Origin of the sequence: Rhodococcus sp. 14-2470-1a, assembly GCF_002259425.1 — a bacterium.
In the GTDB taxonomy this organism is placed as follows: Bacteria; Actinomycetota; Actinomycetes; order Mycobacteriales; family Mycobacteriaceae; genus Rhodococcoides; species Rhodococcoides fascians_E.
On the sequence record NZ_NPFZ01000014.1, the window covers coordinates 225,918 to 327,835 of the forward strand.

111 protein-coding genes (1 of these 111 only partly in view) are annotated in these 101,918 nt (G+C 65.2%); 84 read left to right on the forward strand and 27 right to left on the reverse strand.

Going from position 1 to position 101,918, the window contains the following annotated elements; translation table 11 throughout:
• On the reverse strand, positions 1-427 hold the beginning of the coding sequence (locus CH292_RS07370; RefSeq protein ID WP_094654422.1) for a short-chain fatty acyl-CoA regulator family protein. 1,076 nt of this gene lie to the left of the window's left edge; 427 of the gene's 1,503 nt are visible here — the first part of the coding sequence; it begins with the start codon at positions 425-427; the stop codon falls past the left edge of the window.
• A 117-nt stretch (positions 428-544) separates the two neighbouring features.
• On the opposite strand from CH292_RS07370, the gene prpD reads away from it, so the two are divergent.
• Genes prpD through CH292_RS07385 form a run of 3 tightly spaced genes read left to right on the forward strand, consistent with a single transcriptional unit; the run spans position 545 to position 4,100 of the window.
• A complete protein-coding gene (gene prpD / locus CH292_RS07375) occupies positions 545-2,050 on the forward strand; it encodes a 2-methylcitrate dehydratase PrpD (protein ID WP_019666583.1) in 1,506 nt (501 codons plus the stop codon).
• A complete protein-coding gene (gene prpB, locus CH292_RS07380) occupies positions 2,047-2,958 on the forward strand; it encodes a methylisocitrate lyase (protein WP_094654423.1) in 912 nt (303 codons plus the stop codon). The genes prpD and prpB overlap by 4 nt, the downstream gene beginning before the upstream one ends.
• Positions 2,955-4,100, forward strand: a complete 1,146-nt coding sequence (locus CH292_RS07385; RefSeq protein WP_020112560.1) for a bifunctional 2-methylcitrate synthase/citrate synthase — start codon at positions 2,955-2,957, stop codon at positions 4,098-4,100. Before prpB ends, CH292_RS07385 begins: the two co-directional genes overlap by 4 nt.
• Positions 4,101-4,113: 13 nt before the next feature.
• On the opposite strand, the gene CH292_RS07390 is transcribed toward CH292_RS07385, so the two are convergent.
• From CH292_RS07390 to urtA, 6 genes are all read right to left on the reverse strand, one after another.
• A complete protein-coding gene (locus tag CH292_RS07390; RefSeq protein WP_051104951.1) occupies positions 4,114-4,818 on the reverse strand; it encodes a GntR family transcriptional regulator in 705 nt (234 codons plus the stop codon).
• A 15-nt stretch (positions 4,819-4,833) separates the two neighbouring features.
• Positions 4,834-5,526 carry an urea ABC transporter ATP-binding subunit UrtE gene (gene urtE / locus CH292_RS07395; protein WP_019666579.1) on the reverse strand — a complete coding sequence of 231 codons (693 nt, stop codon included), beginning with the start codon at positions 5,524-5,526 and terminating at the stop codon, positions 4,834-4,836.
• Entirely contained in the window at positions 5,519-6,349 is an 831-nt protein-coding gene (urtD, locus tag CH292_RS07400) for an urea ABC transporter ATP-binding protein UrtD (RefSeq protein ID WP_094654424.1), read from the reverse strand. The genes urtE and urtD overlap by 8 nt, the downstream gene beginning before the upstream one ends.
• The gene (gene urtC / locus CH292_RS07405) at positions 6,346-7,434 is read right to left on the reverse strand and encodes an urea ABC transporter permease subunit UrtC (RefSeq protein WP_094654425.1); all 1,089 of its coding nucleotides are present in this window, start codon (positions 7,432-7,434) and stop codon (positions 6,346-6,348) included. The genes urtD and urtC overlap by 4 nt, the downstream gene beginning before the upstream one ends.
• Positions 7,431-8,315 carry an urea ABC transporter permease subunit UrtB gene (gene urtB, locus CH292_RS07410; protein ID WP_020112558.1) on the reverse strand — a complete coding sequence of 295 codons (885 nt, stop codon included), beginning with the start codon at positions 8,313-8,315 and terminating at the stop codon, positions 7,431-7,433. The genes urtC and urtB overlap by 4 nt, the downstream gene beginning before the upstream one ends.
• A 79-nt stretch (positions 8,316-8,394) precedes the next feature.
• Positions 8,395-9,669 carry an urea ABC transporter substrate-binding protein gene (urtA, locus tag CH292_RS07415; RefSeq protein WP_020112557.1) on the reverse strand — a complete coding sequence of 425 codons (1,275 nt, stop codon included), beginning with the start codon at positions 9,667-9,669 and terminating at the stop codon, positions 8,395-8,397.
• 188 nt (positions 9,670-9,857) lie between these two features.
• Here urtA and CH292_RS07420 point away from each other — a divergent pair, with 188 nt between their 5' ends.
• Genes CH292_RS07420 through CH292_RS07445 form a run of 6 tightly spaced genes read left to right on the forward strand, consistent with a single transcriptional unit; the run spans position 9,858 to position 14,114 of the window.
• Entirely contained in the window at positions 9,858-10,082 is a 225-nt protein-coding gene (locus CH292_RS07420; protein ID WP_019666574.1) for a helix-turn-helix transcriptional regulator, read from the forward strand.
• Between the two features lie 2 nt (positions 10,083-10,084).
• A complete protein-coding gene (locus CH292_RS07425) occupies positions 10,085-10,609 on the forward strand; it encodes a hypothetical protein (RefSeq protein ID WP_020112556.1) in 525 nt (174 codons plus the stop codon).
• A complete protein-coding gene (locus CH292_RS07430) occupies positions 10,606-11,091 on the forward strand; it encodes a DUF2029 domain-containing protein (RefSeq protein ID WP_094654426.1) in 486 nt (161 codons plus the stop codon). Before CH292_RS07425 ends, CH292_RS07430 begins: the two co-directional genes overlap by 4 nt.
• A 22-nt stretch (positions 11,092-11,113) precedes the next feature.
• Positions 11,114-12,103: an MBL fold metallo-hydrolase gene (locus CH292_RS07435; protein WP_037182829.1), complete on the forward strand. Its 990-nt coding sequence runs from the start codon at positions 11,114-11,116 to the stop codon at positions 12,101-12,103.
• Between the two features lie 45 nt (positions 12,104-12,148).
• Entirely contained in the window at positions 12,149-12,967 is an 819-nt protein-coding gene (locus CH292_RS07440; protein ID WP_019666570.1) for an NADPH-dependent oxidoreductase, read from the forward strand.
• A 16-nt stretch (positions 12,968-12,983) separates the two neighbouring features.
• Entirely contained in the window at positions 12,984-14,114 is a 1,131-nt protein-coding gene (locus CH292_RS07445; RefSeq protein ID WP_094654427.1) for an LLM class flavin-dependent oxidoreductase, read from the forward strand.
• Between the two features lie 25 nt (positions 14,115-14,139).
• Here the strand turns inward: CH292_RS07445 and ramB are convergent, their stop codons facing one another.
• Positions 14,140-15,552, reverse strand: a complete 1,413-nt coding sequence (ramB, locus tag CH292_RS07450; protein ID WP_020112553.1) for an acetate metabolism transcriptional regulator RamB — start codon at positions 15,550-15,552, stop codon at positions 14,140-14,142.
• Between the two features lie 174 nt (positions 15,553-15,726).
• Here ramB and CH292_RS07455 point away from each other — a divergent pair, with 174 nt between their 5' ends.
• The 6 genes from CH292_RS07455 (at position 15,727) to CH292_RS07480 (ending at position 20,781) form a co-directional block, all read left to right on the forward strand.
• Positions 15,727-16,125 (forward strand): hypothetical protein, encoded by a 399-nt coding sequence (locus CH292_RS07455; RefSeq protein ID WP_037182823.1) that lies wholly within the window; start codon positions 15,727-15,729, stop codon positions 16,123-16,125.
• Between the two features lie 433 nt (positions 16,126-16,558).
• Positions 16,559-17,848, forward strand: coding sequence for an isocitrate lyase (gene aceA, locus CH292_RS07460; RefSeq protein WP_019666566.1), 1,290 nt, complete (start codon positions 16,559-16,561; stop codon positions 17,846-17,848).
• Positions 17,849-18,007: 159 nt separating this feature from the next.
• On the forward strand, positions 18,008-18,892 hold the full coding sequence (locus tag CH292_RS07465) for a 3-hydroxybutyryl-CoA dehydrogenase (RefSeq protein ID WP_019666565.1): 885 nt from the start codon (positions 18,008-18,010) through the stop codon (positions 18,890-18,892).
• Between the two features lie 93 nt (positions 18,893-18,985).
• On the forward strand, positions 18,986-19,261 hold the full coding sequence (locus tag CH292_RS07470; RefSeq protein WP_020112552.1) for a hypothetical protein: 276 nt from the start codon (positions 18,986-18,988) through the stop codon (positions 19,259-19,261).
• 120 nt (positions 19,262-19,381) lie between these two features.
• A complete protein-coding gene (locus CH292_RS07475; protein WP_020112551.1) occupies positions 19,382-20,422 on the forward strand; it encodes an NAD(P)-dependent alcohol dehydrogenase in 1,041 nt (346 codons plus the stop codon).
• Positions 20,423-20,526: 104 nt separating this feature from the next.
• Positions 20,527-20,781: a hypothetical protein gene (locus CH292_RS07480; RefSeq protein ID WP_019666562.1), complete on the forward strand. Its 255-nt coding sequence runs from the start codon at positions 20,527-20,529 to the stop codon at positions 20,779-20,781.
• A gap of 55 nt (positions 20,782-20,836) precedes the next feature.
• Here the strand turns inward: CH292_RS07480 and CH292_RS07485 are convergent, their stop codons facing one another.
• Entirely contained in the window at positions 20,837-21,706 is an 870-nt protein-coding gene (locus CH292_RS07485; RefSeq protein ID WP_019666561.1) for a polyphosphate kinase 2 family protein, read from the reverse strand.
• Between the two features lie 78 nt (positions 21,707-21,784).
• Here CH292_RS07485 and CH292_RS07490 point away from each other — a divergent pair, with 78 nt between their 5' ends.
• On the forward strand, positions 21,785-22,246 hold the full coding sequence (locus CH292_RS07490) for a PPOX class F420-dependent oxidoreductase (protein ID WP_019666560.1): 462 nt from the start codon (positions 21,785-21,787) through the stop codon (positions 22,244-22,246).
• A gap of 50 nt (positions 22,247-22,296) precedes the next feature.
• Here the strand turns inward: CH292_RS07490 and CH292_RS07495 are convergent, their stop codons facing one another.
• The 4 genes from CH292_RS07495 to CH292_RS07510 all read right to left on the reverse strand — a co-directional run bounded on the left by CH292_RS07495 (position 22,297) and on the right by CH292_RS07510 (position 26,041).
• A complete protein-coding gene (locus tag CH292_RS07495) occupies positions 22,297-23,583 on the reverse strand; it encodes a lipase family protein (protein WP_019666559.1) in 1,287 nt (428 codons plus the stop codon).
• 108 nt (positions 23,584-23,691) lie between these two features.
• On the reverse strand, positions 23,692-24,669 hold the full coding sequence (locus CH292_RS07500; RefSeq protein ID WP_094654428.1) for an iron-siderophore ABC transporter substrate-binding protein: 978 nt from the start codon (positions 24,667-24,669) through the stop codon (positions 23,692-23,694).
• Between the two features lie 8 nt (positions 24,670-24,677).
• Complete coding sequence (locus CH292_RS07505; RefSeq protein ID WP_026348051.1) at positions 24,678-25,235, reverse strand: type 1 glutamine amidotransferase domain-containing protein; 558 nt, start codon at positions 25,233-25,235, stop codon at positions 24,678-24,680.
• A gap of 29 nt (positions 25,236-25,264) precedes the next feature.
• Positions 25,265-26,041 (reverse strand): TetR/AcrR family transcriptional regulator, encoded by a 777-nt coding sequence (locus tag CH292_RS07510; protein ID WP_094627692.1) that lies wholly within the window; start codon positions 26,039-26,041, stop codon positions 25,265-25,267.
• Positions 26,042-26,168: 127 nt separating this feature from the next.
• On the opposite strand from CH292_RS07510, the gene CH292_RS07515 reads away from it, so the two are divergent.
• The 6 genes from CH292_RS07515 (at position 26,169) to CH292_RS07540 (ending at position 31,066) form a co-directional block, all read left to right on the forward strand.
• Positions 26,169-27,422 carry a DUF445 domain-containing protein gene (locus tag CH292_RS07515; RefSeq protein ID WP_179275291.1) on the forward strand — a complete coding sequence of 418 codons (1,254 nt, stop codon included), beginning with the start codon at positions 26,169-26,171 and terminating at the stop codon, positions 27,420-27,422.
• Between the two features lie 107 nt (positions 27,423-27,529).
• Complete coding sequence (locus CH292_RS07520; RefSeq protein ID WP_371828083.1) at positions 27,530-28,051, forward strand: helix-turn-helix domain-containing protein; 522 nt, start codon at positions 27,530-27,532, stop codon at positions 28,049-28,051.
• Positions 28,044-28,841, forward strand: a complete 798-nt coding sequence (locus CH292_RS07525) for a YtxH domain-containing protein (protein ID WP_020112547.1) — start codon at positions 28,044-28,046, stop codon at positions 28,839-28,841. Before CH292_RS07520 ends, CH292_RS07525 begins: the two co-directional genes overlap by 8 nt.
• A 70-nt stretch (positions 28,842-28,911) precedes the next feature.
• Positions 28,912-29,214, forward strand: coding sequence for a DUF2516 family protein (locus CH292_RS07530; protein ID WP_019666552.1), 303 nt, complete (start codon positions 28,912-28,914; stop codon positions 29,212-29,214).
• 45 nt (positions 29,215-29,259) lie between these two features.
• On the forward strand, positions 29,260-30,039 hold the full coding sequence (locus CH292_RS07535) for a MerR family transcriptional regulator (protein WP_094627690.1): 780 nt from the start codon (positions 29,260-29,262) through the stop codon (positions 30,037-30,039).
• Position 30,040: 1 nt separating this feature from the next.
• Positions 30,041-31,066 (forward strand): alpha/beta fold hydrolase, encoded by a 1,026-nt coding sequence (locus CH292_RS07540; RefSeq protein ID WP_094654429.1) that lies wholly within the window; start codon positions 30,041-30,043, stop codon positions 31,064-31,066.
• Positions 31,067-31,079: 13 nt separating this feature from the next.
• Here the strand turns inward: CH292_RS07540 and purU are convergent, their stop codons facing one another.
• A complete protein-coding gene (gene purU, locus CH292_RS07545; protein ID WP_020112545.1) occupies positions 31,080-31,967 on the reverse strand; it encodes a formyltetrahydrofolate deformylase in 888 nt (295 codons plus the stop codon).
• Positions 31,968-31,979: 12 nt separating this feature from the next.
• Entirely contained in the window at positions 31,980-32,810 is an 831-nt protein-coding gene (locus tag CH292_RS07550) for a class I SAM-dependent methyltransferase (RefSeq protein ID WP_094654430.1), read from the reverse strand.
• A 45-nt stretch (positions 32,811-32,855) separates the two neighbouring features.
• On the opposite strand from CH292_RS07550, the gene deoC reads away from it, so the two are divergent.
• Complete coding sequence (gene deoC / locus CH292_RS07555; protein WP_020112543.1) at positions 32,856-33,518, forward strand: deoxyribose-phosphate aldolase; 663 nt, start codon at positions 32,856-32,858, stop codon at positions 33,516-33,518.
• Between the two features lie 63 nt (positions 33,519-33,581).
• Here the strand turns inward: deoC and CH292_RS07560 are convergent, their stop codons facing one another.
• On the reverse strand, positions 33,582-34,316 hold the full coding sequence (locus tag CH292_RS07560; protein ID WP_179277932.1) for a DUF2993 domain-containing protein: 735 nt from the start codon (positions 34,314-34,316) through the stop codon (positions 33,582-33,584).
• A 132-nt stretch (positions 34,317-34,448) separates the two neighbouring features.
• On the opposite strand from CH292_RS07560, the gene CH292_RS07565 reads away from it, so the two are divergent.
• Complete coding sequence (locus CH292_RS07565; protein ID WP_019666545.1) at positions 34,449-35,036, forward strand: type IV toxin-antitoxin system AbiEi family antitoxin; 588 nt, start codon at positions 34,449-34,451, stop codon at positions 35,034-35,036.
• Here the strand turns inward: CH292_RS07565 and CH292_RS07570 are convergent.
• The 3 genes from CH292_RS07570 to CH292_RS07580 all read right to left on the reverse strand — a co-directional run bounded on the left by CH292_RS07570 (position 35,033) and on the right by CH292_RS07580 (position 36,935).
• Positions 35,033-35,734, reverse strand: coding sequence for a class I SAM-dependent methyltransferase (locus tag CH292_RS07570; protein WP_020112542.1), 702 nt, complete (start codon positions 35,732-35,734; stop codon positions 35,033-35,035). The two genes, CH292_RS07565 and CH292_RS07570, sit on opposite strands and share 4 nt — an antisense overlap.
• Positions 35,735-35,909: 175 nt before the next feature.
• Entirely contained in the window at positions 35,910-36,413 is a 504-nt protein-coding gene (locus CH292_RS07575; RefSeq protein ID WP_020112541.1) for a DUF2505 domain-containing protein, read from the reverse strand.
• Positions 36,414-36,428: 15 nt separating this feature from the next.
• Positions 36,429-36,935, reverse strand: a complete 507-nt coding sequence (locus CH292_RS07580; protein ID WP_019666542.1) for a DUF2505 domain-containing protein — start codon at positions 36,933-36,935, stop codon at positions 36,429-36,431.
• Positions 36,936-36,991: 56 nt separating this feature from the next.
• On the opposite strand from CH292_RS07580, the gene CH292_RS07585 reads away from it, so the two are divergent.
• The 3 genes from CH292_RS07585 to CH292_RS07595 all read left to right on the forward strand — a co-directional run bounded on the left by CH292_RS07585 (position 36,992) and on the right by CH292_RS07595 (position 40,929).
• The gene (locus tag CH292_RS07585; RefSeq protein ID WP_094654432.1) at positions 36,992-38,008 is read left to right on the forward strand and encodes a UDP-N-acetylmuramate dehydrogenase; all 1,017 of its coding nucleotides are present in this window, start codon (positions 36,992-36,994) and stop codon (positions 38,006-38,008) included.
• A gap of 70 nt (positions 38,009-38,078) precedes the next feature.
• Positions 38,079-39,629, forward strand: a complete 1,551-nt coding sequence (locus CH292_RS07590) for an MBL fold metallo-hydrolase (protein WP_019666540.1) — start codon at positions 38,079-38,081, stop codon at positions 39,627-39,629.
• A gap of 103 nt (positions 39,630-39,732) precedes the next feature.
• Positions 39,733-40,929, forward strand: coding sequence for an Ig-like domain-containing protein (locus tag CH292_RS07595; RefSeq protein WP_026348046.1), 1,197 nt, complete (start codon positions 39,733-39,735; stop codon positions 40,927-40,929).
• Between the two features lie 94 nt (positions 40,930-41,023).
• On the opposite strand, the gene CH292_RS07600 is transcribed toward CH292_RS07595, so the two are convergent.
• Complete coding sequence (locus CH292_RS07600) at positions 41,024-41,779, reverse strand: SDR family NAD(P)-dependent oxidoreductase (protein ID WP_020112540.1); 756 nt, start codon at positions 41,777-41,779, stop codon at positions 41,024-41,026.
• 372 nt (positions 41,780-42,151) lie between these two features.
• Between CH292_RS07600 and CH292_RS07605 the strand changes: the two genes are divergently transcribed.
• The 18 genes from CH292_RS07605 to CH292_RS07690 all read left to right on the forward strand — a co-directional run bounded on the left by CH292_RS07605 (position 42,152) and on the right by CH292_RS07690 (position 63,895).
• Positions 42,152-43,393 (forward strand): ROK family transcriptional regulator, encoded by a 1,242-nt coding sequence (locus tag CH292_RS07605; RefSeq protein ID WP_230594291.1) that lies wholly within the window; start codon positions 42,152-42,154, stop codon positions 43,391-43,393.
• A gap of 57 nt (positions 43,394-43,450) precedes the next feature.
• Positions 43,451-44,323 carry an alpha/beta fold hydrolase gene (locus tag CH292_RS07610; protein ID WP_094654433.1) on the forward strand — a complete coding sequence of 291 codons (873 nt, stop codon included), beginning with the start codon at positions 43,451-43,453 and terminating at the stop codon, positions 44,321-44,323.
• Positions 44,324-44,354: 31 nt separating this feature from the next.
• Positions 44,355-45,683, forward strand: a complete 1,329-nt coding sequence (gene mshA / locus CH292_RS07615; protein ID WP_026348044.1) for a D-inositol-3-phosphate glycosyltransferase — start codon at positions 44,355-44,357, stop codon at positions 45,681-45,683.
• Positions 45,680-46,177 (forward strand): YbjN domain-containing protein, encoded by a 498-nt coding sequence (locus CH292_RS07620; RefSeq protein WP_019666534.1) that lies wholly within the window; start codon positions 45,680-45,682, stop codon positions 46,175-46,177. The genes mshA and CH292_RS07620 overlap by 4 nt, the downstream gene beginning before the upstream one ends.
• Positions 46,178-46,211: 34 nt before the next feature.
• Positions 46,212-47,654 carry a nucleobase:cation symporter-2 family protein gene (locus CH292_RS07625; RefSeq protein WP_094654434.1) on the forward strand — a complete coding sequence of 481 codons (1,443 nt, stop codon included), beginning with the start codon at positions 46,212-46,214 and terminating at the stop codon, positions 47,652-47,654.
• A gap of 138 nt (positions 47,655-47,792) precedes the next feature.
• Positions 47,793-48,890: a BMP family protein gene (locus CH292_RS07630; protein ID WP_026348043.1), complete on the forward strand. Its 1,098-nt coding sequence runs from the start codon at positions 47,793-47,795 to the stop codon at positions 48,888-48,890.
• A 52-nt stretch (positions 48,891-48,942) separates the two neighbouring features.
• Positions 48,943-50,445 (forward strand): ABC transporter ATP-binding protein, encoded by a 1,503-nt coding sequence (locus tag CH292_RS07635; protein WP_094654435.1) that lies wholly within the window; start codon positions 48,943-48,945, stop codon positions 50,443-50,445.
• A complete protein-coding gene (locus tag CH292_RS07640) occupies positions 50,438-51,658 on the forward strand; it encodes an ABC transporter permease (RefSeq protein ID WP_230595781.1) in 1,221 nt (406 codons plus the stop codon). The genes CH292_RS07635 and CH292_RS07640 overlap by 8 nt, the downstream gene beginning before the upstream one ends.
• Complete coding sequence (locus tag CH292_RS07645) at positions 51,655-52,920, forward strand: ABC transporter permease (RefSeq protein WP_019666529.1); 1,266 nt, start codon at positions 51,655-51,657, stop codon at positions 52,918-52,920. The genes CH292_RS07640 and CH292_RS07645 overlap by 4 nt, the downstream gene beginning before the upstream one ends.
• Positions 52,921-53,005: 85 nt before the next feature.
• Positions 53,006-54,595 carry an AMP-binding protein gene (locus CH292_RS07650; protein WP_037143680.1) on the forward strand — a complete coding sequence of 530 codons (1,590 nt, stop codon included), beginning with the start codon at positions 53,006-53,008 and terminating at the stop codon, positions 54,593-54,595.
• A 104-nt stretch (positions 54,596-54,699) separates the two neighbouring features.
• Positions 54,700-56,175 (forward strand): carboxylesterase/lipase family protein, encoded by a 1,476-nt coding sequence (locus tag CH292_RS07655; RefSeq protein WP_094627677.1) that lies wholly within the window; start codon positions 54,700-54,702, stop codon positions 56,173-56,175.
• Positions 56,176-56,248: 73 nt separating this feature from the next.
• A complete protein-coding gene (locus tag CH292_RS07660; protein WP_094654436.1) occupies positions 56,249-57,691 on the forward strand; it encodes a cytochrome ubiquinol oxidase subunit I in 1,443 nt (480 codons plus the stop codon).
• Between the two features lie 9 nt (positions 57,692-57,700).
• Positions 57,701-58,735, forward strand: coding sequence for a cytochrome d ubiquinol oxidase subunit II (cydB, locus tag CH292_RS07665; RefSeq protein ID WP_037182793.1), 1,035 nt, complete (start codon positions 57,701-57,703; stop codon positions 58,733-58,735).
• Positions 58,736-58,878: 143 nt separating this feature from the next.
• Entirely contained in the window at positions 58,879-60,039 is a 1,161-nt protein-coding gene (locus tag CH292_RS07670) for a low temperature requirement protein A (protein ID WP_094654437.1), read from the forward strand.
• The gene (locus CH292_RS07675; protein WP_019666523.1) at positions 60,036-60,791 is read left to right on the forward strand and encodes a phosphoglyceromutase; all 756 of its coding nucleotides are present in this window, start codon (positions 60,036-60,038) and stop codon (positions 60,789-60,791) included. Before CH292_RS07670 ends, CH292_RS07675 begins: the two co-directional genes overlap by 4 nt.
• A gap of 119 nt (positions 60,792-60,910) precedes the next feature.
• A complete protein-coding gene (locus tag CH292_RS07680; protein WP_019666522.1) occupies positions 60,911-62,086 on the forward strand; it encodes a cell wall metabolism sensor histidine kinase WalK in 1,176 nt (391 codons plus the stop codon).
• A complete protein-coding gene (locus CH292_RS07685) occupies positions 62,083-62,772 on the forward strand; it encodes a response regulator transcription factor (RefSeq protein ID WP_019666521.1) in 690 nt (229 codons plus the stop codon). The genes CH292_RS07680 and CH292_RS07685 overlap by 4 nt, the downstream gene beginning before the upstream one ends.
• Positions 62,773-62,869: 97 nt before the next feature.
• Positions 62,870-63,895: an NAD(P)-dependent alcohol dehydrogenase gene (locus tag CH292_RS07690; protein WP_019666520.1), complete on the forward strand. Its 1,026-nt coding sequence runs from the start codon at positions 62,870-62,872 to the stop codon at positions 63,893-63,895.
• Positions 63,896-63,957: 62 nt separating this feature from the next.
• Here the strand turns inward: CH292_RS07690 and CH292_RS07695 are convergent, their stop codons facing one another.
• Positions 63,958-64,758, reverse strand: a complete 801-nt coding sequence (locus tag CH292_RS07695; protein ID WP_020112528.1) for a hypothetical protein — start codon at positions 64,756-64,758, stop codon at positions 63,958-63,960.
• Positions 64,759-64,791: 33 nt separating this feature from the next.
• Here CH292_RS07695 and CH292_RS07700 point away from each other — a divergent pair, with 33 nt between their 5' ends.
• The 10 genes from CH292_RS07700 (at position 64,792) to CH292_RS07745 (ending at position 73,009) form a co-directional block, all read left to right on the forward strand.
• Entirely contained in the window at positions 64,792-65,745 is a 954-nt protein-coding gene (locus CH292_RS07700; RefSeq protein ID WP_026348041.1) for a Ppx/GppA phosphatase family protein, read from the forward strand.
• The gene (locus CH292_RS07705) at positions 65,742-66,836 is read left to right on the forward strand and encodes a hypothetical protein (RefSeq protein WP_019666517.1); all 1,095 of its coding nucleotides are present in this window, start codon (positions 65,742-65,744) and stop codon (positions 66,834-66,836) included. The genes CH292_RS07700 and CH292_RS07705 overlap by 4 nt, the downstream gene beginning before the upstream one ends.
• Positions 66,837-66,847: 11 nt before the next feature.
• Positions 66,848-67,684, forward strand: a complete 837-nt coding sequence (locus CH292_RS07710; RefSeq protein ID WP_052062070.1) for a sugar phosphate isomerase/epimerase — start codon at positions 66,848-66,850, stop codon at positions 67,682-67,684.
• Positions 67,685-67,722: 38 nt separating this feature from the next.
• The gene (locus CH292_RS07715; RefSeq protein ID WP_019666515.1) at positions 67,723-68,553 is read left to right on the forward strand and encodes a thioesterase family protein; all 831 of its coding nucleotides are present in this window, start codon (positions 67,723-67,725) and stop codon (positions 68,551-68,553) included.
• A 40-nt stretch (positions 68,554-68,593) separates the two neighbouring features.
• Positions 68,594-69,409, forward strand: a complete 816-nt coding sequence (gene proC / locus CH292_RS07720) for a pyrroline-5-carboxylate reductase (protein WP_019666514.1) — start codon at positions 68,594-68,596, stop codon at positions 69,407-69,409.
• Positions 69,410-69,536: 127 nt separating this feature from the next.
• On the forward strand, positions 69,537-69,773 hold the full coding sequence (locus tag CH292_RS07725; protein WP_019666513.1) for a helix-turn-helix domain-containing protein: 237 nt from the start codon (positions 69,537-69,539) through the stop codon (positions 69,771-69,773).
• Between the two features lie 285 nt (positions 69,774-70,058).
• On the forward strand, positions 70,059-70,160 hold the full coding sequence (locus CH292_RS07730) for a 30S ribosomal protein bS22 (RefSeq protein ID WP_003402602.1): 102 nt from the start codon (positions 70,059-70,061) through the stop codon (positions 70,158-70,160).
• Between the two features lie 145 nt (positions 70,161-70,305).
• Positions 70,306-71,418, forward strand: coding sequence for an NAD-dependent epimerase/dehydratase family protein (locus CH292_RS07735; protein WP_170947532.1), 1,113 nt, complete (start codon positions 70,306-70,308; stop codon positions 71,416-71,418).
• Positions 71,415-72,503 carry a lysophospholipid acyltransferase family protein gene (locus tag CH292_RS07740; protein ID WP_019666510.1) on the forward strand — a complete coding sequence of 363 codons (1,089 nt, stop codon included), beginning with the start codon at positions 71,415-71,417 and terminating at the stop codon, positions 72,501-72,503. The genes CH292_RS07735 and CH292_RS07740 overlap by 4 nt, the downstream gene beginning before the upstream one ends.
• 17 nt (positions 72,504-72,520) lie before the next feature.
• Positions 72,521-73,009, forward strand: a complete 489-nt coding sequence (locus CH292_RS07745; protein WP_019666509.1) for a GNAT family N-acetyltransferase — start codon at positions 72,521-72,523, stop codon at positions 73,007-73,009.
• Between the two features lie 7 nt (positions 73,010-73,016).
• Here the strand turns inward: CH292_RS07745 and CH292_RS07750 are convergent, their stop codons facing one another.
• Positions 73,017-73,943, reverse strand: a complete 927-nt coding sequence (locus CH292_RS07750) for an HAD family phosphatase (RefSeq protein ID WP_230594353.1) — start codon at positions 73,941-73,943, stop codon at positions 73,017-73,019.
• A gap of 442 nt (positions 73,944-74,385) precedes the next feature.
• On the opposite strand from CH292_RS07750, the gene CH292_RS07755 reads away from it, so the two are divergent.
• The 14 genes from CH292_RS07755 (at position 74,386) to CH292_RS07815 (ending at position 84,832) form a co-directional block, all read left to right on the forward strand.
• Positions 74,386-74,658, forward strand: coding sequence for a glutaredoxin family protein (locus CH292_RS07755; RefSeq protein WP_026348038.1), 273 nt, complete (start codon positions 74,386-74,388; stop codon positions 74,656-74,658).
• A gap of 187 nt (positions 74,659-74,845) precedes the next feature.
• On the forward strand, positions 74,846-75,709 hold the full coding sequence (locus CH292_RS07760; protein ID WP_094627673.1) for a redox-sensing transcriptional repressor Rex: 864 nt from the start codon (positions 74,846-74,848) through the stop codon (positions 75,707-75,709).
• A complete protein-coding gene (locus CH292_RS07765) occupies positions 75,706-77,088 on the forward strand; it encodes a glutamyl-tRNA reductase (protein WP_019666505.1) in 1,383 nt (460 codons plus the stop codon). Before CH292_RS07760 ends, CH292_RS07765 begins: the two co-directional genes overlap by 4 nt.
• Entirely contained in the window at positions 77,085-78,080 is a 996-nt protein-coding gene (gene hemC / locus CH292_RS07770; RefSeq protein WP_019666504.1) for a hydroxymethylbilane synthase, read from the forward strand. Before CH292_RS07765 ends, hemC begins: the two co-directional genes overlap by 4 nt.
• Before the next feature lie 159 nt (positions 78,081-78,239).
• Positions 78,240-79,802 (forward strand): bifunctional uroporphyrinogen-III C-methyltransferase/uroporphyrinogen-III synthase, encoded by a 1,563-nt coding sequence (locus tag CH292_RS07775; protein ID WP_020112525.1) that lies wholly within the window; start codon positions 78,240-78,242, stop codon positions 79,800-79,802.
• Positions 79,803-79,807: 5 nt separating this feature from the next.
• Complete coding sequence (gene hemB / locus CH292_RS07780; RefSeq protein WP_037143698.1) at positions 79,808-80,782, forward strand: porphobilinogen synthase; 975 nt, start codon at positions 79,808-79,810, stop codon at positions 80,780-80,782.
• The gene (locus tag CH292_RS07785) at positions 80,779-81,378 is read left to right on the forward strand and encodes a hypothetical protein (RefSeq protein WP_033188647.1); all 600 of its coding nucleotides are present in this window, start codon (positions 80,779-80,781) and stop codon (positions 81,376-81,378) included. Before hemB ends, CH292_RS07785 begins: the two co-directional genes overlap by 4 nt.
• A gap of 300 nt (positions 81,379-81,678) precedes the next feature.
• Entirely contained in the window at positions 81,679-81,837 is a 159-nt protein-coding gene (locus tag CH292_RS28850) for a hypothetical protein (RefSeq protein WP_179275275.1), read from the forward strand.
• 68 nt (positions 81,838-81,905) lie between these two features.
• Positions 81,906-82,340: a hypothetical protein gene (locus tag CH292_RS07790; protein WP_033188646.1), complete on the forward strand. Its 435-nt coding sequence runs from the start codon at positions 81,906-81,908 to the stop codon at positions 82,338-82,340.
• Entirely contained in the window at positions 82,333-82,809 is a 477-nt protein-coding gene (locus CH292_RS07795) for a hypothetical protein (protein ID WP_094654438.1), read from the forward strand. The genes CH292_RS07790 and CH292_RS07795 overlap by 8 nt, the downstream gene beginning before the upstream one ends.
• On the forward strand, positions 82,806-83,045 hold the full coding sequence (locus tag CH292_RS07800) for a hypothetical protein (RefSeq protein ID WP_094654439.1): 240 nt from the start codon (positions 82,806-82,808) through the stop codon (positions 83,043-83,045). The genes CH292_RS07795 and CH292_RS07800 overlap by 4 nt, the downstream gene beginning before the upstream one ends.
• Positions 83,046-83,061: 16 nt before the next feature.
• On the forward strand, positions 83,062-83,343 hold the full coding sequence (locus tag CH292_RS07805; RefSeq protein ID WP_019666495.1) for a metal-sensitive transcriptional regulator: 282 nt from the start codon (positions 83,062-83,064) through the stop codon (positions 83,341-83,343).
• Between the two features lie 22 nt (positions 83,344-83,365).
• Positions 83,366-83,578 carry a heavy-metal-associated domain-containing protein gene (locus tag CH292_RS07810; protein WP_019666494.1) on the forward strand — a complete coding sequence of 71 codons (213 nt, stop codon included), beginning with the start codon at positions 83,366-83,368 and terminating at the stop codon, positions 83,576-83,578.
• 75 nt (positions 83,579-83,653) lie between these two features.
• The gene (locus CH292_RS07815; protein ID WP_020112518.1) at positions 83,654-84,832 is read left to right on the forward strand and encodes a sorbosone dehydrogenase family protein; all 1,179 of its coding nucleotides are present in this window, start codon (positions 83,654-83,656) and stop codon (positions 84,830-84,832) included.
• 99 nt (positions 84,833-84,931) lie between these two features.
• On the opposite strand, the gene CH292_RS07820 is transcribed toward CH292_RS07815, so the two are convergent.
• Both CH292_RS07820 and CH292_RS07825 read right to left on the reverse strand, forming a co-directional pair.
• Positions 84,932-86,896 carry an acyl-CoA dehydrogenase gene (locus CH292_RS07820; protein ID WP_019666492.1) on the reverse strand — a complete coding sequence of 655 codons (1,965 nt, stop codon included), beginning with the start codon at positions 86,894-86,896 and terminating at the stop codon, positions 84,932-84,934.
• A gap of 30 nt (positions 86,897-86,926) precedes the next feature.
• The gene (locus CH292_RS07825) at positions 86,927-87,133 is read right to left on the reverse strand and encodes a hypothetical protein (protein WP_033188642.1); all 207 of its coding nucleotides are present in this window, start codon (positions 87,131-87,133) and stop codon (positions 86,927-86,929) included.
• Positions 87,134-87,217: 84 nt separating this feature from the next.
• On the opposite strand from CH292_RS07825, the gene CH292_RS07830 reads away from it, so the two are divergent.
• The 13 genes from CH292_RS07830 to CH292_RS07890 all read left to right on the forward strand — a co-directional run bounded on the left by CH292_RS07830 (position 87,218) and on the right by CH292_RS07890 (position 99,223).
• Positions 87,218-88,483 (forward strand): adenosylmethionine--8-amino-7-oxononanoate transaminase, encoded by a 1,266-nt coding sequence (locus CH292_RS07830; RefSeq protein ID WP_094654440.1) that lies wholly within the window; start codon positions 87,218-87,220, stop codon positions 88,481-88,483.
• A gap of 25 nt (positions 88,484-88,508) precedes the next feature.
• A complete protein-coding gene (locus CH292_RS07835; RefSeq protein ID WP_094654441.1) occupies positions 88,509-89,651 on the forward strand; it encodes an 8-amino-7-oxononanoate synthase in 1,143 nt (380 codons plus the stop codon).
• Positions 89,648-90,334 carry a dethiobiotin synthase gene (gene bioD / locus CH292_RS07840; RefSeq protein WP_020112513.1) on the forward strand — a complete coding sequence of 229 codons (687 nt, stop codon included), beginning with the start codon at positions 89,648-89,650 and terminating at the stop codon, positions 90,332-90,334. The genes CH292_RS07835 and bioD overlap by 4 nt, the downstream gene beginning before the upstream one ends.
• 73 nt (positions 90,335-90,407) lie before the next feature.
• On the forward strand, positions 90,408-90,959 hold the full coding sequence (locus CH292_RS07845) for a hypothetical protein (RefSeq protein WP_019666487.1): 552 nt from the start codon (positions 90,408-90,410) through the stop codon (positions 90,957-90,959).
• Between the two features lie 39 nt (positions 90,960-90,998).
• Positions 90,999-91,184: an alpha/beta fold hydrolase gene (locus CH292_RS07850; protein ID WP_019666486.1), complete on the forward strand. Its 186-nt coding sequence runs from the start codon at positions 90,999-91,001 to the stop codon at positions 91,182-91,184.
• 40 nt (positions 91,185-91,224) lie between these two features.
• Positions 91,225-91,653 carry a DUF1707 domain-containing protein gene (locus CH292_RS07855; RefSeq protein ID WP_019666485.1) on the forward strand — a complete coding sequence of 143 codons (429 nt, stop codon included), beginning with the start codon at positions 91,225-91,227 and terminating at the stop codon, positions 91,651-91,653.
• 52 nt (positions 91,654-91,705) lie between these two features.
• Complete coding sequence (gene hemL, locus CH292_RS07860) at positions 91,706-93,028, forward strand: glutamate-1-semialdehyde 2,1-aminomutase (RefSeq protein WP_026348036.1); 1,323 nt, start codon at positions 91,706-91,708, stop codon at positions 93,026-93,028.
• Entirely contained in the window at positions 93,025-93,684 is a 660-nt protein-coding gene (locus tag CH292_RS07865) for a histidine phosphatase family protein (protein ID WP_094654442.1), read from the forward strand. The genes hemL and CH292_RS07865 overlap by 4 nt, the downstream gene beginning before the upstream one ends.
• Entirely contained in the window at positions 93,677-94,270 is a 594-nt protein-coding gene (locus CH292_RS07870; RefSeq protein ID WP_019666482.1) for a TlpA disulfide reductase family protein, read from the forward strand. The genes CH292_RS07865 and CH292_RS07870 overlap by 8 nt, the downstream gene beginning before the upstream one ends.
• Positions 94,267-95,085 (forward strand): cytochrome c biogenesis CcdA family protein, encoded by an 819-nt coding sequence (locus CH292_RS07875; RefSeq protein WP_019666481.1) that lies wholly within the window; start codon positions 94,267-94,269, stop codon positions 95,083-95,085. The genes CH292_RS07870 and CH292_RS07875 overlap by 4 nt, the downstream gene beginning before the upstream one ends.
• A complete protein-coding gene (locus CH292_RS07880) occupies positions 95,082-96,704 on the forward strand; it encodes a cytochrome c biogenesis protein ResB (protein ID WP_037163774.1) in 1,623 nt (540 codons plus the stop codon). The genes CH292_RS07875 and CH292_RS07880 overlap by 4 nt, the downstream gene beginning before the upstream one ends.
• A gap of 3 nt (positions 96,705-96,707) precedes the next feature.
• Entirely contained in the window at positions 96,708-97,679 is a 972-nt protein-coding gene (gene ccsB, locus CH292_RS07885) for a c-type cytochrome biogenesis protein CcsB (RefSeq protein ID WP_019666479.1), read from the forward strand.
• Positions 97,680-97,801: 122 nt separating this feature from the next.
• Complete coding sequence (locus CH292_RS07890) at positions 97,802-99,223, forward strand: MinD/ParA family protein (RefSeq protein ID WP_256977972.1); 1,422 nt, start codon at positions 97,802-97,804, stop codon at positions 99,221-99,223.
• Between the two features lie 55 nt (positions 99,224-99,278).
• Here CH292_RS07890 and CH292_RS07895 read toward each other — a convergent pair whose 3' ends face one another.
• Both CH292_RS07895 and CH292_RS07900 read right to left on the reverse strand, forming a co-directional pair.
• Entirely contained in the window at positions 99,279-99,479 is a 201-nt protein-coding gene (locus tag CH292_RS07895; protein ID WP_019666477.1) for a hypothetical protein, read from the reverse strand.
• Positions 99,480-99,599: 120 nt separating this feature from the next.
• The gene (locus CH292_RS07900) at positions 99,600-99,812 is read right to left on the reverse strand and encodes a BldC family transcriptional regulator (RefSeq protein WP_026348035.1); all 213 of its coding nucleotides are present in this window, start codon (positions 99,810-99,812) and stop codon (positions 99,600-99,602) included.
• Between the two features lie 242 nt (positions 99,813-100,054).
• Between CH292_RS07900 and CH292_RS07905 the strand changes: the two genes are divergently transcribed.
• Together CH292_RS07905 and CH292_RS07910 are read left to right on the forward strand one after the other, a co-directional pair.
• Positions 100,055-100,375 (forward strand): DUF4229 domain-containing protein, encoded by a 321-nt coding sequence (locus tag CH292_RS07905; protein ID WP_019666475.1) that lies wholly within the window; start codon positions 100,055-100,057, stop codon positions 100,373-100,375.
• Entirely contained in the window at positions 100,375-101,463 is a 1,089-nt protein-coding gene (locus CH292_RS07910) for a PLP-dependent cysteine synthase family protein (protein WP_020112508.1), read from the forward strand. Before CH292_RS07905 ends, CH292_RS07910 begins: the two co-directional genes overlap by 1 nt.
• Here the strand turns inward: CH292_RS07910 and CH292_RS07915 are convergent.
• On the reverse strand, positions 101,454-101,774 hold the full coding sequence (locus CH292_RS07915; protein WP_094654444.1) for a hypothetical protein: 321 nt from the start codon (positions 101,772-101,774) through the stop codon (positions 101,454-101,456). The two genes, CH292_RS07910 and CH292_RS07915, sit on opposite strands and share 10 nt — an antisense overlap.
• Positions 101,775-101,918 lie beyond the last annotated feature (144 nt).

The window sequence follows — 101,918 nt, forward strand, 5'->3', positions numbered from 1 at the left end:
CGGTGATACGTTCCAATCGATCCGTCGTGGCGTGCAACCGCCGATGCAGACCGACGAGCGTGCGGCCGATGTCCGGCATCCGTGACACCAACTCCTGCACTTCCGACATGGAGACTTCACCGTCGTCCGAGGTCTCGGCGAGCACATCGTGCAGATCGGCGACCAACCTGGCGTCGGTGTCGGTGGCGAAGAACGTGGGATCCAGGTCGAACGTGCTGTTCAGGCGCAGCAGGACCGGCACGGTGAGCGGACGCTGATCGTTCTCGAGCTGATTCAGATAACTCGGCGACAGCTCGAGCGTCCTGGCCAGGGCGAGCTGAGTCAACCCGCGGTCGGCGCGCAACCGTCGCAGGCGACTGCCGGCGTAGATCTTCTGCACTGCGACCTCCTCGTGCTGGAGAGAGTATCCGACGGGCATTCGCAACATTCGCAAATTTGCACCCTGCGCATCGCAAAAATAGGCACGGGCCACACCTTTCGCAGGTGAGGGCCAGGTGCGTACGTTTGCAAAAGAAGCGTAACCACAGCAGAAGAGGACCAGTCAGTGAAGACCCATCTGGTACGTACCCGTCGATCCGCCGAGGACTTCCCCCGGTCCGAGCACCTGGCGTGGAAAGTCGCGGAGGTGGCGGCCGATGCCGTCCCGGTACCCGAGGACACGACCGACATGATCGTGAACCGCATCATCGACAACGCGTCGGTGGCCGCGGCCTCCCTGGTGCGTCGACCGGTCACGAGTGCGCGCACCCAAGCGCAGGCGCATCCGTACAGCCCCGGTGCGACCGTGTTCGGCGTACCCGGCACGTTCTCACCGGAGTGGGCGGCCTGGGCCAACGGCGTCGCCGTGCGTGAACTCGACTTCCACGACACGTTCCTCGCGGCGGAGTACTCGCACCCCGGCGACAACATTCCGCCGATCCTCGCCGTCGCCCAGCATTCCGGGTGCTCCGGCCGAGACCTGATCCGCGGACTCGCCACCGGCTACGAGATCCAGATCGACCTCGTACGAGCGATCTCGTTGCACGAACACAAGATCGATCACGTCGCCCACCTCGGTCCGTCGGCAGCAGCGGGTATCGGAACGCTCCTCGGACTCGACACCGAGACCATCTACCAAGCCGTCGGCCAGGCACTGCACACCACGACCGCCACCCGTCAGTCACGCAAGGGCGCAATCTCGAGTTGGAAGGCGTACGCGCCGGCTCTGGCCGGAAAGGTCGCCGTCGAAGCCGTCGACCGGGCGCTGCGCGGCGAGGGGGCACCGTCGCCGATCTGGGAGGGCGAGGACGGCGTCATCGCATGGCTTCTCGGTGGACCCGACGCCGAATACCAGGTGCCGTTGCCCGGACCGGGCGAAGCCAAGCGCGCAATTCTCGACAGCTACACCAAGGAGCACTCGGCCGAGTACCAGAGTCAGGCGCCGATCGACCTGGCCCGCCGAATGCGCTCCCGCATCGACGATCTCGACCGGATCGAGACGATCGTGCTGCACACCAGCCACCACACGCACTACGTCATCGGCACCGGGTCGAACGATCCGCAGAAGTTCGATCCCACAGCATCCCGGGAGACGCTCGACCACTCGGTGATGTACATCTTCGCCGTGGCGCTCGAAGACGGCGAGTGGCACCACGAGCGGTCCTACGCTCCCGAGCGTGCGCAGCGACCGGCGACCATCGAACTGTGGAACAAGATCTCGACGGCGGAGGATCCGGAGTGGACCCGCCGGTACCACTCGACCGACCCGGACGAGAAGGCTTTCGGCGCTCGTGCCGAGATCACGCTGAAGGACGGGACCGTCATCGTCGACGAACTCGCGGTCGCCGACGCCCATCCGCTGGGCGCCCGGCCGTTCGCCCGTGAGCAGTACATCGACAAGTTCAGGACACTCGCCGACGGGATCGTGTCTCCCGACGAGCAGGACCGCTTCCTCACCGCTGCGCAGAACGCGCCGACGCTGGCGGCCGGGGAGCTCGACCGACTCACGTTCACGGTCGGCGGCGACGTGCTGGCCCGGGCGCCGAAGACCCCGAAGGGCATCTTCCGATGACCGGCCTCATTGCCGCATCGACGTCGGCGTCGGACAAGCGGGCGGCGTTTCGCGCCGGTCTCGCCTCGGGCACGATCCAGCGGTTGCCCGGTGCCTTCTCGCCTCTCGTCGCGAAACTGGTGCAGGAAATCGGGTTCGAGGGTGTGTACGTCTCCGGTGCAGTGCTGTCCGCGGACCTCGGACTGCCCGACATCGGACTGACGACACTGAGCGAGGTCGCGGGCCGAGGACAGCAGATCGCACGCGCGACCGACCTGCCGGTATTGATCGACGCCGACACGGGCTTCGGTGAACCGATGAGCGCCGCACGCACCGTCACGATGCTCGAGGATGCAGGCATCGCCGGCTGCCACCTCGAGGACCAGGTCAATCCCAAGCGCTGTGGCCACCTGGACGGCAAAGCCGTCGTCGACACCGAGACGATGGTGCAGCGCATCCGGGCCGCGGTGTCCGCGCGGCGCGACCCGAACTTCGTGATCTGCGCGCGCACCGACGCGCGCGCGATCGAGGGAATCGACGCCGCGATCACGCGGGCGAAGGCATACGCCGACGCCGGGGCCGACCTCATCTTCACCGAAGCATTGGCCGACGAGGCCGAGTTCGCCGCGTTCCGCGGTGCCGTCACCACGCCGTTGCTCGCCAACATGACCGAATTCGGCAAATCCGAGCTGATACCGGCACACGTACTCCAGGACCTGGGGTACAACGCGGTCATCTACCCGGTCACGACGCTGCGGCTGGCGATGTTCGCCGTCGAGAACGGGCTACGTGAGATCGCCTCCACCGGAACACAAGCCGCCGACCTGGACCGCATGCAACACCGCAGCCGACTCTACGAACTGCTCGAGTACGACCAGTACAACCGATTCGATCGAGGGATCTTCACCTACACGAGGGACGCGAGATGACCTATCCGACAACGAGAGCTGCCCTGGCCGAGACGAAGACGATCCACAAAGGCCTGGCCGGAGTGGTCGTCGACACGACGGCCATCTCCAAGGTGGTCCCGGAGACCAACTCCCTGACCTACCGCGGGTACGCCGTGCAGGACCTCGCGGAGCACTGCAGCTTCGAGGAAGTGGCGTACCTGCTGTGGAACGGCGAGCTACCGACGAACCCGCAACTCGAGCTGTTCTCGCAGCGAGAGCGGGCTCACCGCCGCGCCGACCGATCGTTGTTGTCGCTGGTGGCGAAGATGCCGGACAACTGCCACCCGATGGACGTCGTGCGCACCGCGATCAGTTATCTGGGCGCGGAAGACCCGGCGGAAGAGGACAATTCGGCGTCGGCGAACCTGAACAAGGCGCTTCGGATGACCGCCGTCCTACCGACCATCGTCGCCGCGGATCACCGTCGTCGACGCGGCCTCGATCCGATCGCACCGCACACCCACCTGGGGTTCGCCGAGAACTTCCTGAACATGTGCTTCGGGAGCGTGCCCGACCCGAAGATCGTCGAGGCGTTCGAGGTGTCACTGATCCTGTACGCGGAGCACAGCTTCAATGCGTCGACGTTCGCAGCCCGAGTCGTGACCTCGACACTGTCGGACATCTACAGTGCCGTCACCGCGGCGATAGGCGCACTGAAGGGAACGTTGCACGGCGGGGCCAACGAAGCGGTCATGCACGCCATGCTCGACATCGGCGAACCGCACTTGGCGAGGCAGTGGCTCCTGGACAAGCTCGCGGCCAAGGAGAAAGTGATGGGCTTCGGGCACCGTGTCTACAAGAACGGCGACTCCCGGGTGCCGACGATGCGAGCAGCCTTCCAGGACGTGGCCGAAGCAACGAACGGCCGCAAATGGGTACGGATGTACGACGTACTCGAACGCACGATGAACGAGGAGACCTCGATCGAGCCGAACCTCGACTTCCCCACCGGGCCGACGTACTACCTGATGGGCTTCGACATCGACGTCTTCACCCCGATCTTCGTGATGAGCCGAATCACCGGTTGGACGGCCCACATCATCGAGCAGGGTGCATCCAATGCGCTCATCCGTCCGCTCAGCGACTACTCAGGCGTTCCGCAGCGCGCCGTCGGTGCATGACGCCGTCCGAGCTTCAATTCTGCACTGCCAGTGCTATCTTCGCCATCGACAGAGCCTGAGTCGCACGGTCGATGACGATCCGCTGCGCGAGGTCGATGTGCGCCAGCAGCGACGCTCGTGCCGCCGCGAGATCCCCCTCCACGACGGCCGCACAGATGGCAACGTGTTCGTCGACAGTGGACGCGATGCGCTCCCGAGTCAGGGAATCGAACATCCGCACCGGTCGTATCCGTGCGTTCACCGCACGAAGCGCCTCGGCCAACGCAGGATTGCCCGACGCCGCCAGCAGCGTCACGTGGAACGATTCGTCCCGCGCGACGAACTCCGCGTCCGGGTGCGGAAGTGACGACCTCGCCTGCGTCCAGTCGTTCAGGACCTCGCGGACCGCGGTGGCGTCGTGCGGCTCGGTGTCGACCCGGTCGATACCTCGGAGCTCCAAAGTCGTTCGGAGTTCGTAGAGGTCGGCCAGATCGTCGAGACGTGGCCGGTACGGAAAGAGGCCCGCGTCGAGTCGCTGCACCAACCCGTCGGCGAGAAGACGCGCCATCGCTTCTCGGACGGGCGTGCGCGACACCCCGTACGCCTCGGCGAGTTTCTCCTCGCCGAGGCGTGTCGTCGGGTCGAACACCCCCGCCATCAGATCCTGACGGAGCGCGACGTACACCTGTTCGCGCAGAGGTCCTCCGCCGCTGATCGCGGTGTAGGGCACATCTGTCATGTTCGTGGTCGCCGCTCAGATCGCCATCGCTGCACGAACGTCGGCTTCCGAATCGGCCCCGCCGTTGCCGCTCGACGTGATTCGCCCGGCCTCGAGAATGTAGTAGTTCTGTGCGGACTCCAGAGCGAAGCCGATGTGCTGCTCCACCAACAGGACACCGAGACCGCCGCGACGGGTCAGATCCAGGATGGTGCGCTCGATCTCGGCGACGACCGACGGTTGGATGCCCTCGGTGGGCTCGTCGAGAATCAGCATCTTCGGTTCGGTGATGAGTGCCCGGGCGATCGCCAACTGCTGACGCTGCCCGCCGGACAGCAGTCCGGCACGACGGGTGAGGAGCTCCTTCAACGCGGGGAAGAGGTCGAGGGCCTCGTCGATCAGCGCTTTTCCGCGTTTACGGCCGTCGGCGACGACCTGCAGGTTCTCGGCCGTCGTCAACTGCCCGAAGGACTGTTGGCCCTGCGGTACGTAGGCGAGACCACGAGCGACGCGCGCGCTCGGCCGCAACGCGCTGACGTCCTCACCATCGAACATGACCTTGCCCGAGGTGACCTTCAACAGTCCGACGGCGGCACGGAGCAGCGTCGTCTTCCCCGCACCGTTGTGTCCCATGACGGCCGCGACGCCGTCGGCCGGAACGGTCAGCGACGCACCGTGGATGACTTCGCTCCGGCCGTACCCGGTGCGTACGTCGATCAGCTCAAGCATGACTGTCTCCTTCTTCTGCTTTTCTGTCGAGTTCCTCGCCCGCCGCTGCGGTACCGAGATACACCTCCTGGACCTTCGGGTCGGCCTGGACCTCGGCGACGGTGCCCTCCGACAGGATTCGGCCTCCGGCGAGGACCGTCACCGACGTCGCGAACGCGCGCATGAAGTCCATGTCGTGCTCGACGACGACGACCGTGCGCTCACCGCCGATGCGGCGCAGCAGTTCACCTGTCTCCTCCCGCTCCTCGTGACTCATACCGGCAACGGGCTCGTCGAGCAGAAGCACATCGGCGTTCTGCACCAACAACATTCCGATCTCGAGCCACTGCTTCTGGCCGTGCGCGAGAATGCCCGCCGGCTTGTCCCGGTGCGCCTTCAGGCCGATCGTCTCGAGCGCCTCCTCGATCTCGTCCGACACCGTCTTGCGTTTGCGGAGCATCGTCGACCACGTGCGTTTCGACCCCGCTGCGATGTCGAGGTTCTGCAACACGGTGAGCTGCTCGAAGATGCTGGCAGTCTGGAACGTTCGACCGACGCCGAGCCGTGCGATCTGGTGCACCTTCTTGCCGAGCAGTTCGACGCCGGACTTGGTGACCGATCCCGTTGCTGGGACGAGTCCGGTGATGGCGTCGATCAGCGTCGTCTTGCCTGCACCGTTCGGTCCGATGAGAAATCGGAGATCGCCCTGCATGAGAGTGAGATCGACGTCGGTGTTCGCCTTGAAGCCGTCGAAACTGACGGTGAGACCGCGGACTTCCAGGTACTGGCTCGACATGCCTGCATTGCCACCGAACGTGGGCTGATGCCCCTCCACGTGGATCATTTGACGAGCTCCTTCTCCACGGCGTCGACGGTGACCACGTCGACGCCTGCCTTCTTTCGTTTCCGGAGTGCGAACAGACCGGCCACACCCGCGGGGAAGAATCCGACGACGACGATGAACAGCAATCCCTGTGCGTAGGTCCACCCGGACGGGAACTGCTCCGAGAGTGTGGTCTGAGCCCACGCGACGCCGAGAGCGCCCAGCACCGGCCCCAGAAGTGTGGTGCGTCCGCCGATCGCAACGCCGATCAGGAAGGCGATGGACGGGACGATGCCGACGTCGTTCGGTGAGACGATCCCGACGATGGGCACGAACAGGGCTCCGGCGAGGCCGGCGAAGAACGCAGCGGCGACGTAGGCGACGATCTTGACGTTCGCGGGATCGTATCCGAGGAAGCGGACGCGCTCCTCCTGGTCGCGAACGGCGACGAGCAGCTCTCCGTACCGCGAGTACATCAGCTGGCGAGTGATGGCGACGACCGCGAGCAGAACACCGGCCGCGATGAAGAACAGCATCTGCTTGTTGGCCGGGTCGTTCAGGTTGAACCCGAAGAACGTCCGGAATCGGTTGAGTCCGTTGGATCCACCGGTGCTCTGCTGACCGATCAGCAGGATGGCGAACGCAGCGGCCAGCGCCTGACTGAGGATGGCGAAGTACGCACCCTTGACCCGACGCTTGAAGACGCCGAGACCGAGGACGAGTGCGACGAAAGCCGGGATGAACAGGATCCCGAGGATCGTGACGAGCGGAGACTGGAACGGAACCCAGTACGACGGTAGCTCGCGAATACCGGCGATGGACATGAAGTCCGGGACCGCGTCGCCGCGGATGTCGGCGTCGGAGATCTTGAGGTGCATCGCCATGATGTACGCACCGAGCCCGAAGAACACACCCTGGCCGAGCGTGAGCATTCCGCCTCGGCCCCAGGCCAATCCGATGCCTACCGCAACGATGGCGTAGCAGATGAACTTGCCGAGAAGATTGAGCCTGAACTCACTGAGAACAGCCGGTGCGACGGCGAACAGGAGGATCGCGGCGATGGCGAAACCGAGCAATGCTCCACGTTTCGCGACGAAGGTTTTCACACCAAACTCCTTGTCTTGACCGCGAACAGACCCTGCGGGCGGGCTTGGAGGAAGATCACGATGAGGACGAACAGAATGACCTTGGCAATGGACGCCGTCGTGTTGTACTCGATGAACGAGTTGACGATGCCGAGTGTGAACGCGGCTATCACCGCGCCCTTGATCTGGCCGAGGCCGCCGACGACGACCACCAGGAACGCGTCGATCAGATAGCTCTGCCCGACGGTGGAACTGGTGGAGCCGATCAGCGTCAACGCCACACCGGCGACGCCGGCGAGGCCGGACCCGATGAAGAACGTCGAGATGTCGGTCCTACGGGACGAGATGCCCGACGTCTCGGCGAGATCGCGGTTCTGCACGACCGCGCGGATGCGTCGACCCATCGGTGTCGTCTTGAGCGCGAACGACAGTGCGAGAACGCAGAGTACGGCGAGAACGAGAATGAAGATCCTCGTCTTGGGGACGACGGCTCCGAGGATGTCGACACCGCCGGACAACCAGCCGGGGGAGACGACGTTGACGGCCGGAGCGCCGAAGATGTCGCGGGCGAGCTGCTGGAGAACCAGACCGACACCGAAGGTGACGAGCAGTGTGTCCAACGGCCGGTGATACATGCGCTGGATGAGCGTGACCTCGAGCAGGACGCCCATGGCGCCGCCGACGAGGAATCCGACGATCAGAGAGATGAACAGCGACGCTCCGCCGGTGGAGACGATCTGCTGCACGACGTACGCGGTGTACGAACCGGCCATGATGAACTCACCATGAGCCATGTTGATGACGCCCATCTGACCGAACGTCAGCGAGAGTCCTAGAGCGGCGAGCAAGAGAATCGATCCGATACTCAGGCCGGTGAACAGCTGCCCGACTACGACATCCATGTAAGGCTCCTTTACAGGCCCCTCCGTGCGCGCACATGCCGACCCTGGCCTACATGTGCGCGCACAGCGGGGACCGGGGTCAGTTGAGGTCGGCGGCCCAGTCGTAGGTCTCCAGGAACGGGTCGGGCTCGATCGGTGCCGGCGACTCCCAGACCGTGTAGATCAGGCCGTCGGGACGGATTTCACCGATGCGCGCGGTCTTGGAGATGTGGTGGTTGTCGCCGTTGATGACCACTTCACCCTCGGGGGCTGCGAAGCTCACGCCGTCCGCCGCGGCCTGAATGTCGGCGACTGCGAACGAATCTGCCTTCTCGACGGTGTTCTTCCACAGGTACACCGAGGTGTACGCGGCTTCCATCGGATCGGAGGTCGGCTTGTCGGCGCCGTACTTGGCCTTGTAGTCGGCGACGAACTTCGAGTTCTCCGGTGTGTCGACCGTCTGGTAGTAGTTCCACGCCGTCAACTGGCCCGCGATGTTCTGTGCACCGATGCCCGCGACCTCTTCCTCGGCGATGGACACCGAAATAACCGGCATGTCAGCGGCATTGAGGCCGGCATTGGTGTACTCACGGAAGAACGCGACGTTGGAGTCGCCGTTGAGCGTGTTGAACACGGCGTCCGCGTCGGCGGATCGAACCTTGTTGACGATGGTGGAGAAGTCGGTGGACCCGAGCGGCGTGTAGTCCTCGCCCTTGATCTCGATGCCGTTGGCCGCGGCGTACGCCTTGATCTCGCGGTTGGCGGTCTGCGGGAAGACGTAGTCGCTACCGACCAGGTAGAGCGAGGTGACCCCCTGCTCCTTCAGGTAATCCAGCGCGGGGATGATCTGTTGATTGGTCGTGGCGCCGGTGTAGAAGATGTTGTCCGACGCTTCGAGGCCTTCGTACTGCACCGGGTAGTACAGGAGTGCGTCGTTGTCCTCGAAGACCGGAAGCATGGCCTTGCGCGACGACGACGTCCACCCGCCGAATACCGCTGCGACACAGTCGCTGCTGATGAGCTTCTCGGCCTTCTCCGCGAACACGGTCGGCTCGGACGCACCGTCCTCGGCGACCACCTCGATCTGCTTTCCGTTGACGCCTCCCGACGCGTTGATCTCCTCCACGGCCAGGGCGATCGAATCACGAACCGTCACTTCACTGATCGCCATCGTGCCGGACAGGGAGTTCAGCGAACCGACCTTGACGGTGTCGCCCGAGGTGTCGACGCAGGATTCGGTGGCCCCGCCACCCTCGCCCGACGCCGTGTCACCGGCCCTGCTGCCGCACGCGGTGAGGGTCAGTCCGACCATCGCCAGCGCTGCGGGGAGCACCAGTGCCTTGGTGGCGAACTTGCTGGAAGGAAGAGCAGGCATCGCGGAAGCCCTTTCGCTTGTATACGGAGTTGTATTCGCGATTGCAGACAGTAAAGGGGAAGTATTGCGTTGATATGTTCCGCGGTGACGAGTTCGTTGCACGGATTACGCGGGTGTAAACAACCGGCCGTCGGGCGAAATGACAAGCAGGGTTGACATCCAGTGACAAGTCCGCTTGACTTTTACCTATGAGAGACGCGGCGAAGACCACCGACGCGCTGAAGATCAACTCGGTGCGCGAGCACCGCAAAGCGGCGCGGCTCACCCAGGCCGAGCTGGGCAAGATCTGCGGAGTCAGCAGGCAGAGCATCGTTTCGGTCGAGGGCGGCGATTACGCCCCGAGCGTCTACCTCGCGATCAAGCTGGCGCGAGCACTGGGAACGACCGTCGAAACACTCTTCGAAACGGAGTAGAGATGAGCACCTTCACAGCGGCGATGCAGTACATCGGCGATCTCGACGACGAATTCTACGACGACGAACGTCAGCGCGATGTGTGGAACGAGGCCTCGGCCATAGGGTTTCAGCTGTTCGTCTGGACTCTGCTGATCGCCGGATCCGTTCTCCCGTGGGTGGCAGGCGTGACCGGCAGTTGGATCACGCTCGGCGTGCTGGCCGTGTTCTTCACGGTGTCGTCGATGGTTCTGATGTACGCGAAGGCCCGAGGCCTCGACATGTACACCTCCCAATCACTGGCTCGCCCAAGGATCTACCTGTGCACCGGCGTGTACCTGATCGCGGCGTTCGGCGCGATGATCACCCTGGCTTCCGAGTACCTGAGCGCAGGAGGTGCAGCCGTGTTCGTCGGTATGGCCATCGGAGCGTGCGTCGGTGTCGGGTGCGGGGTGCACGGCCTCGTTCGCAAGCGTCGACTCGACCGCGAGGCCGAAGCTGCTGCCGAAGCAACCGAGCTGCAGGAACTGACGAAGGAGCAGATATGAACGCGTTCGTGAAAGCACTTCGATTCGTCGGCGATCTGGACGACGAGTTCTACGACGACGAACGTCAGCGTGATGTGTGGAACGAAGCGTCGGCCATAGGGTTTCAGCTCTTCCAGTGGGCCTCGCGCGTCTCTGCCGCGGTGTTGCCGTGGGTGGCAGGCACCACCGGGGCATGGGTCGGCCTCGGCATCCTCGTCACCCTCACCGTGATCAACGTCCTGACCATCGGTTACTCGGCGGCGCGGAAGGTCAACCTGTACACCGCGTCCAAGATCAACCGGGTGCGCGGACTCGTCGTCGCGGTGGTGCTGATCATCGGATACGTCGGGGCGTTGATCAGGTTGCAACCGAACACGTTCTCCGATGCGAGTTCCTGGGCAGGCGGTGTCGTCGGAGCCGTCGTCGGCGGCGGAGTCGTCGGACTCGGGGTGTGGTGGATGCGTCGTCGCAACGCCCGCTTCGAAGCCGAGGCGGACCAGTGACCCGGTAGCTAGGGTCGAGTGCATGAACGCACAGCAGATCGCCGACGGCACCTGGGCCCACCTGTGGACGCCTGGAGGCTGGGGCCAGACGAACACCGGCCTGATCGTCGACGACGGTGCGGCGTCGATGGTGATCGACACCGTCTGGGACACGGGCAGGGCCGACGCCATCGCGTCCGAGAATCGTTCTCTCACACGACGATCACCGGTCACCGACGTGGTCAACACGCACTCGGACGGCGACCATTGGTGGGGCAACGACACGGTTCCGTCGGACGCCAGAATCATCACGAGCGCAGCGTCGTTGCATGCGATGAAGGAGGAGACGCCCCCGTCGGGCGTGCACCTGTTCGCGTCGTTGGGGGCACTGGCGGGCCGGTTGCCCGGGCCGGTCGGAGCAACCGGGACTTACATGGACCGTGTGCGGGGCGGGGCGACCTTTCCCCGTACCTCGCCGCGGCTACCGAATCACACCTTCGACGTGACGGAACGGATCGACGTCGGAACCAGAGCCGTACAACTCAGATATCTGGGGCCCGCGCACACGGCGGGAGACCTGATCGCCCACGTGCCCGACGTCGGTGTCGTGTTCAGCGGTGACCTACTGTTCATCGGTTCGACGCCCATCCTGTGGCACGGCCCCTTGTCCAACTGGATCGACGCACTCGATCATCTACTGGCGCTCGACGCCGCCGTGTACGTGCCCGGTCACGGACCACTGTGCGGTGCCGACGAGATCCGCGCGGTCCGCGAGTACTGGACCTGGGTCGACGACGCCGGCCGCCAACACTTCGACGCCGGTGTCGAGTATGCGCATGCGGCACGAAACATGATGCAGTCGAGGGACTTTCAGCCGTATCAGGCGTGGGGCTCGCCCGAACGGCTCGTGCTCACCATGTCCACCCTCTACCGCCTGTGGAAGGGCGAGCCTGCAGCCCCGCCGACCCTGCTGCGCCGCGCACGAGCGTTCGCCGACGCAGGGGCGCTGCTGCGGGCAATAGAATCACGCTGAGTCCAACACTGTGCACGCTGCACCGACGCGGCAATCATCGTCCGAGTGACTCCTGCTCCAGTATTTCAGCGCTACCGCGACCCGGACCTACGCGAGCTCGCGCACCGGAACGAGACGCTGGAGGTGCTGCTCTCCCATCGCTCGGTGCGCAGTTTCACCTCGGACCCGATCGACACCGCCACCATCGAGACCATCGTCGCAGCAGCACAGTCCGCGCCGACGTCGTCCAACCTGCAGGCCTGGAGCGTCGTCGCCGTCCGTGATCCGGAGCGCAAGGCACGGATCGCGACGCTGGCAGGTGACCAGGCCTTCATTGCCCAAGCTCCGGTGTTCCTGGTTTTTCTCGCCGACCTGGGCCGTGTCCGGCGCCTGGCCGAACGCCGGGGTGTGCCGTCGGAGGGTGCCGATTACCTGGACTCGACGCTCCTGGGCGCGATCGACGCAGCATTGGCCGCGCAGAACGCCGTCGTCGCCGCGGAGTCACTCGGTTGGGGGACGGTGTACGTGGGAGCCGTCCGCAACGCGCCCGAAGAGATCTCCGACGAGCTCGACCTGCCTCCCGCGGCGTTCCCGGTGTTCGGGCTGTCCGTCGGCCGCTCCGCTGTCGCCACCGACGGCACCGGTCCCGGTATCAAGCCTCGACTGCCGCTGGCGTCGGTTCTCCATCACGACGTCTACGACGCCGAGACGGCCGACTCCGGCATCGACGTCTACGACGAACGACTGGGGGAGTACAACCGCGAACAGGGGCGCACGACGGCATGGACCACCGCCGTGCTCGCGCGGCTGCGCGACGCGACATCGCTGAAAGGGCGCGACACCATTCGGGATTCACTCTCCGCCCGCGGCTTGCTCTCCAAATAACAGAAAGACATTCGACGTGCGATTTCAGATTCTGGACATCATCTTCAACCCACCGCACCCGGTGACCGGGGAGGTCGTCCATCCGTCGGACAGGCTGGGTCGCGTCGTCGAAACGGCAGTTCTCGCCGAAGAACTCGGCTTCGATTCCTTCTCCGTCGGAGAACGTCACGCCGGGGACGTCCTGTCCTCGTCGCCGACGGTGATTCTCGGTGCCATCGCCCACGCGACCGACCGGATCCTGCTGTCGACCGGAGTATCCGTCGTCGCCGTCCTCGATCCGATCCGTGTCGCCGAGGACTTCGCGACGATCGACCAACTCAGCCGCGGACGATTCGAACCCGTCATCGGTAAAGGCAACGAAGCACTGCAGTACCCACTGTTCGGCCTCGACATCTCCAAGCAGTACGAGTACCTCACCGAGAACTACGAGCTGCTTCGGCGGCTCGTTCGTGAAGAGCACGTCGACTGGAACGGGACGCACCGGCACCCACTCGTCGACGCGACCACCCTTCCACGGCCGTTCGACGGGCCGTTTCGAATCTGGCACGGATCCGCGACGTCGGTGGAGGCGGTGGACCTGGCCGCGAAGTGGGGAGATCCCATCGTCACCGCCAACGCTCTGCAGCCGCGAGAGAACTACAAGGTTCTCATCGATCGATACCGGGAGCAGTACCTCGCGCACGGCCACGACCCGGAGAAGCTCTACGTCGGATCGGGTTCCGGCGGGCTGTTCCTCGCCGACACCACCGAACAGGCGACCGACGAGTTCCGTCCGATCTACGAAGGGTTCGTGGCCCAGCAGGACAAGCGGCTGGAGCGTAGCTTGCGGAGTGACCTCGGTGGCAAGCACGACCCGGCCGCGAAGGGGAGGGTGACGAGTTTCCGGACCATCGAGGATGCTGTCGAGCGCGGCCCGGCACTGGTGGGATCCCCGGACAGGGTTGCGGAGAAGATTCTCGACTACCACGACAGTTACGGGCACGATCTGCAGTCGGTGTCGGTGAATCATGTCCTGGACTTCGAGCAGCAGAAGGACACGCTTCGCCGCTTCGCGGAGGAAGTGATCCCTCTGGTGAAGAAGGAACTGTCCACGACACTGTGGAGTCCGTTCGACGCCGACCGAGCCAAGGGATTCACTGCCTCCTGACCCGCTGCGAGTGCGGCGACGCCGCTCAGCGAACGAGGTAGGGAGACACGGAGCTTCGATGCTCGTCTATGTCCAGGTCCTTGCCCAGGGGAGGGAAGGCGCGTTGAGGGCAGTTCGCCCGCTCGCAGACACGGCAGCCTGCTCCGATGGGCGTGGCGACCGACGACCCGTGTAGATCCAGCCCGTCCGCGTAGACCAATCGGCCCGCATGGCGGAGTTCGCACCCGAGTCCGATGGCGAAGGTCTTGCCCGGTTGGCCGTACCGCGCCGCGCGCCGCTCGACGGTCCGAGCGATCCACAGGTAACTGCGCCCGTCGGGCATCTCCGCGATCTGAGTCATGATCTTGCCGGGGTAGGCGAACGTCTCGTACACGTTCCACAGCGGGCACGTTCCGCCACTCGACGAGAAATGAAACCCCGTCGCCGACTGTCGTTTCGACATGTTCCCGGCGCGGTCGACGCGGACGAAGGAGAACGGAACTCCGCGGAGCTTCGGCCGCTGCAGTGTCGACAAGCGATGGCATATCGTCTCGAAGCTCACCGAGAAGAAGGCCGACAACCGTTCCACGTCGTAGCGGAAATCCTCGGCTATGTCGTGGAACTGGTGATACGGCAGAACGGTCGCGGCGGCGAAGTAGTTGGCGAACCCCAGCTTCGCGAGCTTCTTGGACGCCTCGGACGTGAAGCCTCCCTCCTCGACCATCTGCTCGAGCAGGTCCGCGCACTCCAGGTAGGCCAATTCTGCCGCGAACTTGAAGACCCGCTGCCCGCCGGACAGGTGGGGCGAGATCTCCAGCAGCCGAGTCTTCGGGTCGAACCGGTGCAGAACGTTCTCGCCCAGATCGATCCGATTGACGATCTGCACCTCGTGCACCGTGCGTAGGCGTTTGGCGATCTCGTTACCGACGTCGGCCCGATGGAAGCGGATCCGCGACGTCAATTCCTCTGCCGCTGTGTCCAATTCATGGAGATAGTTCTGTCGCTGATAGAAGTAGTCACGTACCTCCTCGTGCGGCTTGCTGATCGACCCGCTGCCACTACCGTCGGCGAACCGCTCCTCGGTCGCCGCGGCGAGCTGAGCGGTGGTGTTGCGATACCGACGATGCATGTTGACCATCGCTCGCGCCAACTGCGGATGGGAAGACACCATCTGCGCGATCTCGTGCGCGTCGGCGACGATGCCCATGTCCTGATCCAGCGCGACTTCGCGCAGCTCGGCCACCAGCCTGGTGTCGTCCTCGGACGAGAAGAACGACGTGTCGACGCCGAACACCTCGGAAATCCGCAGCAGGACCGGGACGGTGAGAGGCCGCACGTCGTGTTCGATCTGGTTGAGGTAGCTCGCGGAGATCTCGAGCTGTCCGGCCAGAGCTACCTGACTCATCTTGCGTTCCGTGCGTAGTTGACGCAGGCGCACGCCGACGAACGTCTTGGGCATGCGCTCAGGTTACGCCTGCGAAGAATGGCGTTAACAGGCTTCACCGATCGGTGCGCACGTGCAGTTCCGGATGGCCCGTGGATCACAATTCGGGGTCGAGCGGAACAACCGGGCGCCGGGAGGCGTATACCCATAGATGTTGGTTCGCATAAGTAATTAAGAGGGAGGCCCATCATGTCCGACAATCTTCGTGAACTCGTCCGCGACGCCGTCGTACTCGTAGCAGGCACCGTTCTGGTGGCGTCGACCATCTGGCTTCCGGTCGACGGTGATACCGGCGTGTCCGGGGCCATTCTGATTCTCGGTCTGCTCGCCGCAGGCACCGCGCTGTGGGCGATGTCCGCGGCCTCGAGGTCGAGTCACTGGGCGCACGTCGTGCTCGGCGCGGCTCTCGCCCTGTCGCCCGTGGTTTTGGCGTTCCCTGCAGGCCTCGTGACAGCAGACCTGTTCGCGCTCGTCGGGGGCGTCGTCATCGCGGTCATGGGCGTTCTCGGCGTGGCCACCGGTCGTAGCGACATTCGGCCGAGTGTGCTCGTGGCGTCGTCGCCCGAACGCGTGCGGGTGCGCAGCTGACACGTCCCTCTCTCACCGGAAGCAGCCTCGGCACTGTGCCGAGGCTGCTTTCGTCGTACGAGGCTCCGATTGCAGTATGTGATACTGGTCACAGTGCCTGCCTTCTGGCTCGATTCAGACGGTTTCATGAAAACAGTACGTTTGTCCGGTTGGAATGGCCGGACGGTTTTCGTAAATTGCGTTCATGAACTGCGCTTTCGTCCTACTGGCGAGTAGCAAAGCTGTCCGATCGGGCGGGTGTGATCCGACGGCGATCTTCGCAAAGTTAGCAAGGCTTGATTGAAACCTAACCAAGATTGGCACTTGCAACAGGTGGACGGCCCTTTTCGGGTGTGCCACTCTTTGGAAGAACACCCGCACGGCCTGGCAACGATGTGAAGAATTCGAGCACCGAGTCGGCCGTATCGCACATCCGATAGAGACTGGAGCTGAGATGTCGACCACCGGCACCCCGAAAACTACAGAAGAAATCCAGAAGGATTGGGACACCAACCCTCGCTGGAAGGGCGTGACGCGCAACTACACCGCCGAGCAGGTTTCCAAGCTGCAAGGCTCCGTCGTCGAGGAAGCAACCCTTGCTCGCCGCGGCTCCGAAATTCTTTGGGACCTCGTCAACAACGAGGACTACATCAACTCGCTCGGCGCACTGACCGGTAACCAGGCCGTTCAGCAGGTCCGCGCAGGCCTCAAGGCCATCTACCTCTCCGGCTGGCAGGTCGCAGGCGACGCCAACCTGTCCGGACACACCTACCCCGACCAGAGCCTGTACCCGGCCAACTCGGTGCCGCAGGTCGTTCGTCGCATCAACAACGCACTGCTGCGCGCCGACGAGATCGCCCGCGTCGAGGGTGACACCACCGTCGACAACTGGCTCGCTCCGATCGTCGCCGACGGCGAAGCCGGCTTCGGTGGTGCCCTCAACGTCTACGAGCTGCAGAAGGCCATGATCGCGGCCGGCGTCGCCGGATCGCACTGGGAAGACCAGCTCGCCTCGGAGAAGAAGTGCGGCCACCTCGGTGGCAAGGTGCTCATCCCCACCCAGCAGCACATCCGCACCCTGACCTCGGCTCGCCTCGCCGCCGACGTCGCGGACGTTCCGACCGTCGTCATCGCCCGCACCGACGCCGAGGCCGCAACGCTTCTGACGTCCGACGTGGACGAGCGCGATCAGCCGTTCCTCGACGGCACCCGCACGGCAGAAGGCTTCTACGGCATCAAGAACGGTGTCGAGCCCTGCATCGCGCGTGCCAAGGCATACGCGCCGTACGCAGACCTCATCTGGATGGAGACCGGCGTGCCGGACCTCGAGGTCGCCAAGCACTTCGCCGAGTCGGTTCGCTCCGAGTTCCCGGACCAGCTCCTGGCGTACAACTGCTCGCCGTCCTTCAACTGGAAGCAGCACCTGGACGACGCGACCATCGCGAAGTTCCAGCGTGAGCTCGGAGCAATGGGCTTCAAGTTCCAGTTCATCACCCTCGCGGGCTTCCACTCGCTCAACTACGGCATGTTCGACCTGGCACACGGCTACGCCCGCGAAGGCATGACCGCGTTCGTCGACCTGCAGGAGCGCGAGTTCAAGGCTGCAGCAGAGCGTGGCTTCACCGCCATCAAGCACCAGCGTGAGGTCGGCGCAGGCTACTTCGACTCCATCGCCACCACGGTCGACCCCAACACCTCGACCGCAGCGCTGAAGGGATCCACCGAAGAGGGCCAGTTCCACTGAGCTAGCCCGCCTCCCCGGATACACAGCACATCAGTCAGGCGGCCCCAGCGTTTCGCTGCGGGCCGCCTGATCTGTATCGCCCGGGTTCTGGGGGTACCCGGCCGGAGTTACCCCACCTCGCTTACAGCTGTTGTCGTGTACGCATCGAAGGAGTCCGCCGTGCCGGTCGAGAGGGTGGGGATTGTCGGCGCCGGCCAGATGGGGGCCGGGATTGCAGAAGTCTGCGCCCGGGCACACCTCGACGTTCTGGTCTACGAGCACACTCGCGAGCTGACGACCGCAGGACGCACGCGCGTCCTGCGATCGTTGGACCGTGGCGTCAGCAGCGGCAAGATCACCGAACGCGAACGCGAACAGGCAGCGTGCGCACTACGCTTCACGACCGATCTCGACGACTTCGCGGATCGAGAGCTCGTCGTGGAAGCCGTCACCGAGGACGAGGACATCAAGTCCGACATCTTCGCCCGTCTGGACGCAGTGGTGACGGACCCCGGCGCGGTCCTCGCGTCGAACACGTCGTCGATCCCGATCATGAAACTCGGTGTCGCGACGGCCTCGCCCGACCGAGTCGTCGGGCTGCACTTCTTCAATCCGGTGCCGGTTCTGCCTCTCGTCGAGCTGGTCACCACCGTGAAAACCAGTGACGCAGTGGCCGAACGCGCCGAGAAGTTCGCCGGCGACGTACTCGGCAAGCAGGTCGTCCGCTCGGCGGACAGATCCGGGTTCGTGGTCAATGCACTTCTCATTCCTTACCTGCTCTCCGCGGTTCGGATGGTCGAGTCCGGATTTGCCTCCAAGGAAGACATCGACAAGGCGACGGTGCTCGGTCTCGCGCATCCGATGGGGCCGCTTGCGCTCGCGGATCTGATCGGACTCGACACGGTCAAGTCCATCGCCGATTCCATGTACGCCGAGTTCGGCGAACCACTCTTCGCCGCCCCGCCGTTGCTTCTTCGGATGGTCGAATCGGGTTCGACCGGCAAACGCACAGGCGCAGGGTTCTATCGGTACGAGAACGGCCGGGTAGTGAAAGAGCCTTCGTGAGTGAAAATGTAGGTGTCGGGATACATTTCCACTCCCGACCGCAGTAACTTGGTGGTGCGCACACGGCGCGCCAGACGACGTCAGGGGAGAGCGATGAGCAAGTCGAAGAAGTCCGGTGGAGTGTTGCCGAAGGCGTTCGGTATCGGACTGGCCGCGACGGGCGCAGCGCACTTCGTGGTTCCCGAGGCATTCGAGCCCATCACCAAACTGCCGTTCCCGAAGGACACCCGCGACTGGATCACGCGCAACGGTGCAACCGAACTGGTCGTCGGAGCCGCCATCGCGTACCCGAAGACACGCAAGATCGGCCTGCTCGGCCTCGGTGCCTACGTCGGCTGGCTCGGATACAACATCGCTCGCAACAGCTGACGCCGAGAATGTAGCGAACGCCTCCCGCCGATCGGGAATTCCCTGCTCGCGGCGCCTTCACCTGCTCGAACGCGCCAAGGCTGTTTGCCAAGCTACCGATGCGTAGGTAGCAATGTAGTTATGACTTCAGCTACCGCGTACACAGCGACAGCCCCCGACGCACCCCTCGAGAAGGTGACGATCGACCGCCGCGAGCTAGGCCCCAAGGACGTCCTCATCGAGGTCAAGTTCGCCGGCATCTGCCACTCCGACATCCACACCGCCCGCAACGAGTGGGGCGGCACCACCTACCCGGTCGTCCCGGGACACGAAATCGCAGGCATCGTTGCCGAGGTCGGCTCCGGCGTCACCAAGCACAAGGTCGGCGACCGCGTCGGCGTCGGCTGTTTCGTCGACTCGTGCGGCGAGTGCGACGCCTGCCTGGCAGGCGAGGAGCAGTACTGCTTCAAGGGCGTCACCCAGACCTACAACTCCAAGCAGGCCGACGGGTCGATCACCCAGGGCGGCTACTCGACGCACATCGTCGTGACCGAGGGCTTCGTGCTGTCCATCCCCGAGGGCATCGAACTCGATGTCGCCGCACCGCTGCTGTGTGCGGGCATCACGCTGTACTCGCCGCTCAAGCACTGGGGTGCAGGCCCGGGCAAGAAGGTCGCCATCATCGGAATGGGCGGACTGGGCCACGTCGGCGTCAAGATCGCCCACGCCCTCGGAGCCGAGGTCACCGTGCTGAGCCAGACCCTGAGCAAGGAAGAGGACGGCAAGCGCCTCGGAGCCGACCACTACTACGCGACCTCCGACAAGGAGACGTTCAAGAAGCTGCGCGGCGAGTTCGACCTGATCATCAACACCGTCTCCGCCGAGATCGACATGGACAAGCACATGTCGCTGCTCGCGATCAACGGCTCGCTCGTCATCCTCGGACTGCCGTCGGAGCCCATCAAGGTTCGCGGATTCACGCTCGCTGCGAACCGTCGCAGCCTCGCAGGCTCGATGGTCGGTGGCATCGCGCAGACCCAGGAAATGCTCGACTTCTGCGCCGAACACCACATCGGTGCCGAAATCGAGACCATCCCGGCCGACAAGATCAACGAAGCCTACGAGCGCGTCCTGAAGAGCGACGTTCGATACCGCTTCGTCATCGACGCCAACACCTTCTGATCCACTCCTGTGGGCGGCAGGTAGCGACGGGCGCTACCTGCCGCCCACAGGCGTAACGTCGAAGTCGGGTCGGAAGATGTTCTCCGCAAGGAAAGGACACTTTCATGAAGACTTCCTCCAGCCGTCACGGCAAGATGGCCGCAGCCGGGCACAGCTCAGCCGGCCACGCACTGGTCGGCGCCCACCCCGGCGCCGCGCGGTATGCACTGGTCACCGTCGGTGTGCTCGCGCTCGTCCTGTTCGCACTGTCGGCCTTCAACGGTCTCGGCACCGTCGCCGTCATCGCCGGTTGCGTGTGCGTCGTCGCAATGGCGTCGGCGATGGGTCTCGTCGGCGGCACAGGGCACCCCGACTCCTGACCCAGTCGGACTCCTGACCTCGTCGGACTCCTGACCTCGTCGGAGAGGTCCGTCGCTAGCTGTCCGCGAGACGCTGCTTCTCCACCTCGACGTCGAAATCGGCTTCGGGCCACTCGAGGTCGAGCTTCTGCAGTGCATCGATCAGCAGCTCGGTCACCGCCAAGCGTGCGTACCACTTCCGATCGGCCTGAATGACGTGCCACGGCGCGTAGTCCGTGTTGGTCCTGTCGATGACCCGCTGATACGCGGTGCGGTACTGCGGCAGAAAGCCGCGCTCGGTGACGTCGCCCGGGTTGTACTTCCAGTGCTTGTCCGGCCGATCCAACCTCTCCTGCAACCTGGTTCGCTGCTCTTCCGGAGAAACGAACAACGCAACCTTCACGATGTGCGTGCCGCCGTCGACCAACTCCTTCTCGAACGCGTTGATCTCGTCGAACCGCGGTTCCCAGACCTGACGCGGAACAAGGTCGTGGACGGCGACGACCAGCACATCCTCGTAGTGCGAGCGGTCGAAGACACCGATCCGTCCACCGCGCGGCAGGGCGTTTCGGATGCGCCACAGGTAGTGATGCTGCTTCTCCTCCTGCGTCGGAACTCCGAACGACGCCAGGTCGACGCCCTGCGGGTCGACCATTCCGATGACATGTCGCACCATGCCGCCCTTGCCTGCGGTGTCCATGCCCTGAAGTACAAGCAGGATCGAGCGCAGGTCACCGGTCCGGCCGTTGGCGTACAGCTTCTCCTGCAACGCCGACAGCACCTCGCCGCGCTCTGCGAGCAGCGCCTGCCCGTCGGTCTTGCTTCCCTCGAAACCCGGAGTCAGTGAGCAGTCCAGGTCCGCGACGGATGTCTCGTCGGTCGCACGGAGGATGTCGGCCGCAGGTGTCGACCACAGGTTGCCGCTCTTCTTCGAATGCTTTGCCATGATTGGACCCTAGTAGCAGCGGGGACCCCACCCGCCGAGAACCGAGATGGCGTCGCGCGGCGCGGCTAACCTGGAGGCATGGCTCCCAAACTGGCAACTGCTGAATCCGTCGCACGTGAACAACTGCTCGACTTCGTCCGCCCACGTCATCATTCCACGCTCATCACGCACAAACGTGATGGTGGCCTGCAGGTTTCGCCGGTGACATCCGGCGTCGACTCCGAGGGCCGCATCGTCATCGCGTCGTACCCCGAACGCGCCAAGGTGGCCAACATCCGGCGGAACTCCGCCGTCACCGTCTGCGTTCATTCCGACGAATGGAACGACGCCTACGTCCAGATCGACGGAACCGCTGAAATCCTCGACGTGCCGGACGCCGTCGAACCGCTCGTCGAGTACTTTCGCAGCATCGCCGGGGAGCATTCCGATTGGGACGAGTACCGCGAGGCAATGGTGAAGCAGGGAAAGTCGTTGATACGCATCACGATCGAATCCTGGGGCCCCGTCGCCGAAGGTGGCTTCCCGCCCGGGAGAATGTGACAAGCCCTCCGGGAAGAATGTGACAAGCCCGCACGGGAGTATGTGACGGCTCAGCAGTTGCTGGGCGCGGGGCCGCCGGTGAAGCGGTCGTCGACCCAGGTTTCGACGAGGGTGCCGGGGTCGACGTCGTGACCTTGGCCTTCGAGGCGGACGGCCAGCAGGGTGTCGCCGAGGCTGCAGGCTCGCCCGAGCGCGGATTCGGTCCAGGCGGGTTTCACCACGGTGTCCTCGGAGCCGTAGACGGCGAGAATCGGTGCGGGTGATGCTGCGCGGGGCAGCGAGTACTCCTGCATGCGGCGCGTCAGTTGTTCGGCGGCTGCCGGAGTCGATGCGGTGGTGTCACCTGGCTGGACGTCGGCGGCTGCGGCGGCTTGTGCTTCGCTGCTCGCGGCGTTGCATCCGACGAGTTGGTCGAGGTTGCCGGCGAGGGCACCGTGCAGGTGGTCGGCGGGGTCGATGGACGGGTCGACCCGGGCGGCGCCTTCGACGATCAGTGGGTACACCGCCCGCTGGCCATCTGCTTCGCCTGATGTTCCCGAGCTCTGGGCTTCGATGATTCCGGGCGAAATGTCCAGTGCTGGAGACAGGACTGCGGCGCCGCGCAGGTCGAGTCCGTCGCCGTACACGTCGTCGAATTCGTTTGCAGCCCACGCTGCTTGGCCGCCCTGGGACCAGCCGACGGCTACCCATCGTGTCGACAGGCGCGGGTCGAGGTTGCGGGCGGCGCGGACGGAGTCGATGACGTCGAAGGCTGCGGTCCGAGGTTCCAGATACGGGTGTGGCGGCGAGTCGACGGTGCTGCTCAAGCCCTGGTAGTCCGTGTATGCGACGGCGTATCCGCGTTCGAGGAAGCGTGACACCACGTCGGCGTCTCCGGCGAGGTCTCGCTTCTCGGACGGGGCGCACCCGGGGGAGATGCCGACGGTTCCGTGCGCGTACGCCACGATGGGTCGCCCGCCGACGGGGGCGGGGCCGTCGGGGACGAACACTGCGCCGCTCACCTGGGTCGGGCTGCCGTCCACGCCGGACACGGAGTTGTACACGACAGTCGCCGCGGTGGTGCCGGCCGGGAACAGAGCTGGATCGAACGGCGTCGTGGTGGAACTCGACACGACGGTTCCGCGCGCGGCGACGGTCTCGGCCGTGGCGGTGGGGATGCTCGTCGAATAAGCAGGCGGCTGGGCGGCCGAGTGTGCGGGTGAGGGTGCGTGCGGCTGGGCGGAGGTGGTGCTGCACGCCGCCGCAAGGGTTGCACATACGGCGAGCGCAGCCGCGCTGGCCTTCGGACCCACTGTCGGTTTCGCCGGCAGGAACCGGGGAGCGCGAGAACCGAACACGCGTCGATCCAACCACGGTCGGCAGTGCGGAACCAAAGCGTTCTCGGTGGGCAACGACGAGCGGCCCCGCCCCTCTGTCGAGGGGCGAGGCCGCAGGAGTGTCGTTCGTCAGCCCTTCAGCGGAGCAGCGAACAGCGGAACAGCGTTCTCGAGGGCGTATCGGGTACCTGCAACCGAGGCGGCCGAGAAGGCGTTGCTGAGGTCGAGGTCACCGAGAACCACCAGACGCCCGTCGCGGGCGACCGGGAGACCCTGGATCGACGGGTCGTTCGCGATGGCGTCAGCGGTCTCGCCGATGGGGAACATCACGGTCAGGTCCGCGTCGAGCTGGGCTGCGTTCTCGGCGGACAGGTCGATGGCGAACTTCCCGTCCGACGCCTGGGCCTGAATTTCCGGCTTGTTGACGAAGCCGAGCCGCTTCATGAACTCGACGCGAGTATCGCCGTCGACGTAGGCACCCAACTGCCCGCTGTACAGCGTGCCGACGACGACGTTCTTGCCGTCGAACTCGGGGTTGGCCGCTGTTGCGGCGTCGAACGCGGCGTTGGTCTCGTCGATGAGCGTCCGGCCTTCGGCTTCCTTGCCGAGTGCCTCGGCGACCAGTTCGGTCTGACCGTCCCACGTGGTGCCGTACGCGATCTCGGTGCCGGCGGGTGCCCCGACCGTCGGCGCGAGTTCGGACAACTGGTCGTATGTGGCTTGGTCGTTGGTGCTGCGGGTCCACAGGATGAGGTCCGGGTCGAGCGCGGCCACGGACTCGATGTCCACCTCGTACGTGCCTAGGATGGTAGGTGGCGTGTCGTAGGACTCCTCCACCCACGGGCCGAGTCCGTCTCCGCCGACTGCAAGCCAGTCACTGGCTCCCACCGGCTGCACTCCGAGCGCGAGTGCGGTCTCGGCGTCGGACCAACCGAGGGCCACCACGCGTTGCGGGTTCTCGGGAACGGTGACGTCGCCGAAGATGGTCGAGACGGTGGCACCCTCGGTGTCCGTGTCCGACGAGTCGGAGCTGCTGCAGGCGGTCATCGTGAGGGCCGCGACCGCGGCGATCGCGGGGGCGAGTAGAGCGAGGCGGGATGTGCGCATAGGCAACGCTAACCTACGGTGTCCGATTTCGAGAACTGTTCCACCAGTGCAGCGCAGAAGGCGGGGAGGTCGTCCGGGTTACGGCTCGAGATCAGATTTCCGTCGACCACCACTTCCTCGTCGACGACGGTCGCGCCCGCATTGCGCAGATCGGTGCGGATACTGGGGAACGACGTCAAGGTGCGGCCCTGGAGAACGTCGGCCTCCGCGAGGGTCCACGGACCGTGGCAGATGACGGCGACGGGCTTGCCCGAGGACACGAATCGGCGGACGAATTCCACTGCGTCGGAGTCGGTTCTCAACTTGTCCGGGTTGGTGGTCCCGCCGGGGAGAATCAACGCGTCGAAATCCTCGGGAGACACATCCGCGACGACAGCGTCGACCTCGAACGTGTTGGAGGCGTCGACGTCACCGGTCATCGCTTGAATGTCCCCGTGAGTCAGCGAAATCAATGTCGTTGTGCCACCGGCGGATCGGACCGCATCACGAGGTTGGACCAGTTCTACTTCTTCGACGCCGTCGGTAGCGAGAATGGCCACCGTGCGTCCTGTCAACGAAGGGCTCATGGTGCCAGGGTGACCGGCGAATCGGCGTTTCAAACCGAGCGCTGGTCCTCCTCGTCCTTCGGGGTGACGAGCGGATGCGGCTGCGCGTTGAATTTCGCCGGGGAACCGTCGGCCATCGCGACGCCGTGAATTCCGCCCCACGTCATCATGCTGAGGTAGTCGATGAGGTCCTCCATCGACATCGACTTGTTCGAGATCCACCAGTGGGTGGCGAGTTGCACGGCCCCGACGATCGCGAACGCGAACGGCACCGAACCGCCGGAATCCATTTCGCGCTGGCGTAGACGCTCGCCGAGAACCGTCGCCAACAGTTCGGCGATCATGCGCTCCGACTCCGCGACGACGTCCCGGTTGCTGCCCGCGTTGTTCGCCATCACGTACAGGTAGACCTCGGGATCGGTGGCAACCGTCTCCACGTACGCCGCGATGACCGCCCGGGTGAGGTGGTACTCGTCCAGTTCCTCCGAGATCGCGAAATAGATCCGCGGCGCGAGCGTCGTCTCGACGTACCGCGTCATCGTCGCGTTGGTCAGGTCCGCCTTGTCGGTGAAGTACCGGTACAGCACGGTCTTCGAGATACCGATCTCCGACGCGATCTCGTCCATCCCGATCTCGCGCCCGCGCAGGCGGATCGCCGCGAGAGTGCCGTCGACCAACTCTTCCCGACGCGCGATCTTGTGGTCGCGCCAGCGCCGCTTGCGGCCGTCCGGCTTCTCCGTCTTGGTGGCCTCCGCCTTACCGGCCCCTGCGTCCTTGGCTGCTGCTTCGGTGTCGTCACTGTTCGCTGATGTTGCATTTCTCGCCACGTGTGCCCGCCGTATCCCATCGCCTTCGTATGCAGATCAGCTTAGGCGTCCGGGCTGGGACAGGTCGTCCATGGTGCGGCTCACGTTTGCAACGCCGGTGCGCGGGCACAATGGCGCTGTGGAACTGATGAAGATGGACGACGCGACCAAGCGTCGTGATCTGCGCAAGATGAAGGTCGTCGCGACCGGATTCCTTGCGTTCGCGACGGTGGTCTACCTGATCTGCCGTTGGCAGGAATCCCGCGGTGCGGGGGAGTGGGTCGGGTACGTCAGGGCGGCGTCCGAGGCGGGCATGGTGGGTGCGCTCGCCGACTGGTTCGCGGTGACCGCGTTGTTCAAGCATCCGCTCGGCATTCCGATTCCGCACACCGCGATCATCAGGAAGAAGAAGGATCAGCTCGGATCCTCGCTCGGGTCCTTCGTGGGGAGCAACTTCCTCGCCCCCGACGTCGTGTCGGAGAAAGTACGGTCCGCGCAGATCCCGCTGCGGCTCGGAACGTGGCTCGCCGAGCCGCAGAACGCCGAACGTGTCGCCGCGGAATCCGCGACGATTCTGCACGGCGCCGTCGAAGTCCTGAAGGACGAGGACATCACCCAGATCATCGACAGCACCATCGTCAAACGTCTCGGCGATCCACAGTGGGGGCCGCCCATCGGACGCGTGCTCGACGAGCTGATCAAGGAGAACCGGCAGCTACCGCTCATCGACATGCTGGCCGAGCGCGCACACCAGTGGGCCCTCGGCAGTGAGGAGACCATCGAGCGCGTCGTGTCCCGTGACTCACCGACGTGGTCGCCGAAGTTCGTCGACGCCCTGCTCGGCGAGAAGATCTACAAGGAACTCGTCGAGTTCACCTGGAAGGTTCGGTCCAACCCGCAGCACGAACTGCGCCTGGCCGCCAACAAGTTCCTCGTCGACTACGCCCACGATCTGCAGAACGACCCCGCGACCATCGAGAAGGCGGAGTCGCTCAAAGCGCAGATCATGGGCCGTGAGGAGATCACCGGGCTCGCCGCGGCAACGTGGAAGGTGGCCAAGCGGCTCATCACCGAATCCGTGGACGACCCGTCCAGCACCCTGCGACGCAAGGTCAGCGAGAACGTCGCGAACTGGGGCGCGAGAATCCGCGACGACGAGGAACTGCGCGCCAAGGTCGACGGATGGCTGCTCGGCGGGGCCCGCTACGTGGCGTCCAACTACGCGGACGAGATCACGACGATCATCACCGACACCGTCGCGCGATGGGACGCCGACGAGGCGAGCCGCAAGATCGAACTACAGGTCGGTCGCGATCTGCAGTTCATTCGTATCAACGGCACCGTCGTCGGTTCCTTCGCCGGACTGGTGATCTACACGTTGTCGCACCTGCTGTTCGGCTGATGGCAACTACTGCTAGCAGAGTGCTTGCAATAGTTAGCACCCTTGGGTAGCCTCGGACGAGTACACCGAAGACCACAAGTTCGAGACACACGAAACGAGTGGTGACCATGACCCCCAGCAGTGAAGATCCGATCGACAGTCAGATCGACAACCAGGGGATAGTCGCGAAGGTGTCCGAGGCGACGGACGTCGTGGCCGAAGCGAGCGACCTCGTCGCAAGCGTCGTCACAACCGCGGCGTCGGACATCGGTAGTTACATCCGTAGCCAGCGCGAGGCAGCCCAGGTATCCATGCGGCAACTCGCGTCGAGGGCGGGGGTGAGCAATCCGTATCTCAGCCAGATCGAGCGCGGATTGCGCAAGCCCTCCGCCGAGGTGCTCACGCAGATCGCCAAGGGTCTACGTGTGTCATCGGAAGCTTTGTACGTACGGGCCGGGTTCTTGGAAGAACGACCACACGGTCCAGTCCGGGACGCGTTGCTCGGCGACACGGAGATCACCGAACGGCAGAAGCACGTGCTGATCGAGATCTACGACTCGTTCCGCCGAGAGAACGACCAGAAGAACGCAGCCGGACCAGATCCGACAACCGACACCGAATCACCCTTACAGGAGTCTTCCCATGACTGATCCCAGGAACTTCGACAACGTCAAGACCCCCCTCTACGCCGCAGTCGGCGCAGGCGATGCCGTCGTTCAGGCCGTCGCCGACGTCGTTTCGCAGGTACGCAGTCGCGCCGAGACGCGCGGCAGCGAGGTCACCGATCGCGTCGACACGGCACGGGCACGGATCGCCGACCTGTCCGAGGACGTCACCGAAGGAGTCGAGTCCCTTCGCGAGCGCTTGGCGAACCTTCCCGCCGAACTCCCCGACGAGATCGCGGATCTGCGTGAGCGCTTCACCCCGGAAGAACTGCGCAAGGTCGCCGAGGCGTACCTGAAGGTCGCGTCCGATCTCTACACCTCGCTCGCCGAGCGCGGCGAAGAGACCGTCGAGCGGATTCGCCGCACCCCCGCCGTCGAAGAAGGACTCGAGCGTGCCAACTCCGCCGCCAACGACGTCGTCGACCTGACCGAGCAGGCTCTCGGCACCGTCGCCTCGCAGACCCGTGCAGTCGGTGAGCGCGCTGCCGCACTCGCAGGCATCGCGTCGGACAAGGTCCGCGACACCGCCGACGACATCTCCGATTCGGCCGAGGAACTGGCCGAGGGCATCGACGAGGCGGGCGAAGGCGCCAAGGAAGCCGCAACCGACGCATCGCAGAAGGTGAGCGGCGTGGCAGGCAAGGTCGAGTCCAAGACCCGCGGCACCGCCAACGCTCCGATCAAGAAGGCTGCGCCCGCCAAGAAGGCGACGCCGGCAACCGCAGCGAAGAAGGCACCGGCCAAGAAGGCTCCGGCCAAGAAGACCACCAGCTGAGCGTCCGAACGGCTGTCGACCCCTGCACCGAGCGGTGCAGGGGTCGAATTGCCCAGTTCGAGTGGTTAGTATGGGCCTTGTGCCAGCCGTAGACAGCCTCACCGGACTGATCCTTCTCGTCCTGCGCTTCATCGCGCTGGCCGGCGCCGCCTACGCGGTGTTCCACGCAGTCAGGCAGCGGCCCGACGCTTTCACCGCGGTGGACAAGTTGACCAAGCCCGTCTGGCTGGGAATCCTCGTCGTGGCGTTGCTCGTCATCTTTGCGTTCGGAATCAACTTCATCGGCCTGATCGGCATCGTCGCGGTCTGCGTCTACCTGGTCGACGTCCGACCGAAGGTCGACAGCATCCAGCGCGGCGGCTCGCGCTGGTAGATCCTCGCTCGCCGATCCCGCGGGGCGTGGGCCTATCTTCTAGGGATGATGGAGTACCGGGTCGACGATCTGGCGCGTCGCGCAGGGGTGAGCGTTCGTAACGTCCGCGTCTACCAGGACCGTGGACTGCTTCCGCCGCCGCGGAAAGAAGGACGAACCGGCTGGTACAGCGAGTCCCACCTAGCCCGGCTGGAGCTGATCAGCCGGATGCTCGACCGCGGGTACACCTTCGCAACCATCAGCGAACTGCTGATCGCAGCGCAGTCCGGGCTCCGCATCGAGGACGTTCTGACCGCCGACGACGTCGACGACACCGCCCGCAGGCAACGGGAATCGACCCACGTGACCCGCGAGGACATCACCCGGAAGTTCGCCCGAGGCATCACCGACGACGAACTCGACCGGGGGGTTGCCCTCGGCGTACTGGCCCGCAGCTCGGATGGCTACCGCGTCGACCAGCCGGATCTGCTCGACGCCGCGACACTGCTCCACGACGCGGGAACCTCGGTCGGTCGCATCCTCGACGAGACCGAAGCGGTGCAGAAGGACCTCGATGACGTCGCCGCAAGGTTTGTGTCGTTGATCACAGACAAATTCGTCGGCAAAGGCAAGGATCCGTTCGACACCGACGCCCTGACCGTAGGGCAACTGGCAACGCTGATCGACAACCTCCGGCCGCTCACGCATCGCGTGGTCGGAGCGCTGTTCCGGGAAGCAATGGAACACCGAATCACGTTGACCATGGAAGAGATGGTCGCGCAGTACAGCGCGGAAGGCGACACTGCGTCGGAAGGCGCGGCACTGTCGCAGACAGGGGAGGCTTGAAGTGGTTACACGCAAGGCAGTCGAGGCAACGATTCTCGGAGTCGGAGGTCTCGCGGCGATTGCGGGCATCGGTGCCCTCGTCCGCAGAAATCGCCACGCGAACAGTTTCGTCCGCGCGGCGGACAGTCGACCCGACGAGCTGCTGCACCAGCCGACACACGTTCCTCGGACCGTCCCCGTCGTCACCGACGACGGCGCGCAACTGCACGTGCGGATCTACGGAGACCCCGACGCACAGCCGATCGTGTTCAGCCACGGATGGACGTGCTCGGTGGACTACTGGACACCGCAGATCAACGCCTTCGCGGACAACTACAAGGTCATCGTCTACGACCAGCGTGGCCACGGCCGCAGCGACGTCGGCACCAGGCCGCTCGGCCCCGACGTACTCGCCGACGACCTCGCGGACGTTCTCGCGGCCACTGTCGATGAATCGGACAAGGCAGTGCTCGTCGGCCACAGCATGGGCGGAATGTCGATCATGGCCTGGGCGGGGCGGTACCCCGAACAGGTCGACCGCCTGGTGAGCGCAGTCCTGCTCGCCTCGACCGCCACGGACAGCCTGGTACGTGAGACCACGGTCATCCCGCTCCCTCAGCGATTCCCGCGCGTACCCGTGCCCGTCGGGCGGGTGGTCCTCAAATCAGCGGTCCCGCTACGACCGTCGTCCGTCACCCGCCACGCCATCAAGTACGTGTCGATGGCGCCGGGATCGACGCCTGCCGAGGTCGCGTTCTGCGAGAAGATCGTGCTCGAGTGTGCGCCCCGAACCCGAGGAATCTGGGGCGCTGCACTCACCGACCTCGACATTCACGAGGCGCTGAAGAACCTCAACGTGCCGACGACCGTGCTCGTGGGAACCGCGGACCGGCTCACGCCTCCCGTGCACGCCCGCAAACTGGCCGAAGCGCTCGACGCCCACGACCACCTCAGCGCCCTCGTCGAGATTCCCGGCATCGGCCACATGAGTTCGGTCGAGGCCATCGACGAGTTCAACGCCGAAGTCGCGCGCCTGCGCATCTTGTGAAGCCCGCGGGCAACTAGCTGAAGACGACTGTCTTACGGCCGTGGACCAGGACACGGTCCTCCAGATGCCATCGGAGGCCACGGGAGAGAACGAGCTTCTCGATGTCCCGGCCCTGGCGCACCATGTCGGTGACCTCGTCGGAGTGGTCGACGCGAATGACGTCCTGTTCGATGATCGGGCCGGCGTCGAGCTCGGCCGTCACGTAATGGCAGGTCGCTCCGATCAGCTTCACGCCACGGGCGAATGCCTGGTGGTAAGGGCGTGCGCCGACGAACGACGGCAGGAAGCTGTGGTGGATGTTCAGCGCGCGGCCGGCCCAGTGCTCGCACAGATCCTCCGGCAGCACCTGCATGAACCGGGCGAGAACGACGGCGTGGGGATCATAGGAGTCGACCAGCTCGCGAACCCGATCGAACGCCGGGCCTCGTTCGGCCGGATCCTTCGCGAACTCGACATGATGGAACGTGATGCCGTGCGCTGTCGCCACCGGTTCCAGCGACTTGTGATTACCGATCACGGCCGAGATCTCGGCAGGTAGCTCGCCGCCCGCCGCGCGGCCCAACAGATCGTGCAGGCAGTGCGCTTCCTTGCTGACGAGAAGTACGACGCGTTTGCGCTCGCCGGAATCCTGAAGCGTCCACTCCGTTTCGGGGCCGATGTCGTCGGCGACTTCCTGGAATCGTGCGCGTAGATCCTCGATGCTCATGTTCACCGACGACGCCCGGACGGCCTGGCGGGTGAAGAACCAGCCCGTGTCCGGGTCGGCGTGATACGCGGCTTCGACGATCCAGCCGCCGACGTCCGCGAGGAACGAGGAAATCCTGGCAACGATGCCGGTGGTGTCGGGGCACCCGAGGGACAGAACGTAGCGACGGTCGTCGGCTACAGCAGCGGAACTCATGCGTCGATTCTCTCAGGCGGTCCTGACGCCGGTTGCGACCAGTGTGGTGGCGTCGACGAAATCGATACCGCGCTCGGTCAGCAGCTCGCCGAACTCTCGTCGGATCGCGAGTGTGGTGGACTCGTCGAAGTTGCTCAAGGCGCCACGAAAGCCGCTGCCCAACACGAAGTTCCACACGAACTCCTCGGTGGCGGGAACGTGATTGGACAGTTCCTGAACCTGTACGTCGCTGCATCCCTCCGACTGCAGCCACTCGGCCAAGGAGTCCGCTGTCTCCACCCGTCGGATGGGGTTGGTGTCGTAGTTGCTCCTCGACCGAGGACCGTTGTGCGCGACGTCCGGCGCGTAGCGGGCAACGACGTCGAAGAACGCGTTACCGAACGCTTCCACCGCGCCCTTGCGCCACACGGTGACGCCGACACGACCGCCAGGTCGAACCAAGCGAACCAGGCGCGCGAACGAGATGTCCATGTCCGGAAGAAAGAAGATGCCGTAGGAGCAGGACAACGCGTCGTAGCCGTCCGGAACGGAACTCGGTGTCTCCCACTCGGTGGCGTCGGCGCACACGAAGTCGATGTTGCGCAGCGCGGCCGCCGTGGCCTTCACCCGCCCGACATCGAGGAGGTCGTCGGCGAGATCGATGGCGTGGACGATGCCGTCCGGACCCACTGCCTGCGCTGCGGGGAGCGCCGACGCGCCCGTACCCGCGCAGACGTCGAGCACCGCGTCCCCGGCCCTCAATGCGAGCGCGAACGCCAACGACTGGCCTGCCGGACCCCAGACGAGCGGGGTGACGGAGTCGAAATCGGAACTCGTGGAATTGAAAGTGCCTGCGACGCTCATGACCGATGAGTTTATGTCGTTCGGGGGCTGTGGTTGGGTGGTCTCATGTCTCTCTCACGCGGAGCCCTCGCCCGAATGGTCGACCACACCCTGCTCAAGCCCGAAGCCACGTCCGACGACGTGACTGCACTCATCGCCGAGGGCCTCGAACTCGGTGTCCTCGCAGTCTGCGTGTCACCCTCGATGCTGCCGATCAGGGCCGACGGACTCGTCGTCGCCGCAGTCGCGGGATTCCCGTCGGGCAAACATCATTCGCTCGTCAAGGGAGCGGAAGCGCGGCTCGCCGTCGATCAAGGTGCGCAGGAAATCGACATGGTCATCGACGTCGGAGCCGCAGTCGCCGGCGACTACAACGCTGTGCTGTCGGACATCCTGACCGTCCGCGAAGCCATCGGACCGACGGCTGTGCTCAAGGTGATCATCGAATCGGCAGCCCTGTCCGACGACGCGATCGTCGAAACCTGCCGCGTCGCGGAGAAAGCCGGTGCCAACTTCGTCAAGACCTCCACCGGCTTCCATCCGGCAGGCGGCGCCAGCGTCGAAGCAGTGCGGTTGATGGCGGAGACCGTCGGTGGACGACTCGGCGTCAAGGCCAGCGGCGGCATCCGTACGACGGACGCCGCCCTGGCGATGATCGACGCGGGCGCAACCAGATTGGGTCTCTCGGGTACGCGCGCCGTTCTGGCAGGAGTGGAGCCTGCGGAATGACCGGGTGGCAGGAGTGGAGCCTGCGGAATGACCGAATGGCAGGAGTGTAGGGGCCAGTTTCCGCTACGCGAGCATTCCGCAGCCTTCGGGAGCCTCGACCGTCTGACCCGGTTGGGCGGCGGGAATCGAGTACTGCCCGCCCTGCAGGTTCAGTGCGATGCCGCTGTCGGTGACGGTCAACGACGTCGGCGTCATGTCCAGCGGGTACTGCTGGAGGCTGTCGGAGAGGACTCCGACGATGCTGTCGACGAGATCGGTCGGGATGCCGAGGCCGAGGATCGATGCGTCGACGGTCTGGACGTCGACGCGGTCGCCGGTGACGGTCGGCTTCACGGTCAACTGCGCGAGGCCGCCCACCGCGAAGGACAGCGTGCCCGCCGCGGCGTCCGACGTCACACCGGAGACGAGGGCACCGGCGCCCTGGGACTGCAGGGTGCGGGCGATCCCGTCGGTCGACCACGAGATGTCGGCGCTGGAGCTGCCGATGGTCCCGTTGCTGTCCGCGGTCTGCGCGAGGTCGACGTCCTCCACCTCCGCGTGGACGGTCATGCCCTCGGCGGGGCCGAAGCGGGCATCGTTCGAATCGAGCGTGACCGAAGAAACCTGCTTGTCGACGAGCGAGATCAGAATGGGCTTCCATCCGAGACCGACGTCGACCTGGCTGCCGATCTCGGACTCCAGTTGGCCGGCGAGGCACGACTTGATCTGCTGCCGGAAATACAGTTCCCCGCCGAGCAACGCCGCGACGAGAACGAGTACGACGAGCACCGCGATCATGGGAGCTTTGCTTCGTGTCATTCGCCGCAGTCTTCCCGATGATTCTGAAAGTCCTCTGTGAAACAGAGATACAAGCGCGGGAAAGATGGATCGACACGGGAGTAGTGCCGATTCTTTGTGATGTGCAACACAGATTGTCGTACGCTGGGGCGCATGAGCACGTTACGGCCGAGCACCGTCGAACTGCGTCGTCTGGCAGCACGCCAAGACGGATACTTCACCACCGAGCAGGCCGAGGCCCTGGGCTTCGAGGCCCCTGCAGTGGTCGCCAACATCGCCGTCGGCGACTGGACCAAAGTGGAACGAAACCTGTGCCGGCTGACCGACTGGCCGCACAGCGACCTCGAACAGTTCGCCATGTGGTGCGCGTGGTTCGGTGGTGATGCTGTGATCTCTCACCAAAGTGCCGCCGAGCTACACGGATTCGGACACCTGCACCCGCAGTTCGTGCACGTCTCCGCCTACACCAACCTGCGCCTGACCGACACGCGCCTCGCCGTGCACCGACTGCAGCTGTCTCCGAAGGACTTCGAGTCCACCGGCACGTTCCGGATGACCACCCCGGTCCGAACTGTCCTCGACCTCGCCGCCGGAGGAATCTCCCAGATCACCCTCGACGAAGTGGTGGGCGACGCCGTCGCCATCGGCCGCGTCGACCCGGGAACCCTGTACGACGAAGCCGTCGGCGGGCCGGAACGAGTGGCCGAACGCGTCGAGCTCGCCCTCTCGTCCTGCACCTAGGTCTCGGCGGGCGCCACAGCATCCCAGGGAACGGTGAGGATGTTGTCGCGTAGCCTGCGCCGCGGCGCCGTGGTGGGAAGACCCTCGGCGACCAACTGATTCAAGGCCGCCCGCCATCGCACTCGCGGGCCGAACGGTGCCAGCGGCGCCGCCGTCGACCACGCCCTGTCCGCGGCGCGCAGCACCGCATGAATGCGTTCACCCGGCACATTGCGGTGAATCAACGCCTTCGGCAGACGCTCCGCGATGTCCGACGGCGTCGCGACGGTGAACGGATCCCACGCCAAGGTCAACGAGATCGGACCCTGCTGCCCGACGAGCACCCACGCGCACCGACGGCCGAGTTCGTCGCACGTCCCGTCGACCAGGAGCCCGCCGGGTTCGAGCCCGGACAGGATGCGGGCCCAGGCGTCGGGAACAGCGTCCTCGGGGTACTGCCGCAGCACGTTGAACGCGCGAACCAGGTTCGGTCGGAGGCCGGCGAGCTCGAAGCCGCCGCGCGCGAACGTGACGTTCTCCTGCGACTCGACAACTCGTGCGGGATCGATCTCGAGGCCGGTGACCCGCAGGTCCGGCCGAACGGTTCGGAGCCGACGAGCCAGCTCGAGCGTCGTGTCCGGCCGTGCGCCGTACCCGAGATCGACGACCAGGGGATCGAGTGCATCGGTCAGCACCCGGCGCACGAGTGGATCGTGCATCAGCCACCGATCACTGCGGCGGAGGCGGTTGATGCCGGTGGTGCCGCGGGTAACAGTGCCTTCAGGAGTGGAGCCTGCGGAACGACCCGGTTGGCCAGGAGTGGAGCCTGCGGAACGACCCGGTTGGCCAGGAGTGGAGCCTGCGGAACGACCCGGTTGGCCAGGAGTGGAGCCTCTAGTTGTTCTGGGCAAGCCAGTCGGCGGTGACTTCGCCTTCGCCGCGCCAGAGGTCTCGGAGGTTGACGAGCATGAGCTGTTCCAGTTTTCCGCCGACGAAAGGAAGGAACACCTTGGCCTCGGAGGAGGTCCGCAGCGTCGAGCCCGTGTCGGTGGAGAACAGCGAGGTGACGCCTTTGAGGCTGCCGGGGCCGGCGGGGATGGAGGCGTCGTATTTGCCTTCGGTGGTGTCCGAGTAGGGGTCGAAGTGCACGTTGCGGGTGATGACCATGTCCTTCTTCATGACCGTCTGCGCGATGTCCGGCAGTTCGGTCCTGGGAATGATGTGGTGCATCACGACGTCGATGCCTGCGTCGGAGACCTCGAAGCTCTTCAGCTCGTTGTGGGAGTACTTCTTCATCTCCTCGATGCGAGCGTCCCAGTGATCGCGGCTCGACAATGCCGCGTACACCTGCTCGGTGGAGTAGGTGAACCGGGCTGAGTAGTTCATTCGGCGCGCCATAACCGGAGAGGGTACCTATCCGAGGTTGTCCGCGATCCAGTTGCCCGTGAAGTCGTGCTCGTTGTCGATGAGCCCCAGTACCTGCTCGCTGATCATCGCTTCGATCTTGCTCCCGAAGAGAGGGATCTTGACCTCGGTGGTTCCGGACAGCGACATCGTCGACGATGTGTCGTCGCCTTCGAGGAGCGTGGTGCCGGAAATGGTTGCCGGAGCGCCGTCGACGGTGGCTCCGAACTTGCCCTCGGCGCGACCGCCGCCGAGGGGACCCCACGACTCGGTGCGCTCGATGATCAGTGGGCCCTTCTTGAAGGCGGTGACCGCGGCGGGGAGTTCCTCCTCGGGAACCGACTGCGTGATGACGACGCTGATGGTTCCGTTGATCGCGGTGACGCTCACCAACTGTGCGCCCGGACCGCCGATCTGCTCGATGCGGTCCTTCCAGTACTTCTCGGACACGAGCGCGGCGTGCACCTTGTCGACGGGTGCGGGAACGGGCGCGCTGTGCGCGATGGGGCGAGGCATAGGCGGAGGGTACCGGTGGCTCCCGACATCCGCGTCGACCGGTACCCTGGACTCCCGTGCCTACCGCAATTTCCGAGCTCACCACCATGCGACTCGGTGGCCTGGCTCGCGAGTTCGCCGTCGCAACGACGTCCGACGAACTCGTCTCCCTCGTGCGCGACGCCGATGCGTCGGGAACCCCGGTGCTGTTGGTCGGTGGCGGATCCAACCTCGTCGTCGGGGACCAGGGTTTCGACGGTCTGGTGATCAAGGTCGAGACGTCGGGAGTGCGCGTCGACGGTGATTCCGTGTGGGTCGCTGCCGGTGAGCGGTGGGACTCCGTCGTCGCCGCGTCGTTGGACGAGGGTCTTGCCGGGATCGAAACCCTGTCCGGTATTCCTGGATTGGCCGGTGCGACGCCGGTGCAGAACGTCGGTGCGTACGGCACGGTCACGTCCGACGTGCTGGAATCGCTGACGGTGTACGACCGCGAGACAGGCGAGACCGCCGTCTGGTCGCCGGACCGATGCGGTTTCGGATTGCACCGTCAGTCGGTGTTCAAGCATTCGATGCGATACGTCATTCTCGACACGACGATGGGGTTGCGACGGTCCGTGTCCTCCGATCCTGTCCGCTACGCCGGTCTCGCGGACCGGCTCGGCGTCGACATCGGTGACACGGTCCCTGCTCTCGATGTGAGAGAAGCCGTCCTCGATCTGCGTGGCCAGAAGGGCATGGTGCTCGACGCGGCAGATCACGACACGTGGAGCGTCGGCTCGTTCTTCCTGAATCCGGTGCTGACGGAGATCCCCGCGTCCGCATCGAGGGCGCCTCAGTATCCGGACCCGTCGGGCATCAAGATCCATGCCGCCTGGTTGATCCAGAACGCCGGCTTCGCGCACGGCTACGGCACGGAGTTCGGCAACGGAACAGTGTCGTTGTCCACCAAGCACGTGCTGGCCATCACCAATCGCGGCGGGGCGAGCACGTCGGACGTCATGGCGTTGGCGTCGCACATTCGTGACGGAGTGGAAGCCGAGTTCGGCATCACCTTGGTGCCGGAGTGCGATCTCGTCGGCTGCTCGCTGAGTTGAATCGGTAGCAGCATCGAGTCGGTGGCAGCGCCTACCATTGATTCTTCGTAGCAAGTTAAGGAGTAGTTCGTTGCAGGTCACAAGCGTCGGGCACGCGGGGTTTCACATTCGGACCGATGCAGGCACCATCCTGTGCGACCCGTGGGTCAACCCTGCCTACTTCACGTCCTGGTTCCCGTTCCCGGACAACACGCAGTTGGACTGGGACGAGCTGGGCAAGTGCGACTACCTGTACGTCTCGCACCTGCACAAGGACCACTTCGACCCCAAGAACCTCGCCGAGCACGTGGACAAGGACACCACCGTTCTGCTGCCGGACTACCCCGTGCCGGACCTCAAGCACGAGCTCGAGAAGCTCGGCTTCCACAAGTTCTTCGAGACCACGGACTCGGTCAAGCACCGCATTTCCGGTCCCAAGGGCGATCTCGACATCATGATCATCGCCCTGCGCGCACCCGCCGACGGCCCGATCGGTGACTCCGGTCTGGTCGTCTCCGACGGAGAGACCGTCGCGTTCAACATGAACGACGCCCGGCCCGTCGACCTCGACGTGTTGACGGAGGAATTCGGGCACGTCGACGTGCACATGCTGCAGTACTCGGGCGCGATCTGGTACCCGATGGTCTACGACATGGTCGAGCGCGCCAAGAAGTCGTTCGGTGAGCAGAAGCGTCAGCGTCAGATGGATCGTGCGCGCCAGTACATCGAGCAGATCGGCGCGACGTGGGTGATTCCGTCGGCAGGCCCGCCGTGTTTCCTCGACGACGAGCTCCGCTTCCTCAACGACGTGTACGAGGACCCGTCGAACATCTTCCCCGACCAGATGGTGTTCCTGGACCAGATGCGCCGCAACGGTCACGACAAGGGCCTGCTGCAGATCCCCGGCACCACGTCGACGTTCTCGGGCAGCGAGCTCGTTTCGCACGAGCACCCGATTCCCACCGAAGAAGCCGAAGCCATCTTCACCACCGGCAAGGCCCAGTACATCGAGGATTTCGCGCAGCGACAGGCAGGCGTCATCGCCGCGGAGAAGGCGGCGTGGGCACCGGCCGAGGGCGAGCCACTGCTCGAGCCACTGCGAGAGCTGTTCGAGCCCATCATGATTCAAACCGACCAGATATGCGACGGCATCGGGTACCCGGTGGCCCTGATGCTCGGCGCGGAAACCGTCGTGCTCGATTTCCCCAAGCGCATCGTGCGTGAGCCCCTGCTCAAGGAGCGGTTCCGGTACAGCTTCACGATCTCGCCGCAGCTCGTGCGGACGGCCGTGCGGGACAAGGAACCGGACTGGGTCAACTCGATCTTCCTGTCCACCAGGTTCCGGGCCCGACGCGTCGGGGGATACAACGAGTTCCTCTACACGTTCTTCAAGTGCCTCACCGACGAGCGCATCGCCTACGCCGACGGGTGGTTCGCCGAAGCACACGACGACACCGCCACCATCGTCAAGGACGGCTACGAGATCCAGCGTCGCTGCCCGCACCTGAAGGCGGACCTGTCGAAGTTCGGCATCGTCGAGGGCAACAAGCTGACCTGCAACCTGCACGGCTGGGACTGGAACCTCGATACCGGCCGCTGCCTGACGTCCAAGGGACACGAACTCAGGTCGACGAAGCTCTGAAGTGCGCGGATTGTCCGAATCTCCTCGAGGATTCGATGTGAATCTCCGCGCACCCGAGCTTTCGATAGTGGTTCGCCCATGAGCCGCGAGTACGTTGGAATACGTGCATGAGCAGGTAGAACAGACAAAACGGACGCGGTTGTTGTGGCTGGTCACAGCAATCGTGGCGTTGGCGGCGCTTGTCGCGGGCTGCACCATCGGTGGCACCGACGGCTCCTCCGGCGGGTCCGAGCCGACCACCGAAGCGGCTCCCGTCGCCCAAGTGACGCAGAACCCCGCCGACGGAGCCGAGGACGTCAGCCCCGTCGCGCCGATCTCCGTGGCCGTGAAGAACGGGACCCTGGCCGACGTCACCCTCACCAACCCCGACGGCAAGGTCGTCCAAGGCGCGCTGGCGCCGGACAAGGCGTCGTACTCCGTCACGGAGCCGCTGGGCTACGGCGTCTCGTACACCTGGGCGGGCAACGCCGTCGGAAGCGACGGCAAGTCCGTACCCGTCGAGGGCAGCTTCACGACGGTCACGCCGGACAGCCGCACGTCGGTGAGCACCAACATCGGCGACGGGCAGGAGGTGGGGATCGCGGCCCCGATCATCCTGCAGTTCGACTCCTCGATCGAGGACAAGGCCGCCGTCGAGAAGGCGTTGACGGTGACGACCAACCCGCCGACGCCCGGCGCGTGGGCGTGGTTCCCCGACGACAACGGCTCACGCGTCCACTGGCGCCCCACCAACTACTGGGCTCCGGGCACGACGGTGTCGGTGAAAGCGAACCTGTACGGGGTCGACTACGGCGGCGGTGCGTACGGCGCCGACGACGTGACACTCGACTTCACCATCGGTCGTAGCCAGATCGTCAAGGCGGAGGCGACGAGCCACCGCATGCAGGTCGTGCGCGACGGTCAGACCATCATGGACATCCCCGTCAGTTACGGCGAGGGCAACGAAGCGCGCAACGTCACGCGCAGCGGAGTGCACGTGGTGACCGAGAAGCACGAGGACTTCCTGATGTCGAACCCGCCGTTCTACGAGAACGTGCGCGAACGATGGGCCGTGCGGATCTCCAACAACGGCGAGTTCATCCACGCCAACCCGGAGACGACGGGTGTCCAGGGGGCGTCCAACGTGACGAACGGCTGTATCAACCTGTCGACGTCGGACGCGGAGCAGTATTTCGGGACCGCGATGTACGGCGATCCGGTCGAGGTGACGGGTACGTCCATCGATCTGTCGGCCGCCGACGGTGACCTCTACGACTGGGCGATCGACTGGCCGACGTGGGAGTCGATGTCTGCGCTCTGATGCAACTTATGTGAGTGGAAATGTAGGCCCTGGGACAGGAGCGGAGCCTGCGGAGCGACCAGAAGACGCTACATTTCCACTCACACAAAGGGTTCTATTTTCTACTGAAGCGGCCGGGGCCGGCCTGGTCACGCGGCTTGATGATGATCTGATCGAGGTTCACGTGCGACGGACGTGATGCCACGAACCCGATGATCTCGGCGATGTCCCTGGCGACGAGCGGCGTGATGCCCTGATATACGGCGTCGGCCTTGTCCTCGTCTCCGTCGAAACGGACGAGCGAGAATTCGGTTTCCACGGCTCCCGGCGCGATCTCCGTGAGCCGAACCGGCTGCCCGAGCAGCTCGCCGCGCAGCGTGCGATGCAGGACGGCCTGTGCGTGCTTGGCGGAGGTGTATCCCGAGCCGTTGTCGTACGCCTCGAAGGCGGCCACCGACGTGATGGTGACCACAAGTCCGTCGCCCGACTCGATGAGTTTCGGAAGCAATGCCTTGGTGACACGCAGGGTGCCGAGGACGTTCGTCTCCCACATCCAGCGCCAGTCGTCGAGATCGGCATCGATGACCGGTGCCAGTCCCTTCGCGCCTCCCGCGTTGTTGATCAACACGTGAACACGGGGGATCACCGCGGTGAACGCGGCCACCGAATCTTCGTCGGTGACGTCGAGTTGCAGTGCAGTCCCACCGATTTCGGATGCCAGCTTCTCGAGTCGATCGACGCGACGCGCACCGACGACGACGTGGTAGCCCTGCTCGGCGAGTTGGCGTGCGGTTGCCTCACCGATGCCGGAACTTGCGCCGGTGACTACGGCGATGCGGGCGTCGGACGGGATTTGTTCTGACAATGTCATGGCAGAAATTCTAGACTCCGGTCAGGCGCGGCCGGTACGCAGCGGAAATCTTGCCCGTATTGGTGATCGGGCGGGGAAGTGCTACTTTTGCGTTCATGTCCGCCAGCCACACTCCTGCACTGCGCGTCACGTACGTGACCGCTGCTCTGGGTTCCCGGCTGCCGCTCCCTCGTGAACTGTGTTGTCGCAGCTTCTAGGCCTGTAGCTTTCTCGGGATCGCTTCTCGATTCTCGGCCGTATCGGCCGTTCTGCAGGCGTCGCTCGCTCGACTTTCTCCTTCTCCAGCACCTGTGTCACCCACGTTTCAAGTGGGTCTACTGCCGAGGACGAACCACAGTGTCACTTGCAACTTTGCCGGTATCTTCCACTTCCGTGAACCTTCGAGGGTCACGGCCCACCTCTCTGTCCCGTGTAGCGGGACGGGCCCGAGTTCAGGTCGTTGCACCCGACCTGCGCATCGCCGACAGTCCCGCCGCATCGGTGCTTCGCGTAGCCTCCGCCGACGGTCCGCTTTCCCGTGATATTGCCGCTCGCGCAACAGGATTGAGTATCGCTACGGTCAACCGTCAGGTCTCCGCCCTGCTCGGCGTCGGGTTGCTTCGCGAACGCGCCGATCTGACGGCCTCCGGTGCGATCGGCCGCCCACGCGTGCCGTTCGAGGTCAACCACGAGCCCTTCGCCACCATCGGAATCCACATCGGTGCCATCGTCACCGGCATCGTCGTCAGCGACCTGCGTGGTCGCATCCTCGGTGCCGTCGAGATCCCGACGCCGGGCGGCCCCGCCTCCGAAGCGTTGTCCGTGATCACCCGCAGCGCAGGCGCTTTCGCGGCGCGCTGGCACCGTCGAACTCCGCTCTGGGTGGGTGTCGCCCTCGGCGGTCGAGTCGACGGTGCGTCGGGCACGGTGGATCATCCCCGCCTCGGCTGGGAGAACGCCCAGGTCGGCGCCATCGTCGGTGGCGGTCTGGGGTTGCCCGTCTCCGTGTCCGGTCACGTCGAGGCGATGGCGGGCTCCGAACTGCTCCTGACGCCGGCGCGGGCGGACACGACGACGACCGGTACCAGCCTGTACTTCTATGCACGCGAGACCGCGGGAATCGCGTTGACGATCGACGGCCGGGTGCACACGCCCTCCACCGGACCCGGGTCGATCGCTCACCTGCCCACCGGATCGAACGTGCTGTGCCAGTGCGGAAACCGCGGATGCCTCGAAGCGACCGTGAGCGACCGCGCGGTGCTGGCCATCGCCGTCGAGCGTGGGGTTCTCCCGGCAGGATCGGGCGTCGCCGCGCTGTACCAGGCCGCACACGACGGCTCGGCGGCGGCGCAGCAGATCCTCGTCGAACGTGCGAAGGTGCTCGGTCGGACGGTCGGACTCCTGCGGGATCTGTTCAACCCCGATCGGGTGGTCCTCGGCGGACAGGCGTTCACCGAGTACGCCGCGGGTATTCCGTACGTCGCCGAGGCATTCGGCCAGACGTCGACGCTGCCGCGCAAGGACATTCGAATCTCCGGTTTCGGAAACAAGGTGCAGGAATTCGCTGCGGCCGTGGTGTCCCTCAGCTCGGTCTACTCCGATCCGCTCGCGTCGATGCGCCGGGCCGCCGCGTAACTCGCGCTCCGAGCAGTCGGGAAGTCGGGCAGTCGGGCACCCGGGCATGATGGGGGCATGACTGGATCGGTACGCCACGCCACGAGCCGAATCGACACCACGACGGCAGGCACGAACATCGTCTATCGAGTGAGCGGCGACGAGTCGCACCGCCCGCTCGTCCTGCTGCACGGGTGGGCGCAGTCGTCCGCGTGCTGGGGTGACCGGGTGTTGACGACGCTGGCGGAGTCGTACCGGGTGATCGCGGTCGACCTGCGGGGCCACGGTTACTCGGACGCGCCGAACACGGGGTACGGCGAATCGGCCAACTGGGCGGCAGACGTGCACGCGGTACTGACTGCCGAGGGAATCGAGCAGGACGCGGTTCTGCTCGGCTGGTCCTACGGCGGCCTGGTCATCTGCGACTACCTGGCCGCACACGGGACAGGGGCGGTCGCGGGCATCGTGCTCGTCGGCGCGATCACCAGCATCGGCAGGGGGGAAGCCGGTGGTCGAGTCGGCAGCGCGATGCGCGCGGCGATCCCGGACGCGATGTCGGAGGAGCCGCGGGTGGCCATCAAGGCGCTCGGCAGCTTCGGTCGTGCACTGACAGGACCGATCGAGGGCGAAGCCCTGAAGGGGCCGATCGAGGGCAAAGGCGCGCAGGCTCAGGCCCTGTTCGGGGCGACGCTGTCCACGCTGCCCCGCGTCCGAGCAGCGCTGTTCGATCGGGCTGTCTCGCACGACGACCTGCTTGCGGGCCTCGACGTACCCGCGCTGGTCCTCCACGGCACCGCGGACACCGTCGTCGACATCTCCGCTGGTGAGCATGCTGCGTCGCTGATTCCGGCGGCAACCGCCTCGTTCTGGGAGGGTGTCGACCACGGCCCGTTCGTCGCCGATCCCGACCGGTTTCTGGCCGAGGTGACGGCCTTCGTCCAGGGTCTGTGAACCCACCCGGCGCGGGAGAGTGCAAACTGGTGTGGTGAGTGGTCGCCAGTTGAATCGGGTTGCAGTGTTGTCGTTGCATACCTCGCCGTTGGCGCAGCCGGGCATGGGGGATGCGGGCGGAATGAACGTCTACGTGCTCCAGAGCGCCAAGGAGCTGGCGAAACGGGGCGTCGAGGTGGAGATCTTCACCCGGGCGACGTCGTCGGCGGACAAGCCTCTCGAGGAAGCGGCGCCGGGCGTTCTGGTGCGCAACATCGTGGCAGGGCCGTTCGAGGGGCTCGACAAACAGGACCTCCCGACGCAGCTGTGCGCGTTCGCGGCAGGAGTCCTTCGTGAAGAGGCCCGGCACGACGCCGGCTACTACGATCTGGTCCATTCGCACTACTGGTTGTCCGGCCAGGTCGGATGGTTGGCCCGTGATCGTTGGGGTGTGCCGCTGGTCCACACGGCCCACACACTCGCCGCCGTCAAGAACGCGTCGTTGGCAGCGGGGGATTCCCCGGAACCGGCCGCGCGGCAGATCGGCGAGCAACAGGTGGTCGCCGAGGCGGACAGGCTCATCGCCAACACCGGCGAGGAAGCGAAGCAGCTGATCGAGATCTACCACGCATCGCCTCGATCGATCGACGTCGTCGCCCCCGGCGCCGACCTCGGCCGGTACCGGCCCGGTGACAAAGCCGCTGCGCGAGCCGAATTCGGTATCGATCCGTCGGAAACCGTGGTCGCCTTCGTCGGCCGGATCCAACCGCTCAAGGCCCCGGACGTGTTGTTGCGCGCCGCAGCGGAACTGGTGGCCGCTCGGCCGAGCCTTCCGCTGCGGGTGCTCGTGGTCGGAGGGCCGTCCGGCAGCGGCCTCGACCGCCCCGACAGCTTGATCGAACTCGCTGCAGAACTGGGTATTTCGACGCGAGTGACGTTCCTGCCGCCGCAGCCCTCCGAGAAACTCGTCCAGGTCTACCGTGCCGCCGACGTCGTGGCGGTGCCGAGCTACAACGAATCGTTCGGACTCGTCGCGATCGAAGCTCAGGCCAGCGGAACCCCGGTGATCGCAGCGGACGTCGGCGGGCTCGGGGTCGCCGTGCGGTCCGGGGAGACGGGCGTGCTCGTGCAGGGGCACCGGACCACGGAGTGGGCGCGAGCCCTCGGCGCAATGCTCGCGGATCGAGATGGCCTGGCGCACATGGCGTCCGCGGCCCCGATCCACGCTGCGAACTTCTCGTGGGAACACACCGCGGAAGGCCTGCTGGACAGTTATCGTGCAGCACAGTTCCACTTCGACCGTCACGAGGCCCCGAGCGAGTTCTCGCCGCGGCGCGTGCGCGGACTGTCGAAGCTACGAAGGGCGGGGGCAACGGCATGAGCGAGCTGATCGAGCTGATCGATTCGGTACTGAGCGAACGCGAGCTCGAGTACCAACGCAAGGGGGACAACGCGTTCGTCGTCGAACTGCCGGGCGAGCGGAAGCTGAAGACGACCACGATCCTCACCGTCGGGCACCACGGCGTACGGATAGAGGCGTTCGTCTGCCGTAAACCGGACGAGAACTTCGAGGGCGTCTACAAATACCTGTTGCGCCGAAATCGACGGCTCTACGGAGTGCACTACACCCTGGACAAGGTAGGAGACATCTACCTCGTCGGACGGTTGTCCACCCATGCGGTGACGGGGGAGGAAATCGACCGAATACTCGGCCAGGTGCTCGAAGCCGCCGACGGAGATTTCAACGTTCTGCTCGAACTCGGCTTCGCCGAATCGATCAAACGCGAGTGGGCCTGGCGTGTGTCCCGGGGCGAGTCGTTGGCGAACTTGAAGGCCTTCGAACACCTGGTTACACCGTCGAAACTCGACAACTGATCGGACGTAACCGAGGGTTCGTACGCTTCGGTGCATGACCAGGCCAGAGGACGCCACGCCGCCGGTGCTACAGATGTTCGGGTACGGCATGCAACACATCCTCTCGATGTTCGGCGGCGTCATCGCAGTGCCGATCATCGTCGGCGGCGCGGCGGGGCTATCCGGTACCGACCAGGCGCTGCTCATCTCCTGCGCTTTGTTCGTCAGCGGTGTCGCGACGGTGCTGCAGACGGTCGGCGTGCCGTTCTTCGGTTCGCAACTGCCACTGGTGCAGGGTATTTCGTTCGCCGCCGTCTCCACCATGCTGACTATCATCGTCGGGGCGGAGAACGGCGAGACCGGCCTGCGAACCGTGCTGGGCTCGGTGATCGTCGCCGCGCTGATCGGCCTCGCCGTCGCACCGTTCTTCTCGAAAGTGGTGAAGTTCTTTCCGCCCATCGTCACCGGATCGATCATCACGGTCATCGGACTGTCGCTGATGCCCGTCGCGGCCCGGTGGATCACCGGGCAGGAAATGGTCGGCGGCGCACCGAATCCGGAGTACCTCGACGTCGGCAACATCGGATTGGCGATGTTCACTCTGCTCGTGGTGCTGATCCTGACGAAGACCCCCACGGTGTCGCGGCTGTCGATTCTGCTGGGACTTCTCGTGGGCACGATCGCCGCATTCGTCTTCGGGAAAACAGATTTCGACGGTGTCGGCGATGCGGACATCGTGGCACTGCCGACACCGTTCGCATTCGGCAGTCCCATCTTCGCCGTGGGCGCCATCATCTCGATGACCATCGTGATTCTGGTGATCATGGTCGAGACCACGGCCGACATCCTCGCCGTCGGTGAGGTCGTGGGCACCGACGTCGACACCCGGCGCGTCGGCGACGGTCTCCGCGCGGACATGCTGTCCTCGGCGATCGCTCCGGTCTTCAACTCGTTCCCCGCCACCGCGTTCGCGCAGAACGTGGGGCTCGTCGCGATGTCCGGAGTGAAGAGTCGATTCGTCGTTGCCGTGGGCGGTGGAGTGCTTGCGCTGCTGGGTCTTTCGCCGATTCTCGCCGCGGTAGTCGGTGTGATTCCGCTTCCCGTTCTCGGCGGGGCGGGCATCGCACTGTTCGGGACCGTCGCGGCCAGTGGCATCCGCACACTCGGCAGGGTGAACTACGACAACAACAACAATCTCGTCATCGTCGCGGTGACACTTGCCTTCGGGCTGATTCCCGTTGTGGCGGGCGACTTCTGGGACGAGTTCCCGGACTGGTTCGTCACTGTGTTCCACTCCGGCATCAGCGCCGCGAGTATCGTCGCGGTGGTACTCAATCTCTTCTTCAACGTCTTCCGACCCGGCACGCCCGAGGACCCCTCGATCGTCGCTGCGGGCCCCGCCGTCATGGTGCGCGACGACGAAGCCGACGTCCCGAGAGACCGTGACGGGAGCAGCGTCGACGGCCGGAAACCGAACCCGCGGGACCCGGAGGCGTAAGGCGCGAAATCATGCGGGTAACCCGAGCGAGTAGTAGCGTCCGCAATCAGACAAACTAGCCACACACCGATCGCGTGTTCACGAGACCCGCGAACACGCAGCAGCGCCACCGTGCTGCACCGAACACTGGAGGAAGTTTTGACCGTCGTTCCCCGCTCACACACCCGCAGACTGGTATTCGGGGGAGTCGCGTCGCTCGGTGCGGTCGCACTCGTCGCTGGATGTGGCTCCGCCCCCGAGGACAGTGGATCGGATTCCGGTGGTACAGCAGCAGGCGACTTCAAGCCCTGCATGGTGTCCGACGCAGGTGGCTTCGACGACAAGTCGTTCAACCAGCTCAGCTTCGAGGGGTTGACCAACGCCTCCGAAGAGCTCGGTGTCGAGCCCATCACCGTCGAATCGGCGTCGCCGACGGACTACAACCCCAACCTGAACAACCTGATCGACCAGGGATGTTCGCTGATCCTGACCGTCGGATTCGACCTCGCCGACGCCACCAAGGCCGCCGCCGAAGCGAACACCGACATCGACTTCGCCATCATCGACGATTCCAGCATCGACCTGCCGAACGTCAAACCGCTGACCTACGACGCGGCCCAGGGCGGATTCCTCGCCGGCTACGCCGCTGCGAGCTTCTCCAAGACCGGTGTCGTCGGTACTTTCGGTGGCTCACAACTGCCTACCGTCACCATCTTCATGGACGGATTCGCCGACGGCGTCAACTACTTCAACGAGCAGAAGAACGGCAACGTTCGCGTCATCGGCTGGGACGTCCCGGCCCAGAACGGCTCGTTCACCGGCGGTTTCGAAGCCAACGCCGTCGCCAAGAACACCGCTCAAGGCCTCATCGACCAGAACGCGGACGTCATCTTCCCCGTCGGTGGACCGATCTACCAGAGCGCGGCACAGGCAATCCGTGATTCCTCGCGCCCCATCGCTCTGATCGGTGCCGACGCGGACGTCTACGTGTCCGACCCGTCCGTCGGCGACCTGCTCCTCACGTCGGTCACCAAGGGCCTGCAGACCAGCGTCGACGAAATCGTCGCCTCCTCGGGTGACGGATCGTTCGACAACGCACCCTACGTCGGCACGCTCGAGAACGACGGTGTCGGCATCGCACCGTTCCACGACTTCGAGTCCCAGGTGGACCCGGCACTGCAGGGCGAACTCGACACGATCAAGGCAGGCATCATCGACGGTTCGATCACCGTCGAGTCCCCGTCCTCGCCCAAGTGACGTGAAACTAGAACTGCTGTGAAACTTGAACTGCTGTGAAACTCGAACTGCTGTGAAACTCGAACTACAGGGCATCACGAAGAGGTTCGGCTCGCTCGTCGCGAACGATTCCATCGACCTCGTCGTCGAGCCGGGAGAGATCGTGTGCCTGCTCGGCGAGAACGGGGCAGGCAAGTCGACGCTGATGAACGTTCTCAGCGGCCTGTATCGCGCCGAGGAAGGCAAGATTCTGCTCGACGGCGTCGAGCAGAATTTCGCCGGCCCCGGTGAGGCCATGAGCGCCGGAATCGGTATGGTGCACCAGCACTTCATGCTGATTCCGGTCTTCACCGTCGCCGAGAACATCATCCTCGGGCACGAGACAACCAAATCCGGAGGCAGACTGGATCTCGCCGCCGCCCGGAAGCTGGTGCGGGAGATTTCGTCGCGCTTCGGTTTCGACCTCGACCCTGACGCCAGGATCGACGACCTCCCCGTCGGCGTTCAGCAGCGCGTGGAGATCATCAAGGCGCTCAGCCGTGACGCCAAGGTGTTGGTGTTCGACGAGCCGACGGCTGTGCTCACGCCGCAGGAAACCGACGACCTGATGCGCATCATGCGTGAGTTGGCCGAATCCGGCACGGCCATCGTGTTCATCACCCACAAGCTTCGCGAAGTGCGTGAAGTGGCGGACCGCATCACCGTCATCCGGCTCGGCAAAGTCGTCGGCGAAGCGGAACCGACGGCAAGCAACGCCGAACTGGCTGCCCTTATGGTCGGACGCGATGTGCAGCTCACGGTGTCGAAGGAACCGGCGACGCCCGGGGATGCCGCGCTGGTCGTGAGAAATCTGACGGTCTTCGACGGAGCCGGTCAGAAGGTCGTCGACGATGTCAGCCTCGAGGTCCACCGAGGCGAGATCCTCGCCGTCGCCGGTGTGCAGGGCAACGGGCAGAGCGAATTCGTCGAGGCCCTCCTGGGAGCGCGCGAGCAGATCCGCGGTGAGATCGAGCTCGACGGTCGCTCTCTCGTCGGCGCATCCGTGCACGACGTGCTCGGCGCAGGTGTCGGCTTCGTGCCCGAGGACCGCACGGTCTACGGACTCGTCGGCGAGTTCTCGATCGCGGAGAACCTCATGCTGGACAGGTCGACGGGGGAGCCGTTCGTTCGTCGCGGCGCCATCCGACGCGAGTATCTGGACACGTTCGCCGCCGAGAAGGTCGAGGAGTTCGACGTCCGAACTCCGGGAATCGACACACGCGTCGGGCGGCTGTCCGGCGGTAATCAGCAGAAGGTCGTGCTCGCTCGCGAACTGAGCCGAGACCTCCGGCTGTTCGTCGCGTCGCAGCCGACACGAGGTATCGACGTCGGCTCGATCGAGTTCGTGCACAAGCGGATCGTCGCGACTCGGGACTCCGGTGTGCCGGTGATCGTCGTCTCCAGCGAACTCGACGAAGTCGCGGCGCTCGCCGATCGAATTGCAGTCATGTACCGCGGGACCATCGTCGGCATCGTGCCTGCTGACACGTCCCGCGAAGTTCTAGGTGTGATGATGGGTGGAGAGAAGCATGGCTGAAACGCCTGCACCGTCGCGGTCCCATGTGGTTCTGCGGCAGATATTCACCGGAAGCGCGATCATTTCCGTGCTCGCCGTGTTCATGGCGGTGATCGTCGGAGCAGTGCTGATCGCCGTCACCGACGATCAGGTGCAGGAGACCGCCGGATACTTCTTCTCGCGGCCGTCGGACATGCTGGTGGCGGTCTGGGACGCAGTGTCGGGGGCGTATTCGTCCCTGTTCCAGGGGTCGGTGTACAACTTTCGGCGACCCGGATTCGAGAACGGCATCCGGCCGCTCATGGAGACACTGACCTTCGCGACGCCGTTGATCGTCGCCGGTCTCGGTGTGGCACTTGCCTTCCGGGTCGGGATGTTCAACATCGGTGGCCGCGGCCAGATGCTCATCGCCGCGGCGTGCGCCGGGTGGGTCGGTTTCTCGCTGCAGCTCCCGGCGGGGATTCACCTGATCCTGGCGATCCTCGCGGGTGTCGTCGGCGGCGCGGTGTGGGGCGGTATCGCCGGAGTGCTCAAGGCGCGCACCGGTGCCCACGAAGTCATCGTCACGATCATGCTCAACTACGTCGCGTTCTACCTCGTCGCATATCTGTTGCGCACACCGGGCGCACTGCAAGCCCCCGGGCAGAACAACCCCAAGACCGCAGCGATGGAATCGACGGCGGTCTTCCCGAAGCTGTTCGGTGACCGCTATTCCCTGCATCTCGGTTTCGTCCTCGTCGTCGTGGTGACCGTCGCGGTCTGGTGGCTTCTCGAACGATCATCGTTGGGATTCCGCTTCCGCGCCGTCGGCGAGAACCCGCATGCGTCGAAGATCGCGGGCATCGATGTCAATCGGATGTACCTGTACGCGATGGTGATGTCCGGCGCCCTGGTCGGCTTGGCAGGTGTCGCCCAGGTTCTGGGCACGGTCACCACCGGTTTCGGCGCGGACATCGACGCAGGCATCGGATTCGACGCCATCACCGTGGCCCTGCTCGGCCGATCCAAACCGTGGGGAGTGTTCTTCGCGGGCATACTGTTCGGTGCCTTCAAAGCCGGTGGATTCGCGATGCAGGCGGCCGAGGGCATCCCCATCGACATCGTTCTCGTCGTGCAATCGGTCATCGTCCTGTTCATCGCAGCGCCTCCGCTGGTGCGAGCTGTCTTCCGATTACCGCCACCGGGAGCCGAGACCGCGGCCCGCGCCGACACCGCGAAGGTGGGAGCACTGTGACCACCCTCGACACGGCGCCGGAGGTACTGACGCCGAAGCGAAGCTGGAAGGTACCGGGCGTCCTCGGTGCAGCGACTCTGCTCGGGCTGATCCTGTTCGTCCTGCGTGGCAAATCCGGTACGACCACCTTCGGCCTCGCCAGCGAGAACGACTTCTTTGCGCTCCCGGCAGTGGGAGTCCCGACCGGGGCGACCGGAATTCTCGTTGTCGCGGCATTGGCTGCGATTCTCGCGTTCTCCGTGTGGAACGTACTGCGCCACAGGACAACGCCGCTGTGGCTCCTCGCAGTGTTCGCAGTGCTGTTCGTACTCGGGTTCCTGACGTGGGCCGCCGCCGGAGCAACCGTGCCCGTGCCCGGACTGCTCATCGGCGCCGTCGCACTCAGCACACCACTGATCTTCGGCGCGATGGGCGGCGTCATCTCCGAACGCGTCGGCGTCATCAACATCGCCATCGAAGGCCAGCTTCTGTCCGGCGCCTTCGTCAGCGCCGTCGTCGCGTCGATCACCGGATCCGCCTACGTGGCTTTGCTCGCCGCATTGCTGGCCGGAGCGTTGACCGCGGCACTGCTGGCGATGTTCTCCATCAAGTACTTCGTCAACCAGGTCATCGTCGGCGTCGTACTGAACGTTCTGGTCGTGGGACTGACGAGCTTCCTGTACTCGGTCGTGCTCACGAAGAATCCCGAGACCCTCAACTCCCCGCCGCGGTTCGGGCGCATCGAGATTCCGGTGCTGTCCCAGATCCCCGTGATCGGCCCCGTGCTGTTCCGCCAGACCCTGATCGTCTACATGATGTACTTCGTCGTCGCGCTGGTGTGGTTCGGTCTGTTCCACACCAAGTGGGGTCTGCGTCTGCGCGCCGTCGGTGAACACCCGCAGGCTGCGGACACCGTCGGTATCAACGTCGCGCGTACGCGCTTCTGGAACGTCTGCCTCGCCGGAGCCATCGCCGGCCTGGGCGGTGCGTACTTCACCCTCGGATCGGTCGGCGCATTCGGTAAGGAAATGACCGCAGGCGCCGGTTACATCGCCTTGGCCGCAGTCATTTTCGGCCGATGGGACCCGATACGCGCAACGCTGGCGGCCCTGCTGTTCGGCTTCGCGTCGAACCTGCAGAACGTGCTCGGCATCATCGGCTCGCCCGTTCCGAGCGAGTTCATGCTGATGCTCCCGTACGTGGTCACGATCTTCGCGGTCGCCGGCCTCGTCGGTCACGTGCGTGGTCCCGCCGCTGCCGGTAAGCCGTACGTGAAGTCCTGACTCGCCAGTAGGTCACCTGTCGGTTGTGACCGCGTTCACTGTAGGGTTTCGGACATATTGCCGTAAGCGTGTTCGAAGGAGAGTCATGAGCTTCAACAGCCCCTTTCCCGACGTAGAGATACCGAACCTGAGTGTCTACGACTACCTCTTCGGTTCCATCACGGACGCCGACCTCGAGAAGCCCGCCCTCATCGACGGCGCCTCGGGGGATGTCACGACGTACCAGGCTCTCATCGGCCAGATCAACGGCATCGCAGGAGCACTCGCCGCGCGCGGGCTAGAGGTGGGCGACGTCGTCGGCCTGCATTCGCCCAACGTGCCCGCGTTCGCCGCGGTCCTCCACGGCATCCTGCGCGCAGGCGGCACCGCGACCACGATCAACGCGCTGTACACCGCCGAGGACATCGCCAAGCAGCTCACCGGGTCCGGCGCGAAGTTCCTGTTCACCGTCTCGCCGCTGTACCCGCAGGCCAAGGCCGCCGCGGAGAAAGTCGGTATCGACGACGACCACGTCATCGTTCTCGACGGCGCCGAAGGCCACCCGAATCTGCGCGACCTGCTGACCCAGGGCGCGCCCGCCCCCGACGTGACGTTCGATCCCGCAACCCAGGTCGCCGTGCTTCCGTACTCGTCCGGAACGACCGGTGTGCCGAAGGGCGTCATTCTCACGCACCGCAACCTCGTCGCCAACGTCGCACAGATGGAACCCCGCGTCGGCATCGACACCGACGACGCGATCCTCGCGCTGCTGCCGTTCTTCCACATCTACGGCCTGACAGTGCTTCTCAACATCGCCCTGAAACTGCGTGCACGACTGGTCACCATGCCCAAGTTCGACCTCGTCGAATTCCTGCGCATCATCCAGGACAACAAGCTGACCTACCTCTTCATCGCACCCCCCGTCGCCGTTGCACTCGCCAAGCACCCCTTGGTGGACCAGTACGACCTCTCCAGCGTGCACACCATCTTCTCCGGCGCAGCCCCGCTCGACGAAGAACTCGGCAAGGCCGTCGCGGCTCGGCTGAACACGCGCATCCGTCAGGGCTACGGCATGAGCGAGCTCAGCCCGGTCAGCCACGCAATCCCGTTCGACCGCGACGACATGCCGCTCAGCTCCGTCGGCCTCCCGCTGGCCAACACCGTCAACAAGCTCGTCGACCCCGAGACCCTCGAGGAAATCGACATTCCGGCAGAAGGACGGTCCAAGCCGGGCGAACTGTGGGTCAAGGGGCCGAACGTCATGGCCGGCTACCTCAACAACCCGACCGCTACCGCAGAGACCCTCGACGACGACGGCTACCTGCACACCGGAGACATCGCAGTCGTCGACTCCGAGGGCGTCGTCTACATCGTGGACAGGCTCAAGGAACTCATCAAGTACAAGGGTTACCAGGTTCCGCCCGCCGAGCTCGAAGCTCTGCTGCTCACCCACCCCGAAATCGCCGACGCCGCCGTCATCGGTGTACTCGACGACGAGGGCGAGGAAGTGCCGAAGGCCTTCGTCGTGTTGCAGGCAGATGCGTCGATCGACGAGGACGGCGTCATCGCCTTCGTCGCCGAGCGCGTCTCACCGCACAAGAAGGTCCGCAAGGTCCAGTTCATCGACACGGTTCCGAAGTCCGCTGCGGGCAAGATCCTGCGCAAGGACCTCAGGGCCGCGGAAGCAGCACAGTAGGACCTCCGGGAGTGGTGTGACAATCACGTGCTCAGCAGTCGGATTCCCGCCTGCGTAGGACGGAACTGTCACACCATTCCCAGTCCTTCGGGTAATAAAGAAGCATGGACGTCACAGTCGACATCGCTCAGGGTACGGTCCGCGGTCAACAGAGCGGACCGGTCACCTCTTTTCTCGGAATTCCCTACGCCGAAGCGCCGTTCGGTGCCCGCAGGTTCGCGGCGCCCAGCGCACCCCCGTCGTGGAGCGGTGTCCGAGATGCCTTGACGTTCGGGGCCACGGCCCCCAAGATCGGATACCGACCGCCCGTCAGCGACATACTCACCGAGCCAGTGGTTCCCGGTGACGAATGCCTGAACGTGAACGTGTGGACACCCGACGTGTCCGCGTCGGGACTGCCGGTGTTCGTCTGGATCCACGGCGGGGCATTCGTGAACGGGAGCAACGCCGTGCCCATCTACGACGGCTCGGCGTTCGCGAGGGACGGCATCGTCGTCGTCACCGTCAACTACCGTCTCGGCGCCGACGGATTCGCGAGAATCGACGGAGCGCCTGCCAACCGAGGTCTCCTGGACCAGGTCGCCGCACTGAGGTGGGTGCGTGACAACATCGCTGCCTTCGGCGGAGACCCGAACGCGGTGACCGTTGCCGGTGAATCGGCAGGGGCGATGAGCGTCGGGACCCTGATGTCGATGCCGTCGGCGGAGGGGCTCTTCCGGCGCGCGATACTGCAGAGCGGGGCGGGCTACCACGTCATCACCGAGGGTACTGCCACGAAAGTAGCCGAGGCGCTTGCCGATTCACTCGGCGTGCAACCCGATGTGAACGGTTTCGGTTCTGTGCCGGTGGAAGCGTTCGTCGACGCTCAGCGTGAGCTCGGCGACCGCGTCACCGCGGAAGCCCCGACCGGAGCGTGGGGTGAACTGGCGTTCAACATGATGCCGTTCGAGCCCTACGTCGACGGAGATGTCGTGCCCGACGTTCCGCACCGGAGAATCGCCGCAGGCGCGGGCTCGGAGATCGATGTTCTGATCGGCACCACCAGCGAGGAGTTCGCGTTCTTCCTGGTGCCGGCCGGTGTCGTCGGGTACGTGGACGAGGCACGGGTTCGAGCCGCGATCGGCGCGTACGGTGCCGACGTCGAGCAGACACTCGACGTCTACCGGGCGCAGCTGCCCGACGCGTCACCCGGCGAACTGCTCATCGCGGTGATCACCGACTGGTTCTTCCGCATCCCCGCCGTACGCGTCGCGGAGACCCGCGGCGGAAACGCCTTCGTCTACGAGTTCACGTGGCGATCCACTCTCTTCGACGGCGCCCTCGGGGCATGTCATGCCCTGGAAATACCGTTCGTGTTCGACCTGCTGGACAAACCGGAGACGGCGCGCATCACCGGAGCGAACCCACCCCAGCAGGTGGCCGACGACATGCACCGAGCCTGGGTCGACTTCGTGCGCGACGGCTCGCCCGGCTGGTCCCGGTACGGGGCGGATCGATCGGTGATGATGTTCGGCGACCGGACCGAAGTGGTCGACGACCCCCGTGCGTCGACGAGGGAAGTCTGGGCCGGGGTGCGCTGACGAGGTCTCGTTTCACAGGTAAGGCGTCGACAACGGGTCTATAGTCACCACCAACCTGCGGGCTGGAGTGGCAATGGACGCTTTGGATCTATCGAGGTGGCAGTTCGGAATCACGACTGTCTATCACTTCGTACTGGTGCCGCTGACCATCGGTCTCGCGCCGATGGTCGCGATCATGCAGACGATGTGGATGATCACCGGGAAGGACTCCTGGTACCGGCTCACCAAGTTCTTCGGCAAGCTTCTGCTGATCAACTTCGCGCTCGGCGTCGCCACCGGAATCGTTCAGGAGTTCCAGTTCGGCATGAACTGGAGTGAGTACTCGCGGTTCGTCGGCGACGTCTTCGGTGCTCCGTTGGCGATGGAAGGTCTCGTCGCGTTCTTCCTCGAATCCACGTTCCTCGGACTGTGGATCTTCGGCTGGGAACGACTGCCTCGGGGCGTCCACCTCGCGACCATCTGGCTCGTCGCGATCGGTGTGAACGCGTCGGGATACTTCATCGTCGTCGCGAACTCGTTCATGCAGCATCCCGTCGGCGCGGAGTACAACGCCGAGTCCGGCCGGGCGCAGCTGACCTCGATCGGTGACCTGCTGTCCAACAACACTGCGCTGGTTGCCTATCCACATGTCATCGCCGGCGCGTTCCTGACGGCCGGAACCTTCGTCGCCGGTATCTCCGGCTGGTGGATGGTGCGAAACATGCGTCGGGGCCGCGAACAGGAAGCTCGTGAACTGTTCCGTCCGGCAACACGTCTCGCGCTGCTGGTGATGGTCGTGGCAGGCGTCGCCGTGGCGTGGACGGGGGACTCGCAAGGCAAGCTGATGTTCGTGCAACAGCCGATGAAGATGGCGTCGGCGGAATCGCTGTGCAACACCGAGACCGACCCCGACTTCTCGGTCCTCACGATCGGCACACACAACAACTGCGACAGCGTGACATCGGTGATCGAATTACCCTTCGTGCTCCCGTTCCTCGCGGAAGGCAAATTCTCCGGAGTGACACTGCAAGGCGTCGAACAGTTGCAGGAGCAGTACGAGCAGGAATTCGGACCGGGCAACTACACACCCAATCTCTTCGTCACGTACTGGTCGTTCCGAATGATGATCGGGCTCGCCGCTGGATCGGCCGCGCTGGCGCTCGCCGGGCTGTGGGTCACCAGGCGCGGGCGGGTGCCCGATCAGCGCTGGTACTCGTGGCTGGCGTTGATCGCGATACCGATGCCGTTCCTCGCCAACAGCGCCGGCTGGATCTTCACCGAAATGGGCCGACAACCGTGGATGGTGCACCCCAACCCGACCGGCGTGGACATGATCCGGTTGACCGTCGACCAAGGTGTGTCGGGGCATTCCGCCGCAACCGTGTGGATTTCCATCGTCACCTTCACGCTGCTGTACGGGGCACTGGGCGTCGTGTGGCTGAAGCTGATGATCCGATACGCGAAGGAAGGCCCCATGGATCACGACAAAACACCGCCGGATCCTGCTGAACCGAAGCAACTTTCGTTCGAGTACTAGGAGGCGACGATGGCCGAGATGTGGTTCGTGATCGTCGCAGTACTCTTCGTCGGCTACTTCCTGCTGGAGGGCTTCGACTTCGGCGTCGGAATGCTGATGCCGATCGTGGGGCGGCGCACCGATATCCCGCCGGACGTTCGACGTCGGGTCGTATTGAACACGATCGGACCGGTGTGGGACGGCAACGAGGTCTGGTTGATCACCGCGGGCGGCGCACTGTTCGCAGCCTTCCCGGACTGGTACGCAACCCTGTTCTCCGGCTTCTACCTTCCGCTGCTGCTGATCCTGGTGGCCCTGATCCTGCGGATCGTCGCGATCGAATGGCGCGCGAAGATCGACGACGACAACTGGCGCCGACGATGCGACTGGGGGATCGTCTTCGGGTCATGGGTTCCGGCCGTGCTGTGGGGCGTCGCCTTCGCCAACATCGTGCGCGGGGTCGAGATCGATGCGCAGAAGCAAGTGGTGTCCAGCCTCGTCGATCTGCTGAATCCGTACGCCCTGTTGGGCGGCGTCACCACCGCCGTGGTGTTCGCACTCCACGGCGCGGTGTTCCTCGCACTGAAATCGGCCGACGAGATCCGCGAGGACGCAGTCGCCATCGCAGCCAGGCTCGCAGTACCTGCCGTGCCGATCGCCGGAGCCTTCGTACTGTGGACCCAGATCGCGTACGGCAAGGGATGGACCTGGATCCTCGTCGGCCTCGCCGCGGCAGCCCTTCTGGGCGTCGTGGTCTTCACCCGAGACGAGAAGGAAGGACGTGCCTTCGCGCTCACGTCGATCGCCGTCGTCAGTACCGTGACACTGCTGTTCGCGTCGCTGTTTCCCAACGTCATGCCGTCCACCCTCGACCCGGCCTACAACCTGACCATCGCGAACGCGTCGTCCAGCCCGTACACACTGACCGTCATGACCTGGGTCGCCGCCTTCATGACGCCCGTCGTGATCCTGTACCAGGCATGGACGTACTGGGTCTTCCGCCAGCGCATCTCCAGCACCGCCATCGGACAGTCCCACGGATTGAAATGGGCGGGGCGTAGCTGACCCTGTTTCTGTAGAAGGGGTGCCAGGTCAGGGCTTTCGCCCGAAATGTCCGATAAACGTGTGCAGCACAAGACAATTCGGTCTGCTCTGGCCTATCGTCGACGCCTGTGAACCAACCGACGAGTAAGTTCAGGCTCAACCCCATGCGCCCGCGTGACGCAGCAGAACCGCATCGCGCCGCGAGTCCGCTGGAGTTGTTCTTCGACCTGGTGTTCGTGGTCGCCGTCAGTATCGCGGCGGTTCAGCTGCATCACGCGTTGACCGAGAACCACGTCCTCGACGGTATTGCCAGCTACCTCATGGTGTTCTTCGCCATCTGGTGGGCATGGATGAACTTCACCTGGTTCGCGACGTCGTTCGACACCGACGATTGGCTGTATCGCGTACTGACGGTGGTGCAGATGGCGGGCGTGCTCGTGCTTGCCGCGGGAATCGAACCGGCGTTCACCGACAAGGACTTCACGATTCCGGTGCTGGGCTACGTCGTGATGCGTATCGCGATGGTGGCGCAGTGGATTCGAGCGTCGAGGGCGCCCGAGCACCGGAAGACGGCGTTGATCTACGCGTCCGGTATCGCGGCCGTTCAAGTGCTGTGGGTTCTGTGGCTGCTGGTCCCGCAGAGTCCGGTGCAGATCGTTCTGTTCGTGGTGTTCGCGGCACTGGAGATCTCGATTCCCGTCGTCGCCGAGAAGTCCGGTGGCACAACACCGTGGCACCCGCATCACATCACCGAGCGATACGGACTGTTCACGCTCATCCTCCTCGGCGAATCACTTCTCGCGTCGGCCAACGCCATCATCGAAGCTCTCCACGACGAGACCGCGCTCGCGCCACTGATCTCCATCTCGGTGCTGACGCTCGTGGTCACCGCCGGACTGTGGTGGATCTATTTCTGGCCGCCACATCACCGTGCGATCGGTGGATTCGGCACGTCACTGACCTACGGTTACATGCACTACTTCATCTTCGCCGCGGCCGGCGCGTTCTCGGCAGGCATCGAAGTGGAGATCGACGTGCTGACCCATCACAGCGAGCTCGGCGACGTCGCCGCATCGTTCACCGTGACGGTGCCCATCGCAGTGTTCGTCCTCGGCATCTGGTTCATCGCTATCAAGGACAACGCGGATCGCGTCGTCAACACCGTCGTTCCCGTCGGCGCCCTCCTGGTCCTCCTCGACCCGGTCATTCCCATCCCGATCACGCTGACGGCCGTCGTGATGGCGGTGATCGTGGCGGTGCTCGTCGTACACCGTCCCGTCGACGCGGCGCACCACGAAACCGGGCATGAGAAACTCTCCTCATGAGTATCGGAACCTTGATTCTGCTCCGCCACGGCGAGAGCGAATGGAATGCGTCGAACCAGTTCACCGGGTGGCAGGACGTTCGCCTCACCGACAAGGGCGAAGCAGAGGGCAAGCGCGCAGGTGAGCTGCTGAAGGAAGCAGGCGTGCTCCCCGACGTGCTTTACACCTCGCTGCTGCGTCGCGCGATCAGTACCGCGAACATCGCCCTCGACGCCGCGGACCGGCACTGGATCCCCGTCGTCCGCGACTGGAAACTCAACGAACGTCACTACGGCGCGCTGCAGGGACTGAACAAGGCTGAGACGAAGGACAAGTACGGCGACGAGCAGTTCATGCTGTGGCGTCGCAGCTACGACACCCCGCCGCCGCCCATCGAGGTAGGCAGTGAATTCAGCCAGGACAGCGATCCCCGATACGCAGACCTCGACAGCGTTCCACTCACCGAGTGCCTGAAGGACGTCGTCGACCGGCTCATCCCGTACTTCGAAGACGTCATCGTCGCCGAACTGAAGGCGGGCAAGAACGTGCTCGTCGCCGCACACGGCAACTCGCTGCGCGCTCTCGTGAAGTACCTCGACGAGATCTCCGACGCCGACATCGCCGGCCTCAACATCCCGACGGGCATTCCCCTGCAGTACGACTTCGTCGACGGCGAAGGCAAGCTGGTGCCGTCGAACCCGGGCGGAACATACCTCGACCCCGAAGCCGCCGCCGCAGGAGCCGCCGCGGTCGCCAATCAGGGCGGCAAGTAAGGCCCCGGTCCGAAACAGCAGGTGAACGATCGAAGAACACTGCCGACGAGGACTATGACGACCAGGGAAATGCCTGCACCCTGCGTATGTGAGGTGTCCATCGAACGTACGATTCCGGTGTGAGTGTTGCATCGGCCGTACTGCTGGCTATCGCCACGGCCTTCGTCGGATATCTCGTCGGCGGTGTTCTGATCCCCTATCTCGCGACACGTCACTCCGAACGCGCACGCGCAACGTCGGGACTGACGATGTCGCAGGTACTGGATCTGATCATCCTGGCGTCGGAAAGCGGCATCGCCGTCGTCGACCGCTTTCACGACGTGGTCCTGTCCAACCCACGGGCCGAGGAGCTCGGTCTGGTGCGTAACCGCCTCATCGACGACCGTGCATGGGAAGCCGCACAGAAGGTCCTCGCCGACGGCCACCCCGTCGAAGTCGACATCAGCTCCAAGGACGCCCGCACCACCACCAGCCGAGATCGCATGGCCGTGCGGTGTGTGGCGCGGATGCTGAGCAAGGAAGACCAACGCTTCGTCGTGCTGTTCGCCGACGACGATTCCGAACAGGTTCGGATGGAAGCGACCCGTCGGGACTTCGTCGCCAACGTCTCTCACGAACTCAAGACGCCCGTCGGCGCAATGAGCCTGCTGGCCGAGGCACTGCTCGAGTCCGCCGACGACCCCGATTCGGTCCGCCACTTCGGCGGAAAAGTCGTGGCAGAGTCGAAGCGCCTCGGCAACATGGTGACGGAGCTGATCGCGCTCTCCCGCCTCCAAGGCGCCGAGAAGTTGCCCGACCTCGAAGTCGTCGACGTCGATACCGTCGTCAACGAAGCTCTCGATCGGTCGAAGATCGCCGCCGAGAACGCGGGAATCACCGTCACCACCGACCACCCCAGCGGCCTCGAAGTGCTGGGGGACCAGGCACTGCTGGTGACGGCGCTCGCCAACCTGATCCAGAATGCCATCGCCTACTCATCGGACGGATCGCCGGTATCGGTGTCGCGGGCACTGCGAAGCAGCTGCGTCGCCTTCGCGGTCACCGACCGCGGAATCGGCATCGCGAAAGAAGACCAGGAGCGGGTCTTCGAACGATTCTTCCGCGTCGACAAAGCACGGTCGCGGGCAACAGGAGGCACAGGTCTCGGCCTGGCCATCGCCAAACACGTCGCAGCCAACCACAACGGGAGCATCTCGCTGTGGAGCAAGCTCGGCACCGGATCGACATTCACTCTGCAGATCCCTGCGTATTTCGAAGAGGACGACCTCGCGTCGTTAGAAGGAGAAGAACAGTGACCAACGTCTTGATCGTCGAGGACGAGGAATCGTTGGCCGACCCTCTGGCCTTTCTCCTGCGCAAGGAAGGTTTCGAGGCCACCGTCGTCGGCGACGGACCCTCCGCGCTGGCCGAGTTCGACAAGGCCGGCGCCGACATCGTGCTGCTCGACCTGATGCTGCCGGGAATGAGCGGCACCGACGTGTGCAAGCAACTGCGTGCACGGTCCGGCGTCCCGGTGATCATGGTGACCGCACGCGACAGCGAGATCGACAAGGTCGTCGGACTGGAACTGGGTGCGGACGACTACGTCACCAAACCGTATTCGGCGCGCGAGCTCATCGCCCGCATCCGCGCGGTACTCCGCCGGGGCAGCGACGCCGAGCTCGACGGCACCGCGGACACCGGTGTGCTCGAGGCAGGCCCGGTCCGCATGGACGTGGAACGACACGTCGTCCTGGTGAACTCGGAACAGATCACGTTGCCGCTCAAGGAATTCGATCTGTTGGAGTACTTGCTCCGCAACTCCGGTCGGGTCCTCACCCGCGGACAGTTGATCGACCGGGTGTGGGGCGCGGACTACGTCGGAGACACCAAGACCCTCGACGTGCACGTCAAGAGATTGCGGTCGAAGATCGAGAACGACCCTGCCAAGCCGGAGCATCTCGTGACCGTCCGAGGCCTGGGCTACAAGCTCGAAGGCTAGATCCTAGGGATGGGGCCTCACCCTCGCAGGATCGGTGATACTTGAAGGTTTAACATTCAGGTATTGCACTGAAACTGTATCGAGGAAGAAGTAAGTAATGAAGGCCCTTCAATACCGCTCCATCGGATCCCGCCCCGAACTCGTCGACATCGACAAGCCCACACCCGGTGCATCGGAGATTCTGCTTCGCGTCACGGCCGCAGGCGCCTGTCACTCCGACGAATTCATCATGGGCGTCTCCGAAGAGGAGTACTACTTCAAGCCCCTCCCGCTGACCCTCGGCCACGAGGTCGCAGGCGTCGTCGAAGCCGTCGGCAGTGGAGTCCACGACGTGGAGATCGGCGAATCCGTCATCGTCTACGGACCCTGGGGATGCGGCCGCTGCTACGCCTGCGCACAGGGCGACGAGATGAACTGCGAGAAGGGGATGCGCGCGCCCGGCATCTTCAGCGACGGCGGCATGGCCGAGTACATGATCGTCGACGACGCCCGCCACCTCGTCCCGCTGGGTGACCTCGACCCCGTGACGAGTGTGTCGCTCACCGACGCAGGCCTGACGCCGTATCGCGCGGTCAAGTCGGCGCTGAACAAGCTGACGCCCGGCACGACGGCCGTGGTGATCGGCGCGGGTGGTCTCGGGCACGTCGCCATCCAGATCCTCAAGGCGCTGACGCAGTCGACGGTGGTCGCGCTCGACCTGGGCGAGGAGCAGCTCGAGTTCGCCAGGAAAGTCGGTGCCGACCACACGTTCACCTCCGACGCAGCGGCTGCCGAGTCGGTCAAGGGACTCACTCGTGGCCTCGGCGCGGACGTGGTCTTCGACTTCGTGGGCATCCAGCCCACCGCGGATCTGGCCGCGAAGATGGTCGCGACCGCAGGACAGGTCGTCGTCATCGGTGTGGCAAGTGGCGCGGTGCCGATCGGGCAGCGGACGGTTCCACTGGACGTCACCGGACGTGCGATCAACTGGGGTTCGCGCGCCGAGCTGATGGAGGTCGTCGAGCTCGCCAAGCGCGGCGCCATCGAGATCCACGTCGAGAAGTACAGCCTGGACAACGCCACCGAGGCGTACGACAACCTGCACGCGGGCAAGATCCGTGGCCGCGCGGTAATCGTGCCCTGACGTCCGTTGTGAGTGGATATGTAGGCCTTGGCCTACATATCCACTCACGTAGGGGAGAGGGCCTACTTCGTCCGCTGGGCCTCACGAGTCGCTGGGTGCACCGCGATGAGGCCGAGGCCGCGGCGCCGCTTGCACAGCGACGCCAACTCGTCGTACGCGGGCTTGCCGAGCAGCTCGGTCAGCTCGGGCTCGTAGGACTCGAACACCTGCCTGCTGCCGACGTGCGCGTCGGGGGAACCCGAGCAGTACCAGGACAGGTCGTGCCCGCCCTCGCCCCATCCGCGCCGGTCGTACTCACCGATGGTCGTCTTCAGAACCTCGGTGCCGTCGGGGCGCGTCACCCAGTCCTGAGTGCGGCGAATCGGCAACTGCCAGCACACATCCGGCTTGACCTCCAGTGGCTCGATGCCTTTGCGCAGCGCCATCGAATGCAGCGCGCATCCGATGCCGCCGGCGAACCCCGGACGGTTCTGGAAGATGCACGCACCCTTGTATCGACGGGTGCGCAGCGACTGCTCGTCCTCGAGATCGTCGTACTCGACGTACCCCTTCTTCCCGAGTCCCTTGTCCCTGAACTGCCAATCCTCGGCCGTCAGCATCTTCACCGACGCGTCGAGTTTCTTCTTGTCGTCGTCGTCGGACAGAAACGCGCCGTGCGAACAGCAGCCGTCATCCGGGCGCCCGGCCACGGTTCCTTGGCAGGCGGGAGTGCCGAACACACACGTCCAGTTGGACAGCAACCACGTCAGGTCGGCGGCGATGATGTGTTCGGAGTTGTCCGGATCGGGGAATTCCACCCATTCGCGAGGAAAATCCAGGTCCACTTCTGCGGCGAAGGTGTGCTGCTTACTACCTGCTGTCACAAGTGTCGACGGTAGACCCAGTACCGTGGTCCTGTGCGATTAGGGGTGCTCGACGTCGGAAGCAACACGGTGCATCTGTTGGTGGTGGATGCGCACCGCGGTGGTCACCCCACACCGATGAGCTCGTCGAAGGCCACGCTGCGACTGTCCGAGAACACCGACGCCGACGGCAACATCACCCGCGAAGGCGCAGACCGGCTGGTGAACGAGGTAGGCGACTTCGCCTCGATCGCGACGAAGTCCGGTTGCGAGGAGCTCATGGCCTTCGCCACGTCGGCGGTGCGTGACGCACACAACAGCGACGATGTTCTGGCCCGCGTTCAGCGTGAAACGGGCGTCGCGCTGCAGACGTTGTCCGGTGTCGACGAAGCCCGTCTGACGTTCCTCGCAGTCCGCCGCTGGTACGGGTGGAGCGCCGGACGAATCCTGAATCTCGACATCGGCGGAGGGTCGCTCGAGCTGACGTCGGGAACCGACGAGGACCCCGACGTCGCGTTCTCCCTTCAACTCGGCGCAGGCCGCTTGACCAGGGATTGGCTCGACGGTGACCCACCGGGCAAGCGTCGCGTCGCGGTCCTGCGTGACTGGCTCGACGCCGAGCTCGCGACCCCGGCGAAGGAACTGCTGGCCGCTGGCGAACCTGATCGTGCCGTCGGAACTTCGAAAACGTTCCGCTCGCTCGCCCGGCTGACCGGAGCGGCGCCGTCGGCAGCAGGTCCGCGAGTGACCCGGACGCTGACGGCGAACGGTCTCAGGCAACTCATAGCCTTCATAACGAGGATGACTGCATCCGACCGTGCAGAATTGGAAGGAGTCAGCGCCGACCGATCACCGCAATTGGTGGCCGGGGCGTTGGTGGCAGAAGCGAGTATGCGAGCACTGTCGGTCGAGCAGATCGAGATATGCCCGTGGGCGCTGAGGGAAGGTTTGATTTTGCGGAAGCTGGACACCGAAACGGACGGCGATCTGGTGGTGCGGTCGACATGAGCGAGAACAACACCGATCCGGAGGACACCGGACAGATCTCCGTAGCCGAACTGCTCGCTCGCAACGGACAGAAGTCGACGTCGTCGAGCACCGGTGGACGCCGTCGACGCGGCGTCAAGGGCGGCATCTCCGTAGCGGAACTGACCGGCGAAATTCCCGTCGTCCGCGCCGAGCCCGCATCCGACGAGGCCCCGGTGATCGCCACGGACTCCAAGCAGGTGCCTGCGCAGGCCCCGGCGCCGGTCCGCACGCGCGAGACCGACGAACCGGAACCCGAGTTGCTGTCCGGATCGACGACGGCAGCCGGCGACCTGATGAACCGAGCTCACGACGAGGCCGACGAGCGGCGACCGTACGGCTCGACGGCGTCGCAGCGTCCGGTGCCCGCGGCGGGTCGACGCACGCCCGACGAGACCTCACGTTCCACGTCCGGCAGGCAGACGACCGGATTCGTGGCCCGTCCCCGCCCGTCGCGCCCGGAGCCGTCCGCCGCGACACCTGCGGACGCAGAACCGAAGACCGACGTCACGCCCAAGCCTGTTGTGCCCCCGAAGGCGGCAGGCCCGGCAGTCACGTCCACACCGGCAGCAACGTCGAGCCCAGCGACGCGTGCGTTCGCTCGACGTGACGACGCAGACGAGAAAGCGCTCGCCGAGGAGGAGACGACGCAGACTCCTGACCTGGTGAAGAAGGTCGCCGCGCTCGCCGACACCGAGGACGCTCCAGCCGAGGACAGCACTGCCGAGAACAGCACTGTCGCGGACAGGGACGCCTCCGCCGAGAGCGTCGAGGAGACGGACGAGTCGCAGCCGAGAGCCGAGAAGAAGGATGCCGCCAAGCAGTGGCTCGGGCTCGCAGGCCAGGGTGTTGTGGCGGTGGTCGTCGGCGCGCTGTTGTTCAAGGGCTTCGAAAGGCTGTGGGACGTCCTGCCGTGGGTGGCGCTCGTTCTCGCGGTTCTGGTGATCGTCGGTCTCGTTGCCGTCGTGCGGATCCTGCGCCGCACCGACGACCTCGTCAGCATGGTGATCGCCGTTGTGGTCGGTGTGTTCGTGACGCTCGGTCCATTGGCGTTTCAACTGAGTACTGGCTGACAGGCGCTCGGGTGTCGGGCGTAGCTGTCGGGTTGTCCACTGCCTCGGTGTATCCGCAGAACACCGAAGCGGCGTTTCGATACGCCGCCGAGTTGGGTTACGACGGCATCGAGCTGATGGTCTGGGCGGAGTCGGTGAGCCAGGATGCGGAGGCCGTACGGGCGTTGACCCGCAAATACGGCGTCCCGGTCCTGGCGATCCACGCGCCGTGCCTGCTCATCTCGCAACGCGTGTGGGGTGCGGATCCGGTGGCGAAGCTCGAGCGTTCGGTGCGTACGGCGGAGCAGTTGGGTGCGGCGACCGTCGTCGTCCATCCGCCGTTCCGGTGGCAGAAGAAGTACGCCGAGGGCTTCGGTGACCAGGTCGCCGAGCTGGAATCCGCGTCCGAGGTCGTGGTGGCCGTGGAGAACATGTTCCCGATGCGCGCGGACCGATTCTTCGGGCGCAAGGAAGGCTCGGCGGCGAGGCTCCGCAAGCGTGGTGGGCCGGGGGCTGCGGTGTCGGCATTCGCGCCCTCGTACGATCCGACGGATTCCGGCCACGCGCATTACACCCTCGACCTGTCGCACACCGCGACCGCCGGGACCGACGCCGTCGACATGATGGACCGAATGGGCGACGGGCTCGCGCACCTGCATCTCGCCGACGGTCGGGGCGCGTCGATCGACGAGCATCTGATCCCGGGCCACGGAGATCAGCCGTGCGCACAGGTCTGCGCCGAGTTGGTTCGCCGCGGCTTCCGCGGGCAGGCGGTGATCGAGATCAACACTCAGAACGCACGAACTCTGCCGGAGAGAGCATCGATGCTCGGCCAGGCCCTCGCGTTCGCACGCCGCCACCTGGCGTGAGCGCACCAGTACGTCCCGATTCGAAAGGCACACCACCGATGACCAGCCCCTTCGCCGCGGCGACGACGTTGACCCCGCTGGAGAGATCCGAGTTCGAAGGCAGCTACGGCGCGGTCATCGATTCGATCTGGACGATCGGGCCGAAGGTGCACGGAGGCACGATGCTGGCGACGTGCGCCGCCGCAGCGAAGGCGCAGCTGGGGGACGAGGGAGTACAGCCACTTGCCGTCAGTGTCAGCTACCTCAGCGCACCCGACCCGGGTGAGGTGCACCTGACCGCAGTACTTCGCAAACGCGGAAAGCAGGTCTCGCACGTCGACGTCGAGATGACGCAGGGCGGACGGGCCGCGGTTCGTGCAGTCGTCACCCTGGGGCGGCCGGACACCGACACCCCCCGGCACACGGTGGAATCGTCGCTGGCGTCGATGCCTGCCGCGCCGCCGCCGGAGACGGACGCGATCGGCGGCGAGCATCCGATGGCGTCGATCGTGCACCTGGCGCAGGGGTGCGAGATGCGGATCGACCCGACGTCGGCGCACTTCCTCACGGGGCAGCAGGGCGAACCCGAAGTTCGCATGTGGGTCAGGCCCCGACCGGGCGACGAGAACGACGTGGACACGGCAGCCCTGTTCGCGCTGATGACGGGCGACATCTGCGCACCCGTGACGATGAACCGAGGAATGTTCGGCTGGGCGCCGACTGTGCAGTTGACGACCTACCTGCGCAAGCAGCCTGCACCGGGATGGCTCCGGGTCGCCGCGAGCAGCACCGTCATCGGCGGAACGTGGTTCGAGGAGGATCACCTGGTACTCGACGAGACGGGCGACGTCGTCGTGCAGAGCAGGCAGTTGGCGATGGTGCCCCGGTAGCGTTCGGCGACTTCCGGGCCGCAATCTACGCTTGTCACCCATGACGAGAATTGCAGTAATCGGAGGCGGGCGGATCGGCGAGGCGCTGATCGCCGGACTGCTCGAAGCAGGCCACGCAGTCCGCGACCTGGTGGTCGCCGAGAAGTTCGAGGCCCGGGCGGCCGAGCTTGCATCCACCTTCGGAATCCTCACGACCTCGATCTCGGAGGCGTCGGAGAACGCGGACGTCATCGTTCTCGCCGTGAAGCCGGGCGACGTCGACGGCGTCATCACCGAGGTCGCGAAGATCGACCTGGACGGCGAGCGTGAACAGCTGATCGTGTCGTTGGCCGCCGGAGTCCCGACGTCGAAGTTCGAGCCGAAGCTGCCCGCAGGTTTTCCCGTCGTCCGAGTCATGCCGAACACACCGATGCTCGTCGGCGAGGGCGTCAGCGTCCTCGCGCCCGGCCGGTACGCCAAGACCGAACACCTCGAACTGGTCGAGAAGATCCTGTCCTCGGTGGGCAAGGTCGTCGTCGTCAAGGAGAATCAGCTCGACGCGGTGACCGCGGTGTCGGGTTCGGGTCCGGCGTACTTCTTTCTCGTCGCCGAGGCGATGATCGACGCCGGTGTCGGATTGGGGCTGCCACGCGACGTGGCGTCGGCGCTCGTCGTTCAGACGATGATCGGCTCGGGTGCGATGCTGGATCGCTCCGACGACACCCCGACCGAGCTGCGCTACGCAGTGACCTCACCTGGGGGAACGACGGCGGCAGCGGTGCGCCGGCTCGAGGAGGGCGGTCTACGGACTGCGTTCTTCGACGCGTTGTCCGCAGCCAACGATCGTGCAGCTGAGATGGGCGTCACACCAGAATAAAAAATCAGTTCCCTACACCCGTCGCAGTAACCCCATTGGTCACGTTAAGCTCACAGGTAGCACGTGCGTGTCTGTTCGGCAGGAGGGGAAGCCTGCCGCGCGAGACGTGCCGGAGGTAAGTGGATTGATGGTGCCTGCAAACAAGCCGGTCAAGAGTGCGTCCCAGGACGGACAGTCAGCTGTCGCTGGAACGCAGTTCCTCACGGTCGCGGAGGTCGCGACCCTGATGAGGGTGTCGAAAATGACTGTGTACCGATTGGTGCACGGCGGAGAATTGCCTGCTGTGCGAGTGGGTCGATCGTTCCGTGTGCATGCCAAGGCTGTGCACGATTACCTCGAGACCTCGTACTTCGACGCAGGCTGAGCGGCCCGAGAGTCGTCGGCGGTACACCTCGCCGAGCCGGTTTCGTGGAACCAGGTCCACCCCGGTAAGGTGAGGTTTCGTCGTGGTCGAGTAATATCGACACTCGTGCCAGGAGCTTCAAGAGCTTCGTCGGTTGCATCGAGCTTCGGCAAACGAGGCCCGAGCGCCAGCTTGGGGATCGACGGCTCGGTCCGCAGTACGTGGGCGGATGGGTTCGAGGCTGCCAGGTAGGCGTACGCAACTTGCGTGCGCGAAACGCTAGAGAAGAACGTGAGGACACCCGCCATGGGTTCAGTGATCAAGAAGCGTCGCAAGCGCATGTCGAAGAAGAAGCACCGCAAGCTGCTTCGCCGTACCCGCGTTCAGCGCAGGAAACTCGGCAAGTAAATCTCGTCTCGACGGGCCCGTCACCTCGCAGGAGGTGTCGGGCCTTTCGTGTGTCATGGGACCGCTTGTTGCGTTTTCCACTGTCCTCGCATCTTCCGCGGATTCCAGTAGGCTTGCCGCCAGCGGTAATCAATCGGGGGTGTGAGTGACTTCGAACGAGCGAGGCGTCGCGGCGCCGAAGGTAGTGCTGGTCACCGGCGCGAGCCGCTTCCTCGGCGGATATCTCGTCACCAGACTTGCGCAGAACCCGGCTGTCGAGCGCGTCATCGCCGTCGACGCACAGTCACCGAGCAAAGACCTGTTGCGACGCATGGGCCGCGCGGAATTCGTGCGCGCCGACATCCGCAACCCGCTGATCGGCAAGGTCCTCCGGAACGCCAACGTGGACACGGTGGTGCACGCCGCCACCATCACCAAACCGCCCCGCTCGGGTGGTCGCGCCACGATGAAGGACCTCAACGTCATCGGCGCCATGCAGCTGTTCGCCGTGTGCCAGAAGTCTCCGTCGGTACAGAAGGTGGTCCTCCGTTCCTCGTCCTCGGTGTACGGCTGCAGTGCGAAGGATCCGGTGAAGTTCACCGAGGAGATGAGCGCCAGGCGGCCGCCGTCCGGAGCATTCGCCCGGGACACGATCGACATCGAGGGCTACATCCGCGGCCTCGGTCGGCGACGCCCGGACATCGCCGTGTCGATCCTGCGGATGGCTCCGCTGATCGGTCCACGACTGAACGGGTCCATCTCGCGATACATGACGTCTCCGATCATTCCCAGCATCATCGGCCGCGACGCGAGGATGCAGCTGCTGCACGAGGAGGACGCACTCGCCGCGCTCGAACGAGCCACCGTCAGCGGTCCCGCGGGCACCTTCAACGTCGGCGCAGACGGCACCATCATGCTGTCGCAGGCCATCAGACGCGCAGGCCGTATCGAGGTACCCGTCCCGTTCGCGCTGTTCAAGAGCGTCGGGCGCGCCCTCATGGGATCGATGATGCGGGAGTTCACAACCGAACAGTTGGACTACTTCCACTTCGGCTGCGGACTCGACACCACTCGTATGCGATCGGACCTCGGATTCGAGCCTCGATGGACTACGGTTCAGGCATTCGACGATTTCGTTCGAGGCGCGGCGCTACGGCCGGTACTTCGCACGGAATGGGTCGATTCGGTGGAACAGCACGCACTGCGCGCAGTCGACGGCGGCGCTGCCGTCACCAAGGCAGCACTGACGGCTGTGTCGGGTTCAGGACGGGAGGGGTGAACGAGGTGGCGAAGGTAATCCCGCTGCACGGCACCGGTTCCGGACGCGACGGAGCCGGTCGAGAGCGCGCCGCCCGCGCACGTGCCGACAACAACCGTGCCGATACCGGTGCGGCGAGCAGCCGTAGCAGACACCCGTCGTCGTACGCCGAGCCGACGCCGCCGATCCCACTGCTCACGCCGACCGAATCCACGGCCCACCCCACCGCGGCGACGGAGCCGTCACAAATCGACGACGTCAAGGCGAAGATCGTCGACACCATCTCGGAGACAGCGGAATTCGTGCGCCGCCGTCTCGCGGGCGATTACACGGTCGACGAGTTCGGATACGATCCTCATTTCGCCGACGCCGTCTGGCTGCCGCTGCTGCGACCTCTGTTCGACAAATGGTTCCGTGTCGAGATCAAGGGAATCGAGAACATCCCCGACGACGGTGGCGCGCTCGTCGTCGCCAACCACGCAGGGGTCATTCCCGTCGACGCGCTGATGACGTCGGTCGCCGTCCGTGACCACCATCCTGCGCACCGCCCGTTGCGAATGTTGGCCGCCGACATGGCGTTCGAGATGCCGGGCGTCGGAACCATCGCTCGAAAGGCCGGGCACACCCTCGCCTGCAACCCGGACGCAGAACGTCTGCTTCGTATGGGTGAGGTCGCTGCGGTGTTCCCCGAGGGGTTCAAGGGCATCGGCAAGCCGTTCAGCGAGCGGTACAAGCTGCAGCGGTTCGGTCGCGGCGGATTCGTGTCCGCCGCTCTGAAAACCGGTGCGCCGATCATTCCGTGCTCCATCGTCGGTTCGGAGGAGATCTATCCGAAGATCGGCGACATCACGCCGCTCGCACGTCTGATGGGTATGCCGTACTTCCCGGTCACGCCGTTCTTTCCGCATCTCGGGCCGCTCGGTCTCGTTCCGTTGCCGTCGAAGTGGTACATCGAATTCGGTAAGCCGATCTACACCGACTCGTACGACGCGCAGGCGTCGGAGGACCCGATGGTGTTGTTCGAACTGACCGACCACGTCCGTGAAACCATCCAGCACACCCTGTACCGACTGCTGGCCAAGCGCCGCAATGTCTTTCTCGGGTAGGCAGTAACCTCGCCGGTGTGCTGATCAGAGACACCGTCACCGAAGATCTCCCGTCGATTCTCGACATCCACAACGACGCCATCCGGAACACGACGGCAATCTGGGACGAAACCGAAGTCGGTCTCGACGAGCGGATGGACTGGCTCGACGGCCGACTCCGCGCCGGATACCCCGTGCTCACCGCAGTCGTCGACGGCGCAGTCGCGGGGTATGCGTCGTACGCGCAGTGGCGCCCGAAGAGCGGATACCGTCTCACCGTCGAACATTCCGTGTACGTCGGTAGCGACTTCCACCGTCGCGGAATCGCCAGCGCCTTGATGGCCGAACTGATCGCCCGGGCATCCGCCGCGGGGATCCATGCGCTCGTCGGGGTCATCGAATCACGAAACACGACGTCGATAGCGCTGCACGAGAAGTTCGGATTCGTCACCGTCGGGCAGATGCCCGAGGTCGGCATCAAGTTCGACCGGTGGCTCGATCTCACCTTGATGCAGTTGACGCTCTAACGCCTGCTCAGGCTCGGCGGCGGCCGATGACCGCGGCGAGGCCGCCGCCGACGGCACCGAGCGCGAGGGCCGTCGGGACGCCGATCTTGGCCGCCTTGCGGCCGGTGCGGAAGTCGCGGATCTCCCAGCCCCGATTCTTCGCCAGCTCGCGCAGGTCCGCGTCGGGATTGACTGCAACTGCAGTTCCGACGAGCGAGAGCATCGGCACGTCGTTGTGACTGTCGGAGTACGCGGTACACCGCTTGAGGTTGAGGCCCTCGCGTACGGCCAGGGTGCGGACGGCGTGAGCCTTGCCGAGACCGTGCAGGATGTCGCCGACGAGCCTGCCGGTGAAGATGCCGTCGTTGCTCTCGGCCACGGTTCCCAGCGCGCCGGTGAGACCGAGGCGTTCGGCGATGATCTGGGCCAACTCGAGCGGGGTCGCGGTCACCAGCCACACCTGTTGGCCGGCGTCGAGGTGCATCTGAGCGAGTGCTGCGGTGCCCGGCCAGATCTTGTCCGCGATCAGTTCGTCGTAGATCTCCTCGCCGAGCAGACGCAGCTCCGCGGTGGAGCGACCCTTGATGAAGGACAGCGCCTTCTCGCGGCCGCTCGCGACGTCGTCGCTGTTCTCCTTGCCGCTGACCCGGAACTTGACCTGCTGCCAGGCGAACTGCGCTAGGTCGCTACTGGTGAAGTACTTGCGCGCTGCGAGCCCGCGCGCGAAGTGAATGATCGACGCACCCTGCACCATCGTGTTGTCGACGTCGAAGAACGCTGCCGCGGTGAGGTCGAGTGGGACCGAACCTCCCGACTCGGCCTGCAGCGCTATCGCAGCATCGGCACTGGCCTCGCCTGCGACATTCGCGCGCACCTGTGCATCCGACGGACCGAGTGGATTACGGAGTCGCCGCTTGCGGCGCTTGTCCTCCCGCGGATGCTCCGTGTCGACCATGACCTCGTCCGGCACCTCGGTGATGGGAAGGTCGGGCGTCTCGGCGCTCGTGTCCGGGTCGCTGCTCCCGAGCGGGCCGTCAGGAGTACTTCCAGGCGTCTCGGAACCCCCGTTGCTCATCACGCGCACCTCCATGTTCGAGCACTGCCCCAAACCCTAGTCCGTAGCTCTCCGCGGGGAATCCCTCGCACTCGGTCACCCCCACCGAGGACCTGCAGGCTCCACTCACGTGCGACCGGGTCGTTCCTGCAGGCTCCACTCCTGTACGACCGGGTCGTTCCCGCAGGCTCCACTCCTGTACGACCGGGTCGTTCCCGCAGGCTTCACTCCTGTGTGACCGGGTCGTTCCTGCAGGCTCCACTCCTGTGCGACCGGGTCGTTCCTGCAGGCTCCACTCCTGTGTGACCTTCGTCTCTCTACTGTGGGTGAGAGGGTGGACGGTATGACTACAGCTGGTCCCACCGTGGTTCTTCTCACCCGAGCCGGATGTCACACATGTGTGGCCGCCTTCGAGCGATTGGTGGCGGTCTGCAGCGAGTTCGGGGTGACGCCGACGTCCACCGACGTCGACGAAGTCGCGAAAACTATGCCTGACCTGCGCGCGGAGTACGGCGACCGCGTCCCTGTCGTGCTGCTCGACGGCCGCGAACACAGTTACTGGGAGGTCGACGAACCACGTCTACGTGCCGATCTCGCAGCCAGAAGGGCACCCTAATAACGGGCCGTCGGTGCTCGCTTTGCAGGTGAGAGCCCCTCTAGCACGGATGCAGCGACTTTGTTCATTCGTTCACAAGCAGTTACCGTGGTGTCGGCGCAGGAATGGAACTGCGTGCAGTTTCTGGTGAGAGAAGCCCGCGGATCAGCGTGAAGACCGGCCGTCGCAGCCGATCGGACGAGGAGCCATGAACGTGACCGAAGAGCGCCCGGCCATGCCGGCTGGTGTCGACCGGTCACCTGGTGTCGATCCAGCCCGATCGGGCACTGCCGAACGGGTCATCCCACAGGCTACGGTGACGCGATTGGCCACCTACTTGCGGGTCCTCGGAATCCTCGCCGACGACGGCGTTCTGATCGTTTCGAGTGAAGAACTCGCCACTGCCGCCGGAGTCGGATCGGCCAAACTTCGCAAGGATCTTTCTTTTCTCGGGCCCAACGGTGTCCGCGGCGTCGGTTACGACGTTCTGCGACTGCGCGCCAAGATCGAGACCGCACTGGGACTGGACCGCGGGCACAAGGTGGTGCTCGTCGGCGTCGGAAACCTCGGCGAGGCCCTCGCCCGCTACGGAGGATTCGGCCGTCGTGGCTTCTCCATGGTGGGTCTGTTCGACCGCAACCCCGAGCGGGTCGGCCTCGACATCGACGGACTCCGCGTCCAGCACGTCGACCGGCTCGAAACGTCGTGCCGTGAACTGGAAGCGACCATCGGCGTCATCGCCACCCCCGACGATTCGGCCCAGGACGTGGCGTCGGCGTTCGTCGCCGGCGGAGTCCAGAGCATCCTCAGCTTCTCTCCGGTGACGCTGGACGTTCCCGACGCAGTGGAGGTCCGTCGCGTGGACCTGGCCGTCGAGATGCAGGTCCTGTCGTTCAACAGCTCCCGCAACGACGCGTCCACGCTGTCGGCAGCGCCGCGGCTCGGCAGAAGCAGAGGCCCCCGCGTCACGCCCGGTTCTCTGGCAAGTTCGGCGCAATCCGCGCTCGGTACCCCGGTAAGTAGTTCGGCAAGCAGTAGCTTTACACAGAACGGATCGGTGATTACACCGTGAGTGTCCTCCTCGTCGGGATTTCGCATCGAAGCGCTCCCGTCGCAGTCCTCGAGCGTGTCGCCATCACGGAGACCGACCGTCCGAAGTTGACGGACAAGCTGATGGCCAGCGGAAACATATCCGAGGTCATGGTCGTGTCGACGTGCAACCGCGTCGAGGTCTACGCCGTCGTCGACGCCTTCCACGGTGCGCTCGCATCGGTGGGGGAGATCCTGGCCGAGCACTCCGGTCTGATGGTTCCCGAGCTGACCAAGCACGCCTACGTTCGCTACAGCGAAGCCGCTGTGGAGCACCTGTTCGCCGTCGCCAGCGGACTGGACTCGATGGTCATCGGTGAACAGCAGATCCTCGGTCAGATCCGTGCCGCGTACGCGGCATCCGATGCCTCGCAGGCGTCGGGACGTGTTCTGCACGAACTGGCCCAACAGGCACTGCGTGTCGGCAAGCGTGTGCACTCCGAAACCGGGATCGACGCCGCAGGCGCATCCGTCGTGTCGGTGGCGCTCGACCGCGCCGCCGCACTGTTCGGCGGCAGCCTCGAAGGCCGAACCGCTGTCGTGCTGGGCGCAGGGGCCATGGGCGGGCTGTCCGTGGCTCATCTCGGTCGGGCCGGAATCGGCTCGCTGGTCGTCGTCAACCGCACTCGTGAGCGTGCGGACCACCTGGCCGAGACCGCGGTGTCGGCCGGTGTCGCAGCAACCTCCGTCGACCTCGACGACCTCGCATCCGCCCTCGCCGATGCAGACGTGCTCGTCACCTGTACCGGCGCGGTCGGCGCCGTCGTCTCGCTCGCGGACGCCCACCACGCGCTCGCGCAGCGAGAAGCAGGCCGGCCGCTCGCCGTGTGCGACCTGGGACTGCCCCGCGACGTGGATCCGGCAGTCGCAGGACTCCCCGGAATCAGCGTGTTCGACATGGAGTCGCTGCAACGCGACCCCGCAGCCGGAGCGGCCTCGTCGGACGCGTCGGCGGCCCGCGAAATCGTGTCCTCCGAGCTTTCCGGCTACCTGGCGGGCCAGCGGCTCGCCGAGGTGACGCCGACGGTCACCGCGCTGCGCCAGCGCGCAGCGGAGGTCGTCGAAGGCGAGCTCATGCGTCTGGAATCGAGATTGCCCGGCCTGGACTCACCGCAGCGCGACGAGGTCGCGAGGACGGTGCGGCGCGTCGTCGACAAGCTTCTTCACTCTCCGACGGTCCGGGTCAAGCAGCTCGCCACCACCCCGGGTGGGGACTCGTACGCGGCTGCTCTGCGCGAACTGTTCGAGCTGAGTCCGGGCACGGTCGAGGCCGTCGCGAGCCCGATCGAGATCAACGGAATGGAACTCGTGGACGACTTCACCGCCAGCCGCACCGATGGTCGGAAGGGACAGTCGGAGTGAGCGTGAGTGAAAAGAACGTCGTTCGGATCGGAACGCGAGGGTCTCTGCTCGCCACGACGCAGGCCGAGACGGTCCGTCAGGGCTTGATCGCAGCAGGCCTCGACGCCGAACTCGTCATCGTCAAGACCGCGGGCGATCTGTCCGCTGCTCCGGTGCAGACCATCGGCGTCGGTGTCTTCACCGCCGCGCTGCGCGAGGCTCTCACCGACGGCAAGGTCGACATCGCGGTCCACTCCTACAAGGATCTGCCGACCGCACCCGACGAGCGTTTCGTCATCGCGGCAATCCCGCCCCGCGAGGATCCGCGCGACGCACTCGTCGCACGCGACGGCCTCGTTCTCGGCGAACTGCCCGCAGGCGCGAGGATCGGAACTTCGGCGCCGCGTCGCGCGGCGCAACTTCGAGCTCTGGGGCAGGGGCTCGACGTTCAGCCGCTACGCGGAAACCTCGACACCCGCATCGGCAAGGTCGCCTCGGGCGAACTCGACGCCGTCGTCGTGGCTCGGGCCGGACTGGCCCGCATCGGCCGCCTGGACGTCGTCACCGAGGCTCTCGACCCGGTCCAGATGCTGCCCGCGCCCGCTCAAGGTGCCCTCGCCGTCGAATGTCGGTCCGCGGACGTCGACCTCATCGAGGTGGTCCGCACACTGGACGACGCCAACGCGCGGGCATCCGTCGCCGCGGAACGTGGACTGCTGGCCGAGCTGGAAGCGGGATGCACCGCTCCCGTCGGAGCCATCGCCGAGGTCGTCGAATCCATCGACGAGGACGGGCGAGTGTTCGACGAGTTGTCGGTCCGTGGATGTGTCGCGGCAATCGACGGCAGCGACAGCATCCGAGCGTCCATCGTCGGCGCAGTGTCCGGCGCCGAGGAACTCGGTCGCGATCTCGCCCGCGAACTCCTGGACCTCGGTGCCCGGGATCTCGTCGCGGTGACCGAACCTGCACCCGCAGCCGGTTCCGCCGCTACCGGGGGAGCCGACCATGTCTAGGTCCATCACGGCTCCGACACGCGGACGAGCCAAACGCAGGGCCCCTCGGCCACCTGTGCGCGGCGGCGCGATAGCGACCGCGCGACTGATACCGAAACGGGGCCCGGCAACCCCGCTCGAACTGCATTACCCACACAAGACAGCACTGGAGAACAACCGATGAGCCCAGTCCGCAAGAACGCAAACGGACGGATCCTGTTCGTGGGATCGGGGCCGGGAGATCCGGCTCTGCTCACAGTCCGCGCACGCGAAGTGCTCGGCGCAGCCGAACTCGCCTTCACCGATCCCGACGTCGACAAGGGTGTCGTGGCGCTGGTCGGCAACGACCTCCCGCGTGACCCGGAGACCGGGGAGAACGGTGTCGACGTCCGTCCCGCCCTCGGTGAGCCCGCCGAGGTCGCGAAGACTCTGCTGGCCGAGGCCAAGAACGGCCACGACGTCGTCCGTCTCGTGTCGGGTGATCCGTTGACGACCGATTCGGTCATCGCCGAGGTCGCTGCCGTTGCTCGCACCCACGTTCAGTTCGAGGTCCTGCCGGGTCTCCCGTCCGGATCGGCTGTTCCCAGCTACGCGGGCATGGCCTTGGGCTCCGGTCACACCGAAGCCGACGTTCGCGGCGAGGTCGACTGGGCTGCTCTGGCGGCTGCTCCCGGCCCGCTGGTTCTGCACGCGACGTCCGGCCACCTCGCCGAGACCGCGAGTGCGCTCACCGAGCACGGGCTCGCCCCACAGACACCTGCCGCGATCACCGTTCGCGGCACCACCCGTCAGCAGCGGACCGTCGAGGCCACCCTCGCGACGCTCAACGACGCGGGCAGCGAACTCGTCGGCTCGCTCGTCGTGACCGTCGGAAAGGTCGTTTCGGGCCGAAACAAGATGTCCTGGTGGGAATCTCGGGCGTTGTACGGGTGGACCGTGCTGGTGCCTCGGACGAAGGATCAGGCCGGTGAGATGAGCGATCGGCTCGTCACGCACGGTGCGATCCCGATCGAGGTTCCGACCATCGCCGTCGAGCCGCCGCGCAGCCCCGCGCAGATGGAACGCTCGGTGAAGGGCCTCGTCGACGGCCGCTACCAGTGGGTCGTCTTCACCTCCACCAACGCCGTGCGCGCAGTGTGGGAGAAGTTCGAGGAGTTCGGGCTGGACGCTCGCGCGTTCTCGGGCGTCAAGATCGCCTGCGTCGGTGAAGCAACCGCGGACAAGGTCCGTTCGTTCGGAATCAACCCCGAACTGCTGCCGTCGGGTGATCAGTCCTCTCTCGGCCTGCTCGAGGACTTCCCGCCGTACGACGAGGTGTTCGACCCGGTCAACCGAGTTCTGTTGCCGCGTGCCGACATTGCCACCGAGACCCTTGCCGAGGGCCTGCGTGAACGTGGCTGGGAGATCGACGACGTCACCGCCTACCGCACGGTGCGTGCAGCGCCGCCGCCCGCCGAGACCCGCGAGATGATCAAGACCGGTGGATTCGACGCCGTGTGCTTCACGTCGAGCTCCACGGTCCGCAATCTCGTCGGTATCGCCGGAAAGCCGCATGCGCGCACACTCGTCGCGTGCATCGGGCCGAAGACAGCCGAGACGGCGGTGGAATTCGGTCTGCGCGTGGACGTGCAGCCGGAGACCGCGCAGGTCGGTCCGCTGATCGAAGCGCTCGCCGAGCACGCAGCTCGGCTGCGCGCCGAAGGCGCACTGCCTCCTCCCCGCAAGAAGTCCCGTAGGCGCTGAGGCCGGTGTTTCCCGTAGACCGTCCCCGCAGGCTCAGGCGTACCCCGGCGCTCCGGCGCCTCGTCGCCGAAACGTCGCTGCAGCCACGGCACCTGGTGCTGCCGATGTTCGTCGCCGACGGTATCGCCGAGCCTCGTGAGATCTCGTCGATGCCCGGAGTCTTCCAGCACACGCTCGATTCGTTGAGCGCAGCCGCGGAGGAGGCTGTCGCGGCAGGCGTCGGTGGTGTCATGCTGTTCGGCGTGCCGAAGGCGGAGGACAAGGACGCCGAGGGTTCCGGCGCGAGCGATCCGGACGGCATTCTCAATCGCGGTCTGAGGCGGCTGAAGTCGGATCTGGGCGATGCGACGGTCATCATGGCCGACACGTGCCTCGACGAGTTCACCGACCACGGTCACTGCGGTGTCCTCACCGAGGACGGCGCGGTCGACAACGATGCGACGCTGACTCGTTACGTGGACATGGCGCTATCGCAGGCCGATGCAGGGGCACACCTGCTCGGACCGAGCGGAATGATGGACGGGCAGGTCGGCGTCATCCGTGAGGCACTCGACGCCGCCGGGCACCGCGAGATCGGACAGTTGGCCTACTCGGCCAAGTACGCTTCGGCGTTCTACGGTCCGTTCCGCGAGGCCGTCGGCTCGTCGCTCCAGGGCGATCGCCGTACCTACCAACAGGATTCGGCGAACCGCCGCGAGGCCGTGCACGAGGTGGAGTTGGACCTGAACGAGGGCGCGGACATGGTGATGGTCAAGCCTGCGATGTCCTACCTCGACATTCTGCGCGACGTCGCGAACATCTCGTCCGTTCCGGTTGCGGCGTACCAGATCTCCGGCGAGTATTCGATGATCACCGCGGCCGCCCAGAACGGGTGGATCGACCGCGACGCGGCAATCCTGGAGTCGTTGACCAGCATTCGCCGTGCAGGCGCAGACGTGGTGTTGACCTACTGGGCGACGGAAGCGGCGGGCTGGCTGTGAGCAATGACGGACAACGCCCGCCCGAGCCCGACTGGGCGCGCTGGGAAGCCGAGCACGGCCCCGTGGGATTCGACGCCATCCCGCCGCAACAGCCCGCGGCCCGCAGTTCGGCTCCTCTGGACATCGAGACGTCACGGCATCTGTGGTGGGGTGTGACCGCGCTCGGGTTGATCAGTTTGATTCTGACCCTGGTGATGGTGAACTCCGATCGCACGCCGTTCGCCCAGCAACTGGTCGACGACGTGGCGAGACAGGATCCGTCGCTGCCGCTGACGCTCGAATCCGCGGAAAGTTACCTGACCGGCGCCCTGGTGTTGATGGCCGTCATCGGCATCGCGTTCGCGGGGCTGTTCCTGTACTGGGTGAACAAGATGCGACTCGGACGGCTCTGGGCGAGAACCGTGCTCACCGTCATCGGAACCGTCACGGTGGTGCTCGCCGTCCCGCAGCTGTTCGCCTTCGGTGTCGACGGTGGAGCCATGCAGATCGTCATGAGCGTCGCGGGCATTCTGCAGGGTGTTCTGGCGGGCGGCGCGGTGTATCTGATGCATCGCAAGGAGTCGCAGGCGTACTTTCTGGCGGCGCGGAAGCATTGACACTCGGCCGATGCTCCGCGTGTCACATCAGCCACATGCGTCACATGTGACTACGATCACGCGATGGGGGAACCCGTCGAGTAGATCGGACATCTCATGGCCCTATCCGAAGTTCCCGAGCCCGAACGCGGCCGTCCGCTGTGGGCGCTCCTCGGCCTGCTCACCGCCGTCTCGGTGGCTGTGCTGATCGTGAGTATGGGGTTGAGTGCAGCCTGACCTGGTGATTAGGGTGAGCACCCGAGCGAGTGTACGGTAACAATTGTCACTGCAGATGCCCGTGCGTCAGGATGAGGTGAACCCATGGTTCAGGCAAGTTCGAGGCGGATCGCACCACCCGTCGAGCGCACGATTCCCGTCGAACACGGTGTCACCCGAGAGCTCTTCCTGATCGCCCTCGTGGTTGCCATGGGCATCCTCGCATCGGTCGCAATCGTCATTCCGGCGCTCGTCTCGCACTGAAGATTCGCGCGGCGGTTCTCGGCCGACCCACTGTGGTTCGATCACACACAACCGGGCACTATGAAATCGTGAATTCGGACAAGGCCGCACGCCCGCGCGTCGTCACCGCTGCATACCTGCTGTGGCTGATCGCTGCGGTACTGCTCGTCTTCGTCGCGTTGATCACGCTGACCGTGCCGGTGGACCAACTACGCACCTCTCTCGCCGACGAGGGCAACACACCCGCTCAGATCGATTCCTACCTCGGCACCATTCGTCTTCTCGGTGCAGGCTGCGGACTCCTGGGCATCGTTCTCGGATTCCTCGCCGGACCCGTGCGCGCCGGACACGCAAGGATGCGGGCCGTGTCCGTCCTGCTGTCGTCGGTCACCGTTCTGCTGCTCCTCGTGGTGGTCTTCGTTTTCGGTCTGTTCTCCGAACTACTCGCAGTCGCCCTCGTCCTGATCGCCGCCTGCGTGGTGATCTACCGCCCCTCGGCGACACCGTGGTTCGCCCATGACTGACTCGAACGACGCGCTGTTCGAAGAGCCGGGAGCTCGGTGGCGATCGCTGCTGTGGGGGCCTGTCTTCTGCGCTGCGGTACTGGTGTTCGAGCTGCTGACGGGGCCTGTCGTCCACTGGGTCGCGCTCGCAGTGGTTGCCGTCGTGCTGACGGGCTTCACCTACGTTCAGGTCAGCGCAGCTCGCCGCCACGTCAGCGTGGCCCTCACGGCGACCGAGCTTCGCCAGGGCACCGAAAGGCTGCCCGTGGCGGACATCGCCGTCGTCTTTCCGGCGCCCGAGTACGCCGCGGGTGAATACGAGCCGAAGAAGTGGGAAACCGCCCGGGTGCTGGGTGAGCTCACCGGCATCCCCCGCCGACGCCACGGCGTCGGGTTGCGCCTGATGGGAGGCGGCCTGGTTCAGGCCTGGGCGAAGGACGACGACGGCTTACGAGAGGCCCTGGAAGAAGTGGTGGTGAACGGCCCATGAGATCCGCGGTGGAGGTGCTCGGTGCCGTGTTGTTGTTCGCGGTGGCCGTCGTGTGCTGGAACCTCGGTGCGACGGAACACCTGTTCGCGGCCACGGACGAGGGCGCGCCCGAATTCGTGGCGGTTCGGTACTCCGGTTCCTGGACAGCGGCCGGTGCTGCCTGCGTGACCGTCGCATTTCTACTGCTGGTCGACGCAGTCAGAGTTCGTTTTCAGGGGCGTTCCCATACCCGGTAGGGGTATCATCGGCGGCATGAGTAGTTACACGAGCGAGCAGGACGATCTGCTGAAGCGGCTACGTCGCATCGAGGGTCAGATCGCCGGCATCTCGCGCATGGTCGCCGAGGATCGGTACTGCATCGATGTACTGACCCAGGTCTCGGCGGCAACCAAAGCGCTGCAGTCCGTCTCGCTCAAGCTGCTCGACGCGCACCTCGCGGGGTGCGTCGTCGAGGCTGCCAAACGTGGCGGTCCCGACGCGGACGCGAAGGTGAAAGAGGCATCGGACGCCATCGCACGGCTCGTTCGGTCCTGAAGTCGCAGCCAACGGAAAGAAGGTGTCGAGCGTGGAGAACAGTTACATCGTCGAAGGAATGACTTGCCAGCACTGCGCTGCGTCGGTGTCGGAGGAGATTTCCGAGATCGGTGGCGTGACCGGAGTGACGGTGGACGTGGCGTCGGGCAAAGTGGTGGTGACCAGCGATGCTGCACTGGAACGAGAATCGATCGCCGGTGCGGTGAGCGACGCGGGATACCGTCTCGTATCGTAGAAATGTCCGGTTTACCGGCCGCGGTTCGTGGTACAGGTCATAGATCATCCCTGCTCGCTTTCGAGGAGACGATCTGTGAACAAGTTGCTGGCCGGTACCGGAATCCTGGTGACCAGTCTTTCTCTGACACTCGCGTGTTCGACGGGGGCGGTGGCTCAGCCCCCGGAGGGCGGCGTCGGGTTGACCGTCACCACCGAGCTCGACGGGCTCGCCCGGCCGTGGGACGTCGTCCAGGCCCCCGACGGGACGATCCTCACCGGTGAACGTAGCGGCAGATTCGTCGTCAAGCGGGCAGACGGGTCGGCCGGTGAAGTCGCGGCGAATCTCGACGACCTCTACGCCCAGGGTGAGACCGGGCTGATGGGAATCGAACTGGCCCACGACTTCGAGCAATCGCGGGCACTGTTCACGTGCCAGGGCGTCGAGGGAGCCGGCGTCGACACCGGGAGCGCGGCGCCCGGTAGCTCGCAGGCCGGAAGCGGCAATCACATCGAGGTCGTCCGGTGGACCGTCGACGAGGCATGGACGACGTTGACGCGGGACCGGGCCATCATCGACGACATCCCCGTCGCGTCCAGTGGCAGGCACGGCGGCTGCCGGATCCTGGCCGCACCCGACGGAACCCTGTACGTTGGCACCGGAGACACGGCGTCCCCGTCGGTGCCCCAGGATCGGAACTCGTTGGGCGGCAAGGTGTTGCACGTCGACGCTGTCGATGGCAGCGCCGCAGCGGATGCACCCGGCCGCATCTACACCCTCGGGCATCGCAACGTTCAGGGTCTCGCATTCCAACCCGGCACCGGCCGCCTGTACGAGGTGGAACAAGGCTCCACCCGCGACGACGAACTGAACCTACTGGTCGCGGGCGGAAACTACGGCTGGAAGCCGGACCGGAACCCGTTGATCTACGACGAGTCGGTCCCGATGACCGACCCCGATCGCGTTCCCGGCGCCATCGACGCGGTCTGGAGCTCGGGCGAGCCGACCATCGCCACCCCCGGCCTGACGTTCGTCGACGGTGCAGCATGGGGCGACTGGTCCGGCGCCGCAGTCATCTCCAGCCAGCAGGGCGAAAAACTGGTGTTCCTGAAACTCGGCGCCGACGGAATCACCGTCGAACAGGAAGTGGACGCGCTCGAAGGCGAGTGGGGCCGGCTCCGCTCACTCACCTCCACGGGCGACGGGTCGTTCCTGCTCACCACCGACAACGGCTCGGGTGACCGAATCCTCCGCGTCTCACCGGCCGGAGCCTGACCCACGGTCTCCCGGAGCCCCCGTTTTCGAGACCGAACGTGCCGTTCAGTCACTTGAAGTGACTGAACGGCACGTTCGCTCCGGTGCGAAGGCGGGTGTTCAGGCCTTGCTGGGGTTCGAGGCGGACTCTTCGTCGCTGCCGGCCTGGGGGTGACCGAGCATGGCTGCGCCGAGGAGCTGTTCGGGAACGCCGAAGCCTTCGACGAGTTCGAGGGCGTGCGGACGGAGGGTGCGGCAACGTTCGTTGATGCCGCGGGTGACGGCTTTGGAGCGTTCGGTGGAGAGGTAGCGGTGTTCGATGAACCACGCCTTGTCTTCTTCGATGACCGACAGTGCGTAGAGGTCGCAGACCTGCTCGAGTAGTTCCTTGGCTGCCTCGTCCTCGCAGGAGGAGATGCCGGCGACGAAGGCTTCGAGGATGATCCGATCGATGTGTGCGCTGGCTGCGTGCAGCACGTGGTCCTGCACGGCGTTGAAGGCGTCGAACGCGCTCGTTTCCTTAGATTTGCTCTGCAGCCTGCGGGCGACGGTGGAGAGCAGGTAGTCCTCGCGGTCCTCGAACATCTTGACCTGGGTTCCGCGGTTGAACAGGGAGCCCTCTTCCTCGTTGTCCTGGCGGGTGTCGAGGATCGTCTGCATGATCGTCTGCGCCGCAGTGCGTTTGACGACGCGATCACCGGCGAACTCTGCGGCGAACCGCACCCATTCGACGGGGCTCATGGACTTGACGTCGTCGGCGTACGCGGTGAGCAGTTCCTTCGCCACGAGCTGCGTGAGCACGTGATTGTCGCCTTCGAACGTGGTGAACACGTCGGTGTCGGCCTTGAGGGATATCAGCCTGTTCTCCGCGAGATAACCTGCGCCGCCGCATGCTTCACGTGCTTCCTGGATCGCCCTGGTGGCGTGCCAGGTGTTGGCGGCCTTGAGGCCGGCGGCTCGGGATTCCAGTTCGCGCTGCTCTTCGGCATCGGGGTTGTCCGAGGTCTGCAGCTCGTGCAGTTTGGCGACCAGTTCGTTCTGCGCGAACTGCAACGCGTAGGACTTCGCGATCAACGGGAACAGCCGGCGCTGGTGCACGAGGTAGTCCATGATGAGCACCTCGTCGTCGGACTTCGGTGCCGAGAACTGCCTGCGCTGCAACGCATATCGCGTGGCGATGTCGAGGGCTACCCGAGCTGCTGCGGCGGCGGACCCGCCGACCGTGACGCGGCCACGGATCAGCGTTCCGAGCATGGTGAAGAAGCGACGGCTCGGGTTCTCGATGGGCGAGGAGTACGTGCCGTCGGAGGAGACGTCCGCGTACTTGTTGAGCAGGTTGTCCCGCGGAATGCGGACGTTGTCGAACATGATGCGGCCGTTGTCGACGCCGGGCAGTCCGCCCTTGTACTGACAGTCCGAGGTGGTGATGCCGGGGAGGTCGTTGCCGTCCTCGTCTCGCAACGGGACGAAGAAACAGTGGACGCCGTGTCCTTCGGGTTCCTCGCCCGGGCCGGCGGTGATCAGCTGCGCGAACACTGCGGCCACCGTTGCTGTTTCGGCTGCACCACCGATGTAGTCCTTGCGGGACGACGGTGTGGGGGAGTGGACGACGAACTCGTCGGTCTCACGGTCGTAGGTTGCCGTCGTCTCGAGCGACTGCACATCGCTGCCGTGACCGGTCTCGGTCATCGCGAAGCATCCGAGCAAGTCGAGGTCGATGAGGCGCCGTACGTAGGCGTCGTGGTGACGCTCGGTGCCGAGGTTCTCGATGGCGCCGCCGAACAGTCCCCACTGGACTCCGGCCTTGACCATGAGCGACAGGTCCGACATCGCGAGCATTTCGATCATGGTGACCGCGGCTCCGACGTCGCCGGTGCCTCCGTGCTCTTTCTTGAAACCATCGTCCGCTGCACCGTGCTGGGCCAGCAACTTGAGTTGCTCCAGCGCCTTGGTGCGCGCGATCACGGTGTTGGGGGTGTAGTGAGGACGGAATTCGTCGCGAACCAGTTGAGCGCGCGCTTCGTTCTTCACGTCGCGCCAACGGCCGTCCAATGTGTTACGCAGATGCTCCGAAGTGGTTGCCATACTCGACGGTAACCTACGGATCCGGCTCGCTCAGGCGGGCCACAGATATTCGCGGCCGAACTTGCGCAGCCGAGACCAGAACTTGCTGCGCCCGTAGGGCCCGTCGCCGAAGACCGAGGCGCCGTTGTCCTCCAGTGCGCGGGTGACGAGAGGGCTGTAACCGTCGAACTCGCGGATCAGGTGCTCGCGGAACCCGTCGGGCCACGAATACCGGGCCGGCTCGTGTTGTGCCTCCATGCAGGCGAGTGTAATGCAGACGTAACACGGGTGTTACATATTCCACTTGCCCGGCTTCGCCCCCGAACGAGAACGGACACCAGCTTGGACGCAGCGCAGATCGCCGCAATCGACGCGCAGCACGTGTGGCATCCCTACGGTGGATTTCCCTCTGCGACGTCGCCGCTCGTCGTCGCGGGCGCATCGGGTGTCCGGCTGACGCTCGCCGACGGGCGCGAACTCGTCGACGGAATGAGTTCGTGGTGGGCGGCGGTGCACGGATATCGCCATCCGGTGCTCGACGCGGCCGCGCACGCCCAGATCGACCGGATGAGTCACGTGATGTTCGGCGGGCTCACGCACGAACCCGCGGCGCGGTTGGCCGAGCTGCTCGTGAGCATCACCCCGGACGGTCTCGACAAGGTCTTCTTCGCCGACTCCGGTTCGGTGTCCGTCGAAGTGGCGGTCAAGATGTGCATCCAGTACTGGCGGAGTCTGGGCAAACCGGCCAAGTGCAGGCTGCTGACCTGGCGCGGCGGCTATCACGGCGACACGTTCGCGCCGATGAGCATCTGCGATCCCGACGGTGGGATGCACTCGCTGTGGTCCGGCGTCCTCACCCGGCAGATCTTCGCGCCCGCCCCGCCGATGCAGTTCGATGCCGGCTACCTCGGGCAGTTCGAGAACATCCTCTCGGCGAGGGCCGACGAGATCGCGGCCATCGTCGTCGAGCCGCTCGTGCAGGGCGCGGGAGGCATGCGTTTCCACGATCCGAGGTATCTCACCGAGCTACGGAGGATGGCCGACGAGCACGATGTGCTGCTGGTGTTCGACGAGATCGCCACGGGATTCGGGCGTACCGGTGAGTTGTTCGCCGCCGATCACGTCTCGGTCGCTCCCGACGTGATGTGTGTGGGCAAGGCGTTGACCGGCGGGTACATGACCCTGGCGGCGACACTGACGACATCGCACGTCGCCGAGGTCATCAGCGGGGGTGAGGCGGGCGGGCTCATGCACGGCCCGACGTTCATGGCCAATCCGCTCGCGTGTGCCGTCGCCGTCGCCGCGGTGGAGCTCCTGCTGGGACGTGACTGGAGGTCCGAGGTCGCGGGCATCGAGACGGGCCTGCGCGACGGTCTGGCCGGGGTGGGGGATCTGCCGGGCGTCGCCGACGTTCGTGTGCTGGGCGGGATCGGCGTCGTGGAGATGGACGAGCCCGTCGACATGCAGCGGGCGACCGATGCTGCTGTCGGCGAGGGTGTGTGGCTCAGGCCGTTCGGGAAGCTCGTCTACACGATGCCGCCGTACGTCTGCGCGGCCGAGGACGTTGCGCGGATCGCGCGTGCGATCGGGGCCGTCGCGCGAACTTGAACGGTGTTCAAGTAGGGTCGCCCGTGTGGCGGCACTCGACTGGTTGACCGAAGCGGCACGCCTGCGCAGCGAGCGCGGGGTCCACCGAACGCTGCGTCCGCGCCCCGCTCGGCCCGGTGATGACGGCCCCGTGATCGATCTCGCCTCGAACGACTACCTGGGCCTCTCTCGTCACCCCGAGGTGGTGGACGCCGCGTGCGCTGCGGTGAATCGGTGGGGCGCGGGTGCCACGGGTTCGAGGCTCGTCACCGGCACCACGGCGCTGCACGAGGAGTTGGAGGACGACCTGGCTCGCTTCGTCGGCGCGGAATCCGCGCTGGTGTTCTCCTCCGGGTACACCGCCAACCTGGGCGCCGTCGCCGCGCTGGCCGGACGCGATTCGGTGGTGCTGTCCGATTCCGCGTCGCACGCGTCGCTGATCGATGCATGCAGACTGTCGAGAGCACGGATCGAGGTGTTCGACCGTACGCACCTGGACGCCGTCGAACACTCGCTTCGAACACGTACCGAGGACCGTGCGCTCGTCGTCACCGATTCTGTGTTCAGCACCGACGGTCACCTCGCGCCTCTGCGAGAACTTCACGGACTGTGCCGACGGTATTCGGCTGCCCTGCTCGTGGACGAGGCGCACGGAATCGGCGTCCGTGGGTCCGGTGGCCGTGGTCTGGTGCACGAACTGGGATTACAGGGCCTGCCTGACGTCGTCGTCACCGCGACGCTCTCCAAATCCCTTGCGTCGCAGGGTGGTGTGGTCCTCGGGACGCACGCGGTGCGTGATCATCTGATCGACGTCGCACGGCCCTTCGTCTTCGACACCGGGTTGGCTCCCGCGGCTGCCGGAGCAGCTCGGGCAGCACTCGCGATCCTGCAGCGAGAACCGGAACGGGCGGCGGACGTGCGTCGTCGCGCACACCAATTGGCCGACATCGCCGGCGTCGAGCGTTCCGAGTCGGCCGTCGTCTCCGTCGTTCTCGGCGATCCGCAGCGGGCGTACGACGCAGCGCAGGACGCCTTTCGGCGAGGCGTACACGTCGGCTGTTTTCGGCCGCCGTCCGTGCCGGAAGGGACTTCCCGGCTTCGGTTGACCGCGCGCGCGAACCTTACCGACTCCGAGCTCGCGGCCGTCGCGAACGTCCTCGATTCCGTTCTGCATCGGGCTGCGGTATGACGGTTCTCGTCGTGACCGGCACGTCCACCGACGTCGGAAAGACCGTGGCGACAGCGGCGATCGCGGCAACGGCGTCTGCTCTCGGGGCGTCGGTCGCCGTCGTGAAACCGGCGCAGACAGGTCTGGGCTACGGAGAGGCGGGCGACCTCGCGGACATCGAGCGGCTGACCGGGATCACCAGGTCCGTGGAAACTGCGCGCTATCCGGACCCGCTCGCGCCCGACGTCGCCGCGCGCCTCGCCGGAATGCCTGCGTTGGAACTGGGCGCGGTGGTGGACGACATCGTCTCGCTGACCGAGGACGTCGTACTGGTGGAAGGTGCCGGTGGCCTCCTCGTCCGGCTCGGCGCCGAGGGGTTCACACTGCTCGACGTCGCGGCGAAGATCGGTGCACCGGTCGTGGTGGTGTGCGGCGTCGAGCTCGGAACCCTCAACCACACCGCGCTGACGGTCGGCGCGCTCGACCGGGCAGGCGTCTTCTGTGCGGGACTGATCGTGGGAGCGTGGCCATCGCAGCCCGACCTTGCCGCTCGTACCAACCTCGTCGAACTTCCCGACGTAGCGGGGGTCCCGATTCTCGGGCGAATCCCGGCGGGAACGGGGAGCGTGGACCGGGAGCAGTTCCTCGCCGACGCACCCGCATGGTTCGACTCGGAGGCCGTCGCCGACATCTTGAACCGGTGAACCGCCGGTTCGTAGTTTGTCGAACCCCCGTGCGGGTACCCGAACCCATCATCGACAAGTTGGGGGCTCCACAATGAACACAGCAGTATGGATCGTCATCGCAGTAGTAGTGGTACTTCTCGTCGTGGCCGTCGCGCTGGCCCTGTCCAAGAAGCAGAAAGCAAGCCGTCGGGTCGAGGCCGAACGCATCCGTGAGCAGGCCGCCGACCGAACAACGGAAGTCGAAGAGCGTCAAGCGCGCGCCGACGAAAGCGCAGCCAAAGCCCGCCGCGCACAGGCCGACGCCGAAGCGAAGGCAGCCGAGGCGCGCAGGCTCACGCTGCAGGCAGAGAACCACCAGGGTGACGCCGCGTCCTCACGCGACGAACTGGACGCGGAATTCGCACGCGCCAACAAGATCGACCCCGACGTGAAGACCCGCTCTCGCTCGGGTGACGTGGACAAGGCGTCGGCGGAGAAGATCGTGCACCAGGACGCGCGCTCGGGCGACCACAGTGCCACGCAGAACCCGGCCCACACCACCCACAACCCCACGAACAATCCCGGTAACCCGCTCGATCCTCGCGGCAGCAAGATCGACCCCCGCACCGACGACAACCACGTCGGCGAGCACCGCCAGCCGTAATTCCGCGGTTGTTCCGGCACGCGCTTACGCTCAGCGGCGATGCACACATTCGTTCTCGTCCCCGGCGCAGGCGGTGACGCACGGTACTGGTCGCGGTTGGAGCCCGAACTGCGCGACCGCGGCCATGACGTCGTTGCCGTGACTCTTCCCGCGTCGGATCCGAACGCCGGACTCGCCGATCGATTGGATCGATATCGGGCTGAACTCGTCGGCGATCCGCGATAACCTGGCATTTCGGACACCGACCGAGATGGGGTGCTTGTCCATGGGATCCGATATGGAGAAGCTGCGCGTCAGTACCGCTGAGCGCGAGGCCACTGCGCAGCTCCTCGGCACCGCGATGGCGGACGGCAGGCTGACGCTCGTCGAATACGAGCAGCGCCTCGACCTGGTGTGGAAATCAGCGACGCGAGGCGAACTCGCGAAAGTGACCGACGATCTCCCCGTGCCCACGCAGGCCACGGAACCCGCGGAGTCGAAGGATGCTCGCGAGTGGCGCGAGTACTGGGACGAATGGCGATGGTGGCTCGGCGGCGTCATCATCATGTCCGGCATCTGGGGATTTCAGTCCATCTCCGACGGGGAACTGAACGGGTACTGGCCCGGGTGGCCCATCGGTATCTGGGCGCTGATCCTCGTGGCGATGGCAGTCATGCCCGAGGACAAGGACGACGACGAGGACGAGAAGTCCTGAATTATTACGCCCTGTAGTTGGCGAAATCGACGAACCTGGGACACTGGGGGTCGTGACTGTTTCTCCCGGCGACGACGCACCCGTATCTGCCCAGCTCTTCGAGCGCGCGAGCGCAGTGATCCCGGGTGGGGTGAACTCCCCGGTTCGTGCGTTCCACTCGGTCGGCGGTACGCCGCGCTTCATCACCGAGGCCAGCGGATACACCATGATCGACGCCGACGGGAACTCGTACGTCGACCTGATCTCGTCGTGGGGCCCGATGATTCACGGGCATGCTCATCCGGTCGTCGTGGAGGCCGTGCAGAAGGCCGCGAAAACCGGTCTGTCGTTCGGCGCTCCGACCGAGCGGGAAATCGCACTTGCGGAAGAAATCGTGCGCCGCGTCGGCCCCGTCGACCAGGTTCGGCTTGTGAATTCCGGCACAGAGGCGACCATGAGCGCCGTCCGCCTCGCCCGTGGTTTCACCGGGCGCACCAAGATCGTCAAATTCTCCGGCTGCTACCACGGCCACGTCGACGCGCTTCTCGCCGACGCCGGGTCCGGTCTCGCCACTTTCGGCCTGCCCACCTCTCCCGGGGTGACTGGGGCACAGGCGTCGGACACCATCGTCGTGCCCTACAACGACCTCGCCGCGGTGGAGCACGCCTTCGCCGAGAATGCCGGCCAGATCGCGTGCATCATCACCGAGGCCGCCGCGGGCAACATGGGCGCAGTTCCACCGGTCCCCGGCTTCAACGAGGGGCTACGACGCCTGGCCACGGACAACGGCGCACTGCTCATCATGGACGAGGTGATGACGGGCTTCCGCGTGAGCGCAGCGGGCTGGTACGGCATCGACGGCGTCGCGGGCGATCTGTACACCTTCGGCAAGGTCATGAGCGGTGGACTACCGGCCGCAGCCTTCGGTGGGCGCGCCGACGTCATGGCCTACCTCGCACCGGCCGGTCCCGTCTATCAGGCAGGCACCCTGTCCGGTAATCCCGTCGCCGTCGCGGCCGGTCTCGCGAGCCTGCAACTGGCCGACGCGTCCGTCTACGAGAAGCTGCAGAACAACGCGGAGCGACTCGGCGGGCTGCTCGGTGATGCCCTGACCGCCGAAGGCGTTCGTCACCACGTCCAGTTCGCAGGCACACTGGTGAGCGTGTTCTTCTCCGACGGGCCCGTCACCGACTACGCAGGCGCGAAAGCAGCCGAGACGTGGCGATACCCCGACTTCTTCCACGCACTGCTCGCGCGCGGGGTCTACCCGCCGCCGAGCGCATTCGAAGCCTGGTTCGTCTCCGCTGCCCTCGACGACGCCGCGTTCGAGAAGATCGCCGACGCCCTTCCCCACGCCGCACGTGCAGCGGCCCGAGCCGAAGCAGGAACCAAGTGAGTACACCGGAGGCGCATCCGCATCAGACGACGCGCACCATCGTCCACGTGTTGCGGCACGGTGAGGTCCACAACCCCAGGGGCATCCTCTACGGACGCCTCCCCGGGTTCCGGCTGTCGGTGAAGGGGCAGACGCAGGCGACAGCTGTGGCGAATGCGCTTGCCGGACACGACATCACCGCCGTCATCGCGTCCCCGCTGCAGCGGGCGCAGGAGACGGCAGGTCCGATCGCGAAGGCGCACGGACTCGACATCGCCACCGACGACAACCTCATCGAGGCAGGAAACGAGTTCGAAGGCCTCCGGGTCGCCGTCGGCGACGGGGCACTGCGCAGGCCACGGCACTGGTGGAAACTGCGGGACCCGTTCACGCCGTCGTGGGGTGAGCCGTACCTGCAGATCGCGCACCGGATGCTGGCCGCAGTGAACGCCGCTCGCGTCGCAGCCGTCGGCCACGAAGCCGTTGTCGTCAGTCACCAGCTCCCCGTCTGGACCCTGCGTCGATTCCTGCAGGGTGAGCGTCTGTGGCACGACCCGCGGCACCGTCAGTGCGGTCTCGCGTCGCTGACTTCCCTTGTCTACGAGGGAGACACGCTCGTCGACATCGTCTACTCCGAGCCCGCGGGCGCCAGCGATCCACGAGTCACCGGTGCGTAAGGTACTCGCTTCGGCTCTGGCCGTCGTCGCAGTCACCGCAGGCTGCGCGACGGGTACCGACGCGGTCGCGACCGGCGGAACCTTCGACTTCGTCTCACCCGGCGGCCAGACCGAGATCTTCTACGACCCCCCGTCGGATCGCGGCACCATCGGCGAACTGTCCGGCCCCGACCTGATGGAAGACGGAAAGACGACGTCGCTCGCGGACTTCGAGGGCCAGGCCGTCGTACTGAACGTGTGGGGCCAGTGGTGCGGACCGTGTCGCGGTGAAGCCGACGATCTCGAAGAGGTGTTCGAGAACACCAAGGACCTCGGCGTCCAGTTCCTCGGCATCAACGTCCGCGACAACGCGCAGGACAAGGCGCAGGACTTCGTCATCGACAACAAGGTGACCTACCCGTCCATCTACGACCCTCCGATGCGCACCCTCACCGCCCTCGGCGGCATCCCCACATCGGTCGTCCCGACGACCATCGTGTTGGACAAGCAGCACCGCGTGGCGGCGGTGTACCTGCGTGAGCTGCTCGCCGAGGACCTGCAACCCGTCGTCGAGCGGATTGCAGGCGAGGAGACGGAAAGCCAGTGATCGAGTTGTACGCCGCAGGCATAGGCGAGACGTTCCAGACCACGGCGGCTTCCGGGCCGCTCGTTCTCGCGTTCGGTGTCTGCATCCTCGCCGGCCTCGTCTCGTTCGCGTCGCCGTGCGTCGTACCTCTCGTTCCCGGTTACCTGTCCTACCTGGCGGGCGTGGTCGGTGCCGATGCGCCTGCCGTCACCGCGGCGGAAGCGTCGACGACGAAGGTGCGCACGGCCAGCAAGCTGCGGGTCGCGGGCGCCGCGGGCTTGTTCGTCCTCGGATTCACCGTCGTCTTCGTCCTCGCGACGGCCACGGTGTTCGGGGCGATCTCGGTGTTGTCGGTCAACCGTGAACTGCTGATGCGCATCGGCGGGGTCGTCACCATCGCGATGGGCCTGGTGTTCATCGGTCTGGTACCGGCACTGCAACGCGACGTCAGATTCGAACCACGCCGGGTCGGCAGCCTGTTCGGCGCTCCGTTGCTGGGCGGAGTGTTCGCCCTCGGTTGGACGCCGTGCCTCGGACCGACGTTGGCGAGCGTCATCTCCCTGGCCGCGGGAACCGAAGGTGCAACGGCAGTGCGCGGTGTCGCGCTGATCGTCGCCTACTGCCTCGGCCTCGGCCTGCCGTTCGTGATCCTCGCGTTCGGCTCGGCAAGCGCTCTACGCGGAGTCGGCTGGCTTCGCACCCATGCACGACAGATACAGGTGTTCGGCGGAATCATGTTGATAGCAGTAGGAATTGCACTCGTCACGGGTGCGTGGGACGTGTTCGTGAGCTGGGTTCGCGACGCCTTCGTGTCCGACGTGGTGCTGCCGATATGACCGACCTCGACACTCGCGTCGCACCGCAGAAGCAGTCGCTACCCGGGCGTGCGCTCGCGTTGGTGCGCAACACCTGGAGATCGCTGACGAGCATGCGCACCGCCCTGGTGCTGCTGTTCCTGCTGGCCTTCGCCGCGATCCCCGGCGCTCTCGTTCCGCAGCGCAGCCTCAACTCCGGCAAGGTCGACGAGTACATCGCAGCCAGGCCGACGCTCGGTCCGTGGATGGACAGGCTCGAACTGTTCGACGTCTTCTCCAGCTTCTGGTTCACCGCGATCTACGCGCTGCTGTTCATCTCGCTGATCGGCTGCATCGTGCCGCGATGCGTCGAACACGCCAAAGCTCTCCGCACCAAGCCCGTCCCGACGCCGCGCAACCTGTCGCGTCTGCCTCACCACCGCCGGTACGTGTCCGACGAATCCGCCGAGGACACCGCGGCGAAGGTGAAGGCGCAGCTGCGTGGGTGGCGCGTCGCGCAGCGCACCGGTGGCACCGGCGAGGTGACGCTGTCCGCCGAGAAGGGATACTTCCGCGAGTTCGGCAACCTCGTCTTCCACCTCTCGCTCGTCGGACTTCTCGCCGCCATCGCCCTGGGGAAGCTGCTCGGATACGAAGGCAACGTCGTCGTCATCGCCAACGACGGACCGGGCTTCTGCAGTACGACGCCCGCCATCTACGACGGTTTCCGCGCCGGCCAACTCGTCGACGGCACCGGCCTCGAGCCCCTGTGCATCCGCGTCAAGGACTTCAAGGCCGACTACCTCGAGAACGGTCAGGCCGAGATGTTCACGTCGAACATCGAGTACCAGGCAGGCGAAGACCTGGCGAGCAACACCTGGCGCGACGACGTCCTCCAGGTCAACCACCCGCTCCGCGTCGCAGGCGACCGTGTCTACCTGCAGGGCCACGGATACGCACCGACGTTCACCGTGACGTTCCCGAACGGCGAGACACGCACCGAGACCATCCAGTGGCAACCGACCGACGCCACCACGTTCCTCTCCAGCGGAGTCCTGCGAATCGATCCTCCCGGCGGCCTGTACCCGGAAGCAACCGAGCGTCGCAAGAATCAGATCGCAATCGAAGGTCTGTTCGCGCCGACGGCGTTCTTCCACGGCAACCTGCTGTCGTCGAGCTACCCGGCGATGACGGATCCCGCCGTCGCGATCGACATCTACAAAGGTGACACCGGCCTCGACACCGGATACCCGCAGTCGTTGTTCTCCCTGAACCAGGAGATGGTCAACCAGGGCAGGCTCGTCAAGCAGGACCGGGTCAACTTGAAGCCAGGGGAGTCCTCGACCCTGTCCGACGGCACCAACGTCCGCTTCGACGGCGCAGAAGAGTTCGTCAACCTGCAGGTATCGCATGATCCAGCACAGAACTGGGTGCTGGTCTTCGCACTGACGATGATGGGTGGACTGCTCGTGTCGTTGGTGATCAAACGACGCCGAGTCTGGGTCCGGCTGCACACGGAACCGGACTCACGACGTACTGTAGTAGAACTCGGTGGACTCGCCCGAACCGATCAGGCGGGCTGGGGAGAAGAATTCGACCGGTTGTGTGAGCGGCTGATCGGCGAAGTCAAGACAGTGAACACAGACAAGCAGGAGAACTGACCGATGCCGATCAACGAGACGCTCTCGCAGTACAGCGACTGGTCCTTCGAATCCGCGTTCACCATCTACGTCCTCGCGTTCGTTCTGCTCATCGCGCAGTACGCCTCGCAGCGGGCCACCAAGGTCCAGGCACGCGAGCTCGTCGGCAGCGGTGCCCCCACTCCACTCGGGGCGGGCGTGCCAGGACGTGTCGTCGAGACCCCCAAGCGTCCACTGTCGGAGCGTCTGGCAGGCATGGGCTTCGCTCTGCTGATCCTGGCGCTCGTGCTCCACGTGGCATCCGTCGTACTGCGCGGCTTCGCCACACACCGGTTCCCACTCGGCAACATGTACGAGTTCGTGACCATGGCGACCGCCGCCGCAGCGCTCACCTCGATCCTGTTGCTGCGCAAGAAGACGATGCGACCGATGCTCGTGTTCGTCCTCGCGCCGATCATCGTCCTCATGTTCATGGCCGCGACCAAGTTGTACGCCGACGCAGCACCTGTCGTGCCTGCGCTTCGCTCGTTCTGGCTGCCCATCCACGTCACCATCGTCAGCGTCGGCAGCGGTATCTTCCTGGTCTCCGGCGTCGCCAGCCTGCTGTTCCTGCTCCGCATGAAGCAACCCGCGGGCGACGAGAGCAGCAGCTTCTGGGGTCGCTTCGCGTCCAGGCTCCCCGACGCCCAGGCGCTCGACCGACTCGCGTACAAGACCACCATCGTCGCGTTCCCACTCTTCGGTGCAGGCGTCATCCTGGGCGCCATCTGGGCCGAAGCAGCCTGGGGCCGTTTCTGGGGTTGGGACCCCAAGGAGACGATGTCCTTCATCACCTGGATCATCTACGCCGCATACCTGCACGCCCGCGCAACATCGGGATGGCGCAACACCCGCGCTGCCTGGATCAACATCACCGGGTTCGCAGCCATGCTGTTCAACCTCTTCATCATCAACATGGTGGTCTCGGGACTGCACTCCTACGCAGGGCTCAACTAGCCGATAGGGCGCATCGGTCGCGGGCGAGAGGTCGCAGGCTCAGCTGGTAACGTCCGGCGGTGACGGGTGCGCCGGGGGCGCGCACCCTCCGACTGGGGAGTCGGATGATGGGGGGAAACGCCATGGCCGAGTGGCAGATGAGTTCGTGGCAGCCGGTACGTCCGGCAGAGCAGGGGGAGGACGACGGCGCACCCGCCGCGCCACCGCCGGAGGCTGGGACCGGGGCATCCCCGAAACCTGACGTATCCACGCCGGACGCCTCGCCCTGGCAGCGACGCGCCGAAGCTCCGACCGAGAAGGCGACAACAGCAGCTCCGGAAAAATCAGCGGCCCCAGCGAAAGCAGAGCCGGCGGCGAAGTCCAGTTCGGCCGACGAGGCTGGGTCGTCTGTTGAGGCTGGGTCGTCTGTCGAGCCTGCGAGTAGTGGGCCCAGAACGGGGGGATTTCGCTCGACCCCGGTCCCGATGCCGCCCGAATCGACCACCTACGGCCGTGCGAGCACAGAAGGCCGTGCCACTGCAGAACCCAGGCAGACTCCACCGGACCTCGGAACGCAGGGGCAGTTGCCACCGGTCGCGTCGGCGTCGGCGTCGGATCTCACCAATGCCCTTCTCGTGAGACAGGTTTCGCCGCCGCCTGTGTCCGGGTGGCGGAAGTGGGTCTACGACGTGACGCTGCGGCGGGTCAATCTCGGCAACAGCCATCGCGACGAGCGTCTGGCCCGGCTCTCTCGGCAGGCGGAGCGCCATCTCGTCGGCTGCTATCGCATTTCGGTACTCAGCCTCAAGGGCGGCGTCGGCAAAACGACGACGACGGCATCGCTCGGGTCGACGTTCGCATCAATTCGCGGGGACCGCGTCATTGCCGTCGACGCCAACCCGGACCGCGGAACACTCAGCCAGAAGGTACCGCTGGAGACGCCCGCGACGGTTCGAAACATGCTGCGGGACATCGACGAGTTGAGTCGCTACAGCGACGTACGGGCATACACCTCACAGAATGCGCACCGTCTCGAGGTGCTCGCGTCGGACACCGACCCCGCCGTGTCCGAGGCGTTCAGCGGCCAGGACTACGACACCGCGGTGGAACTGCTCGAGAAGTTCTACAGCATCGTGCTCACCGACTGCGGTACCGGGCTCATGCATTCGGCAATGAACAGCATCCTCGCCGGCTCGGACGCGCTGGTCGTGGTCAGCTCCGGGTCCGTGGACGGCGCCCGCAGCGCGTCGGCGACACTCGACTGGCTCGACGCGCACGGTCACAGCGAGTTGGTCCGCTCATCTGTCGCGGTGGTCAACGCAGTTCGGCCGCGAGCAGGCAAAGTAGATCTGGGCAAGGTCGTCGAGCACTTCGAGCAACGCTGCCGTCAGGTTGTGTTGATCCCGTTCGACCCACACCTCGAGGAAGGCGCCGAGATCGACTTGAACAGGTTGAAAAGCGGAACTCGCGCCGCGCTGCTGGAATTGGCGGCGGCGGTGGCGTCGGGATTTCCCAGCAACCGGCCGGAAGATCTTCAGCGCGCGAACGAGTCGAGGACGCGCTAGGCGCACCCGAAGGGGCGAACGGAACAGCCCGCCTCGTGAGGCGGGCTGCTGTACTTCATTCTGTAGGTTCGGTTTTGCCCGTGTCCTGACTGTCCGTGCCCGACCGTCGAACATCTCGGTTCATACGCCACAGGAACTCCGGGTCGTCATCCGGACCGACGGTCCGTCCAGCCGGAGCCTGCGCAGTCGGACCGAAGGCCTTCCAGAACAGGACGATGACTGCCACCAAACCGATCAACGCCAAAAGATAGATCACGACGCACCTCCTCAGACCAGCGTAACCGCGTTGGGATGCGGTGTGCACCCCAACGCGGTTCGCAAGTTCCTGAGAATATGCACTTGTGTTCGACCTGGCGTCGGTAGTCGGTCTACGGGGTCAGTGGTGAGCGGCCTCGGTGGTCAGAGATGACAGAAGCTGCATGACCTCGGCCTCGCGGAACCGGCGGTGACCGCCCGGCGTACGCAACGATCCGAGACGACCGGCATGCGCCCAACGGGTGACCGTCTTCGGATCCACATGGAAGAGCGCCGCTACCTGCCCCGGTGTGAGCAGTGAATCCTGAGCCTTGTGCAGTGTTGGTGCGCTCATCTTGGTCGTGTCCTCCTGCGTGCGGTGTCCGGTAGGCCCGGCCCGAAGGCGGGTCACGAACCGGACAGTGGATGGAGCAAATTCGTGTTCGAGCACCATGGTGGCACTCGAACCCCTAGGTACTCGACTGATCTAAAGAAGGTAAAGGGGAGGTAATAGACAAATCGGTCAAGTCCGGCTGTCCGATATGCGACGTTGCAGCGGGTCCAACCGCAGGTCGAAGGGCGGGTAGCCTGAAGGCCGTGAACGAACGCAACACACCACCCGAGCCCACCGCGACCAAAGGACGCCTCCTGCGAGACGTCGCAATCTACAGCGGAGCGCGTCTGCTTCTGGTTCTCGTGATCGCCGCCGTGATCGTCGGAGTCGGGCTGCTCGTGGGCGTCGAGATCCCCGTACTGGTCGCCGCGGTGTTCGCCGTACTGATCTCGCTGCCCCTCTCGCTCGTGCTGTTCAAGTCCCTGCGGATCCGCGTCAACGAGTCGATCGCCGGCGTCGACGAGGGCCGTCGCCGTGCCCGGGCCGACCTTCAGGCGAAGCTGCGCGGCGAGGACGGCAAGTAGTGACCAAGGTCGTCGACCGTTCCGAGGCCCGCGACTGGGTCGACAACGCGGTACGCCTCATCGACGCCGACGCTCAACGATCGGCCGACACACATCTGCTGCGGTACCCACTTCCCGCGGCATGGGGAGTGCAGCTCTACCTCAAGGACGAGTCGACGCACATCACCGGCAGCCTCAAGCATCGCCTGGCGCGCTCGCTGTTCCTGTACGCGATCTGCAACGGATGGGTCACCGAGAACACCACGGTCATCGAAGCCTCGTCGGGATCCACCGCCGTCAGCGAAGCGTATTTCGCGCGCCTGCTCGGCCTCGAGTTCGTCGCAGTAATGCCGCGCAGTACGTCGCCGACGAAGGTTGCACTGATCGAATCACACGGGGGTCGTTGCCATTTCGTCGACGATCCTTCCGCCATGTACACCGAGGCGCACCGACTCGCAGCGGAGCCTGACTGCCACTACATGGACCAGTTCACCCACGCGGAGCGCGCAACCGACTGGCGCGGAAACAACAACATCGCGGAATCGATCTTCGATCAACTCACCCACGAGGAATCGCCGATCCCGACGTGGATCGTCGTCGGGGCGGGCACAGGCGGAACCAGCGCAACGATCGGTCGGTACATCCGATACCGACGCCACTCCACCCGACTGGCCGTCGTCGATCCCGAGAACTCCGCCTTCATCGGTGGCTACGAGACCGGCCGTGCCGACTTCTCCACCGGAAAGCCGTCGCGCATCGAGGGCATCGGCCGTCCCATCGTCGAGCCGTCCTTCGTCGGACAGGTCATCGACAGAATGATCGCGGTACCCGACGCCGCCTCGGTAGCCGCCGCGCGGCACGCATCGACGGCCCTCGGGAAAAGCGTCGGAGGCTCTACCGGCACCAACATCTGGGGTGCATTCGGCGTCATCGCGGAGATGATTGCGGCCGGCAGATCCGGCAGCGTCGTCACCCTGCTGTGCGACGGCGGTGAGCGTTACGCCAATACGTACTTCGACGACGCCTGGGTTGCGTCGCAGGGCATGGATCTGGCCGGGCCGACCGAGGTGTTGGAACGCTTCGTACGAACGGGCGAGTTTCAGCCCTGACGCGTCAGCACCAGTGACGCTGCCGCGGTGGCTCCGGCTGCGACGCTCACCGCCGGCCACGCTCCGATTTTCTTGGCCAAGGGGTGCGATGCGCCGAAGCCGACGAGGTACGTCGTCAACAGCGCACCCGCGACCTTGGGACCGGCAGCCGCATTCCATGACGCGGTGCTCGCCACACCCACAGCTGCCAACACAGCGCCGCTGAGTTGTCGATTCTTGGTCTGCTGCGCAACAGCGAAGCCGCCCAGCAGGCCTGCGGCCGCCAGAGCCGAGGTAGCGAGTGATGAAGTCGTCGAGTTCTTCCGAGCCATACCTTCAGACTAGATGCTCGTGTTCCGTCCGCGGCCGATCAGAAGGGTGGTGGTTTCTTTCGTTCGCGGAGGTGTTGGATGGTTTTGTGTTGTCGTAGTTTTCGGCGGAGGAGTCGGATTCGGGTGCGGGCGGTGTCGGTGGGT

What these genes read in the sequence shown, in the direction of transcription:
- prpB (WP_094654423.1), top strand. Translation starts at nt 2,047, where the DNA reads ATGACCGGCCTCATTGCCGCATCGACGTCGGCGTCGGACAAGCGGGCG.
- CH292_RS07385 (WP_020112560.1), top strand. Translation starts at nt 2,955, where the DNA reads ATGACCTATCCGACAACGAGAGCTGCCCTGGCCGAGACGAAGACGATC.
- CH292_RS07390 (WP_051104951.1), bottom strand. Translation starts at nt 4,818, where the DNA reads ATGACAGATGTGCCCTACACCGCGATCAGCGGCGGAGGACCTCTGCGC.
- urtE (WP_019666579.1), bottom strand. Translation starts at nt 5,526, where the DNA reads ATGCTTGAGCTGATCGACGTACGCACCGGGTACGGCCGGAGCGAAGTC.
- urtD (WP_094654424.1), bottom strand. Translation starts at nt 6,349, where the DNA reads ATGATCCACGTGGAGGGGCATCAGCCCACGTTCGGTGGCAATGCAGGC.
- urtB (WP_020112558.1), bottom strand. Translation starts at nt 8,315, where the DNA reads ATGGATGTCGTAGTCGGGCAGCTGTTCACCGGCCTGAGTATCGGATCG.
- urtA (WP_020112557.1), bottom strand. Translation starts at nt 9,669, where the DNA reads ATGCCTGCTCTTCCTTCCAGCAAGTTCGCCACCAAGGCACTGGTGCTC.
- CH292_RS07420 (WP_019666574.1), top strand. Translation starts at nt 9,858, where the DNA reads ATGAGAGACGCGGCGAAGACCACCGACGCGCTGAAGATCAACTCGGTG.
- CH292_RS07425 (WP_020112556.1), top strand. Translation starts at nt 10,085, where the DNA reads ATGAGCACCTTCACAGCGGCGATGCAGTACATCGGCGATCTCGACGAC.
- CH292_RS07430 (WP_094654426.1), top strand. Translation starts at nt 10,606, where the DNA reads ATGAACGCGTTCGTGAAAGCACTTCGATTCGTCGGCGATCTGGACGAC.
- CH292_RS07435 (WP_037182829.1), top strand. Translation starts at nt 11,114, where the DNA reads ATGAACGCACAGCAGATCGCCGACGGCACCTGGGCCCACCTGTGGACG.
- ramB (WP_020112553.1), bottom strand. Translation starts at nt 15,552, where the DNA reads ATGCCCAAGACGTTCGTCGGCGTGCGCCTGCGTCAACTACGCACGGAA.
- CH292_RS07455 (WP_037182823.1), top strand. Translation starts at nt 15,727, where the DNA reads ATGTCCGACAATCTTCGTGAACTCGTCCGCGACGCCGTCGTACTCGTA.
- aceA (WP_019666566.1), top strand. Translation starts at nt 16,559, where the DNA reads ATGTCGACCACCGGCACCCCGAAAACTACAGAAGAAATCCAGAAGGAT.
- CH292_RS07470 (WP_020112552.1), top strand. Translation starts at nt 18,986, where the DNA reads ATGAGCAAGTCGAAGAAGTCCGGTGGAGTGTTGCCGAAGGCGTTCGGT.
- CH292_RS07475 (WP_020112551.1), top strand. Translation starts at nt 19,382, where the DNA reads ATGACTTCAGCTACCGCGTACACAGCGACAGCCCCCGACGCACCCCTC.
- CH292_RS07480 (WP_019666562.1), top strand. Translation starts at nt 20,527, where the DNA reads ATGAAGACTTCCTCCAGCCGTCACGGCAAGATGGCCGCAGCCGGGCAC.
- CH292_RS07485 (WP_019666561.1), bottom strand. Translation starts at nt 21,706, where the DNA reads ATGGCAAAGCATTCGAAGAAGAGCGGCAACCTGTGGTCGACACCTGCG.
- CH292_RS07490 (WP_019666560.1), top strand. Translation starts at nt 21,785, where the DNA reads ATGGCTCCCAAACTGGCAACTGCTGAATCCGTCGCACGTGAACAACTG.
- CH292_RS07500 (WP_094654428.1), bottom strand. Translation starts at nt 24,669, where the DNA reads ATGCGCACATCCCGCCTCGCTCTACTCGCCCCCGCGATCGCCGCGGTC.
- CH292_RS07505 (WP_026348051.1), bottom strand. Translation starts at nt 25,235, where the DNA reads ATGAGCCCTTCGTTGACAGGACGCACGGTGGCCATTCTCGCTACCGAC.
- CH292_RS07515 (WP_179275291.1), top strand. Translation starts at nt 26,169, where the DNA reads ATGAAGATGGACGACGCGACCAAGCGTCGTGATCTGCGCAAGATGAAG.
- CH292_RS07520 (WP_371828083.1), top strand. Translation starts at nt 27,530, where the DNA reads ATGACCCCCAGCAGTGAAGATCCGATCGACAGTCAGATCGACAACCAG.
- CH292_RS07525 (WP_020112547.1), top strand. Translation starts at nt 28,044, where the DNA reads ATGACTGATCCCAGGAACTTCGACAACGTCAAGACCCCCCTCTACGCC.
- CH292_RS07530 (WP_019666552.1), top strand. Translation starts at nt 28,912, where the DNA reads ATGGGCCTTGTGCCAGCCGTAGACAGCCTCACCGGACTGATCCTTCTC.
- CH292_RS07535 (WP_094627690.1), top strand. Translation starts at nt 29,260, where the DNA reads ATGATGGAGTACCGGGTCGACGATCTGGCGCGTCGCGCAGGGGTGAGC.
- purU (WP_020112545.1), bottom strand. Translation starts at nt 31,967, where the DNA reads ATGAGTTCCGCTGCTGTAGCCGACGACCGTCGCTACGTTCTGTCCCTC.
- CH292_RS07550 (WP_094654430.1), bottom strand. Translation starts at nt 32,810, where the DNA reads ATGAGCGTCGCAGGCACTTTCAATTCCACGAGTTCCGATTTCGACTCC.
- deoC (WP_020112543.1), top strand. Translation starts at nt 32,856, where the DNA reads ATGTCTCTCTCACGCGGAGCCCTCGCCCGAATGGTCGACCACACCCTG.
- CH292_RS07560 (WP_179277932.1), bottom strand. Translation starts at nt 34,316, where the DNA reads ATGACACGAAGCAAAGCTCCCATGATCGCGGTGCTCGTCGTACTCGTT.
- CH292_RS07565 (WP_019666545.1), top strand. Translation starts at nt 34,449, where the DNA reads ATGAGCACGTTACGGCCGAGCACCGTCGAACTGCGTCGTCTGGCAGCA.
- CH292_RS07570 (WP_020112542.1), bottom strand. Translation starts at nt 35,734, where the DNA reads ATGCACGATCCACTCGTGCGCCGGGTGCTGACCGATGCACTCGATCCC.
- CH292_RS07575 (WP_020112541.1), bottom strand. Translation starts at nt 36,413, where the DNA reads ATGGCGCGCCGAATGAACTACTCAGCCCGGTTCACCTACTCCACCGAG.
- CH292_RS07580 (WP_019666542.1), bottom strand. Translation starts at nt 36,935, where the DNA reads ATGCCTCGCCCCATCGCGCACAGCGCGCCCGTTCCCGCACCCGTCGAC.
- CH292_RS07600 (WP_020112540.1), bottom strand. Translation starts at nt 41,779, where the DNA reads ATGACATTGTCAGAACAAATCCCGTCCGACGCCCGCATCGCCGTAGTC.
- CH292_RS07610 (WP_094654433.1), top strand. Translation starts at nt 43,451, where the DNA reads ATGACTGGATCGGTACGCCACGCCACGAGCCGAATCGACACCACGACG.
- CH292_RS07620 (WP_019666534.1), top strand. Translation starts at nt 45,680, where the DNA reads ATGAGCGAGCTGATCGAGCTGATCGATTCGGTACTGAGCGAACGCGAG.
- CH292_RS07625 (WP_094654434.1), top strand. Translation starts at nt 46,212, where the DNA reads ATGACCAGGCCAGAGGACGCCACGCCGCCGGTGCTACAGATGTTCGGG.
- CH292_RS07640 (WP_230595781.1), top strand. Translation starts at nt 50,438, where the DNA reads ATGGCTGAAACGCCTGCACCGTCGCGGTCCCATGTGGTTCTGCGGCAG.
- CH292_RS07650 (WP_037143680.1), top strand. Translation starts at nt 53,006, where the DNA reads ATGAGCTTCAACAGCCCCTTTCCCGACGTAGAGATACCGAACCTGAGT.
- CH292_RS07655 (WP_094627677.1), top strand. Translation starts at nt 54,700, where the DNA reads ATGGACGTCACAGTCGACATCGCTCAGGGTACGGTCCGCGGTCAACAG.
- CH292_RS07660 (WP_094654436.1), top strand. Translation starts at nt 56,249, where the DNA reads ATGGACGCTTTGGATCTATCGAGGTGGCAGTTCGGAATCACGACTGTC.
- cydB (WP_037182793.1), top strand. Translation starts at nt 57,701, where the DNA reads ATGGCCGAGATGTGGTTCGTGATCGTCGCAGTACTCTTCGTCGGCTAC.
- CH292_RS07670 (WP_094654437.1), top strand. Translation starts at nt 58,879, where the DNA reads ATGCGCCCGCGTGACGCAGCAGAACCGCATCGCGCCGCGAGTCCGCTG.
- CH292_RS07675 (WP_019666523.1), top strand. Translation starts at nt 60,036, where the DNA reads ATGAGTATCGGAACCTTGATTCTGCTCCGCCACGGCGAGAGCGAATGG.
- CH292_RS07690 (WP_019666520.1), top strand. Translation starts at nt 62,870, where the DNA reads ATGAAGGCCCTTCAATACCGCTCCATCGGATCCCGCCCCGAACTCGTC.
- CH292_RS07705 (WP_019666517.1), top strand. Translation starts at nt 65,742, where the DNA reads ATGAGCGAGAACAACACCGATCCGGAGGACACCGGACAGATCTCCGTA.
- CH292_RS07715 (WP_019666515.1), top strand. Translation starts at nt 67,723, where the DNA reads ATGACCAGCCCCTTCGCCGCGGCGACGACGTTGACCCCGCTGGAGAGA.
- proC (WP_019666514.1), top strand. Translation starts at nt 68,594, where the DNA reads ATGACGAGAATTGCAGTAATCGGAGGCGGGCGGATCGGCGAGGCGCTG.
- CH292_RS07725 (WP_019666513.1), top strand. Translation starts at nt 69,537, where the DNA reads ATGGTGCCTGCAAACAAGCCGGTCAAGAGTGCGTCCCAGGACGGACAG.
- CH292_RS07730 (WP_003402602.1), top strand. Translation starts at nt 70,059, where the DNA reads ATGGGTTCAGTGATCAAGAAGCGTCGCAAGCGCATGTCGAAGAAGAAG.
- CH292_RS07750 (WP_230594353.1), bottom strand. Translation starts at nt 73,943, where the DNA reads ATGGTCGACACGGAGCATCCGCGGGAGGACAAGCGCCGCAAGCGGCGA.
- CH292_RS07755 (WP_026348038.1), top strand. Translation starts at nt 74,386, where the DNA reads ATGACTACAGCTGGTCCCACCGTGGTTCTTCTCACCCGAGCCGGATGT.
- CH292_RS07760 (WP_094627673.1), top strand. Translation starts at nt 74,846, where the DNA reads ATGAACGTGACCGAAGAGCGCCCGGCCATGCCGGCTGGTGTCGACCGG.
- CH292_RS07775 (WP_020112525.1), top strand. Translation starts at nt 78,240, where the DNA reads ATGAGCCCAGTCCGCAAGAACGCAAACGGACGGATCCTGTTCGTGGGA.
- CH292_RS28850 (WP_179275275.1), top strand. Translation starts at nt 81,679, where the DNA reads ATGGTTCAGGCAAGTTCGAGGCGGATCGCACCACCCGTCGAGCGCACG.
- CH292_RS07795 (WP_094654438.1), top strand. Translation starts at nt 82,333, where the DNA reads ATGACTGACTCGAACGACGCGCTGTTCGAAGAGCCGGGAGCTCGGTGG.
- CH292_RS07800 (WP_094654439.1), top strand. Translation starts at nt 82,806, where the DNA reads ATGAGATCCGCGGTGGAGGTGCTCGGTGCCGTGTTGTTGTTCGCGGTG.
- CH292_RS07805 (WP_019666495.1), top strand. Translation starts at nt 83,062, where the DNA reads ATGAGTAGTTACACGAGCGAGCAGGACGATCTGCTGAAGCGGCTACGT.
- CH292_RS07820 (WP_019666492.1), bottom strand. Translation starts at nt 86,896, where the DNA reads ATGGCAACCACTTCGGAGCATCTGCGTAACACATTGGACGGCCGTTGG.
- CH292_RS07825 (WP_033188642.1), bottom strand. Translation starts at nt 87,133, where the DNA reads ATGGAGGCACAACACGAGCCGGCCCGGTATTCGTGGCCCGACGGGTTC.
- bioD (WP_020112513.1), top strand. Translation starts at nt 89,648, where the DNA reads ATGACGGTTCTCGTCGTGACCGGCACGTCCACCGACGTCGGAAAGACC.
- CH292_RS07845 (WP_019666487.1), top strand. Translation starts at nt 90,408, where the DNA reads ATGAACACAGCAGTATGGATCGTCATCGCAGTAGTAGTGGTACTTCTC.
- CH292_RS07850 (WP_019666486.1), top strand. Translation starts at nt 90,999, where the DNA reads ATGCACACATTCGTTCTCGTCCCCGGCGCAGGCGGTGACGCACGGTAC.
- CH292_RS07855 (WP_019666485.1), top strand. Translation starts at nt 91,225, where the DNA reads ATGGGATCCGATATGGAGAAGCTGCGCGTCAGTACCGCTGAGCGCGAG.
- CH292_RS07880 (WP_037163774.1), top strand. Translation starts at nt 95,082, where the DNA reads ATGACCGACCTCGACACTCGCGTCGCACCGCAGAAGCAGTCGCTACCC.
- ccsB (WP_019666479.1), top strand. Translation starts at nt 96,708, where the DNA reads ATGCCGATCAACGAGACGCTCTCGCAGTACAGCGACTGGTCCTTCGAA.
- CH292_RS07890 (WP_256977972.1), top strand. Translation starts at nt 97,802, where the DNA reads ATGGCCGAGTGGCAGATGAGTTCGTGGCAGCCGGTACGTCCGGCAGAG.
- CH292_RS07900 (WP_026348035.1), bottom strand. Translation starts at nt 99,812, where the DNA reads ATGAGCGCACCAACACTGCACAAGGCTCAGGATTCACTGCTCACACCG.
- CH292_RS07915 (WP_094654444.1), bottom strand. Translation starts at nt 101,774, where the DNA reads ATGGCTCGGAAGAACTCGACGACTTCATCACTCGCTACCTCGGCTCTG.